This is a genomic window from Eudoraea chungangensis (genome assembly GCF_029360665.1).
Taxonomy (GTDB): domain Bacteria; phylum Bacteroidota; class Bacteroidia; order Flavobacteriales; family Flavobacteriaceae; genus Eudoraea; species Eudoraea chungangensis.
In genome coordinates this window covers 1-115,343 of record NZ_JARDUB010000002.1, presented here as the reverse complement: position 1 = coordinate 115,343, position 115,343 = coordinate 1, and the positions used below count along the sequence as shown (strand labels likewise).

The window sequence follows — 115,343 nt, the reverse complement described above, 5'->3', positions numbered from 1 at the left end:
CTCTAACAGCATCTCTTGGCAGATTAGTAGTCAAAAAGAACCCGGAAAGACACCACTTTTTGATTATATTATGTTTAACCTAAATGTAAATGATCAACAGCATCCCAAATCTATGGCTCCTAGATTAATTGAAGGTGTATTTTACACTAATCTGTAGCCTGTTAGCGTACCCCCTAGAACCATCAAAATCTTCCCTAAAACCCCTTAGATATTCCATTCCTACAAATGCATTATCGATAAAATGCCAAATGAGGTTCGCCGCGACATAGCCAGTCGCGTGCGGACTTCCTTCTGGCTGTCCTAGGGTATTATCGATGTCCCCGTAATTATACACAAGGAGGCTAGTCCATTTCTTAGACCAATAATGCTCATAAGAAAAAAAGATGCCAAATTCTGTCAACGCGTCTATAGTTCCATCTTCATTCAAGGCTGTAGAGCCACCTCCCCTGTATCTGCCAATACCAGGTCCGTATACGCCCTGAAACCCCAATCTGTCTTCTCCTAGGATTCGTATTATTCCTGATAGATTCAAACCGTATAATGAAGTGTTTACATCGCCCCCTTCCTCATATCTGTATTGCATTAGGGCGTAATATGTGGATAGTTGAAGGTGGCCCCAGTCTCTGTTATGCCTGTATCTGACGGTAATATCAGGAATGGGTGAAAAAAAAGCACCATCCTGTTCGGGTTGTTGCCCAATCTTACTAGGTTTTTCAATGGAAAAAGCAATATAAGAAGAACCAAGAGCGTGTTTATATCGAATTAGAGGTTGTCGAATAAAGACGTAGGCCGCAGGTTTTTCAAAATCAAGTGTAGCAGGTATAATGTCCTCATCCATAAAATTAGACCACCACTGACCTGCCCGCCACTTGTCCGCTATGTCAACGAAAGCATGACGTAAACGAAACGCTCCATTGGTGCCAAAAAAGTCTCCTTCTATGTACAAACGTATATCCCCAATGCCAGTTCCCCGAATCGCATCAAGATGGAGCCTTGTTTCTTTGGCGTTCAGATTTGCCGATGACCCGGTTGATCCGTCCGTAGGAATCGTTGCCGTATTGAAGAAGTCAGGCGAACCAATGGGATTAAAGTCTTGAATATAGTCCAATTTCACATAGCCTCCTAAATTTAAACGGGTATCTAGTTTAGGTAACTGCCACCAACCTGGAGGCAGTTCATCTTTGTCTTTGGAGTCTTGCGACCATAGATTCTCACTGCCACCAATAAATGCGACAATAATGAATAGTATTAGGAATCTTGTAGTTAACCAGAAATGTGATATTCGAACAATCATAATATAGATTTTTTAGTATTAAGGAAAACATTCCCATTTTTTATGAACCATCGCTTTGCATTTAGATCTAAAAGTCTTAAAAGATTAGTTTTCAATAAGTTTTCTTTCATTAAGAGTACATCTTCCCCTATTTATTTAATTTATATCTGAAGTTGTCTTTTTGAACATAATTCAAAAACTTGGCATCCTGCATGCTTTTGGGAGATTCATAACAAGACCATATATTTCAATGGGGTCTTAATGTTGGACACCTAAATAAGCTTAAACCGGGTAAATGAATACGAAAGAGTGGCATTTGACTTAATTTATAATTAAAAATATAGTCTTGAAAATTAAATTAAAAGACTCATAAAATCAGAAGTAGAACCTACCTCTTAAGCCAAATACTGCTATAAAACTGTTATCTGGATTAAAGGCTGGATTTCCCAAAAATTGAATGTTTGGGGTTATCTCTGAATGATGTGTTAATTTGAATTTATAAAAAACCTCCCCGGTAAATTGTGGATCTAAATCGATCCCAAAAGTGCTTTCATTTGGTTTATTGTAATTGAGTCCAATGCCGACTGTATTCGGACCTGCAATATTAAAGGCTATTCCCGTACTGATGGAGTACTCGTAAAAGGCGAGGCCATCTTTGGCCCAGCCAAATCGTAAAAAGGGTAGATACTGATATTGCGCTCCCAGTGCCCAACTTGCAGATCCAATGATTCCCCAACCTGAGGGCGTATTGGCTTCTCTCCTTGCATCCACCTGCCAAAACGTTAAGTGTATGTTTCTTAGAAAGAGCATTTCAACCCCAGGGGAATATCCCAACTCAAACGTTTTTACTGTCTCAAAATCAGTAAAGAAGGTGTCGAAACCTTTCCAAAACTGGGTCGCGTCTCCGTTAGCGTCTACTAAACTGCCAACTGCATACAAATTATCCGTCAACCAACCACTTACCATGAACCCCATCGAACCATCCGGGTAAGCCCCTCCTAGGGCTCCTGAACCTGTGGCAAAAACAATATTATTAAAACTCTGCCATGGACTAGCAACTGCATATACATCTGTCCAGTCCGTAATATCTACAAATCCTCCATATGCGACTATTTTGCTCTTCCCAAATTCCTGACGCCAGTATAAATTGGTGGCCCTCCATCCCTGATTGTTATAGACAGATTGCAATAGCCCAGCGTACCCAATATCTACCGGACCATACTCCCTAAGAGCATTTTCGGTATACCTATGCCTGTTTTCTACCTTAAATATGATACCACCTTCTTTATCACTTCCATGATTAATAAGGTTCCATTTACCATAAATTCTGAATACTCCACTAGCGCCAATATTGTTTCCTATAGCATCTGTCGCAGCCATTATTTGGGAATTGTAATCTCCACTAATTTTAAATCCAGTCTTATCGTAAAATCGTTCTTTGGCATTGTCTAGGCTATCTAGAATGTACCACGCTCTTAATCCCTGACTCTCTTCATCATTGTCTAACTGATTCATTACAGATCCTGGACCCGAAATGTCTCTGTTTATGGCAGGGTCCTGCTGAGCAGAAAGCGGGAATGATCCGAGAATGATTAATAAAACAACTAGGTATGTACTCTTTTTCATCTTATTTATTATTTAAAATGTTGTAACATTCATTACCAGGGTAAATTAATAATTGGTATAATTGATAATCTAATTTGCTGTTGAGGTCCAAAGTTTTGGGGAGAGGCAATGTAGTACCAATATTGTAAGTTTAGTTTTATGGGTAACTTACCAAAATTGGTGACTTTAGTAATACCTGTTCCAATTGGAAATGAGAACTTATTTCCGTCCGTTCCTTCGTGATTATACGCCCATGTTGGGGTACCTTGTATTTGCCATCCCTTCTTCAAGTTAACCGTGTAAAAATATTGACCTGCAGTAACACTTGCTTTTTCTCTTCCGGCTGTGGTCGTCCAAAAACTATCAGATAATATCGTAAAGCTCTCTGGGTCCGGATCCTTACTATTCAGACTCCAGGCGTGATTTACCATAAGTCCTACAAACCCCCATGATGTTGCCTTTCCAATTACAATTTCTGGTCCCAATGTGGTGAAGTTGGAACGCAACTCTTCATTACCTGCCGTTGGAAATCCAGCAAAAACACCAACAAGCGTCATCCATTTAGACGGCCATGTTTTTCCAACAGCCACATCTACACTTATATTCCCAAAACTAGTCTTGTTTTCAAAACCATTAGTTCCTAATACTGGTTGATTTAAGTATACCGGGATCAGAGGACGAACAAAAAGATTTACCCCTTCAGATAAAGGAACAGGAAGACTCGGCTGGAAGCCGTAAACTAATCCATTTTGTCCTGCATCCGACACATTTCCGTCATATCGAACATAGTCAAAATTATTAAACAATTGCCCTCTTGTTGCATTAGGATTTGCCAATTCTTTAGCAAGATTTGATGCATTGTATTCTTGCTCTGATTGTGAAAAAGATGGAAGGATACCTATATATAATATTGACATGGGCACTAATAAAATATTTCCTGTGTTCATGTGATAGTCTCGTTTCAATTAATTGAAAAATTTCAATACTTCAGACAAGTTCGGACTCTATTCCAATGTCCTAATCAAAATATTCAGGTTGTGTATCCGGGTGTGGAAGGCATCCATCTCCTTTCACTTCAACTGGGGCATAAAACTTTGACTTCCATTTTTCAGGGTCAAGAGGTTCCAGTTTTGATTGCATTTGAGTGAAGCGTATAGGTTGTCCGGCAAATACTTTTAATACTTCCGAATTCTTTACTGTAATTACTCCGTTTACCAATACATAGGGAATTCCGGTAGTAACAACATTACCCTTTTGGTAGGTAGAGTTATCACTCACATTATTTGGGTCAATAATTACAATATCAGCAACCATGCCTTCCTGCATACGTCCTCTTTTTTGCATAGATTCCAGTCCCATATCGCCAAGGTGCTTAGCAGAATTGTAACTAAGCTGTGCCAAGGTGTGCATGAGAGGAATACCGTGCTCACGACCTAGCCTTAAACTAATTCCTCTGGCACCAGGTGTTCTGGGATGCATGTTTCCAACTTCATCATAGGGGGTATCCCAATCAGGATCTGCCTCTTCAGGAAATAAAGCATCATTTGCCATGGTAATATGCTTAAGTTTCAACCATTTTGGAATCTCTTCTTTAGGCATTTTATATAAAATCACTTCATGTGTTGGATCTCTGGCAAGCAAAGCATCTCTTTCAGACCGAGTCAAAAACTTTCCCGTAACCGGATCAACCATAGTTTCCTCATACGTATGGCCTAATTGATCTACCCATATTTCAGGTTTTAGAAAGACAGCATTTATGTTAGTTTGTCCTGCGGCATAAGGATATATTTCGCCCCAAGCATTAATTCCTCTTTCTTGCAGTCCTACAATTAGCTCTTCTACAATATCCCAACCGTTATTATTAAAGTGGCAAATTAAAACCGGCGCACCCAAAGCCGCAGCATTGGCCAACAATTCTTGTGCGCTATTTGCTTCTTGGTCATAGGTACCTGGCGTCATCCGGACATGCGCGCCAAACTGTCGCCCATATTTCCCACCTAACTTTTGTAACTCAAAAACCTCACGTGTAGAGGCCCCACCTCGCATATAACCTAATGTGCTACTAATTCCAATTGCCCCATCTTGGAGGCCTTGATCTATAACTTTTAATATTTGATTCCCTTCATGAAGATTAGGGTGATGGTCCGACCACTTTGTATACTGAGGGGCTCTCCCAAAATGTGCTACCGGAGCATCAAAGGTTGTTTCTACTTCGTCAAGCACTAATGAACGTGCTCCTTCATGACTCGATGCTGTACCAAAGTTTACCTGACACTTTCCTTCCCTCTCCTTATACCACTCTGCCACTCGAGTTCCTACTGTCCCATATTCAAGATCAAAAGAAGAAGTCACACCATCCCTCAGCATCATTTTATACCCCATGGTACGCGTCCAGTGGTTATGCGTTTCAATAAAACCTGCAGTCACCACATGACCAGTTGCATCAATTGTTTCCTTGCCAGAGATTTTCTCTTCAGTTATTAATGCAATATGACCATCAAGAACCCCAACATTTATCATCGCATCAAATCCAGTTTCTGGATCCATGACCCGTCCGTTAAGTATTACAAGATCAAATTCAGTATCAATTGGTATTTTGATCTTTTTCGAGGCGTTAGTAGAACCTGAACATCCCGTAAAGAGACTAATGCATAAAAAATATATTATTATTCTATGATTCATCACTATATGAATTATTTGCACTTTAGAGTTTATTCTTGTAAACTTTACCATCCTTCATGATGAGAACTAGGTTTTTTTCAGGCTCGGCTAAAAGCGTAATATCTTCTAAGGGATTCCCTTCTACTATTAATAAATCAGCATAAGCTCCTTCTTTTATTACACCAATAGATCCTTCCTGATAAGGGTGTCTTTTGCCACTTCGCTCAAAAAGCTCGGCATTATTAGAGGTGGCTTGTTTGAGGATTTCATACCCTGAAAAATATTCTGATCTGGCAATAAACTCTTGACTTTGCATACGTTGGAGTTCTAGTGAACCAAGAGCGTCTGTACCCCAAGACATCTTTACGCCTGCTTTTTTCGCAGCCTTATAACCCGCTTGAGCACCCGCTTGAGCGATTAGATATTTATTAGCGGATTCTCCTTGCATACCTGCTTGCTCTGGTGTTAAGCTAAATGCTAAAAACTGGGTTGAAAAGAATACGTCGTTATCTTTCATCATTTGAAAGGTTTCGTCACTAGCAAATAAGCCATGTTCAATTGATTCAAAACCTGCCTTTATCGCATTTTGAATGCCTTCATTTGAATAGGCATGAATTGTAGCATATGTTCCCCATTTTGCTGTTTCTTCTGCTATGACTTTAAGTTCTTCAAAGGTATACTCCGTGACATCTAGAGGATCGTGAGCCCCTGTAATACTACCACTGCCAAAAGCTTTAATTTGGCTTACCCCTCCTCTTAATATATCTCTGGTGGCTTTTCTAACTTCAGCCTCACCATCCGCAATTATGGTCCATCCTCGGAGGTATGCTTTATCAATTTGTCCTGTAAAGTGAGGGGATAAATACCAAAGTTTCGGGTCGTAGTCGCCATGGCCAGATGTTTGGGATACAAATGCCCCTGATGGTAAAATTCTCGGCCCGGGTGTTAATCCCTTATCAATAACCTTTTTTAAACCAATAGATGGCCCCCCAACGTCTCTAACGGTGGTAAACCCCCGCATTAGCATTTCTCTAGCATTCACTGAGGCCATTGCCCCTACATAACCTTCTGGTGCTCCATACACTAAAAATTCAATATTGTCATTCCACATGATGTGTGTGTGACAGTCTGTTAGACCAGGAATGAGAATTTTTCCATTGCCATCTATTTCTGTTACATTTTTTCCAGCCTTAGCATTTGGAGAAATCGTTTTTATAAGGTTGTCTTCAATTAGTAGGTTTGTTGATGAGGACAACTCGTTGTTTACACCGTCAAATATTCTAACATTCTTAATTAATACTTGGTCTTGCGCTAGTAAATAAAAAGGCGCCAAAAGTATTACTAAGCAAATTCTTAATATGGACGTCTTTATTCTAATTCTTTTTCCTTTCATAATTTTGTTTTTTGGATTAATGTCTATGCTTGTTTTTAGGATTAATGTTTATGGCTTTCAGGCTCAAGTTGTATATCATGAATAGAGATGGTTGGAATGCCATGTTGCCTTTGCCATTTTTCCTGACTTAATTCTTCATGTTTACTTTCTGAAGTAACTGGATAACGAATAGGTTGACCGGCCCAAACTTTTTTGAATTCAGAGTTTTCAACAACCAACTTACCACCAACAATAACATAAGGTATCCCGGTGGATGGCATCCCTTGCTCACCCGATTTGTAAGTTGCGTTATCTGTTACTGTTTCTGGATTGAAGATTGTGATATCGGCGACCATTCCTTCTTGAAGCCTTCCTCTTTTTTGCATGGCCTCTAAACCTGCATCTCCCAAATGTTTAGCTGGCCAATAGGCCATCTGTGCGATACTAAACATTAGTGGTACACCTTGCTCTCTTCCAAGCTTCAATACCTTAGCACGCGTACCTGCCGTTCTAGGATGGCCTTGATAATCTGTATAAGGAAGATCCCATGAATCAACCCCTTTACCTGAATAAATGGCATCAGAAGCGACTGTCATATGAGGCATTAACAACCAATTGGGTAACCATTCCTTCCGACTTGGATTAAAAACAACGACAAGCCTGCTAGGATCTTCTTTGGTTGTTTTGACATACTCGTCCTCAGTTAAGAATTTATCTGCTATCGGATCATACATGGTTTCTTCATATTTAGCACCAAAAACCCCTTTATACATTTCTGGTTTAAAAAAACTAGATGATATGGATGTCGAGGCAGCATCATATGGATAATACTCTGACCACACATTAAAACCTTGAGCTCGTGCGTTTTGCAATTTGTCTTCATTCTCCTTCCATCCAAAATCATTATTATGTAATAACAGCAACGGAGCATCTAATGCCAGTGCATTGGCCAAAATTTCGTCTGTTCCTAATGAAGATTGAGGATTAACTGGGTTCCCATGAAATCGAACATGAGCGGTAGATACACGACCATATTTACCAGCAAGTTCTTGCATTTTGTACATCTCCAAAGTACTAACGCCTTTAACCATATACCCTATGGTGGAGGAGAAAGAAAGTGCACCCTGCTTAAAGCCCATATCTGCCAATTGCAATAGTCTATTTAAATGTTCTATATCGCTCTGTGTATCTTGCCAACCACAAGTCCCATCTGCACAAGCATCAGCTCTTAATTTCCCGAGTAAAACAGGGGCATCGGCCCATTCCGGAAGTTTGGTTTCTGGATCATGTACTTGTATTCTTATGCCTTCATGGCTCACACCAGTACCATAATTTAAGGGCCACGCATTTTCTTTTGCCTGATACCATTCCTCTACGAAAATGGAGCCAATTTCGAGGTCCATCCCTGTCGTCACTCCATCCCTTGCAGCCATCTTTACAGACAAGCCGTCCAGGGCATGAAAATGGGTATCGATAAAACCTGGAGCGACTACATGCCCTGTAGCATCAATTGTATTTTTACCCGAAATTGTGTTTTCTGTAATAGTGATAATATTACCGTCCTTTACGCCAACATTTAGTTTGGCATCCAACATGGACTCAGGGTCCATGACTCTGCCATTAAGAATGACAAGATCATAATCCTGAGAAAAACTAAATTGACCTAAAAGTATAGTTAGAATAGCAAGTGCTTTCAACGTTTTGTGAATTGTGTGCATTTGTGATTATTAGAATAATTAAACATTTTATTAAGGTAGCGATTAACAGTATTTTTTTTTAAATATCACAGTGAATAAAAAGTCAATAAAAAGTCAATTTTCTAAAATAAGAGTGGCCTCAGATAGAATACTACCAGATGTAGATTATTCGCCATAAGTGGCCTTCGCTTAAATGATGGTTATAATTTTTCAAGTCTAGCCTAGTCTAGGAGATTCTCAACCAATGGGCAGGGTCATTTTTTTACAGGATTTTTGGCTTTGTTTTGTTAATGTGCAGCAGAAAGAAGCGATGAAAGAATTCATGCTTTTTTGGGTAAACTAGAACTTTCATTAATCATTAGAGAATCTAAGGATATTCAAAGAATAATTTTAATTAGACAAAAACTAATAACCCTAAAAAATAAAAGGGTATAAGGGACAATAATTTAATCTATGACCTTCCTTAGGTGTTAATAAGTTTAGAGTTATTTATAGACACACAATAAAGGCTTAAGTTAAGGGAGCTAAAATTACAGAAGGGAATTTTTGAATACAGCGAGCGCCTCTTTTCTATTTTTTACTCTTAGTTTTTTGTAAAGACCATAAATATAGGTCTTAATCGTACCATAAGACAAATTAAGCCTATCTGCAATCTCTTTATTCATCAGACCTAATTCAATCAGCTGTAGTATCTCAATTTCTCTTGCATTTAAATAAGCCCTTAGGGACTTTTGATCTTCTAAATCGGCTTTAACCTGAATCAAGTTAACTATCTTTTTAATGTAGGGTTGGAATGGCCTATTTCTCAGTAATTCATTAAGCAAGGAATACAAATAAGCGCCATAACTTAAATATTCTTGAATTATCTGGTTTTTTTCAGTATCCAACAATAACTGATCTAATAGTTTAAGTGCTGCCGATTCTTTATTTAATTCATCATAACAAATTATTTTACAAATTCTTAATCTTGTATAGAAAAGGTAATTCTTATAGTAGGGAAGTTCACTTTCATAATAATTAATTAACCTCAATGCTTCTTGAAAATAGCCCTTAGATATGTTCGCTTTTATTTCGATAATCTCAGGAAAGAATAAGTAAATTGTAGGTGTAATTATATTGTAATCCAGATCAATAGTACGAGTTTCAGCTTGTTTTTTCACCATGAATCCTATTTCTAAATCCATAAGTAATTTGTAATTATTGTAGAATGGATTTGAATATCTGTCAATATATAATTTCAACTCTTTAATTTGGTTATTTAAAAGTTCTCTATTTACTGATTTTGCTTCCAAGCAAAGTACTTTTACCCAATAACTATGGATGATCCAGAGTGGTCTAGCATCAAATTCCTGATTAAGATTTTTATTAATATATATAAGTGATTCTTCAATTTTATTCTGAAGATATAGGATTTTGGCTACAAAATAATTTGCCATTACATAAATAACATGATGCTTCTCTGACAAAGCGATTGCTGTGATAGTTTTTGAAAGTAGAAGGGCTTTGTTAAAATCACCCAATATCAGATAGTTTGATACAAGAATAATATTCTTGTTCATTCTGTCAATTCTATTCTCGCTCGGTAAACTATGCAATTCTAGTAGATGTACCTGCGTTTCTTCCCTAGAAGATAAATAGTTATGGCTCATCAAATAGTAGACTAAACCAAAGCCCGAAAACCAGCTGCTTTCCGATGAAACCAATTTCATTCCTTTTTCCGAATATGATAAAGAAGATCGAAAATCTTTTAAGTAGAATAGCCCCATGGACTTTAACACCCAATAGTATCCCCAGAGCTCATTATCTAATGGAATATCTCTAAGCAGAATTTCGGCCATGTCAAGTTCATTCAAGATAGAAGAACCATCATTAAACAAATCATGTAAAACAGCACGGATATATATAAGTTCAAGATGATTGATATGTAAGGATTCTGGAATTAAAAACATCCAATACTTCAAGACATTCAGTTGATGAGAGTTTAACATTTCAATCCAATGCCTTTTAACAATATCAACTGACTTGGAATGATGGTCATATGTACTTAAAATTAAAAGCGCATCTTCTATTAGACTTTTTTCTTCGAAAAAATCGGCTATTTCGTTTACAACTTTATCCCTTATTCCTTGAGAATATTGTTGTTTAACAATGATTAAAAATTGTTCCTGAATATAATGATGAAGTCTAAACCATTCACCTTTATTATCTAATGGAATTATATAAGAAATTGATTCTACTAAAACATCAAAATACTCAGTGATTTCTTCATCTGTAATAGTACTGTCCAAGGTTTGTACAACCCTTCCATAGAGTTCCTTATTAAATTTATGCGCAAAACAAAGAATTCTTAGGTCTTCTTTTAACCTGCTGGAACCCAATTCCCAATCTTGACTAATCAAAGTATCAAAAGCCTTTTTTCGTATGTCTATTCCTGACAAGGAGGCATGACTCAATTCGGCAGAAGAAAGTATATAGTTAATCAATAGAATCCAACCTTCGGATTTAACGTTCAACTCATGGATAATGGCAGAAGCCCTATTTTTAATTTCTTTTTTCGAAATAAATGCTTCAGTCTCTTCAAGGTTAAACTTCAGTTCCTCGGAGCCAATAATGTGAATCTTATTGTAATTTACTAGACTTGAGTAATCCAAATCATTATTCTCTCGTGAGATAAAAACTAAGCTTTTAGTGATTTGTCTGCTAAAAATTAAGGAAATTGACAATAAGAACTCTTTTACGAATTTATTTGAAATCCGATGTAAATCGTCAAACACTAAAACTATTGACTCTTTAACAGCATAAAAGACATTTTCAAAAAGCGTAACAAGAAACTCGAATTTAGGAAAGTCTAAATTTTTTGAAATTGAAATAAATGTGTTTCCTTGTTTATATCCTAAATCTAAAAGACAGCACCCTAAATCATAGAATATGTTCTCCAAATTATTATGACTTTCTTCTAAAGAAATCCAACAGCACTTGCGACTTGTTAATTGAACCCATTGACTTACAAGTTCCGTTTTTCCATAACCAGCAGAAGCCACCACCAAATATATTGGATAGGAATTATCGACGAAATCAACATTGAGGCGATTTCGATAAACAGAAGACTTACTAACTGGCGGTCTGTATAATCTCGAATTCAATTACTTTTATTTACCGTTTAAAAAGAGAACGACCTTAACAACCATTCAGTTAGAATGAAATCTTTATTAACGTTCTATCTTCTTCAACTAAAGAAGTGAAGGAGATAGTAAGATTAACCTAGATATTAATCTGATATTCCATTTTTACTCGTATACTACTTCTAGTATTTAGTGTATTTACAATTCAGTCGTATTATTTACAATTTACTAAAATTAGGACCTCACTGCATGAAAAATATATAAGTATTTTTAATCAAATAGATTAAAAAATTTAATGAAGCATAGATTAGAAATTTTCTTTTTCCCTTAGTTGACTGTAAATATACTCCACTTTGGTTTTAATTCGAAACTACCAAAAAAAATATCTTTAAATGATCGTCGATATCTCTTAAAATGGTATATGCCAAAGTCATTAACTACATTTAGATCTAGTATAAAATATAATTAAGGTATTTATTAGGTCTGTTGCTAGCTTTATTCGCAGTATGCGGTGAAATATCGTGTAGTCGAATTTAATTCAAGGAGAATACCTTGGCGATTGGGAAGGATCTAGTGCGTATTTCAAAGCAGATGATGGGGCCATTATTGGCACATAAGATTTAGTGCCAAAAGAGTTCCGGATTCGAATTAAATAATGAATTATTAGGCAGATATTGGATTTATAGATGCCAGCTTGGACAATTTTCAAATTTTACTCCTCGCGAAGGCAATGGCATATACTCTTTGTGGGGAAGTTTAATGGATGAGAACAGACCTTATAACTCGCTATATCCATGGCCTGCTATCTTTCCCGCAGTCTTTCCAAAAGTCGAAGACAAAAATTTTGCAGAGAACACTATTGACCCTAAGGATTGGACGGAAGTTTATATTAAGGTGAATGGCCCGGATATTCAAATTAAGCCAAATGGGGTTAACACAGCTAAATACACTGAGAAGTTAGAGACCCCTTCCAAAGCTTGTATTTGACTTCAAACACACGCCGACGAAGCTTTTGAAGTTATTTATAAAAACAGTGTTATAAGGTAACTCTAATTCAAATCATATTTTGCTACCCCATTTTATGCTTTCTTCAAGAGCTTCTTAAAAGCATCTATCCCTAATTCTCTAGTGTAAAAAAATAATACACAGTTTTAAACTTACTCCCGTCCTCTCCTTCTTAACCTTTACTTCCATTTCCCCTACCTCCATAGCTTCCATCAGCGTAGTACCAGGTTGTTGAATAAATATTATCTGAAAATTGAACGATTGAATAAGCAGAATTATCATAGGTGAAAGTAAACGTACCATCTTCATTTAAGGATACAGAGACAAGCTCTCGTGTGTTCTCAAAAAATTCGGAATACGAAGATCCAGATGCTAATGTTCCATCCGAGGCAATAACAAAAGTGTTCGTTCCACTGTCGGTATCTCCTACTAAGTTTAGACTTTCTTCCCCTGTCCAACTGCCACTCCATGTTCCTGCAAACGGTACCAGAGCATCTTTAGTAAGTTCAGCATTACTTTTTGCTACAACTTCCTCAATATTTTCAGAATCATCACTTGAGCAAGAATACGATAAACAGCTGCATACGATTAATAGAAAGATTAGTTTTCTCATGATTAATGGATTTTAGATTTCTAATGAAAGCAAAATGCAATAATTATCAGATGAACACTAAACACCCTGGTTGTAAATAGTTGTAATTTTTTTTTATTAGATGTAAATTATGTTGCATTTTTTACTCTATACTACAGATATACAACATCTTATAAATATTTAGAAAATAAGATTTGGTGGTGAAAAGACCAAGGATTTAATGTAAGTAGAAAGCAATTTGAAGTTCAACCAAATTCCATTATTCCAAATTTCACAGATATCATAAGAAGAATTAAATACATTGAATTTGCTACTTAGGCTGTCCATTTTCAATTAGCCTTTTTTTCTTCTTCAACAAATATTCTTTTTCCTGCTTATTGTTTACCGTTTCCAGAGCATTATCCAACGCAACAATAGCCCGACCATTTTGACGGGTTCGACAGAAATAATCGGCTAGTGCGGCGTGGTACAAATATGCCCTTTGTTCAAAATTATTTGGGGAGATCTGATCTAAATAATCTTTGGCCTTGCTAAAATTCTTTTGCTGTATGCATACTACCGCCATAGTAAGAATATGGGTTGCCATGGGCTGTATGGTATACAAGCTCTGGTAATAAGATAGAATCTTATCCCAGTTGGTGTCTTCAAAACGCTGAGCTCGAAGGTGTTCCGAGGCAATAGCTGCCTCGAAGTGATAGCATGAAAGCTCTGATTTTTCTACGGCTTTGAACATCATCATATTTCCCAATTCAATCAAGGGCAAATGCCATTTAGTACGGTCCTGGTGCTCTAAATCCAACAATTCGTTGTTCGCACTAGTTTTTGTAGCTAATCTGGCAGAATGAAAACACATTAAGGCATAAAGAGCATAGCTCGCAGATGTTCTGGTTAAATGGTTTTTTAATAGTAGTTGGCATAGACGCATGGCCTCCCCGCATAAGTCTTTACGTATTAGTTCTTCCTTTTTATTCGAATGGAAACCTTCGTTAAAAATAAGATAAAGCACCTCCATAACACTTTCCAATCTATTTGGCAATTCGGCCCCAACCGGGATATTAAACTGCAATTTTGAGTCTTTTATAACTCTTCGTGCTCTGGCCAGTCGTTTCTTAACCGTATCTTCTTTGGTAAGCAAAGCAGAGGATATTTCCTTGGTGCTAAAACCTGAAACAGTTTTTAGAGCAAAAGAAATACGGTCCGAAGGATTTAGTTTAGGATGACAGGCTGTAAAAATCATTCGAAGTTGTGCATCTTCAATTTCCGCATCTAAGAAAAACTCATTGATAGCTATTAAATCTGTACCTTTTTGAATTGAGGGCAGATTCTTTTTTTCAGTTTTTAGTTTCCGAAAAATATCAATGACCCTATTTTTAGCCGCTTTGGTTAGCCAGGCTTCTGGATTTTCTGGTTGCTGCCTTCTCCATGTAATACTGGCTTTAATAAAGGTGTCCTGTACGGCATCTTCAATAATATCCAGATGGTTAAGTCCAAATACTCGTACAAGAACAGAAACCATCTTCCCGCTGTGATGTCTAAAAAGATGGTCTATGTTCTTTGTCTCCATTAGCGATCGAAAACCATTATTTCCCTAATCTCAACCGTTCCGCCTAAATCATAATCCGGAAAGTCTTGTGCTATTTCCTGAACGGCATCAAAGTCTTTTGCCATAACATTGTAATAACCGCCAACAATTTCCTTAATTTCTGCCGAAGTTAGATCGCTTACGGTCCTATTTTCTCCTACTATTCTTCGAACTTCAGGGGTTAAAGCATTCCCGCCACGTAGGATACCGGCTTGTTCCATTTTGTTTCCCCATGCAAACCATTTACCCATTCTGCTCTGTAATTCCTCTGGTGAAAGTCCAAGAGCCGCATAGTCTGCTCCAATAAAAATCATCATAAATTCTTTCATAATTATACTATTTTGTTTGTTTATACTTTTAAGACGTATACCTGACTAAAAAAAGGACAAATTTTCAATTTTTATTTTCTCTATCTTTTAGTAAAGTCAAATAGACGCATCCAAGAACGCATTAACAATGGCATTAAACCCTCGAATTTAAAATGAAAATTCGCTATAATAAGATTCAAGATTTCAAGATAGACTTTTTCATTTAATCTGAGAACAGTAAATTTTCAACTTAACTGAACCATAGAATACCGTTAGAATGATTAAATTTAGTCAGGCTAATATTGGTAGGCGAACTATATAAATATTGAAATGGCAACTAATCATGAAAAATAAAAAATCATTCCTTTTTTTAGCAGTTTTAATGATTGCAACATTGGCTTTTTCACAACATAAAAAACATCAAACGAAAAAGGCCGGCGCAAATACTGCCAATGAATTTATGCATCAATCCTCCACAGAGGATTTAATTAAACGATTTGAATCAGCAGAAAGGGATGCCTACCAAAAACCAGAGGTAGTATTGCAATATTTAGGTGACTTAAACAATAAAAAGATTATGGATATTGGGGCAGGTTCTGGTTATTTTTCTGTAAAACTTGCCGAGAAAGGAGCCAAAGTAATCGCTGCCGATGTAAGTGACGAATTTCAATCGGCCCTTAAGGAGCGAATTGAAAAAAACAAACTTAAAAATATTGAGATTCGAAAAATTCCTTTTGACAGCCCTGGACTATCCGATCAGGAAGTAGACATGGTACTGATAGTAAATACCTATCATCATATAGAAGATAGAAGTGCCTATTTTATAAAAGTCAAAAATGGGATTAAGGAAACGGGCGAATTGGTGGTCATCGATTTTTTTAAATCCAGCCTTCCTGTAGGGCCGCCAACTGACCATAAAATATCTATTGATGTAGTTATAGCAGAATTAAAAGAAGCGGGTTATACCAGTTTTGAACTTACAGTTGATCTGCTTCCTTACCAATATATTATTAAGGCTAAATAAATCCATCTTGGACTTACGAGAAATAGTATCATCCCTTGTTAGCAGGGCATTGGCGTATTATTTGCAAGGAAAGAGTTAGACCATATATCCTTAAAAATCTAGAAGCAGGATTGGAGGTTTTTACATATACAAGGCTATACTTTTAAGATTCTACAAATTCATTCAAAAAGTTTGGGAATACAGTAGTACATATTTGTTTATACTCGGGAATAATTAATGTACCTTAATCCTGAAAAAATGAAATGCCTATTTCATGATTATTTCAATTTTTAAAAAACCAACCCAAATGAACCAAAAAATAAACCAACTTGGCCCTGTATCAGGCGCTGAAAGAATTAAGTCTCTTGATGTCTTAAGAGGTGTTGCCCTTCTTGGCATCTTATTAATGAATATAACCGGATTCGGTCTGGTACTTTGGGCTTATGTAGACCCAACCGTCCAGGGCGGTTCAGAAGGATATAATCTCTATGTCTGGATCATGAATAATATGTTTTTTGAAGGCACTATGAGAGCTATGTTTTCAATGCTTTTTGGGGTAGGAATGGTCCTAATGACCTCAAGAATGATTAAAAAAGGTGGCGGGCTTGAGGTTGCAGATATTTATTATCGACGCACTATCTGGCTACTAATTTTTGGAATAATTCACGGGTATTTAATCTTGTGGGTTGGAGATATTTTATTTGCTTATGGACTTTACGGGCTATTTTTATTTCCCTTCCGAGACACTTCTCCTAAGAAATTAATACTTGCTGCAGCAGTCCTTACACTCTTTGGGATGGCTTTGGGGGTCTATGAATATTCCAAGAATATGAAGTACCTAGAGCAATATGAGCTAGCTAAGACTTATTCAGATGAAACAACAATTCCCGAAGATATTAAAAAAGGTAGCACGGCCTGGGAAGCCTTGGTGTCTGAATACAAAACACCTCCTGAGGAAGTGAAGGAAAATACCGAAAGTATGCATAAAGGCTACTTCGATGTTGTTCTATTTCTTGCACCAGTAAACAGGTTCTTGCAAAGTGAATATAACTACGATCATAATCCCTGGGACATATTGGCCATGATGCTATTGGGAATAGCCTTGTATAAACTTAGGGTTATTACTGCCGAATTGAGTTACAAATCCTACCTCAAAATGATTCTTATTGGATATGGAATAGGGCTCTCTGTTAATTATTATGAAACTATGACTGTATTAAATAGTAATTTTTCATTAGAGGCCTTTCAGAAAGCTGAACTTACTTATGCCATAGGACGTATTGCAGTTTCCTTTGGCCATATTGGCCTAGTCATGATATTTTGCAAACTCAATATTATTTCTGTGTTAAAGAATTCTTTGGCCGCAGTAGGGCGTATGGCGCTAACCAATTATATAATGCATTCGGTTATTTGTGCCATAATTTTTACTGGGATTGGCTTTTCAATGTTTGGAAAACTACAGCGATACGAATTGTATTATGTTGTTATTTCAATTTGGATCTTCCAATTAATAATTAGTCCTATTTGGCTTAAGTACTACAGATTTGGACCATTAGAATGGTTATGGCGGACACTAACTTACAAGCAGGTGCAACCTTTTAAAAGGAAAATATCAAAATAACCTTAGTTTCAATATTGCTAATTACGGGTTACTTTGGAGAAGCCGTATACACTTCAGGCTCAGGACCAGTACTATGGGGACTTGTTTCAGGAATTGCCTATTTCTACATAGTATACGAGATTTGGTTTGGTACCGCAAAAAAACTTGCCATCAAGGCTGGTGGATCGGTACTGCAAGCACACAAAATGTTATGCTGGTTTGTATTAGTAGGATGGGCTATCTATCCTATTGGATATATGGACGGAACTACCGGATGGTATGACGGTATTTTTGAAGGACTCAATATGGATGTAATCTATAATATCGGTGACGCCATAAACAAAATTGGTTTTGGACTTGTAGTATATGCCGCGGCTGTAGCTTCGCGAAAAAAAGTCGAAGCCTAATTAACAAATAACCCGGGTCCTGACTCTAAGTTAGGACCTTTTCTACCTCCTGCTATTAAGTTTTAATCTCTTAATTCTGCCTTAATCCGCCTCCCGTTCATTTCTGCAATGTTAAGAATAGAAATACCTTCAGGGCATTCTACTTCACATGCACCCGTAAAAGTACAGCTGCCAAACCCTTCTTTATCCATCTGAAAAGTCATTTCTTTTACTCTTCTATGTTGTTCTGCTTTTCCTTGTGGCAGGTTATTTAGGTGGTTAATCTTGGCCGAGGTAAACAAGGCCGCCGAGGCATTCTTACATGTGGCAACACATGCCCCGCATCCAATACACGCCGCAGCATCCATGGCCCTGTCTGCCAACTCTTTGGGGATTGGGATAGCGTTGGCCTCGGGTGCCGTTCCGGTTTTGGAACTTATGTAAGCGCCGTTTTCAATGATCCGGTCCAGGGCAGACCTATCTACCATAAGGTCTTTAATGACAGGAAAAGACGTTGCCCTCCATGGTTCTACAATAATAGTGTCTCCATCCTTAAAACTCCGCATATGTAATTGACAGGTAGTAATATTATTATGAGGTCCATGGGCACGGCCATTAATAAAAACCCCACACTGACCGCATATGCCTTCTCGGCAATCATATTCAAAGGCAATTACCTTCTCCCCCTTGAGGACTAATAACTCATTAAGATGATCTAGGGCTTCCAAAAAAGACATGTCTTCCGTGAGACCATCTACTTCATAATCATGTAACTTCCCTTTTTCCGAGTACCCCTCTTGTCTCCAGATTTTAAACAATACTTTCATATGCACTTACTTATAGCTTCTTACCGATGGTTTAACAAATTCAAATTCTAGTTTCTCTTTGTGTAGTCTAAAATTTCCTTTTTCAAATTCCCAAGCAGACACAAAGGAATAATCTTCATCCATTCTTAATGCCTCTCCGTCTTCTGTTTGAAACTCCTCTCTAAAATGTGCTCCACAAGATTCCTTTCTTTCTAAGGCATCTGTGCACATTAAAAGACCTAGTTCTATAAAATCTGCCAGCCTTAAAGCCTTTTCTAATTCTGGATTTAATTCATCGGCAGACCCAGTAATTTTTACATCTTCCCAAAAACCTTCACGGATTTGTTTTATTTCTTTAATGGCTTCTTCCAAACCTTTTTTACTTCTGCTCATCGCACAATTGTTCCACATTACCTTTCCTAACTCTCTGTGAAAATGATCAACTGTTTTTGTGCCTCTGATTGCCATGATTTTTTGTATTTGCTGCCTTATTTCCTTTTCAGCTTCCTCAAACTTTGGATGTGAAATATCTGGATGGTTTTCCTTTATTTCCTTAGCTAAATAGTTATTAATAGTATTTGGTAAAATGAAATACCCATCCACACTAGCCTGCAATAAAGAATTTGCTCCCAAGCGATTTGCTCCATGATCCGAAAAATTACATTCTCCAATGGCATATAAACCGGGTATCGTGGTCATTAATTCGTAGTCTACCCATAAACCTCCCATGGAAAAATGGGCCGCAGGAGAAATTTGCATGGGCTCTAGATAAGCATCAATTCCGGTAATCTTTTTGTACATTTTAAACAAATTCCCATAACGATCTTTTATAGTTTCTAATCCAAACTTTTCTATGGCATGTTTAAAGTCTAGATAGACGGCATTTTTTAACCTACCTACACCAAAACCAGCATCAATACGCTCTTTTGCCGCTCTAGATGCGATATCTCTGGGTGCGAGATTTCCAAAACTTGGGTATCTTCTTTCCAAGTAATAATCGCGTTCTTGTTCAGGTATATCGTTTGCCTTTCGATCTTCGTTTGTCGTTTTTGGAACCCAAATACGGCCGTCATTTCTCAAAGACTCCGACATTAAAGTAAGCTTGGACTGGGCCTCGCTAGTCTGAGGCAGGGCCGTTGGATGGATTTGCGTAAAACTGGGTGCTCCGAAAAATGCACCTCTCTTATGTGCTTTCCAGATAGCACTGCCATTACATCCTATAGCCAGAGTTGATAGTCTAAATACCCTAGAATATCCGCCCGTAGCCAAAACAACAGCATCCGCGGCAAATTTTTTAAGCTCCCCACTAACCAAATCCCGAACTATAATGCCTTTTGCCTTTCCATCAATTACCACTAAATCTAGCATCTCTGTTCGGGGATGCATTGTAACTTTTTTGGCCTTTACCATCTTATACAGCTGAGAGTAGGCAGCAAGTAATAATTGCTGCCCGGTTTGCCCTCTTGCATAAAAAGTTCGCTGTACCTGTACTCCTCCAAAACTTCTATTAACTAAAGTGCCTCCATATTCTCTGGCAAAAGGAACCCCTTGTTGTACATAATGATCAATAAGCGGAGCTGAAAGTTCTGCCAATCTATAGGTATTGGCCTCTCTAGATCTAAAGTCTCCCCCTTTTAGGGTGTCATAGAACATTCTGTATACACTGTCCCCGTCATGTTGGTAATTTTTAGCAGCATTTATCCCTCCCTGAGCTGCTACCGAATGAGCTCTTCGCGCAGAATCCTGGTAGCAAAAACAATCTATGTCATATCCCAATTCGGCCAAGGTTGAAGCGGCCCCTGCACCAGCTAAACCAGATCCAACTACAATTACCTTTAGCTTTTTCTTGTTTGCAGGATTGATAAGTTGCGATTTAAGCTGGTAATTTTGCCACTTTTGTTCTAGCGGTCCTGTGGGAATTTTGGCATTTAGATTCATTTAATTCTATCTTTAGAAAAGTGGAAAATGAAAGTCGCACTTTAAATAATAAATAGGCTTAGAAATAAGATTCCTATGGCCTCTATTTATATCCTAACAATCATACCTACAATTTAAAGAAAATAGTAAGGAATACTCGTAAGTAATTTTAAAAAGATTATTTTGAGAAGTATTCTTTATGCTAGTATAAGGCTTTTTTGAAATTTCCTAGATGTGTTGAGAGCTTTTCCCAATATTTAGTCTGAATAAAAGAATCTTTAAACAAATAACCCCCCATTCCATAGGCCATTGCACCAGCATTTTTGAATGCTTGTATATTCTCTAAGGTAACGCCGCCTGTTGGCATTAATTCTAGCTGTTCTAGCGGTGCCATTACATCGCTTATATATGAAGGTCCTAGAGCTCTGGCCGGAAATACCTTAACCATTCTGGCTCCGGCTTCCCAACAACTATAAATTTCCGAAGGGGTGTATGCCCCGGGAAATATCGGAGTATTTATCGAATTACAGTATTCAATAAGCGAGATATCTGTAATTGGACTAACAATAAACTGTGCTCCAGCCTTCACCACCTCTTCTACCTGCTTTTTAGTTAAAACCGTCCCTGCACCAATATTTAACTGACCCCCATAGAGTTTATAAAGCTCTGAAATTATAGCGGTCGCATTCGGGGTATTCATAGTAATTTCAATATTGGTAAAACCTTCTTGCTGGTACACCTTTACTATCTGCAGAACTTCTTTAAGACTATAACCTCTTAAAATTCCAATAACCGGCACTTGGATAAATAATGCTTCAGAAAATTTAATCATTTCTTTACTTTTAGTTTATTCATTAGAAAAAGTTGTCCTCTGGGCACCGCCTTACGCATGTCTTGATCATCGATTCTTATAAGTTCGAAATCTGGTTTCAGGATTTCCAATGCCCGTGCATACAAGGAGCTGAAAACTCCACTGCCCGCGAGAACAATAGGGCCTTTATATCCCATTACTGCCTTTAATTCAGCACCAATTACCAGACCGTTTAAATACGACTCATTTGCTATTTTATCTACATTGTGAAGTATCTGATTGGCTCTTACTTTAAAGAGACTTCCCAAAAGATTTTGTTCTGACCCCTCTCTTATTCCGTCAACATATGCTTTGTCTTGTAAACTAAACTCCCGGTCATTTGACAGAGAATTTTTTAGAATACTCTTTTCTTTAAGCAATCCAAAGATTTCACCCGTCATAAAGGTATTAAATGATAGCACTTCTTCCTTGTCTATAAAAAGATGTTTGGAATGCGTTCCTGGCAAAATGCAGAGGTATTTTTTTATCGATAAAGAATCATTTAATCCCAAAATTTGAATCTCCTCCCCTCTAATAATGTCATGATTGCTTTTTATCCCTCCAAAGACATACAAATCATTACGGTATGCATTAGTTTTTTTTAAGTATTTCACATTTAATTTGGGTATGTTTAAATTAAATGGAAGCGAGGTATAAGGTACTTCAATCAAACCTAAGGAAGAGGATGCCATACCCGAAAGAACCACATCCAAATTTGCCAGAGTGGCTTTCCAGTTTTTTGAAATATCTTCCAATTTTTCCTGTAAGAAAAATCTAAAAAATTCTACTTTTTCTAAAGTCGGATTTCCTTGCCAAGTGCTATTTACTTTTGCAATTCCGTCGGAATCTGCATACTCTTCCAGTATTGCTCCCGATTCCCTTACCACCAAATAAAGCCGAAAATTGGATGTTCCCCAATCGCAACAGATTATTTGTTCAGATACATTCATAATTTAGGGGATTGTAAGGAAATACCGTTATTAATTATTGTCTGGCCACAAGATAAATAAATTACTTGGTTCCCTTTTTCTAACTTTAATCGTAAAAAGAATTTGCAAATAAAAAGTGATTATAAATGCATTAATTTCAATTTGGAAATAGCTTACCTTGTATCAATATGAAAAAAATTCACCACTCAACACTTGACATAAACACGGGTTTACCACCAGGGACCATTTCCTACGTTGGCAATAAGTCTAAAAAAGGTCTTTTTATTGATGTCTTTGACTATAACAAGCTACAATTTGAAGAAAAACGCCTTAAAAACCTAGAAGAGGTTTTTTCGTATGAGAACAAGGAAACAGTTACTTGGATAAATATTAATGGACTAAATCATACCAAAGAAATTGGCCGGTTAGGTAAAGATTTTTTGATTCATCCATTAGTCCTAGAGGATATTGCAAACACCAAACAAAGACCTAAGCTAGAAGAGCACTCGGACTATCTATTTATAGTGGTTAAAATGCTCTATTTTAACAAAGATCAAGAACTAAGGTTTGAAACGGTAAGTTTTGTTCAAGGGAAAAACTATGTGCTTAGTTTTCAAGAAGCTGATGGGGATGTTTTTGACGAATTAAGAGAACGCTTGAGAAATAGCAAGGGGAAAGTACGCTCTATGGGAGCAGATTACTTGCTCTATACACTAATAGATGCTATTGTAGACAATTACTTTAGTTTAATGGAAGTAATGGGAGATAAAATAGAGGCCCTAGAGGAAAACCTATTTAGTCCACATACAAATAAGGATCTCGTACAGGAAATACATGCCTTAAAGCGAGAAATATTAAGAATTCGAAGAGCAGTCTATCCTTTAAGAGAAGTAGTCAATCAAATGAATAAAGTAGATCAAACCCTATTATCCGATAGTACTGTGTTATATATACGAGATTTACACGACCATATAATTCAGGTTTCCGAAAGCATTGATTTACAAAGAGAGCTTATTTGGAGTCTGATGGATATGCATATGACAACCTTAAGCAATCGAATGAATGAAGTAATGAAAGTACTAACTATTATTGCTACCATATTCATCCCCTTGAGTTTTATTGCTGGAGTCTATGGCATGAATTTCGATTATATGCCTGAACTTCATAATCCATATGGCTATTTCATTCTCTGGGGTGTAATGGTATTGGTGTTTTTTGGTATGGCCTATTATTTTAAAAGAAAGAGATGGTTCTAGCTAATTTAATAGTGGCCAATCTAGTGTGTCAAAGCTACCTCTACTAAGGCTTCGCTATTTCTAAACCCTAGAATATTCTTTTAAAAATATGGTGTTGGCGTTATATAATACTTTTTATTAATTTTATAAAATGTTAGCCTTTAACGCAATAAGTCAATATTCTTAATACTTTTTCGTTAAATAATTAAACATATTATTAATTCTACTATAAATACTTTAGAAAAATGTATTTCTGAACTCTTTATAGTTCAATAAATAAACCAACAAGACTATTGAATAAGCCATCTTTACATCTTTACTCTCTGCCTTGTTTGTATCCTATCTCACTTACAGTACATTTTTCAAAATTTGTGTTTAATACCTCGTACTTAAATCAGTACAGGTCTAAAACTAAATTTCGGATATGATTTTTAACGGTAATTCTATAGACAGCGCATCGGATATCTTAGATTCTCACTTTGTCATAGTCGGCGCGGGAACTCTTGGACTGTATATGGCTTCAAGACTGAGAAAGAAATATCCAAAGAAGTCGATTTTGGTGATCGAAGCGGGAGGCAAGTATCCAATGGCAGATGGAAATGAAGAAACTTCAAAAAGTATAGGAAAGGATCATCAAGGCACAATAAACAGCCGGTATTCTGGTATCGGAGGTACAAGCGTTGCTTGGTATGGTGCTTTAGTTGAATTTGATGAGGTTGATTTTAAAAGGCCAGGACAGAATTGGCCCATATCCTATCAGGAAGTCAGAAAATACTATGCAGACGTGTATGCGGCTTTAGGAATAAATCAAATTCCATCCAAAGAATACTACAACCGCATATTTAGAACATCGTTAAACGGGGAACACAAGCTAGAAAGCACCTATATTCATACATTAAAGCACAAAAGTCAAAATTTCTCACGTCTATTCAAAAAAGAAATTGAAAGTGATAATGTAAATATTATTACAAACACCACTGCCTTTGAAATGCGTTTTAAGGACGACTGTGCAGAAGAATTACGCTGTATCTCAACTAATGGTGTAGAGTTTAGTGTAAAAGGAGAAAAATTTATTTTTGCTTCGGGAACTATAGGTATTAATCAATTCTTTCTTTCTACAAAGTTAAATACCCAAGTCCCATGGAGTTCTAATCCAAATATTGGGCAATATTTCCAAGACCATTTAAAAGGGGAGGTTGGAAAACTAAAAATTCGGAACGATAAAAAGTTCAAAAAGCTTTTCGAAGAAAGAATAATTAAAGGCACCAGGGTGCAGCAACGTTTTATTTTTAATGATAAACACCGCTCGAAACTTCAAAATGGAGCCGTTGCCTTCTTTATTTATTACTCTAAGCAAGAGGAAGTAGTGAATGAAATTAGGAGCTTTATTAGAGATTTTGGCATAAGAAATACAGTAAATGATCTAGTTACTTTTATAAAAAACATAAACAAGATAAAAGGATACCTATTTAGTTTATCTACAAAGTATTTTCTTCAGAATAGGGTTCATCGATTAGCAGATGAAGGCACATATGTTATTGTTCAGACAGAACAAATTCCAATTGTAGAGTCGTACATCACCATTTCAAAAAAAGAAAAACTGCCCAACGGACTTTATAAAGTTCATATTCACTGGGATTGGAATGGGGAAGAAATGCGGGCAGTACACGATATGACGATGGAACTGAACGACTACTTAAAAGAATTAGAAGTGGCGGAAATAGAAATTCCTAAAGATATTCATCCTTCAAACAGTACCTTTTTAAATACATTTAGAGACACAAGCCATCAATGTGGCGGCATGCGCATGTCTAAAAGTAAGGAAGACGGGGTAGTTGATGAATATTGTAAAGTATGGGGTACATCCAATGTATGGATTGCTGGTTCTGCGGTATTTCCTACTTCAAGTCATGCCAATACCACCTTGAGTGCTCTGGCCTTAACGGAAAGAATTGTGGATAAATCCCTGTAAGCAAAAAAATATCCTCTCAATATCCGGGCTGCAAATCTAATACAGTGGTATCGATAGTATTCTTTTTCGATTTTTTCTTCTTATCCCTTTTTACGTAAAATTTTCCTTCTTTCTTCGAAAACAATTCAATACTAACTCCCACTACTACACCTCCAAGAACAGTAGCACCTACATCTCCATTATCCCATTCTCCTCCATTCCCTTTGTCTATTGCTTCCTTAGCAAGACCGGCTAGTAAACTTCCTGCTACGGAACCAGTAACCGTCCAGAATCTATTCCTTTTGGTTATTTTGGAGGCAATTAGGGCACCTGCCCCACCGGCAAAAGCACCAGCTGCAAAATGAAGAGCCTTGTCTTCTTCTATTTGTGAGTAGCCTTTGGAAGACCAAAGAAAAATCCCAATAATCATTAAGATTATCATTTTTTGCATCTTTAAAAATAAGCATAATCTGAGTTAAAAAGATCGATAAATAGATGAGTTACCTTAATTCAAGGTTAGAAAGCATACTGTTATCAAAATTAACTTAATAACATCTCTGTTTAGCTTATAACTTTTTCCTACTTTTATTCGTCTTAATTAATCCAAGAATATGAATAGATTATCTTATGTTTTATTAGTCCTTATCGGCATGCAAATTATCAGTTGCAAGCAATCCAGAAAAGCGGAAGAAAATATTCCAGCTATACAGCAGCAGGTTTATGAAAATGAAATATTATCCAGTGATTTCTCCAAAATTGTTGGGAAAGATAGTATTCAACTCTATACAATAATAAATAAAAATGGCATAAAGGCAGACTTTACTAATTACGGACAGCGTCTTATTGCCTTGCATGTGCCAGACAAGAATGGTAAATTGGAAGATGTAGTTTTAGGACTTCCAACTCTTGATGATTATATGAATGGGCCTAAAAATAATTTTGGCGCCGTTATCGGGCGCTATGGAAATAGAATAGCTAAGGGAAAGTTTAGCATAGAAGGCAAAGATTATCAATTAGCGATCAACAATGGCGAAAATCATTTACATGGCGGTTTAATTGGTTTTGAAAGTGTTATTTGGAAAGGAGAAATGCTGGCTTCCAATAGCGTTAAATTCCAAAGAATTTCCGCACATATGGAAGAAGGCTATCCGGGTAACCTAGACGTAACTGTTACGTATACCTTAACCGATTCCAATGAATTGAAAATTGTTTATGAGGCCAATACAGACCAAACTACTGTTGTAAACTTAACCAATCACTCCTACTTTAATTTAAAAGGAGAAGGCAAGGGTGATGTTAACGATCATGTTATGTTTATTAATGCAGCATATTATACACCGGTCGACGCCGGTCTAATTCCTATTGGCACTTTGGAAAGTGTTGATGGAACACCTTTGGATTTTCAGGAGCCAAAAGTGCTAAAAGAAGGTTTAGACAGCCAACATGAACAAATTATTCTTGGGGGTGGTTATGACCATAATTTTGTACTAAATAAGACACCGACAAATAAAGAAGGACTTGTTTTAGCAGCAAGAGTAGAGGAAGTACAATCTGGAAGAATTATGGAAGTGTATACCTCCAAACCAGGGATGCAATTATATGGAGGAAATTTTTTAAATGGTAGTAGCTCAGGAAAAAATGGGGAACCTCATGAAAAAAATGGTGCTTTTTGCCTGGAAACCCAATACTTTCCAGACTCACCCAATCAACCAGAATTCCCATCAACCCTACTACAACCGGGAGAAACTTATAAATCAACTACGGTATATAAGTTTGATGTTTCAGAATAAGTAATAAAAGAAAGCAAAAGAGAGGTTTTATAAATCCATTAATCCGAAAAAATTAATTATGACATTCGAATGGAAAGGGGTTATGCCAGCGCTAACCACCAAATTTACGGACAAAGACACTTTAGATCTTGACATGTTCAAGATAAATTTAAATGCCCAAATCAAGGCCGGCGTTACCGGCGTGGTACTTGGCGGAACACTGGGAGAAGCAAGTACCCTAAGCGACGATGAAAAGAAAATCCTGGTACAGACCGCAGTGGAATATGTACAAGGAAAAGTTCCCGTAATAATAAATATCGCCGAACAATCAACTAAAGGGGCAGTTAAAGCTGTAGAACATGCGGCTAATAACGGAGCTAGTGGCTTAATGGTGTTGCCTCCCATGCGATATAAGGCGGATTCTTTTGAAACGGTGACCTATCTAAAGACCATCGCCCAAAATACAGATTTGCCTATTATGATTTACAACAACCCAATTGATTATGGCATTGAAGTAACTTTGGATATGTTTCAGGATTTATTGTCCTGTAACAACATTCAAGCCGTTAAAGAATCGACAAGGGATATCTCAAATATTACAAGATTAAGGAATGCTTTTGGCTCGAGGTTAAAGGTTTTAACTGGGGTAGACACTCTAGGAATGGAAAGTATTTTAATGGGGGCCGATGGATGGGTAGCAGGATTGGTTTGTGCCTTTCCTGAAGAAACCGTCGCAATATACAATCTAATACAGGCAGGGGAGATTAGTAAGGCACTTGCTGTTTACCGCTGGTTCTTACCCCTACTAGAACTTGATATTAGCCCTCAACTAGTCCAAAATATTAAGTTAGCTGAAGTAGCAACAGGTATTGGAACGGAAAAAGTAAGAGCTCCAAGATTACCATTACGTGGAGTTGAGCGTGAAAGGGTTCTTGAAATAATTAACAATGGATTGGAAAACAGACCTGATGTCTCCAAGTATATTTTAAACCTTGAAACATCGCACAGAACTGCCTAAAAACACAAATATGATTACAGGACAAAACTATTTGGGGAACAAAAGATCTTCTAAAGGCGAAAAGACATACAAAACTTTTAACCCAAGATTGGGTATTACTAATGAATGGACCTTTTATGAGGCAACTCAGGAAGAATTGGAGGAGGCAGCCAGGCTCGCTCAAAATGCCTTTATCAGTTACCGAAATATCTCCCCGGCAAGACGTGCTGGATTCTTAAGAGTTATTGCAGATGAAATAGAGGCATTAGGAAATACATTAATTGAAACCTATTCAAAGGAAACTGCACTACCGGAAGGAAGAGCCAAAGGAGAAAGAGGAAGAACCGTTGGTCAGTTAAGATCTTTTGCCAATGCATTGGAAGATGGTTCTTGGGTAGAGGCTAGTATAGATACGGCAATCCCTGATCGTTCTCCGATCCCAAAACCAGACCTGAGAAAAATGCTTATTCCAATAGGGCCAGTAGCCGTTTTTGGATCCAGTAATTTTCCTCTTGCCTATTCAACAGCCGGCGGGGATACTGCTAGTGCTTTGGCAGCAGGGTGCCCAGTAATTGTTAAAAGTCACCCTATGCACGCTGCGACAGGTGAATTAGTTGCTTCTGCTATCATAAGTGCGGCAAAGAAAACAGATATGCCAAATGGTGTTTTTTCTAACTTAAATAGTAGTGGCATTGAAGTGGGACAAGCTCTGGTAAAACATCCAGGAATAACAGCAGTTGGTTTTACCGGAAGCATAAAAGGAGGTACAGCCCTATATAAATTAGCCAATGAGAGGGCGGAGCCAATTCCTGTATTTGCGGAAATGGGTAGTGTAAATCCTGTCCTTATTTTTCCTTCCGCATTATCAGAAAATGGTGCATATTGGGCTAATCAATACGCGTCATCAATTATGCTTGGAGCGGGTCAGTTCTGTACAAATCCCGGTTTAATTTTTGGCGTAAAAGGGAAAAGTTTGGATAATTTTAAAACAACTCTTGGTAAAGACATAGCTGCATTAGATCCAAGTTGCATGCTGCATCCTACAATTTATGACAACTATGAAAAAGGAAAAAAAGAGGCTGTTGCACAGGAGGGGATAACACAGCTTAATTCCCCTAGTTCAGAAAATCCATCCTATTTTGCCCAGCAATTGGTTTTAAGTGTGAGTGGAAAAGATTTTTCTCAAAACCCTAAGCTCCATCAGGAAGTATTTGGTCCGTTTTCTATTGTTGTAGAATGTGAAAGTCCGGAGGAAATACAGGATATTATCAAGGAGCTGGAAGGACAATTAACCGGCACCGTTCTGGGAGACAGCAATGAATTAAAGACTTATTCCGAGGTAATAGATGCTATGGCACAAAGAGTTGGTAGAATAATATACAATGGTGTTCCAACTGGGGTTGAGGTATGCCCTTCTATGGTACATGGAGGGCCTTTCCCAGCTTCTAGTGATAGCAGGTTTACAGCGGTTGGAACAAACGCCATAAAAAGATGGGTACGGCCATTTTCATATCAAAACTGGCCAAATGAACAATTACCTGATGCTTTAAAAAATGAGAACCCACTTAATATTCTAAGATTTGTAAACGGTTCCTATACTGATTCCAAGATTTAGTCTTTTTCTATGACAAAAACAACTTTCAGCTGTATAGACGCTCATACCTGTGGAAATCCCGTGCGACTAATTACAAAAGGGTTTCCAGAGCTGAAAGGGAAAAATATGAGTGAAAAAAGACAGCATTTTATACGGGAATTTGATTGGATTAGAAAAGGTCTAATGTTCGAACCCCGTGGTCACGACATGATGAGTGGTGGTTTTTTCCTTGAACCATCAGATCCTTCTAATGATTTGGGTCTTTTATTTATGGAAACCAGTGGATGTTTGCCCATGTGTGGACATGGAACCATTGGGGCCATCACTATTGGTTTGGAAGAAGGGCTCATTAAACCGAAAACCCCCGGGAAAATAAAACTTGAAACACCCGCAGGTTTAATTCATGTTTCCTATTGTCTAAAAAATGGGAAAGTTATCTGGGTTAAGTTTAATAATATAAAGTCTTTTTTGGCCAAGAGAGACTTAAAAATTAATAGCGATGTTTTAGGGGAACTCGTTTTCGATGTCGCTTACGGTGGAAATTTTTATGCTATCATTGATGTTCAAGATAATTTTGAAGGATTAGAATTCTTTTCGGCCAGCGAGTTAATTACAATGAGTTATCAACTAAGAAAAGAGATAAACAAAAGATATCCAGAAGAATTTATTCATCCAGAAAATAGCACTATAAATGGCGTATCTCATATTCTATGGACAGGGAAAACAATAAGTGATAAGTCTACTGCCCGAAACGCAGTTTTTTACGGTGACAAAGCCATAGATAGATCGCCCTGCGGCACCGGTACTTCTGCTAGGATGGCTCAATGGCATTCCAAGGGCTTATTACACCTTAAAGAGGAGTTTATTCACGAGAGTTTTATAGGTTCTACTTTTGTTGGAAAAATAGAAGCAATATCTAGTGTAAATGGTATTCCTGCTATTATTCCCAGTATACAGGGGTGGGCACGAATTTACGGATATAATACCATAACAATTGACCAGGAGGATCCTTTTGCTCTTGGTTTTCAAGTAATTTAAACAATGGGAAAAGAAGTAGTAATTATAGGAGGTGGAATTGTAGGCTTAAGTTCTGCTTATTATTTACACAAATCTGGACACCAGGTTACCGTTATTGATAAGGCAGATATACGCTCCGGTGCTTCCTTTGTCAATGCGGGATATATTACCCCTAGCCATATCATTCCGCTAGCCTCGCCCGGGATGATCGCCAAAGGATTGAAATGGATGTTTAATTCTTCTAGTCCTTTTTATATGAAACCCCGGTGGGATACAGATTTTTTTAAGTGGTCGTGGAATTTTCATAAGTCATCCACGCATAAAAAAGTGAACCTGGCGATTCCTGTGATTAAAGACATAAACATTCTTAGCAAAACCCTGTATGAAGAGCTGAGAACCTCAGAAGATTTGGGAAGCTTTCAGTTAGCAAAAAAAGGTCTTCTAATGCTCTATAAAACAGATAAGGCCGGAGAAAAAGAAATGGAAGTAGCAGACAAGGCGAAATTTCTGGGCTTAGAAGTGAATTCTTTGAATTACAAAGACCTCAAAGAATTAGAGCCTGATGTTGAAATTGATGCCAAAGGTGCCATTCACTATGTTTGTGATGCACACACCACTCCCACAGAAATAATGCCCAAACTATTAGATTACCTAAAAAGTGTAGGAGTGAAAATAATGACCAATCAGGAAGTCATTAAAATAAAAAGATCGAATCACCGAATTGTATCGGTTAGCACAAAAAGCAACACCTATGAGGCCGATGAAGTTGTGATGGCAGCAGGATCATGGAGCGGTAATCTAGCTAAGCTTTTAGACATCCCTATTTCTCTACAAGCAGGAAAAGGTTATGCCATCAATGTTGCCAAACCCACAGGGATTAGACTGCCGGCGGTATTAATGGAAGCCAAAGCCGCGGTTACACCAATGAAAGAGTATACGCGTTTTGCAGGTACCATGGAATTCTCAGGAATCAACAACATTATTAGAAAAGAAAGGGTGGCAGCAATAGGACGAGCCGCAAGAGACTATTATCCGGAAATAAGAATAGATTCTCATGATCTAAGTAATGCCAAAAGTGGACTAAGACCAGTTTCACCGGACGGGCTACCCTACATTGGAAGAACAAAAAAATATGACAATTTTACCTTTGCTACCGGACACGCCATGATGGGCTGGAGCTTAGGTCCTGCTACGGGAAAATTAGTCTCGGAAATCTTGAACAAAGAAAACCTTTCCATGGATATTGCTCCATTTAGCCCCGATAGACGCTTTTAAGTGGTATAGAAAATCTCCTTTATAGTTTTGCCACCCATTTACTATGGCAATCTTTTTTGTACATTAATACAGTAAAAAAATAATCCATGGGTAAATCAAAGCAGAATAGAAGAGAGTTTGTTAAAAAAAGTAGTCTTGGATTTTTAGGCATCTCCGTTCTACCTTCCCTTCATACAAAGTTTAGAGCGAGTGATCGTATTAGAATTGCTCACATAGGTGTTGGAGGCATGGGAAACAACCACATGAAATGGTTCTCTGAAATACCAGAAGTTGAAATTGTTGCTCTGTGCGATGTAGACCAGAATCACTTACAAAAAAGCCTTAAAACATTGAAGAGTTTGCCAAATGATCATAATGCAGGTGGCTATGAAGACTTTAGAAGGATTATTGAAAGAAAGGATGTTGACGCCATTAGTTGTGCCACCCCAGATCATTGGCATGCCCAGATAGCTGCACTTGCCTTTGAAGCTGGCAAGGATGTTTATGGCGAAAAACCTTTGTCCTATGATTTAAGAGAAGGGCAAATGATGCTGGCCGCACAACAAAAGAATAAACGTGTCTTTCAATTAGGAACGCAAATCCATGCAACTGATAACTATCATAGAGTTGTAGAGCTCATAAAGGCTGGAACTATAGGTAAGGTACATACTGTTAGACTTTGGAAAACGGGTGATACCCCTTTAATAAAAGACACAAAAGTAAAGAGAGTTCCCAAGTCTCTTAATTGGGATATGTGGTTAGGACCAGCGCCATTGGTAGATTATATCCCCGCTAAATGCCATTTTACGTATCGCTATTTTATGGACTATTCTGGCGGAATATTTGCAGATTTCTGGTGCCATATTGCCGATGTGGTTTACTGGGCATTAGAGCCCAAAGGACTTAAGAAAATAAAGGCAAAAGGTGAAGTCGCAGATGGTATTGCAAATACTCCCAAGTGGATTGATGTTGACTATGAATTTGAAGATCTGAAAATACTATGGACATCAAAACCTCCGGATGTTCCTGGGGCTTCAGAGAGAGCAATAGGTGCATATTTTGTAGGTGAGAAAGGGACATTAATATGCGACTACAATACAAGGGAAATTACGATTGATGGTGAAAAGCTAAAAGACATAGACTCTGTTGTACAGACAATACCAAGGTCTCCTGGGCATCAGCAAAATTTTATCGATGCTGTTAAATCTAGAGAGCAACCTGAATCTAATTTAGAATATGCCAGGAATATGACATTGCCTATGCATCTTGGTCTAATTTCGTGGCGATTAAAAAGGGAACTAAGTTGGGATAGTCAGAAAGAGGAGTTTGTTAATGACGAAGAAGCGAACAAACTACTGTTTAGAACACCTAGAAATAAATGGAATTTGAATAATTTTTAAGATTAATATATGTCTCCTAATAACATTTCGCATTTTCAGTATCTTCTTTACGGATTACTTTTTATACTTCTAATTGGCTGTAATACCCAGAAAGAACCATTGGTTCTCCACCCACTATTCCAGGATCATATGGTTCTTCAACAACACGCAAAGGTTACCGTATGGGGAACGGCTTCACCCAATAAAACTGTTGAAATTGCAGCAGACTGGATTGGACAGCAGAAAACGGAGGCAGACGCCCTTGGAAATTGGTCTCTTGTGATAGAAACTCCCAAAGCGGGTGGACCCTATACCTTTTCTATCTCTTCTGAAAACGAAGAGATAAAAATTAGAGATGTCTTAATTGGAGAAGTATGGCTTGCATCGGGGCAGTCCAATATGGAAATGCCTCTAACAGGATGGCCTCCAAATGATACAATCCTAAATTCCACAAATGAAATTAATGCTGCTACTAATCCCAATATTCGGATGTTTACCGTCCAAAGGAATCTCTCTCTTAAAGAGTTAAAAAATGTAAAAGGTGAGTGGTTAGTTAGCAGTGCAGAAACAGCGGGAAGTTTTAGCGCTACCGCGTATTATTTTGCTCAAAGATTAGAAAATAAATTAAATATACCTATTGGTATTATACATACTAGTTGGGGTGGCACGCCTGCTGAAGCCTGGACTAGCAATACTTCTATACAAGGCTTGGGTGACTTCGATGAGTTAGTTGCCTCTCTTTCCAATCCAAATATGGAGAAAATAAAAAATGAATGGTATTCCAGATGGCAGAGCATTGAAATTCCTGAAAAAGAAACCGACTGGTTGGAATTAAATCTTAAGGATTCGGAGCTTGCTCAGAAAGATTATGTCGACAATGCATGGGAAGACATTGAGTTGCCCGGAACCCTAGACCAAAGAGAAGAGTGGCGAATGGATGGCATTATCTGGATACGTAAATCATTTATGCTCAGGGAAGATCCTAAAGAAGACTTTAGTCTTTCTTTGGGTGCGGTAGACGATATGGACTTTACCTTTATTAATGGCAAACAAATTGGTTTTACTGTAGGACCAGGAAAACATACTCTAAAAAGAACGTATACGGTACCTAAGACTCTTCTTAAAAAAGGTGTAAATACTATCGCCATAAGAGTTGTAGATACAGGTGGTGGTGGTGGTATAAATGGCCCTATTACCCTATCTACCTCAGAGGACTATTTAGATTTAGATGGTTTGTGGAAATTGTTGCCCACTGCGGAAATCCACGATGCCAAGTTTTACCTATACGATATAAAAGAGGCAACCAATTTAAAAAGACCAACTATTGTAAATATTAATTCTCACTCACCAAGCGTATTGTTTAATGCTATGATTGCTCCATTGATTCCTTATGCCATTAAAGGCGCCATTTGGTACCAGGGGGAATCTAATGTCGGCAGGGCAGAACAGTACGAGCGCCTATTTCCAGCAATGATCAGGGATTGGCGTAATAGATGGCAGGCCAACTTTCCATTTTATTTCGTTCAAATAGCCCCATTTAATTATGGAAATAACTTATCTGCCGCCCTTAGAGATGCACAAAGAAAAACACTGAGTCTTGAAAATACCGGGATGGCAGTGACGCTAGATATCGGAAACCCAGCAAATATTCATCCGGCAAATAAAATAGATGTTGGCAAGAGGCTGGGGGGAATGGCCCTAAAGAATGAATATAATATAGAACTAGTCGCCTCTGGCCCTCTATACAAAAGCCATACAGCCAAAGGAAATAAATTATTGGTGTCCTTTACCGAGGTGGGTAGTGGACTTAAATTGATAGAGACTCCTGTTACGGGATTTGAAATAGCAGGAGAAGATAAAGTTTTTAAAGAAGCTAGGGCGGTTATAATAAAAGAAAAAATAGAACTTTTGTCTCCAGAGGTGAGGCGTCCCAAATATGTGAGGTATGCTTGGAAAGATACCTGTGCGGCCAGCTTGTTTAATCAGGAAGGTTTGCCTGCTTCCTCCTTTTGTTCTCCCTTAGATTAAATGTAAAACCCTTATTCCCTTTTATGAATTAAAAATAATGCGGCAGAAAGAATTAGTACTACCGTGGGAAGAAGTAATACTTTCCAAGAATCTATAGGATGTTTTACTAAATGTGTTACACTAAACATTACTAAGGCAAATAATATAGTTCTCCACAAAAGGATTTTAAGCTCTGAAAGTGATGAAATATTCAGCCAATTAGGAAGATTATGGCCGTCGTATTTATCAAAGATAAATATCCTTGCTACACCAATACCGAAAATCATAAATACCAAAGATAGCATAAAGGCGTCTAGGGCTTCCAGCATATACAAACCGGGATAAGATTCTTCAAGATCAACAAATTCTACCTTAATAAATCGCTTATAAGACTCAATACTTAGGGCTACACCGGTTATTAGGAAAAAAATAGAATTAACTAAGGTGACTATAACTGCTATAAGATATATATATCTAAAAGGGGTTACTTTATGTATCATTTTGATATGTTTTTTTAAAAATACACAATTATTTTCTTGGGCTTAGAGGAAGAGCATTGGTATTTTCAGAGTTGACAGTTAATCTTTTATTGGCAGTCTTAATTTCGGCATAACGTGGATCCTGAATTAGGTCTTGTTTTTCCATTTTTATGGTTTCTATACTTAAAAACCCAAACTCACTTACCACACGCCCATAAAATCGATAAATGCCCCTCCCTCTGAAAAAATATTTTGCGGCTACAGGCGGAAACAAAACCGTATCAAAAACCTCTCCGTTTTGGTCTACACAAGTGGCAAAATGCATTCTCTTATTATTATGTGTATGTGTGTTCTTAACAGTAACCAGATAGCCGTAAATATCTATATTCCTATGAAGAAAACGCTCTAAATCCTTTTGCCCATGGTTGTTCTTAGGTGCTTCTTGTAGAAGAGCAAAAGGGCTGCACAAACAAAACCCTAAGAGCTCTATTTGGGTAAAAGCCATCTCTAAGTCTGTAGTGTGCAAACTAGGTATTTTAAACTTTTGTAGCATTGGTGGAAATAACTTAGGATGCTCTAAAAGAGTTCCTTTAGACAGAAATAAATGAGCCTCCCATAACAATTTGTGTTTATTAATTTTTGTAAACCGGAACGCATTTATTCTTATTAGAATACTTAGTTGTTCAATAGAAATGGTAACTCTATCCAAAAAATCTTCTAATGAAATGTATTTTCCATGTAGCCGCCTTTCCTTGAGAATTCTATCCACTACTCTAGCCTCTAAATCCCTCAAATACATATAGCCTAAATAAACCCTCTTTCCATAAATACAGTTTAGGGCGAAACTCTTATTAATACAGGGAGCGTGTATTGTAGCTCCCATCATTCTGGCCTCGTGTATATAAAATTCAGGACGATAAAATCCACCCCCATTATTTAGGACAGCCACCAAATATTCTAACGGATAATACGCTTTTAAAAATAAGGTTTGGTAACTTTCTACTGCATAAGAGGCAGAATGTCCTTTTGCAAAAGCATAGCCCGCAAAACTGGCAACCTGATGCCATATTTCTGATATTAATTTTTCATCATAGCCTTTATTACGACAGTTATCAATAAACTTCTCTTGTATCTTCTGAAACTCTTGTCTGGATCGAAATTTTCCACTCATCCCTCTGCGTAAAACATCCGCCTCCCCAAGACTTAATCCGGCAAAATAGTGTGCTACTTTAATGACATCCTCCTGGTATACCATAATTCCATAAGTATCTGGCATTATCTCAAGCATTACAGGGTGTCCCTTTTTCTGTGCTCTTTCTTGATCTCTATGCCGAAGGATATATTCTCGCATCATTCCGCTTTTAGCTACTCCCGGTCGGATAATAGAGCTGGCCGCAACTAGTCCCAAATAATTATCTACTTCGAGCTTTTTAAGCAACATTCGCATTGCGGGAGATTCCACATAGAAACAACCCATGCATTGCGCCGTCTTTATCAAATAGTTTACCTGAGAATCTTCTTTAAACTTCTGAATGTTATGAATATCGATTTTTGCATATTCAGAAGGTCTGTTAACTGCTATTACTTCTAAAGCCTCTTTAATTTTCGCAAGGCCTCGTTGTCCAAGAATATCAAACTTATACAAGCCCACATCTTCAGCAATAACCATATCAAACATAACTGTTGGGAACCCTTTAGGAGGAAGATGGGTAGCCGAAAAATAGGAAATGGGTTTCTGACTAATAAGAATTCCCCCTGCATGTATACTCAAATAATTCGGAAAGCCTTTTATTAATTTGCCATATTTTAAAACTAATAAAGAAACCTCATCTAGCTCAGAGGGGACATACTGTCCGGTAGATAACAAATCAATTTCCGCTTTGGGTAGACCAAAAACTTTTCCTAACTCTCTGATTACACCTCTTTCTTTAAAAGTAACATAGGTGCCTAAAAGTGAAACATAGGGGAATCGTTCAAAAATGTATTGGGTAATTTCCTCCCTATCCCGCCACGAAAAATCAATGTCAAAATCGGGGGGATTGGTTCTGTAAAGGTTTATAAAACGCTCAAAATACAGATCTAATTCAATGGGATCTACATCGGTAATCCGTAGTAAGTAAGCAACAATACTATTTGCGCCACTTCCTCTCCCCACATAATAGAATCCCTTCTCGCGGGCTTTACAAACAATGTCCCAGTTGATCAAAAAATAAGATACAAACTCTTTTTCTTTAATGAGACCCAACTCCTTGTCTAAACGCTCTATTATAGCATTATCTACTACGGGATATCGGTAAGAAAGCCCCTCTCTACACAATTCCTCTAGGAGCTCCTCATCTTCCTGTTTTGACTTCAAATAGGTCTGTAAGTTTTGTGGCTTTCTTTGCTTAGAAAAATCGAATTGTATAGCACATCGATTTAATAGCCTTTCGGTATTTTCCAGAATAAAAGAATACTCATTAAATATTATTGCCAAATTCTGAATAGGAAACATTTTATCTCCCTCCTCTGCCTGTTCTTCCTCCGGAAGCTTACTTAATAATACATTATTATCGATAGCGCGTAAAAGACGATGCGCGTTATAGTCTCTTTTATTTCTAAAAGTAACGGCTTGCAAAACAACCAATTTATCTCTTTTTTCTACCAATCTAGAGAAAGGAAGTTTCCTTAAATCTTTTATAGAAATTCCTATAAATTCATGGGTGTCAAAATGACTCTGATCGTTTAAAAGTACCTTCTCAAAAGGATATACTACATAGGCATTCTTGAATTTAGGTGCTATGGCCGGAAATTCTTTTTTTTCATGTAAATAGGTCGACAAAAACTGATTTAGCTCTTGATATCCTTCATTATTCTTTGAGATGCCAACAAAACAAGGTTCTACCCCATTTCTAAAATCAATTCCAAGAATAGGTTTTATTTGATATTCCGGAGCCTTTCTAACAAAATTCAAAGCCGCAGAGGTATTATTAATATCTGTTAAGGCTAATTTGGTAACACAATTCTGTTGCGCCAATTCCAATAATTCTATTTCAGAAAAAGTACCGTAACGCAAGCTATAATAAGTATGACAATTGAGGTACATTTATAAAATTGGTTCTTTAGTATATTGTTCTCTATTTAGGTTGTTTTTTCTTAAAAACGCCTAAGAAAAATGATGTAAACTATTCATTGTTTTCTATGCGCTAACAGAGGCGGCGGCAAGCCAATAAAAGGATTGTGCATCCTTCCTATGGTTTTAGCTCCCATGCCTGAAGCTCTAAGTACACTTTTATCGCCAAAACGCTCTCGAATACTATCCATAGCTCCGTAAAGACTTAAAACTTCTGCAGTATCCTCAAAAAGATTTATCTGGTAATTTCCTGACACCAAATGACTAAAACGAACTCCTACCAAACGTACTAACAAGCGTCTGTTATACAGTAATTTAAATAAATCCAAAATTTTTGGGATAAGAATATGGTCTGCACTTGTATAAGGAATACGAACTTGTTTGGAATAGGTATTAAAATCCGAATACCTTATTTTAACCGTAATACAGGCTGTTAGTTTTTCCCCTCTTCTAAGCTGGTATGCAAGGTTCTCCGTCATGGCTATAAGGACCCCTCTTAATTTTGTTACATCTATAGTGTCTCGGTCAAAAGTCCTTTCCGTAGAAATAGACTTCCGTTCACAAAATGGAATAACAGGACTACTATCTACTCCGTTAGCCCGTTTCCAAATTACTGTACCATTAACTCCTAAAACACGACGCATTAGATCTACAGGCATTTCTTGTACCGTTTTTACTTTTCGCAAGCCTAGGTTTCTAAGGGTTTGATAGGTCTTATCCCCTACCATAGGAATCTTCTTGATAGAAAGAGGTGCTAAAAAAGGTTTTTCATAACCAGAATCTACCTTGAGTTGATTATTCGGTTTTGCTTCATTAGTAGCCACCTTAGACACTACTTTATTTACTGATAATCCAAAAGAGATTGGGAGGCCAGTCTCTTTAATAATCTTCTTTCGCAATTCAGATGCAAAGTGGTAACAACCAAAAAAGCGATCCATCCCTGAAAGATCTGCATAGAATTCATCTATACTCGATTTTTCAAATAGAGGCACCTCTTCTTTGATAATATCTGTAACAATGTCTGAATGCTTGCTATAACTCGCCGAATTTCCACGTATAATAACAGCCTCCGGACACAGTTGCCTCGCCATTTTCATAGGCATTCCTGAGTGTACTCCAAAGCCCCTAGTTTCATAACTACAGGCAGCAACCACACCCCTGTCGCTTGTTCCTCCTACCAATAAAGGCTTATTGCGCAATTCAGAATTAATAAGTCGCTCTACCGACACAAAAAAAGTGTCTAAATCCAAATGAAGAATGGTTTTTTCCATAACTATTAAAAAGGATAGCTAAATTATGGATTATTTCCATTTTTATGGATTATTTCCTTGTTAAATTTTAATTTATATGCTTTATGTCCTGGTATTTAAATACATCTACATAAAGAAAAACCCCCTTCTAATGAGAAGAGGGTTTATATATGTTCAGTAAACAACCCTATTCTAATGGGTCATTATAAACTTTTTCAAAATTATTGTGCTCCGGCTGTGGTCATAATCATAAAAATCATAACGGAAATAAAAAGACATCCAGCAGCCACAAAAAAGTCAATAAAACTAAATCCTTTATGTCTTTGCGCCATCGTGTAAGTGTTTTTTATATGATTTAATCAAAAGCAAATCCTGTAGAAACCCTAAAAATAAAAGCATAAAGCACTACCATAAACATTATAAAACTAAACCAAGCAAATGCTTTGAAATAGCGTTCAATTATAAAGTTTCCTAAATTTCTAAAACCTTCTAAATAAATTTCTTTAATAAGTAAAACTGTTTTCATATCCCAAATTTTATCAATTGTTATCTGGCACTAAATTCTATTATTTCTGGAAAGGGTATAGGATTTCTGGATAAAGAACGAATTAAGTTGACCAACGGCACTTCTAAAGTATTTTAACGAAATATTTTACAGATTATAGAATAAGGATTGTTTTGGGAAGTCCGATAAAACACCATGCTAATCGACAAACTACAACCTTCGTATTAAATTTTACAAATACTGCACTATCGCATTTAAAAATCAAAAAACACCCCTAGAAATGTAATCTACCATAGAATAAACCCTTAGTTCATTTTTGAAAGATATCTTTGGAAAAAAATTCTTTTTTAGGACTAAAAAAGAAAGCCTGGAATAAATTCCAGGCTTTAAAAAATGTACCTCGGGTGGGAATCGAACCCACACGTCCGAAGACACTGGATTTTGAATCCAGCGCGTCTACCAGTTCCGCCACCGAGGCAAACGGATTGCAAAGCTAAAAAATAATTTTATTTCGGAACTAAAATATCCCACAATTATAGTTTTGCAACCCAAATAAATTTATAAATTTGCACCTCCTTAAGAATCAGGGGTTTTAACAAACTATAAAACTAAAACTTATTATGCCTTATCAGGTTCCAGAACCAAAAATATTCGCCTGTACCCAAAGTATGGAATTGGGTCAGAAAATTGCCAAGGCATATGGAGCAGATTTAGGCAACGTTTTATTTTCGCATTTCAGTGACGGAGAGTTTCAACCATCTTTTGAAGAGTCTATTAGAGGAACTCGAATTTTCATTATTGGCTCTACGAATCCCAGTTCGGAAAATTTAATGGAAATGCTGCTGATGTTAGATGCTGCCAAAAGAGCGTCTGCAAGACATATTACCGCAGTAATTCCATACTATGGCTGGGCAAGACAAGATAGAAAAGACAAGCCTAGAGTACCTATTGCCGCTAAACTGATAGCTAAAATGTTGGAAACAGCAGGGGCAACAAGGATTATTACCATGGATTTACATGCCGATCAAATCCAAGGCTTTTTTGAAAAACCCGTAGACCATCTATTTGCTTCTACCCTTTTCCTTCCCTATTTAAGGGATTTAAATTTAGATAACCTTACGATTGCTTCTCCGGATATGGGTGGCTCTAAACGGGCATATGCCTATTCTAGAAACTTAGCTAGTGATGTGGTTATTTGTTATAAACAGCGCGCAAAAGCTAATATTATTTCGCATATGGAACTCATAGGTGACGTAACCGATAAGAATGTGGTGCTAGTAGATGACATGGTAGATACGGCTGGCACACTAACGAGAGCTGCGGATTTAATGATGGAAAGAGGAGCAAAAAGTGTTAGAGCCATTTGTACACATGGTTTACTATCGGGAGATGCTTATGAAAAAATAGAAAATTCGAAGCTTTTAGAACTTATTGTCACTGACTCCATTCCTATTAAGAAAGTGAGTGATAAAGTAAAAGTTATAAGTTGTGCAGAATTATTTGCCGATGTTATGCATAGAGTACATCATAATACTTCCATAGCATCAAAATTTTTAATGTAACTATTAATTCAATATAATAACTAATGAAGTCAATTACAATTAAAGGATCAGAAAGAGAAAGCGTAGGCAAAAAAGCAACAAAAGCCTTACGTAATGCTGGAAAGGTTCCTTGCGTAGTATACGGAGGGGAGAAACCATTACACTTTTCAGCGGATGAATTAGCATTCAAAAATTTAGTGTATACTCCAAACGCACACACGGTTGTGGTTGAATTGGAAGATAAGAAAAAAGTTCGTGCGATAATGCAGGACATTCAGTTTCATCCTGTAACTGACAAAATTCAGCATATCGATTTTTATCAGCTATTTGATGACAAAGAAGTTACCTTAAATATTCCGGTAAGATTGGAAGGAAATTCTCCAGGAGTTAGAAATGGTGGCCGCTTGTTGTTTAGAAATCGTAAGTTAACAATTAAGGCTCTGCCAGATAACTTGCCTGATTTCTTTAAAGTAGACATCTCTAAATTGAAGATTGGAGATAATATTCTTGTAGAATCTTTGGAGAGTGATGAATTTAGTATTCTTCAACCTTCAACAACTGTTGTTGTACAGGTTAAAACAGCGCGTGCAGCCGTAGTGGTGGATGACGAAGATGAAGAAGGAGAAGAAGTGGAAGGTGAAGTAACAGCAGCCGAGGGTGCTGAAGAAACTACTGAAGCAGCAGAATAAATCATTCTATAACAATTTGAAGGCATCCTTTTTCCTGTTTTTAAGGAATAAGGATGCTTTTGTATTTTTGTCCAAAAGCCAAAAGGAAAATGATTAAAATGCTAAGCTCGTTTTTTAAAAGCAAGCATTCGGCAAAAAACGAGATTGATCAGATGAAAAAATACCTTATCGTTGGATTAGGAAATATTGGAGATGAATATGCAGAAACAAGGCATAACGTCGGATTTAAAGCCTTGGATACCCTTTCACAAAAACAAAACTTCAGTTTCGAAATTAAAAAATTAGGGAGTTTAGGGAATTTTAATATTAAAGGAAGAAAGATCATCTGTTTAAAACCTGCTACTTACATGAATTTAAGTGGTAAAGCCCTGAAATATTGGATGGGTAAAGAAAATATTCCCCTAGAAAATGTTTTGGTCATTACCGATGATATTAACTTACCCTTTGGCACTATAAGAATAAAAGGCAAAGGAAGCGATGGAGGACACAACGGATTAAAAAATATACAGGAATCCTTAAATACTTCTCAATATCATCGCCTGAGGGTTGGAGTAGGCTCTGCTTTTGGCAAAGGAAAACAAGTAGACTATGTTCTTGGCAGTTGGAACGAGGAAGAATTAAAAATTTTGCCCGAGCGACTAGAGAAAATAGCAGAATCTGTTCTGTCGTTTGCTCTTGCAGGTCCAAAAGAGACCATGAATAAATTCAACAATACGTAAAACTTTGTTCTTGACAACTTTTGGACTATAATACCTTAAAAGAGTAAATATTAGAGCTAGATACATTCCCTTCCGCATCCTTTGTTACTACTCTCCAATAATAAATTGCATCGGCATCTACTGGTAAGTTAAATTTATTTACCGAAGCATTGGTAGTAGTGATTAACACTTCTGCATTAATCTTATCGGCATAAACTTCATACTCTTGAATATCATCATCCACATCGAGTCCTTGCCACTCCAACAATATGTTATTATTAGGATCACGAAAAACAGTTGCCCCAGATTTTGGCAGTACTATCTGAGTTGGAAATGGAGGATGTGTAATCTGAGACCCTGCATTGTAAAAAACCCATTCCGCACTTGGAGTAGTCTGGGTTACTTCATCATTACTGCTTGTAACCATCCAATTATAGGGAGCTCCTTTATCTAAAACAACCGCAGCAGAGAGTTCTGTAGTGGTCACTTTCTGTGTACTGTTGGTATTTATATTAGTAACACTTAATTCATAGGATGTAGTACTACTGGCACTTTGCCACTGAAAGGTTACTCTGCTATTTGCTGGGGTTAGACTTTCCCCCGTTGTACAAATTGAGTTTTGTTCCGGAAAAACAAGGGCGGTAACACCCGGAGGGCTGGGAGGATCGGACTTTGAGCAAGACAACGCTATAAAACCAATACAGAGGAATCTAAGTAATCTCATCGCTTAATTATTTTAAATGTCTTTTGACCAAATGCCCCTTGTATCTCTAGAAGGTATACTCCTTTTGACAAACCAGATACATCCATCTCTAAACTATCTCCGTTAACATTTCTTGTGTCCTCCATTACTAATCTGCCTTCCATAGAGAAGAGTCTAGTTGCAACAGTGTCTATTGGCGCACCCAAGAAGATTGTAAATACATCGCGAACCGGATTAGGAAATATAAATGGTTCATCAGCGACAAACACAGTTTCCGCATACACCCCCTGGCAAGCTAAACCGGTACTTACCTTAAAACTGTTTATTCCAGGTTTTAAGCTGAGCACAAGTTCAGATTCTACGACCTGCTGTAGCACTCCGTTTAATTCTACAATATAAAGTTCTGCACCTTGCATAGAAAGTGTTGCTTCAAGGCTGGCCACTGAGATTAAAGAATTTACTTGTAGTGGTTGTGGCTCTGAAATAACAATTTCCAAGCATAATTCCTCATAGTCAATAATTCCATCAGACCCATTGATGCAAAAATTATATACTCCTGCTGAAAGGTTTTCCAATATGTAGGTATCTACAAAACTATCTTCAATAGACACCCCATTTCCTGTTACAGTAACCGAATAATTAATTGCGTCTTTAGCATCAATTTCTATACGTCCATCATTGTTATTGATGCATGTTTCACTTTCTACCACAACGGAAAAGTTATCTGTCATAAAACGATATACAGGACAACCATTTGTATCTACTTCTAAACCCAAAGGCGTTCCCAGGCACAAATCATCTCCATCATCAAAGACTCCATCCTGGTCTTCGTCAGGACGCACTGCTCCCTCCACGCAAATATCGAGGGTAAATGCATTAATACTACCTCCATCGGCCGGAGCTGTATCTTCCACTGTAAGTATCCATTCTCCAAATGCAGATTCTCCATTAAAAGAAGCCAAAGACCCTAAAGGTCTTATCACATCTTTTATAGCTATGTCCCCAGTGGTATCACAACTAAAAGCCTCACCATCATCATCAAAAATAGCATCTATATTTTGAAGATTTCCGCAAGAATTAGAAGTAAGCGTAACTGAAGTACCCGAAGGAGATGTTAGGGTAATAATAAGATCGGCAAGAAAGGTATGTTCTATATCTAAAACTACATCAATGTCAGAAACAGGAAGATCATTAAAAAAAGAAACCTTAGAAGTTACTGTTGGGGTACCTATGGCACTTATCTCTATAGGCACATCTATGGCACTAACAGAATCACAACTTATGGTTATTGTCGTAAACTGAAAAGGCTGGCCAAAATTCCCTTCCCCACAATTATTCTTTGGTTTTACTCTCCAATAATAGACCGTCTGCTGTTGCAGGTTTTGAGCAGTGTAGGTATTGAACAAAATATCCGACGCACTATCTACAATATTCGAAAAAGACAAGTCTTCAGCAATTTCAATATCATAGGCGATAACATTAGGGCTTACCTCCCAGCTCAATTCTGCCTGTGGACTTATCTCTCTGGCATTATTTGCAGGTGCCGTTAGAAAGACATCTTCACTAAGGACATCTTGAATGGTAAGGTTAACACTTACCTCTTTAAAAGTGCTTAAGGAAGTGGCCCTTATTCTAATGGGATAAACTCCTGGAGTTACTAAAGCTGTATTACTAAATTGAAGGTTTACAGGCGTAGCAGTATCTGTAGCTGTTAAGGGATTAAAAATAGCATCCAGTCCTACAGGTAGATCTAATGCTTCAAAAGTAACTTCTTCACTAAAACCATTATAAGTCTCATAAACAAAGGAAACGTCTAAAGTATTACTTGAGCATACCACATATTCCAAAGAGGGAAAATTCAAAACAATATCCGCAGGGCTAATTTGAAAATCTGCCTTATTCACACTAAAAAATACATTATTTGAAGCCTTTACCATGATTCTAGCAGCAGAACTGATATTACCGGGAATAATAACATCCTGTTCTCCATCATTTGGAGTATTTACCTCAAGTTCAAAAGGATAAGTAAGACCCCCGTCGATAGATAATAAAATATCAACCATTTGTGCACTGATTGGAGCCACATTGGTACTTGCAACATCCCAATTTATTGTCTGTACAGAACCTGCTGTATATATTTGTGGTTCTTCCTGAGAAAGGACTTCAAAAGGACCAGAATCATTTATCACATTTAGTCTCAAAAGCGCAGAAGTAACCTGTCCTCCGCCCATGGCATTATCCCTAACAGTTAACGCAAAGTTCATTTCCCGTTCTACATTGGAAACTGTTTCCCATGCCGAATTAACCGTTGGATTTCGCTGTGTTAGATTTCCCTGAAGAATTTCAGTCATGGCAGGAAAATACCTTCTCGAATCTAAACTCGGTCTCTGCGATCTAAAATTTGCACCACTGGGACTTTGCGGACCAAAATTATCCGCTGTAACTACGCCATCGTCAATTTGTTCCCAGGTATAGGTTAGTATATCAAGAGGATCTATATCGGTTGCCTCTGCATTTAAAACAAATGCAGTCCCTTTTGGAATAACATAATCTGCTAAGGGTTGAATTTCAGGTGGATTGTTCGTAAGGGGCACAAAAGTTCCACAGCTTGTGTTTTTTAAATATTCACTAATCTGGAAAATACTGTAATAATGAAAGTAACCGTCTCCATTATCTTGTACATTATTTCCCGGAACGATTCCTGCATATCCCATAATGGTAGTTCCGCTGGCAGGTTCGGCCTGTACAGACGTACCTTCAGATTCAAATGACCAGGTATGATTAGCTCCAAATTGATGTCCTAATTCATGAGCAACATAATCCAAATCAAAGACCTCTCCTTCTGGCACTAAAGCTTGAGAATAAGCACTTCCTTTTTGATTATCCCGGCAAACCGATCCAATAAAACCTGCATTCCCACTATCTACGTCCTGGTGGAATAGGTGCCCAACATCATAATTTGCTTCCCCAATGACACTAGTCAAAGTACTTTGTATTTGAGCATTTAAATTTCCATTATATGGATCCGTCACAGGATTTGTATAAATGACGTCCTCTGTATTTGCGATTAATTCTAATTGCACCCCTAAATCGATTTCAAACAATTCATTCACTCTTGTTAAAGTAGCATTAATTGCTCCCAAAGCATCTTCTACAGTTCCCCCATGATATTGGGTATATTCTCCAGAAGCCGAAACAGCAATTCTATAGATACGCAGTGTTTGATCATTCACAAGCCTGAAGGTCTTGGAAGCTGCTTCCTTGTCCAAAACATCTTTAGTAAAACAACTAAACGCTTTGCTCACTTCTTCCCCAATACCTGCACTAAAAACGCGGTAAAGTCCATCACCAGTTCTCTGTTTTTCAATTAAGGTGCTAATGCTATTACCGTTACCATGTCGCATTATGGCCTGAAATCCTTTAGGAGAAATGCTAAAACGTATCCTCTCCATTCTATCATTTATTCGATACCCGGAAAATGATTTGATTCTTGGGTACTTTTTTGATAATTCTGCAGAAAATATTGGTCTTTCTGTAATCTGATATGCTGCTAACTCCCCATTTAGCGTAGGAAAATATAATATTAGCTGTTTTTTCCCTTCCTTATTAAAATCTATCAACTCTTTAAACAAAGAATTTTCGTTTAAGGAATAGGTGAGTGTTTTATGAGAAGAATCAGAAGAATGCGAGATTCTGGTATTACCGCTCTGTATCGCCGCTCTTTTCCAATGATCTGCCTGAGCAAACCCGGAAAAGGAGAAAAATAATATGGTAATTGATAAAACAAGATGTAATTTTGTTTTCATCAAGGGCTTTTTGAATTTTTAAAAGTAAGTCTTTTTATTATTTTATCTAAGTGATTACAGTCCAAAGCATTTCCAATTACGATAAAAAGCAAGCAACGGCAATAACCATAGGTACTTTTGATGGAGTACATATAGGCCATCGCAAAATATTAGAACGTCTCATAAATGATGCCAAAAAATCAGGTTTAAGGTCTCTTGTGCTTACTTTTTTTCCTCACCCTAGAATGGTTTTACAAAAAGATACCGATTTAAAGCTTTTAAATACGGTGGATGAAAAAGCGAAAATACTAGAACAAATTGGTTTAGACCATCTAATTATTCATCCATTTACAAAAGATTTTTCGCGACTTACAGCAACCGAGTTCGTAAGAGATCTATTGGTAAACGAATTAAAAGCAAAAAAAATCATTATTGGCTACGACCATAGGTTTGGCAGAAATAGAAATGCAAATATTACAGATCTAATGGCTTTTGGAAATACCTTGGGTTTCGAAGTTGATGAAATTGAAGCACAGGAAATTGATGATGTTTCTGTTAGTTCTACTAAAATTAGAAATGCTTTAGTAGAAGGAAATATAAAAACTGCTAACGAATATCTGGGTTATAACTACATGCTAACCGGATTGGTTAAGAAGGGCAAAGGTCTTGGCAGACAATTGTCTTTTCCGACAGCCAATATTGCAATTGCAGAAACCTATAAGCTTATTCCCAAAAATGGCGTCTATTTTATTAAAAGCACCATAAATGGTTCTAACGTCTATGGAATGATGAATATTGGTTTTAACCCCACCGTAGACGGTACCACAAAAAACATCGAAGTACACTATTTTGATTTTGAGGATGATCTATACGAACAAAATATTCAGGTTGAATTAATGGAACGAATAAGAGATGAACACAAATTTAATTCTCTTGAGGCCTTAAAAGAACAGCTTCATAAAGATAAAGCAACTTCTCTATCCCTAATATCCAAATAAATGCTAAACAGGCTATTCTTTACCAAAATAGACAATAGTCCTTTACTTATTTTTCGTGTTTTTTTTGGTATCCTGGTAAGTTGTGAGGGTTTTGGTGCCATTCTTACCGGATGGGTAAGAAGAACCTTTATAGAACCTCAATTTACCTTTTCATTTATAGGTTTTGAATGGTTACAGCCCCTTCCTGGAAATGGTATGTATATATACTTTATTTTGATGGGAGTATTTGGGATTTTTATCGCCTTAGGCCTAAAATATAGGCTTAGTATAATATCCTTCACCCTGCTCTGGACTGGAGTTTATCTAATGCAAAAAACCTCTTACAACAATCACTACTATCTCTTAATGCTAATTTCTATAATAATGTGCTTCTTACCAGCAAACAAGGCCATTTCCCTGGATGCTAAAAGACAGCCGGAAATTACACAAAATAGTATGTACGCCTATGTGAAGTGGGTAATAGTCTTTCAGTTATTTATTGTTTATACCTATGCGGCCCTTGCTAAACTTTATGCAGGCTGGCTTAATTACAGTTTTATAGAAGTATTATTTAAAACTAAAGAGCACTATTGGTTAATTGGAGATCTCCTCCAACAACATTGGTTACATGTATTTATTTCCTTTATGGGAATATTGTTTGACCTGCTTGTAATACCAGCCTTACTCTGGAAACCAACTAGGAATATAGCTTTTGGATGCGGGATATTCTTTCATTTGTTTAATTCTATGGTATTTCAAATAGGGATTTTTCCCTATCTGGCCTTGGCATTTATCGTTTTCTTCTATGAACCAGAAACCATAAGAAAAATCTTTTTTAAAAATAAACCCAAATATGATGTCCATGATTTTAAAATTCCATCCTATCAAAATGTCTTCTATCTATTTTTTGTAATCTATTTTCTTATTCAGATTGTTCTTCCCATAAGACATCATTTTATTCATGACGATGTGTTGTGGACGGAAGAAGGACATCGATTAAGCTGGCGCATGATGTTGCGAACCAGATCTGGCAGAGTTCATTTTAAGGTAGTGAATAAAGAGAGTGGCGCTATCACAAAAATAAATTTGAATGATTATCTCTCACCCAAACAAAAATACCGGATAGCCGCTTATCCAGATTTTATCTGGCAATTTGCACAAAGACTTAAACAAACTTACAAGGACCAGGGTATAGCGGTAGAGGTATACGCCAATTCTAGAATAAAGATTAACGGCTCTAAATTCTATACATTAATTGATCCGGAAGTAGATTTGGCACAGGAGCCATGGAATCATTTTAGACATCACGAATGGATTTTACCTTCTCCAAAAGAACTGTCTGAAAAATCTAAGGAAACACTTTCCAATTAACTAATTATGCTTTTTTTTCTAAAGAAAACCAGACCTCAACTTTAATCCTTAAGTAATTGACTAAATTTGCGGTTAAATTCTAAATGTCATGTTGCAAATACTTGCGATAAGAAACAACAAAGAGGCAATTGCCAACGCCCTTAAAAAACGTAACATTGATCCTTCTGGACTTTTGGAAAATGTCCTTGAGCTAGATGAAAGAAGACGTGCCTTACAGACAGAACTGGATAATTACCTTGCCGAAAGTAATGTTCTTTCCAAACAAATAGGTTCTTTGTTTAAATCAGGAAAACCAGAAGAAGCGAATGCCTTAAAGGCCAAAACCGGAGAACTGAAAGAAGCATCTAAACAACTTGGACAAGATTTACAAGAAACAACTGTAAAGATGCAGCAGGCTCTTTATCAAATTCCTAACGTTCCACATAATAGTGTTCCATTTGGAAAAGGTGAAGAGGATAATGAACAGGTTTTTAAGGAAGGAGATATTCCTAAATTGGGAGAAAAAGCCCAACCACATTGGGAATTAGCACATAAATATGACCTAATCGATTTTGAACTTGGCGTTAAGATTTCAGGAGCAGGATTCCCTGTCTACAAAGGAAAAGGCGCAAAACTTCAAAGAGCATTAATTGCGTATTTTCTAGATAAAAATACAGAAGCTGGTTACTCAGAAATACAAGTGCCTCTTTTGGTAAACGAAGCCTCGGGATATGGCACTGGACAATTACCGGATAAAGAGGGGCAAATGTACCATGTAACTAACGATGATTTGTATCTGATTCCGACGGCGGAAGTTCCAATTACAAATATTTTTAGAGACACTATAGTAAAAAACAAAGCCCTTCCACTCTCCTATACTGGTTATACCCCATGCTTTAGAAGAGAAGCAGGTAGTTATGGTGCACATGTGCGGGGTTTAAATAGACTACACCAGTTCGACAAGGTTGAAATAGTCCGGGTAGAGCATCCTGATCATTCCTACACAGCCCTCGATAAGATGGTAGAACACGTCAAAGGCCTGGTACGAGAGCTAGAATTACCCTTTCGTATTCTGCGTCTCTGTGGTGCAGATCTGGGATTTACAGCAGCATTAACCTATGATTTTGAAATTTTTTCGGCGGCCCAGAATAGATGGCTTGAGATTAGTTCAATTTCCAATTTTGAAACCTATCAGGCAAATCGCCTAAAACTTAGATTTCGAGATGAAAATAATAAATCGGTATTTGCTCATACTTTAAATGGAAGCGCTTTGGCACTTCCAAGAGTAATGGCAGGAATTTTAGAAAATAACCAAACTGCAGAAGGCATTAAAATCCCTAAAGTACTGGTTCCCTATACGGGTTTTGAATATATTAACTAGTCAAGACTTGTTCAATTAGACCATAAAATGCTCAACTTAATAGAAAATTTCTGGGCTTATTAGGCTCTAGGACGATATTATACTTTCTTTGACAGTCTTTTTGGGTAGGCTTCTTTAAATTTGATAAATTTTCTATATGAAATTAGGCTTTTTCAGCATCCTTTTATTCTTCTTTATTACTTGCTGGGGGCAAGAAGATTTTCTTGCAAAGCAATATTTTAATGATGGAGATTTTGAAAAAGCAGTTGTCTTCTATAAAAGTCTCACAGACAAAAACCCCAGAAGATCTGATTATGCTGAGGGACTAGTTGCCTGCTACCAACAACTAGAGAAATACAAAGAGGCCGAGGAGTTTTTATTAAAACGGCTTCATCAGGGAAGTCCCTACCCAACTGTCTTTATAGAATTAGGATATAATTATCAACTTCAAAAAGAAAACGAAAAAGCAAGCCAATATTACGAAAAGGCATTATCGAGAATAGAAGAAAACCCCAATTATGGTTATGGCATTGGCTTTAAGTTTCAACGCCTCATTCTTCTGGATTATGCCTTAAGAGCCTATGAAAGGGCCATGGAATTAAATCCCAAATTAGATTATAACTTCCAAATGGCAAGAATTTATGGCGAACAAGGTAATGTAGAAAAAATGTATGAGTCTTACCTCGAACTTATAAAAAAAGGGAAGGCGTCTCAAACTAATGTTTTAAGAAATCTAGACAATTTTATTAGCGAAGACCCTAATGACCCAAACAATATAAGTTTAAAGCGCACATTACTACTAAAAGCCCAAAACAATCCTGATATTTTATGGAATGAAGTATTGAGTTGGCTTTTTGTAAAACAGAAACAGTATTTAAGTGCTTTTAATCAGGAAAAAGCAATTTACAAACGTTCCGAAGGTAGATCTCTAAACAGAATTTCGGGCCTCGGAGACATGGCGTTTGATAATGATGCCCTGGAAGACGCTGCAATAATTTACACTTATATCGATAAAAATTCTGCAGATCCTGTAGCAAAATTAAATGCAAATCTTAGCCTGATAGACATAGAGCTTCTTGATGAAACCTCTAGAAATCTAGACAAGATAAATAAAGAGTTTGAACTGCTTATTGAAGAATATGGGTATGAAAATCAGACTTTACAATTACAAATAGCATATGCCAATTTCTTAACTTTTAAGAGAAACGAAGCAGAAAAAGCAATCGAAATATTAAAACAATGCCTTTCCCTTCCTCTTGACAGATTTAGCGTCGCCTATGTAAAATTAGCTTTGGGTGATATTCTGGTATTCAACCAACGATTTAACGAAGCTTTAATCTATTTCTCACAAATACAAAGGAGTCTTAAAAATGATATACTTGGGCAAAATGCGAGATTTAAAGTAGCTCAAACGAGCTTTTACAAAGGTGATTTTGAATGGGCTTTAACACAACTTAAAGTCCTTAGAAGTTCTACATCACAACTCATAGCAAATGATGCCATGCAACTCAGTCTGCTTATATCAGACAACTCCCTAGAAGATTCCACACAAACTGCCTTAAAAAAATATGCAAAGGCAGATTTACTGGCTTATCAGCAAAATACAAAAGAGGCTATAGAAGTGTTAAACGATATTCTGGAAAATCATAAAGGTGAAAAAATTGAAGATGAGGCCCTAATGAAACAGGGAGAATTATTTGAAGGTATTAAAGATTATACTGCGGCAGAAATGAACTATTTAAAAGTAGTTACCTTTTACGAAAATGACATTTTAGCAGACGATGCCCATTTTGCTCTAGCCGAACTATACCGAACGGTATTAAATCAACCTAATAAGGCCAAAGAGCATTATGAAAAGATTATCTATAATTTTCAGGATAGTTATTATTTCCCAGAAGCAAGAAAAAAATTCAGGATTTTAAGAGGCGATATTCTTAACTAATATCGAATACATTCTAATTAAGTAAACTATGCTGATTTATAACGTTACTATTAACATTGAAAATGATATCCATGACAAATGGATAAAGTGGATGAACCAGGTACATATTCCAGAAGTATTATCTACTGGTAAATTTTTGGAAGCAAAAATGGCTAAGGTTCTGGTTGAGGAAGAGATGGGCGGAACTACTTATTCGGTTCAATTCTTGGCTAAGGACAAAGTAAGTCTAGAAAAGTATTATCGCGAAGATGCAGTCATATTGCGCAAAAAGACTGCTACCCTATTTGGTAATAGTTTGGTTTCCTTTAGAACAGAGTTAGAAATTATTAGTGAACATAAAAGACAACCTATTAAGGCCACTGAATTTCTGTTTAGCTATGGTTCCTTGCAGGATACTTCTATTCATTATGCCTTACTCGGACGAAGTATAGAAGGAGAAGCTGACGCTCTGAAGGGTTATGTCATAGCCCAGGAAAAAATTGCTGGAGAATTTGTAGTTGCAGAACCTTCAATAGATCCAGAAGACAAAATTGAAGGGCAACTTTATGTGTTGTCACATATAGATATAGCCAAAATCGATTCTTATGAAGGTCCTGCCTATAAAAGGACAAAACTCCTGCTGGATTCAGGTAAAAATGCCTGGACATATGTACGAAATGTAGAAGATAAGGATGGCGAATAGAAAGAAAAAAAAGTCTTGGCATAAGAATAAAAGTTTTGACCAAAAAGATCCTGTCAAAGCCAAAAAACATCTAGGCCAACATTTTTTAAAAAGTGAAGAGGTCGCTGAAAAGATTGCCCATACCCTTGGTTTTCAAAATTATGCAAATGTACTGGAAATAGGACCCGGCACAGGAGTACTTACAAAGTACCTATTAGCCCAGCCCATAAGGCTAAAAGTCTTGGAACTAGACAGAGAATCTATTGAATATCTCAAAAAGGATTTTGCCATAGACAACCTCCAATACCAATTAAATCTTAGTAATTTTGAAATACTTGAAGGAGATTTCTTAAAATATAATCTGGATACTCTTTTTAATGGAAATCCCTTCGCAATAACCGGTAATTTTCCTTACAATATTTCTACTCAGATTGTCTTTAAAACTTTGGAACTAAAGGAAAGAATACCAGAATTCACCGGGATGTTCCAAAAAGAAGTTGCACAAAGAATATGTGCCAAAGAAGGTAACAAAACCTATGGAATACTCTCTGTTTTAGTACAGGCTTTTTATCATACGGAATTACTATTTATCGTAGGTCCGGAAGTGTTTTCTCCGCCACCTAAGGTAGAATCGGCAGTAATAAGACTAAAAAGAAAAGAAGATTTTACCTTAGGCTGTAGTGAAAAACTACTTTATAGAGTAGTTAAAACCTCATTTAACCAAAGGCGAAAAACATTGCGAAATAGCTTAAAAGTATTTATGCTTTCTGATAATCTAAAAGAAGATACTATCTTTGATCGGCGACCTGAAGAATTGACTGTAAACCAATTTGTAGAGTTGACAAATAAGATAGCAAATGACTCCATTTAAACTTACCGACGAGTTTATAGCAGAAATTGAACTGCTAATGGATTCTAATAAAGACTCCGAGCTTAAGTCTTTATTGGAAGAACTGCATCATGCGGATATTGCTGAAATAATCAATGAGTTCAAAGAAGAAAAAGGCACCTATCTAATAAAGTTATTAGATAGTGAAAAAACATCCGATGTTCTCATAGAATTGGATGAAGATATTCGGGAAGCCATACTCAATAATTTATCTTCCAAAGAGATTGCAGAAGAACTGGAAGAACTGGATACAGATGATGCTGCAGACATAGTTGCGGAACTGCCCAAAGAGATTGTTGAAGAAGTAATTTCTGAAATTGAGGATAGAGAACACGCAAAAGATATTGTTGACCTTCTTAGGTATGATGAAAATTCTGCAGGAGGCCTTATGGCTAAAGAGTTGGTAAAAGTAAATGAAAATTGGAATGTTCTTACCTGCGTTAAGGAAATGCGGGCACAGGCAGAAAATGTAACCAGGGTGCATTCTATATATGTAGTTGATGATGATGAAATGCTCATTGGAAGACTTTCCCTTAAAGATTTACTTACCACTTCTACTAAAGCACCCATAAAGGATGTTTATATCCCGAAAGTGGACAGGGTTAACATCAATGAAAAACCAGAGGAAGTTGCTAAAATTATGTCTAAATACGATTTAGAGGCCATCCCGGTAGTAGATGAAATTGGCCGACTTGTTGGTAGAATTACCATCGACGACATCGTTGATGTTATAAAAGAGGAAGCAGAAAAAGATTACCAATTAGCCGCAGGTATTTCACAGGATGTAGAGGCAGACGACAGTATTTGGGAACTTACCCAGGCTAGATTGCCCTGGTTATTTCTTGGTTTGTTAGGAGGGATTGGTGCAGCGGCCATTATGGGTGGTTTTGAAGAACTTATAAGTGAACATGCCATCTTATTCTTTTTTACGCCACTCATTGCGGCTATGGCTGGGAACGTAGGTGTTCAATCTAGTGCAATAATTGTCCAAGGTTTGGCTAATGATGACTTAAAGGGAAGTATTAGCAACAGACTTATCAAAGAAATGCTTTTAGCCACTTTAAATGGGCTAATCCTGGCCATTGTTTTATTATTCTTTACATGGATATGGCAGGGTAACTTGCCAACTGCTCTGGCTATCTCCATATCTTTGGTTGCTGTTATAATTGTTGCTGGTATAATAGGCACATTTATACCACTCTTTTTAAATCAAAGAGGTATTGATCCGGCTTTGGCAACTGGACCCTTTATAACCACAAGTAATGATATTTTTGGGATACTAATCTACTTTTGGATCGCTAGGATTGTTTTAGGAATTTGAGTTGGGCAGAAGGCCTATTCCCCTAGTTTTATTACATTTAAGAAATAGATTTATTTTCATGGAATTAAAAGTCGGCTTGGTGCAGGAAAGCCCTGTATTTTTCAATAAAAAAGCTAGTCTTAAGAAAGTTGAAGACCTAGTTAAAAAACATAGTAAAGAGGGCTGTGACCTATTGGTTTTTCCCGAATCTTTTATACCCGGTTATCCAAGAGGCTTAACATTTGGTACTACTATCGGTAGTAGAACGGAAGAGGGTAGAAAACTATTTTCAGAATACTATAAAAACAGTATTGACATTGAAGGTGAAGAAGTAGGATATGTAGAGAAGCTAGCATCAAAATACAACACCTATATAGTTCTGGGAGTAACAGAGAAAAATAAGGTGAGTGGGAGCCTATATTGTTCTATGCTCTACTTCTCCCCTAAAAGAGGGCTTTTAGGGAGTCATAAAAAGATAAAACCAACAGGGGCCGAACGCGTAATTTGGGCGGAGGCAGATGGAACTTCCCTGAATACGTTCCAAACAGAGATAGGCAAACTTGGAGGCCTCATTTGTTGGGAAAATTATATGCCGCTTGCTAGAATGTCTATGTATTCAAGGGGAGTTGAAATTTATATTGCGCCAACTGCGGATGCCAGAGAGGAATGGACTTCCAGTATGCAGCACATTGCACTAGAAGGCAGGTGTTTTGTTTTAGCCTGCAACATGTTTTTTGCTAAATCCATGTACCCGCACAATTACAGAAAATTATTAAAAAATGAACCAGAAGTAGTCTGTAGAGGAGGTAGTTTAATTGTCTCCCCACAAGGTAAAATAATGGCCGGGCCTTTATACGATAAAACTGGAGTTGTTACTGCAACGATAAATCTTGATGAGATTCAAAGAAATAAATTAGACTTTGATGTAATTGGGCACTATGCTCGAAATGATATTTTTGAGTTTAATGCAAATGGACAAAGAGAGACTATAATAGAATAGTTAGAATCTCTTTCTCTATTGATATAGTTACAACTAACCATTAAATAAAATCACTACGAAGAAACAGATAAATATTTCTCACAATAAAACTAAATTAAAGTTCCCATGAAAATACTGCATCTGGATATAAATCATCCTTTACTTATACAAGAATTTGAAAAACTGGGTTTTGAAAATATTGAAAACTACCATGCTTCAAAAAGCGAGATTGAAAAAGAAATACACCAATATGACGGGCTAATAATTCGAAGTAGATTTTCCTTAGACAGAGCATTTCTTGAAAAAGCTGGAAGGTTAAAATTTATTGGACGATTAGGAGCAGGATTGGAAAACATAGACATAGACTTTGCACGGAAAAGAGGCATTTACTTAGCGGCAGCACCAGAAGGCAATAGAAATGCAGTTGGGGAACATACTCTAGGTTTATTACTGTCACTATTTAATAAGATTGTAAAGGCCGACAGGGAAATAAGGAGCGGTCAATGGGATAGAGAAGGAAATCGAGGGATAGAATTGGACGGCAAAACAGTTGGAATAATTGGCTATGGGAATACAGGGAAGGCATTTGCAAAAAAGTTAAAAGGATTTGAAGTTGAAGTAATATGCTATGATATAATAGGGGGTGTTGGCGATAAGAATGCCAGACAAGTCGGAATATTAGAGCTACAGCAAAAATCAGATATTATTAGTCTTCATGTACCTCAAACAGAAGAAACAAAAGGGATGGTAAACGAATTATTTATAGGCGGTTTTCATAAACCCATATGGATTTTGAATACTGCAAGGGGAAAGTGTATAAATACTAACGACTTGGTAGTAGCGCTTAAATCTGGGCAAGTTTTAGGTGCCGGATTAGATGTTTTGGAATTTGAAAAGTCTTCATTCGAAAATATGTTTGACGATGAGCAATTACCCGAGGCCTTCGATTTCTTACTGGGTTCAGAAAATGTTGTATTAACACCCCATGTAGGCGGTTGGACTATAGAGAGTAAAGAAAAATTGGCTCGAACAATTACGGACAAAATAAAAGAGTATTTTAAACTAGAATAATTGATAATTAACACCATATGAAATCCGAAGCAAACTCAGTAGAACAATACTTAAAAGAGCTCCCTAAAGATCGATTAGCTCCGATGGCAAGACTTAGAGAAAGTATTTTAGAAAATCTACCGCCGGGATTTGAAGAAACCATGAATTATGGTATGATTGGTTATGTTGTACCACATAGGATCTATCCTGAAGGTTATCATTGCAATCCAAAATTACCATTACCATTTATAAATATAGCCTCTCAAAAGAATTATATTGCCCTCTATCATATGGGACTATATTCTGATCCAGTTCTAATGAAGTGGTGGAGAGATAATTATTCCAAAGAAACTTTAGGCAAACTAGATATGGGCAAGAGTTGTGTTCGTTTTAAAAACACCTCCCAAATCCCATTTTCACTAATTGGTGAATTATGTTCCAAAATTACTGTAAAACAGTGGATAGAGGAATATGAGAGTAGTCGAAAAAACTAATAATACTTCCTTGGCATCTAAGTTCTTAAAAGCATTGAAATATGCATTTCTTTGATAATGAATTAATTATTACATTTAAGGAAGTAATCAATAAATCACACAACTATGGCAGAAGACACCAATAATTCAGAAGATAAAGCCGAAGACAAATTTGATAAGGCCAAAAAGAAAGCTAAGGAATTTAAAGAGGAGGCAAAAGAATCCGCAAAAGAATTTAAAGAAGAAACCAAGGAAGCAGCAGAGAATTTTGCTGAAGGGGCGAAAAAATCCGCAAATGAATTTACGGAAGGTGCTAAAGAAGCCTTTGGAAGCTCAGCGGACAACAAAAAAATTCTTGCTGGTATTCTAGCTATTATTTTAGGTTCCCTAGGAGTACATAAGTTTATTCTGGGATACCAAAAAGAAGGTTTTATTTTACTTGGAGTTACTGTTGTGGGAATTGTATTAAGTTGCCTTGGAATAGGCTTGTTCATGGTTTGGATTGCCCAACTCATTGGATTGATTGAAGGAATAATTTACCTGACCAAGAGCGACGAAGATTTCTATAACACCTATCAAGTAGGAAAGAAACCCTGGTTCTAAAACCAGAAAAAACCGATCTTTTTTAAGGGTTGGTTTTTTTTATTAAATTTATTATCGTAATATTGCAATATAACAATACATAATGGGTCTAACTAAGTCACATATTTTCACCGAAGATCAGAATACTCTGGCAGATATTTTCAGAACACTTGCACATCCAGGAAGGATTGCGATTTTGCAACATATAAGTAAACAACAAGGATGTATTTGCAATGATATAGTAGAAGAAATTGGGTTGGCCCAGCCCACCATTTCCCAACACTTAAAAGAACTAAAACATATGGGATTAATAGAAGGGGAAATTAGTGGTAAAAAAGTATGTTATTGTATTAACACTGCCCGTTGGACAGAAATACAGGCATTAATAAATAATTTTTTATTAAGAACTGAATCGAATTGTTGTTAAATCTAGTCTTATGAAAACAAAAGAATTTTTAGAAATTTTAGAAAATAATCCTTCGTTGGAGCTCGTATTCGAATACCAGCCCAATGCCTTGGTTGGAGCAAATTACCATATAACTGAAGTAAAAAATATTACCGTAGAATCTGTAGATTGCGGTGGAAGGCAGGATTCATGGCATGAGACAATTGTACAATTATGGGAAAGTCCTTCTGAAAAAGAAAAAACTATTTATATGACTTCTTATAAGGCCTTACAAATCCTAAATCGAGTTCATGGTCTTAGGCCAATGAATTTAGAATCGGAAATTAAATTTGAATATGGGAATTCTGAATTCCATACATCTGTACTACATGCCTATGAATTTAGGGTAAATCAAGGCAAATTATATGTTTCCTTGAGCTTAGAAGAAACCCATTGTAAGGCTAATGACATTTGCGGCGTACCGCAAGAGGTTATGCTAGAAGAAGTCTCGGACTGTACTCCAGGAAGTGGATGCTGCTAATAGAACTACATTGAATTCAGACCTAATGAGCAATATCCTTATAATTCCAATGAAAAAGAAACATTGGGGTGCTGTTCAGAATATATATGAGGAAGGTATTAGAACAGGAACAGCAACATTCGAGATAGAAGCACCTGATTATGAATTATGGAACCAGAACCACTTAAAACATTGCAGGCTTTTGATTGAAAAAGACAACATTGTCTTAGGGTGGGCCGCTCTATCTGCAGTATCCGGTAGGTGCGTATACGGGGGGGTTGCTGAAGTAAGTATCTATATGTCGCAGAAAAGTCGGAGACAAGGCTTGGGGCAAGTTTTAATGAAAGCACTAATAGCTTGTAGTGAAAAAAATGGTTTTTGGACGCTTCAATCGGGTATTTTCCCCTCTAATGAAGCAAGTATTAAGCTACATGAGCGTATGGGTTTTAGGCATGTGGGCACTAGAGAAAAAATTGCTCAGCTTCATGGGGTATGGTACAACAATCTTATATATGAAAGAAGAAGTAAAAAAGTAGGACAGTAATATTCCCCGGGAAAAATATTCTGATTTTATCTTCAGGTAATTCTTGTTGAATTAAAATGCCACATGGTTACCCTGATAAATTGATAGTCGATCAGGCACAGCTTTACAAGGCTGAAAAAGAAACCCATTTTCTTAACCCAAGAGTCGTGCCGATTATGGAGAATTTATTCAAAAATAAAGTATCTAGTTATTTTCCATATGCTTTCTTTCTAATTCTGCCTGAAATTCTTCCATCACCGGTTTAACTGTGCTCTCTGGTAAATCTGAGATTTTTATATACATTAGGCCATCGACGGCATTATTAAAAAGAGGATCCACGTTAAATGCCACAACCTTTGCATTCTGTTTGATATACTTTTTAATTAAAACTGGGAGGCGCAAAGTGCCCGGTTCAACTTCGTCAATTAATCTGTCGAATTTATTTAAATCGGCCGCAGTCTCGTCAAAAATAAATTCTTTATCAGCATCATTTAGTTTCACCTTAAATGCCTTTTTGGGCCTTATATATTGGGCCACATAGGGATCCCAATAATTCGACTTCATAAACTCGATCATTAGAGATTTTGAGAAATTGGAGAACTGATTACTTATACTTACCCCGCCTATGAGATACTTATGTTCTGGATACCGCAGAGTGGTATGTACTATTCCTTTCCAAAGTAAAAATAATGGCATAGGTTTCTGCTGGTACTCTTTTACAATGTATGCCCTACCCATTTCTATAGACTGACTCATCATATTGTAAAGTTCAGGTTCTACCCCAAAAAGGTCTTGCAGGTAAAATCCATCGATCCCGTACTTCTTATATATTTCTGACCCCATACCCATTCTGTAGGCCCCAACAATTGTTTTTTCCAAACTATCCCATAAAAAAAGGTGGTGATAATAACTATCAAACTTATCCAGGTCAATAGACTTATTTGTTCCCTCTCCAATGGCTCTAAAAGTAACTTCACGTTGCCTGCCAATTTCCTTTAAAATAAATGGCATATCCTTCTCCTTCGCCAGAAAGACCTCATAATTTTTACTCTGAAGTAAACGACAGTTTTTTTCTCTTAATTTCTCTATCTCTCCCTCTATTACTTCTGTGCGCATAGCAGAGGCGATTTTCCTTTGAGGTTTTGGAATTTTCAAAGTTGTTGGTAAGGTATCTATAAGGCGCTCTTTTTCATATGCATTGGAGAGAATATAGGTCTTCTTCCTAAGCAAATCTGCATAATCTTCCAAAGATTGCTGCTCATTCTGGCTTTCCACAGAAATCGGTTGCCCTATACGAACCTTTATTGCTCTATTGTGCTGCGTAGTTAATTCAGATGGCAACTTGGCTGTCCTGAAAATATCATTAACTCTGGAGAGATAATAAAAGAGTTTGCTGTTTTTTGCGTGAAAATAAATTGGAACAACTGGCACTTTTGCCTTTCTGATTAGCTTTAAAGCACTTTCTTCCCATGGCTTATCAACTATTAACTTTCCATCTTTATAGGTGGAGACCTCACCAGCAGGAAATATACCCAAAGGATGACCATCTCTTAGATGCCCTAAAGCATTTTTAAACCCCGCAACACTGCTCTTAACCTCTTTGTGATTCTCAAAGGGGTTAACTGGCATGATATAAGGGGCCAAGGGCTCTACTCTTTGTAATAAAAAGTTCGCAATAATTTTAAAATCCGCTCTATGAGAAAGCATTAATTTTAAAAGCAAAACACCATCAATTCCTCCTAGTGGATGATTACTTATTGTAATAAAAGGGCCTTCTTTTGGGAGACGCTTAAAATCATCTTCAGGGATTTCAAAATCAATTTCGTAATGTGCTAGAATAGCTTCTAAAAATTCTGGGGCTTCTAATTCCTTATGCTTTTTATAAAATTTATTAATCCCAGATAACTTGGTTAGTCTCACCAACATCCAGCCCATAAAGGTGCCAAAAACACCATAAGAATCCAGATTAACCGCTTTAGCTACCTCTTTTACCGTCACTAATCCCATACGATAACTTTAATAAGTAAAGATAGGAAAATGTAAATGAGGGTTAGAAATTTTAAATGAAAAATGAGCCTAAGTACTATTCTTTTACCACAAATTGAATAGTTTCAATTCCTCTTTGCTCTAGCAATATTTGTTTTTCACTTTTTAAAGTCTCAATAGATTTATCATCAAAATGTCTTATAGTATATAAGGCTACATGTTCCTGACAAACCACTTTGAACTTACCAGACAACTTTTTCTTTAAATCCTCAAGTCTATTAAACTTATTATCTATGCAAACCGAAAAACTTATGGCGGAATTCTGTATTAAGTCAACCTTCATTTGGTTATCGTGTAATAGCTTAAATAAACCACTAATACTATCTTCAACAATGAAGGAAAAATCCAAAGAAGATAGTTTCATTAATACCTGATTCTTCTTAACTATAAAACAAGGGATCTTCGGTTCAATTCCTATACCTTTTCCAACCGTAGTTCCTTTGTTTTTAGGGTGAAGAAATGACTTTACTTGCAGGGGTATTTCCTTGCGCTGCAATGGTTGAAGAGTCTTAGGGTGAATTACCGAAGCACCATAAAATGCAAGTTCTATGGCTTCTCTATAGGATATATTATTTAATAATGCAGTCTCTTTAAAATATCTTGGATCCGCATTTAGTACGCCTGGCACATCTTTCCAAATAGTAACTGAATTAGCCTTTAAACAGTACGCAACAATGGCTGCCGTATAATCGGAACCCTCACGTCCTAAGGTCGTTGTAAAGTTATTTGCATCGCTTCCTAAAAAGCCCTGTGTAATATAAAGTTTATTAGGCTCCACGGCTCCTTTTATCAGCAACTCTGTTCTAGTCCAATTTACTGTGCCGTCTCTATAATTATCATCTGTTTTTATAAGTTCTCTTATGTCTAACCAATGATTTTCTATACCAACTTCCTTTAAGTAGGCACTTACAATAGTGGTAGATAATAATTCGCCATAGCCAACTACTTGATCATAAACAAAACTGTAATTGGGGGATTTGTTCCAAGTCAAAAATCCTTTGACTTCTTCGAAAAGGAGACGTACTCTGTAGAAAACATGATGATTTGGATTGGGAAACAATTCCTGCAGTATTGCCTCATGATAGTTTTCAACTTCCGATAAGTGATCGGACAAAACAGTTTTATCAGTAAAATAGGCCTTTACCACCTCTTCCATGGCATTAGTCATTTTTCCCATTGCGGACACTACCAAAAAAGTGTTTTCGTGCCCCGTTTCGTTTAACACGTTTACAACATTTTTTACACCCTGTGCATCCTTTACAGAGGCTCCTCCAAACTTAAATACTCTCATTATTTTCTAAAAATTCTTTTATTCCCGATTCGTTAAGTTGTACTACATCCCAATCCCGTAATACCTTGGCTCCCTTTTTCTCGTAAAAAGCAATTGCAGGAGCGTTCCAATCCAATACTTCCCAAGAAATTCTTTTAACCTTCAGTGCGGCACCATACTCCACCACAGCGGTAAGCAAGGCAGAACCAATACCCAATCCTCTGAACCTCTCAGATACAATAAGGTCTTCTAAATGAAGTACCTGCCCTTTCCAAGTAGAATATCTTGGGTATACAATGGCCGTACCAGCTATTGCCTCGTCAACCTCAGCTACAAAACAATGGTAAAGTGCAGATGAGCCAAACCCATCTTCCAAAAGATCATTAATCGTTACCTCCACAGCATCATCCTCTTTTTCAAAACTCGCCAACTCCTTAATTAAAGATAGTACGTCGGCCATATCCTTTGGCTCAGCTTTCCTTACTATTAAACCCATATTGTTATATTTAAAACACAAAGTTATAATATTTAAGTCGAGTGTAAAATTATTCCCTCTCATGTATCACAAAATAACCGATATTTGTATCTAAATAAAACAGAACACGTCCATGCATAAAAAGAACAAGACTCTTGGAGAATTTATTATAGAAAATCAAGATTCTTTTCAATACTCTTCCGGGGAATTATCTAAACTTATAAATGCGATAAGACTTGCCTGTAAAGTGGTAAATCATGAGGTGAACAAGGCAGGCCTAGTAGATATTCTAGGAGCCGCTGGTGACACGAACATACAAGGAGAAAGTCAGCAAAAATTGGATGTATTAGCCAACGAAAAGTTTATTCAGACCTTAAAAAACAGAGAAATTGTATGCGGTATAGCATCCGAAGAAGAAGATGATTTTATTAGCATTAATAGCAATGACGAAAAACATCAAAATAAGTATGTGGTTTTGATAGACCCTTTAGATGGTTCTTCAAATATCGACGTAAATGTATCGGTTGGAACTATATTTTCCATTTACCGAAGAGTAACTCCTGTTGGCACTCCTGTTACCTTGGATGATTTTCTTCAACCTGGTCGCGAACAAGTGGCCGCAGGCTATATTGTTTATGGCACCAGTACCATGCTGGTTTACACTACAGGATATGGGGTTAATGGGTTTACCTTGAATCCGGCAATTGGCACGTTTTATCTTTCTCATCCTGATATGGAGTTTCCCGAATCAGGAACTATTTACTCGGTAAATGAAGGAAATTATATTCATTTTCCTCAGGGAGTGAAAGACTATATTAAATACTGTCAGCAAGAAGAAGGTGACAGACCTTATACCTCAAGATATATAGGCTCACTTGTTTCGGATTTTCACCGAAATATGATTAAAGGTGGAATCTATCTATACCCCAAAAGCAGTATGGCTTCGAATGGAAAATTAAGACTGCTTTACGAGTGTAATCCTATGGCTTTTATTGCAGAGCAGGCTAACGGAAAAGCCAGCAATGGCTATGGCAGAATTCTTGATATAGAACCTACCCAACTACACCAAAGAGTCCCTTTTTTCTGCGGTAGTAAAAAAATGGTTGAAAAAGCTGAGGAATTTATGAAGGCAAGCAATTCCTAAAACCGCACAGGAATTAGTGATTTTCGGAATTGAGCAAATGCAGATAGTCCTTAAAATTGATTTTTCCGCTAAAAATAGCAACCGATTTTTCCAATATTTTATTACTCTTTTCAGACGGAAAGCCTAAACCAATAGCATATTTTTTTATGAGTACCATTTCTTTATCCTCGATACTATTATCGGCATAAATGATTCGAAACAAATCATAAAGTCTTTCATAGCGCTCCTTTTCACTATTGTAGGGGTGAATTGGGTACTTATTAGACTTTTTCATTACTTCTTTGTACTCTTCAGATGTAATTCCCAATTTATTAGCAAAACTATCCAGCAAAAGCTTTTCATGGGCATTTACTTCTCCATCCACAGCAGCCAAAGAAGCAAGAGTTGCAAAATGGGCTAGGTTACGTCTTTGTTCACTATGAGTATACAGATCAATTATAGGCATATAGTATGTTTGTTTAAAAGAACAAAGATACTTTTTTTAGCAGTGTTTTTTTTAATAATGCATTAAAAATATCGACCATTCACACTTACTAAAATCCTACTAAAGTTAATTGAATCGAAGTTTAATATTTCGTAATTTTCAGTCTTTCCAGAGAAACACGGACTAAAAAGTATTTTATTTTTCAGCTATAAAAATTCTCAGAAGAAGAAATTAATCGCACATCTAAAAAAAAGCGAATGTTGCAGCGAGAATTGCTAGAAATAGCCGAAGACTGGTTTAAAACGCAGGATTGGAAACCCCACAGTTTTCAGAGAAAAACTTGGCTAGCTTATCTAGAGAATAAAAACGGCCTGCTAAATGCACCAACAGGCAGTGGAAAAACCTATGCCTTGTGGTTTCCAATAGTGCTTGAAATCCTCAAGGAAAAACAAAAGATCACTTCAAAAAACAACAAGGGGCTTAAGGCAATTTGGATTACACCTCTCAGAGCTTTATCCAAAGAAATAAAACAATCCGCAGAAAGGATTGTCCAGGACTTGAATCTATCGCTGACAATTGGTATTCGTACGGGAGACACTTCCTCTAAAGAAAGGGCGCAGCAAAAAAAACATATGCCCAATCTTCTTATTACCACCCCCGAAAGCATGCACTTGCTCCTCGCCACTAAAAATTATCAGAGCATTTTTAAAAACTGTAATGCCATTGTAGTTGATGAATGGCACGAACTATTGGGCACAAAAAGGGGAGTGCAAACAGAACTTGCCCTCTCCAGGCTAAAGAGTATTTCATCAAAATTGAAAATATGGGGTATTTCTGCAACCATCGGAAATCTTGAACAAGCAAGAGAAGTTTTACTGGGCCCACAGACTGAGGCCTATCATAATTCCATTTTGATAAAAGCAAATCTTAAAAAAAAAAATTACGGTTAAAAGTATTCTCCCTGAAAAGATGGACACCTTCCCCTGGCGAGGTCATTTGGGACTTCAACTTCTAGAAGAAATAGTACCCATTATTAACAATAGCAAAACTACACTTCTCTTTACAAATACTAGAAGTCAATGTGAAATTTGGTTCCAAAAAATACTAGAAAAACATCCAGAATATGCCGGAGAAATTGCTATGCATCATGGGAGTATTAATAAGGAAACAAGGCAATGGGTAGAAGAAGCAATAAGAAATGAGAGCCTTAAGGCTGTGGTCTGTACATCAAGCCTAGATTTAGGGGTAGATTTTGCTCCGGTAGAAACTGTTATCCAAATAGGTGGTCCTAAGGGAGTAGCCAGGTTTTTACAAAGAGCCGGAAGAAGTGGGCATCAGCCAGGGAAAGAAAGTGTTATTTATTTCCTTCCTACACATGCCATTGAACTTGTTGAAGCTTCCGCTTTGAAAAATGCGGCTAAAACTAAGGCAGTTGAGGACCGTGTCCCCTATTTAAACAGCTACGATGTTTTAATTCAATACCTCATAAGTCTGGCGATTTCTGATGGTTTTATACCGGAACAAATATTTTCTGAAATTAGACACACTTTTTGTTATCAAGCCATGCCCCAGGAACACTGGCAATGGATTTTAAATTTTATCGTAATGGGAAGTCAAAGCCTTCAAGCTTATGATGAGTACAAGAAAGTTGAAGTGGATGCAAATGGCAAATATCAAATTTTTAATAGGGGTATTGCCATGAGACACAGGTTTCAAATTGGCACTATAGTTGGCGATGCGAATATTATCGTACGATATCAAAAAGGCGGATACATTGGAAGTATTGAAGAGTATTTTATTTCTAAACTAAAACCAGGTGATGTTTTTACATTCGCAGGAAGAAATTTAGAGTTTATAAGAGTTAAGGAAATGCAGGCACATGTACGAAACTCTTCAAAACGTACCTCAAAAGTTCCTAGTTGGATGGGCGGAAGACTTAGCTTTTCTGCTCAAATGTCAGAACTCTTAAGAGATGAATTGTATTCTGCCTCAGAGAGTGAGGCAAATCAATCTCGTGAAATAAAGGCTTTAGAACCTATTTTTTTAAGGCAATCTAAGGAAAGCATTGTTCCTAAACCTGATGAATTTTTAATCGAAACTTTTGAAACTTCAGATGGTTTTCACCATGTTTTTTATCCTTTCGAAGGTCGATTTGTTCATGAGGCCATGGGAAGTCTATTGGGTTACAGAATAAGTCTGTTAATACCAATTACTTTTTCTTTGGCATTTAATGATTACGGGTTTGAATTACTGTCCGACAAGGAAATTAATATAGACGAAGTCCTAGACAATAATCTCTTTTCTACAGAATATTTGTTTGATGACCTCAACAGCAGTCTCAATTCTACCGAGATGGCAAGACGTAAATTTCGTGATATTGCGGTTATAAGTGGTTTAGTTTTTACAGGCTATCCTGATAAAGGAATAAAGATTAAACACTTACAAAGTAGTTCTCAATTACTGTTTAATGTATTTCGGGATTATGAGTCCGACAACTTACTCTACCTACAGGCATTTAGGGAAACCTTCGAACATCAATTAGAAGAAGGTCGACTCAGAATTGCCCTTGAAAGAATAGCCTCCCAAAAAGTAATCTGGAAAAAATGCCTTACCCCTACTCCTTTTTCTTTCCCCTTAATTACCGATCGTCTTAGGGAAAAACTTTCAAGTGAAAAATTAAAGGACAGAATAAAAAAGATGATTACTTTGATGAAAAAATAATCCTGGGACATAGCCAAGAAGAACAACGTCTTCTATGTCATTAACTATATTTACGATCATGATCCACAACTTGATTATTGAAAACGATAGTTTTATTCTGCATCCAACTGGGGCCGTATTCTGGGAAAAGGAATCGAAATTATTGATTAGCGATATACATTTAGGAAAAGTAAGTCATTTCCGAAAGTTTGGAATGGCCATACCTCGCAAGGTTATCTATAAAAATTTTAAGCTCCTACGAGATACGCTTGATTATTTCAAACCAAAGCAAGTGATTTTTTTAGGAGACCTTTTTCATAGTTCCTTAAATCTGGAATGGGCCTTGTTTGAAGGCTTCGTAAATGAATCGGGAACAAGTTTTGTTTTGGTCATGGGAAATCACGATATTATTTCAAGAGATAAATACCAAAAAATAGGGGTTCAAATTTTTGATAAACTAATTTTTGATAAATTTCTATTCACTCATTATCCTCAGGAAGAGGATAACTACTTTAATTTTGCCGGGCATATACATCCTGCTATAAGACTTAAAGGAAAGGGAAAGCAAAGCCTTAAGCTGCCCTGCTTTTTTAAGAAAAAAAACCAAATGATACTGCCTGCTTTTGGAGAATTTACAGGTTCCCATGTTTTAAAAAAAACCTCCAAAGTAGATCTTTATGCCATTGCAGATGAAATGGTAATAAAAATATAGAACATTCTTTGGACTGGCTCCTGACCGGAATTATATTTGCACAAAAGTTTTCGGATTGACTAAATCCATTTTACTTCAAAAATTTGTTCAGTCTCCTAAAATTGGGAAACTGAGAGATTTTATTCTCCAAAATGAAGAATCTCTCTCCCTGAAGGGACTCGTAGGTTCTTCACTTTCTTATGTAGTGGCCTCAACATTTACTAAAGTAGATTGTCCATTCGTATTAGTCCTAAACGACAAAGAGGAGGCCGCATACATTCTCAATGACCTGGAACAAATTCTTGGCACGGATAATACGCTTTTCTATCCCGGAAGTTATAGGAGGCCTTATCAAATCGAAGAAACAGATAATGCCAACGTTCTATTACGGGCCGAAGTACTTAATCGGATTAATTCCCGAAAAAAACCAGCGATTATAGTTACCTATCCCGATGCCCTATTTGAAAAAGTAGTAACACGCAAAGAACTCACTAAGAACACCCTAAAAATAAAAAAAGGGGAAACCCTTTCATTAGACTTCTTAAATGAGGTGCTTTTTGAATACCGTTTTAAAAGGGTAGATTTTGTTACGGAACCAGGTGAGTTTTCAGTACGCGGAGGTATTTTGGATGTGTTTTCATTTTCACATGACGAGCCGTATAGAATTGAATTCTTTGGAGATGAAGTAGACAGCATTCGGACCTTTGATGTAGAAACGCAATTATCTATTAAAACCACTACGCAAATCACACTCATCCCTAATGTAGAACTTAAATATAGCCTTTCAAGCAGAGAAAATTTCTTAAACTACATTTCAACCAAATCAACTGTTTTTATTAAAAATGAAGAGTTTTTACTAAAGCGGATAGACAATTTATTTGAAAAGGCTAAGGAAGCTTTTGTAGACCTACAATCAGAAATTAAAGTAGCTTCTCCTGAAGAACTATTTATATCCTCGAAAGAACTGCTTCTAGAATTACAAAATCACAAACGTATTTATATTAATACACTGCCTAAAGAAAGTACTCCCTTAGTAGAATTCTTTACCATTCCACAGCCTTCTTTCAACAAAAAGTTCGACCTACTCATAACCGATCTTGAGAAAAATCATCAAAAAGGATATGACAATATAATTTTTTGCGCCACTAAAGAACAGGCTAAACGGTTTCATGATATTTTCTTGGAAGTTGAGCAAGCGGTTCACTACAAAACCGAAGTGCTTCCATTACATCAAGGTTTTATTGATCAGGACCTAAAGATTGTCTGCTATACAGATCATCAAATTTTTGAACGTTACCACAAGTTCCACCTAAAAACGGGCTACAATAAAAAACAAGCCATTACCCTAAAAGATTTAACTAAACTAGAAATAGGAGACTATGTTACTCATATTGATCATGGTATAGGGAAATTTGGCGGCCTTCAGAAAATAGAAGTGGAGGGAAAAAAACAAGAAGCCATAAAACTAGTTTATGGGGAACGCGACATATTATATGTGAGTATACATTCGCTTCATAAAATCTCTAAGTACAATGGTAAAGATGGCGTAGCACCAAAAATATATAAACTGGGATCTGCTGCGTGGAAAAAACTAAAACAAAAGACAAAGTCGAAAGTTAAAAAGATAGCTTTCGATTTAATAAAGCTATACGCAAAAAGAAGACTGGAAAAAGGGTTTCAATATGAAAAGGATAGCTATTTACAATTAGAATTAGAAGCCTCTTTTATTTATGAAGACACTCCCGACCAAAGCACGGCCACTTTGGACGTTAAAAAAGATATGGAAAGCGAAAGACCTATGGACAGACTCATATGTGGGGATGTTGGCTTTGGAAAAACTGAGATCGCTATCAGAGCAGCTTTTAAAGCCGTTGATAATGGCAAACAGGTGGCAGTATTAGTGCCCACTACCATCTTAGCTTTTCAGCATTTCAGAACCTTTTCCAAGCGTTTAGAAGAAATGCCCGTTCGAGTAGACTATATTAATAGGTTTAGAACTGCCAAAGACAAAAAGCTTATTGCAGAAGACCTGGAAAAAGGTAAAATAGATATTATAATAGGCACACATCAATTGGCTAATAAACACATAAAGTTTAAAGATTTAGGACTTTTGATAGTAGATGAAGAACAGAAATTTGGTGTTTCTGTAAAAGATAAACTTAAGTCAATACAAGAAAATGTAGATGTATTAACCCTTACAGCAACTCCTATTCCCAGAACGTTGCAATTTAGTCTAATGGCCGCTCGGGACTTATCTGTAATTAACACTGCCCCACCCAACAGATATCCCATAGAAAGTCAGGTTATTCGATTTAGTGAGGAAATAATTAGGGACGCAGTTTCCTATGAAATTCAAAGAGGTGGGCAGGTCTTTTTTATTCATAATCGAATTGAAAATATAAAAGAGGTTGCCGGGATGATTCAACGACTTAATCCCGATGCTAAGGTAGGCATAGGACATGGGCAAATGGAAGGGAAGAAACTAGAGGCTTTAATGTTGTCTTTTATGAATGGTGAGTTCGATGTACTGGTCTCTACAACCATTGTGGAAAGCGGTTTAGATGTGCCAAATGCCAATACCATTTTTATAAATAACGCCAACAACTTTGGGCTAAGCGATCTTCATCAAATGCGAGGTAGAGTTGGTCGAAGCAATAAAAAAGCCTTTTGCTATTTCGTTACTCCTCCATATGAGGCTATGACTCCTGATGCTAGAAAAAGAATTCAGGCCCTGGAGCAATTTACGGCTTTAGGCAGCGGTTTTAACATCGCTATGAAAGATTTAGAAATTAGAGGTGCCGGAGATCTTTTAGGAGGAGAGCAAAGTGGTTTTATCAATGAAATTGGTTTTGAAACCTACCAAAAAATACTCTCCGAAGCCATTGATGAGTTAAAAGAAAACGAGTTTAAAGAACTGTATGAAGAGTCTAAGGATAAAGCAAAAGAATTTGTAAAAGATGTACAAATTGATACTGATTTTGCATTACTCTTTCCAGATGACTATATTAATAGCATCTCGGAACGTTTGCTTCTATACACACACTTAAATTCGTTAAAAAAGGAACAAGACCTTATAGAATTTGAAAAACAACTTGTTGACAGATTTGGTCCTCTTCCTATTGAAGCTACGGACCTACTAGATTCGATACGAATTAAATGGTTGGCCAAAAGCCTAGGATTGGAAAAAGTGGTTCTTAAAAAAGGTAAAATAATTGGCTATTTTATTGCTGATCAGGATTCACCATTTTACCAGAGTAAGACATTCAATGCGGTACTGAGACATGTACAAGAAAATCCGTCTAATAGCAGACTTAAAGAGAAACAGACCCGAAATGGTTTAAGACTTCTTTTAGTTATGGAGAATAGTTCAAGTATTCAAAATGCCTTAGAAAAATTTAGCCCTTTCTCCGATTTAATGGAAAATTCTAGTTCTATTGGTGCTTCTACTAACTAGTCAATACTTACCTCCCTTTCTTGAACTGCATAAAATTTAAAGGCAAATATTCATTATCTTTAACTAGAACAACATTGGTATAATGAAAAAAAATAACAATTCTTCCCGTAGATCTTTTCTTAAAAAAGGGGCCATGGCCTCTTCCATATTTATAGTCCCAAGACATGTCCTTGGTGGCATTGGTTACACTGCTCCCAGTGATCGACTAAATTTAGCCGCTATTGGAGCTGGGGGTAAAGGGAAAAGTGATATTCTCAATGCTTCAGTGGGGGGTAGAGAAAGAGTAGTTGCCTTATGTGATGTTGATTTTTCTGGAACGGCCAAAGCCTCTATAGAAAACTTCCCTAAAGCAAAATTGTATGAGGATTACAGAAAAATGCTCGACAAGGAAAAGGACATAGATGCTGTAACAATTTCTACCCCAGATCATGTTCATGGACCAGCTGCTGCCTATGCTATGAATAAAGGAATACATGTCTATGTACAAAAGCCACTTACGCATAATATAAAGGAAGCTCGTATGCTCACTGAACTGGCCAGAGAGAAGAAAATAGTAAGTCAGATGGGGAATCAGGGAGGCTCAAATCCTCTTTTAGATATGGTGCAGAAGTGGGTAGATTCTGAAGTTTTAGGAGCAATTTCGAAGGTAGAGGTTTGGACCAATAGACCCGTTTGGCCTCAGGGATATGCCATGCCACAGCCTGATGCCAGTTTAAAACCCAAAGACTTTAATTGGGACCTCTGGTTAGGTCCGGCAGAATTTAAACCCTTTACACCAAATTTACATCCGTTTAATTGGCGAGGCTGGTGGGATTATGGTACAGGAGCTCTTGGAGACGTCGGTTGTCATCTAATAGATATTCCCTTTCGAACCCTTGGGCTAAAATACCCTACGGACGCAGAATGCAGTGTAGGTACTATTTTTAGTCAAATGTGGACTGCGGATTATCATCCGGAGGGCTGTCCTGCTTCCTCTTTTATAACCCTTAACTTTAATCAAACAGATAAAAGCAAGTCTCCGATTCAAATGACTTGGAGTGATGGGGGGATTAGACCCTCACATCCCAAAATTATTCCTGCAGACAGTGATATTGGCGGGCCTGGAAGTAATAATGGAGTACTAATTATAGGGGAAAACGGGATAATATCTACCAATATTAATGATAGTTCTCCATTAACTCCTAAACTCTATCTTAATGATGGTAGTACGGAGTTTGGTCCGGAAATAGAAGAAAACGAAGAACCAGAATACGGTCATCAAAGAAAATGGGTCGATGCTTGTAAGGCCGGATTTAATAGTCCGGAACATCAAGCGCTCACCTCTTCCTTTGATTATGCAGGCCCAATGACCGAAACCGTTTTAATGGGAAATCTTGCTATTAGGAGTTATATGTTAAGAAGAGAGAATGAAGAAGAAAAGATGGAATTTTTCGCCCGAAAGAAACTCTTATGGGATGGAGAAAACATGAAAATAACCAATTTAGAAGAGGCTAACCAATTTGTAACAAGAACCTATAGAAAGGGTTGGGAAATGTAAGTATTACACCCAAACCTTTGAACAGTCATTAAGATTCTCTTACAAAGACTTTAAGTCTTTAATTGTTTTAAAGGCAATATCAACCTGATCTTCATTGACCAAAATTGTAAACTCATTGGTGGTGGATATTACTTCGTATAAGACAATTCCCTCCCAAGCCAACCTTTGGAATATAAAATAATAAATGCCAGGAACGGAAACATTTTCGGCAGGCAGTTTTACTGTTATGGAGGAAAGGTTTTCGGCTTTTTGCGTGCACCTTTCCCCTTTAAAAAGCTTCTCGATGGTTAGATCCAAGCTGTTGCTCACTACAATATTCAATTCGTTAACTCCTCTGGAGGAGGTATAAAAAACATCCTTATTTTTATTTACCTCGTTTAGGAGTTCGGTTTGATTTTCTAAAATACTATCCGAAACTAAGAAGGTAAAATCCGTTAATGAAGACCGTACCGTTATTTCCCCAATATTTTTGAGAACTTTTACTATACGGTGGGTTGCTCTAAACTCTAAATCGTCAGATAATCGCTTTAATGCCATTACTATAGCTCCATTGCGAATATCCTTTCCCAATTCTCCTTCAATTTCTGGCTTAATAATTCTAGAAAGTGAGGTGAGATTAATAATTCCTTGTGCCAAAGCACTTTGCAAAAAGGGTTTCTTTTTAATATAATCCTCAACCACAGAAGAAATTGTCTTCATCCTTTTAATTTTAAATATTCATCAAATATAACATATTGTTACAAATAACACAAATATTTAGAAATAATAGAATGCGTCTTTAATATGTTCCATTTTATACGTCGTTTGGGTCTTTTCTATAGTGATGATATCAAAGCGTACTTCTACTTCTAAGTGTTTTAATACTATATAATTATCTGTAGCCATAACAAGTAGTGCGATTTTCTTTTTAGAAACTGTTTCTGCAATTGGCTTTAAATGTCCAGAGCTCCTAGCCTTAACCTCTACTACTACAAGTAAATCGTCCTTCCTAGCAAGGATATCAATTTCTGCCTTTAAATACCTATAATTTCTCTCCAGAATCTCATAGTCGAGCGATTGAAGGAAATCTACGGCCAAATCCTCGCCTAGGCTGCCAAAATGATTATGACGTGCCATAATTTAACAGGTTTCTTAAAAAAAGTAGCATTTGGTCGAAAATATGGGTGTTTCAACCGATAAATAAAACTTTAGATTGTACTTTTCGTGCAGAATATCGAAAATACCTTAAATGCAATAATATAGACTGAGTTTAAGCGTTAAGAATTTGCCCCTAAACACATGAACGTTCTTAAAGCCTAAAAAACTATGGAATACTTCGTTAATTGTAATACCTCTACATTAGCGCCATATACAACACCCTTAGATAAACAAAGGGCGGCGCACTTGTACAGAAGACTGGGCTTCAGTGCCTCAGTACAAACTATTGATCAGGCTGTAGGGCAGAACGCTCCCACACTGATTTCCAGCTTAATAAATGAAGCTATTAACATGCCTCCTACTCCTGCGCCGGCTTGGGCCGATTGGAATAATAGTAATTATCCTGCAGATGATGACTTGGCCAGACAGGTCCGAAGGACACAAAGTGAAGAGTGGCGAATAAGCTATACGGATGATCTTCTAAACAATAATCTTAGGGAGCGCCTTAGTTTCTTCTGGAGTAACCATTTTGTTACCGAATTAGACGTTTATGATTGTAATTCATTTCTCTACTATTACACTAACTGTTTACAGAGAAATGCCATTGGTAATTTTAAAACTTTTGTCAGTGAGATAGGTCTAACTAGTGCCATGCTTTACTATCTTGACGGGGTTTATAACAATGGTAATAATCCAAACGAAAACTATGCCAGAGAGTTATACGAACTATTTACTTTAGGGGAGGGCAATGGTTATACCGAAGAAGACATTATTGAAACAGCAAAAGCCTTAACAGGATATGTTGAAAGAGGTGAAATTGGTTGTGAGGCGGTAACCTTTAATCCTGAACGATTCGATGCTGGTCCAAAAACAATTTTAGGGCAAACAGGAAACTGGGGATATAATGATGTAATTGACATTCTTTTCCAAGAGAGGCCTACCCAAATAGCAACCTTTATTTGCAGAAAACTTTATGAGTTTTTTGTTCATCCAGATTCTAAAGACGACGCTGGTAATGCAGAAACCATAATTACTGGTATGGCTAATACCTTTATAGGCAGTAATTTTGAAATAGCCCCTGTACTAGAACAATTGTTTTCTAGCCAACACTTTTTCGATGATGAAGCTATTGGCGTAATTATAAAAAGCCCCTTTGATATTTACCTTAATTTACTAAACGAAACTGGTTTTGCCTATGATAATGGAACCTTACTTAATGTAGTAGATACAAGCAGACTACTGGGTCAGGAATTATTTGATCCCTTTGATGTTGCCGGATGGCAAAGAGACCGACAATGGATAAACACCAATTTTATGATTGGTAGATGGCTTTCTTCCGAAGTGTTTTTTGAGATGTTTTATCAAAATAATCCACAACAATTCAGAACCCTGGCCATGGACGCCGTTGGTGCGGCAGACAGTAATACCAGTAATCCGGAAACCGTTGTAAGCGCAATTGTGGATAAGATTACCCCCAAAGGACTACTTACCCCTCAAGACTTTGAAAATGCAATGTCTGTTTTTAAGATTGAAGATGTGCCGGAAAATTATTACGGTGCCGACTATGTCGCTGGAGGCCTTGGTCTTTGGATGCTCTCGGTAAGTCCCGAAGTACCATCACAAGTCTTCCTTCTTCTTATGCATCTTTCTAGACAACCAGAGTTTCAACTTAAATAAATCCTACTACTATGTGCAATAATCATATCCCATTAAATATAAATAAAAATGAAGGGCACGACCAGGAACACAAATACTGGAGTCGAAGATCCTTTCTACAAGCTTTAGGCATCGCCGGGTCAGGTTCCATGATGCTTGGCAGTAATATGCTAAGTGCATCGGCCCCATCCCCTTTGACCGCGGCGATTGCTAATGCTCCAACAGATGGTATTCTTATTTTGATTCGCCTTTCTGGTGGGAATGACGGACTTAGCACCGTTATCCCTATAGAACAATACGATACCTACGCCAATGCCAGACCAAATATTTATATTCCGGAGAGTAAAATTTTAAAACTCACCGATGAGTTTGGAATACCTACCTATATGAATTCCTTAGAATCTATGTGGGGAAATGGTCAATTTAAGGCTGTACATGGTGTTGGTTACGAGAATCAAAGTCTGTCGCACTTTACCGGATCAGACATCTATGCGAATACAGATCTGACTACAACTGGTTTTGATGGCCTGAATACGGGATGGATGGGTCGCCATTTCGAGAATATTTATCCTGATTATTTAGTGAACCCTCCAGCAGCTCCGGCGGCTATTCAAATTGGAAACTTTGGAAGTTTAGTTTTTCAAGGAGAAGAAACAAATTACGCCTTTGTAACTTCGAATATCAACCAATTGGAAGAAATTGCGGAATCTGGAGTACAATACAGTCTAGACGACAGTCTTTTTAATGACTGTATGTATGGAGATCAATTGAAGTTTTTAAGAGGAGTTGCGAATACTACATATGAGTATTCTGGTTTAATTCATGAAGCCTATGAACGAGGGCAGAATCAAGTAGAATATCAAGACAACGGTTTCGCCAGACAGCTGGCACTTCTTGCCCGGCTTATTAAAGGTAATTTGGGAACCAAAGTATATATGATCTCTATGGGTGGTTTTGACACACATGGTAATCAGCCTTTGGCGCACGAAAGGTTAATGTCTAATCTTTCTATCGCTATCAATAATTTTTATGAAGACGTAGCTTTTACACAACAGGATGATAAAGTGTTGAGTATGACATTTTCTGAATTCGGGAGACGAATATTTGAAAATGGGTCTAACGGAACGGATCATGGTAAAGCTGCTCCCACTCTTTTCTTTGGTTCCGGATTAGAAGGAAGTGCTTTTGTAGGTGAACATCCATCATTGGAAAATCCAAATGGACGAGGAAATTTGGAATATACCACGGATTTTAGAGACCTTTACGCCACAGTACTGGCCGAATGGCTCTGTGTACCAATTCCTTTAGTGGAGCAACACCTACTGGGACACCCCTACACTCCCATTAATTTAGGATTTAATTGTAGTGGGGTTGAATTTCCCGATGTTGCCTACAGTGATGAACCCCCTACATTGCCGACTATGCCAGATGATGATCTCGTTGCTGAAGATCCAACACAGGAACTTCTAGATGCCATAGTTCACAGACCATTTTATCCTACTGGAAGTACCCCTCATATCTATCTTGAAATGCCCTTTACGGCTCATGTAGATATCCAACTATACAATATACTTGGACAAAATGTTGGTACTGTCTATAACGAAATAATGGGCGAAGGTTCTGCTGAAATCAATATCAGAGAAAGAATGCCCAATCATTTATCTACAGGAAAGTATATATACCGAATCCTGGTTTCAGATAAAAAAATGTCTAAATCCATATTGGTTACATAAACAAACCCCTACTTTGCATAAGACGCCTCCTAATAATTGTGTGCCCCAATTTAAGCACAATGTTGGAGGTTTTCTTTTTCATAGCTGGTACGTACTTTACATTAAATAATAGTTATTTTTGTGTCTTAATCGAATCTAATGCCCAAGACACAAACCAAGCCAGCTCGATATACTATTACTGCGGCCCTGCCTTATACAAATGGTCCAATACATATTGGGCATCTTGCAGGGGTCTACATCCCAGCAGACATCTACACCAGATATTTAAGGCTTACCGGAAATAAAGTGCTTTTTGTTTGCGGTAGCGATGAGCACGGCGTTGCCATTCCGATGAAGGCAAAAAAAGAAGGTGTCAGCCCAAAAGAAATTATAGATAAATATCATGCCATTATAAAAGAGTCTTTCGAGAATTTCGGTGTGAGTTTTGATAATTATTCGAGAACCTCCGCCCCTATACACCATGAAACGGCCTCCGACTTCTTTATAAAGCTATACGAGCAAGGAGATTTTCTTGAGGAAACCACAGCCCAATTATTTGATAGTGAAGCAAAACAGTTTTTAGCGGATAGGTTTGTAATTGGCACCTGTCCTAATTGTGGAAACGAAGAAGCCTATGGAGATCAATGCGAAAATTGTGGGTCTTCTTTAAATGCCACAGATCTTATTAATCCTAAATCTGCAATTAGTGGAGCCGTTCCTATACTAAAGGAAACAAAACACTGGTTTTTACCTTTAGACAGATACGAAAATTTCTTAGAAGATTGGATCCTTAAGGAACATAAGGAAGATTGGAAACCTAATGTTTATGGGCAATGCAAGTCATGGATAGATACTGGTCTAAAACCTAGAGCGGTTACCAGAGATTTAGACTGGGGTATCCCAGTTCCCGTTAAGGGAGGGGAAGGAAAAGTTCTATACGTTTGGTTTGATGCACCAATTGGCTATATATCTTCTTCAAAAGAATGGGCCAAAAGAACTGGAAATGATTGGGAGGTATATTGGAAAAACAAAGACACCAAACTTGTACATTTCATTGGTAAGGACAACATTGTTTTTCACTGTATTGTTTTTCCGAGTATGCTCAAAGCCCATAAAGACTTTATTCTACCCGAAAATGTCCCGGCAAACGAATTTTTAAACTTAGAGGGACACAAGCTTTCTACTTCTAAAAATTGGGCTGTTTGGCTGCATGAATACCTAGTAGACTTCCCAAATATGCAGGATGTATTGAGGTATACCTTAACGGCAAATGCTCCCGAAACAAAAGATAATGATTTTACCTGGAAAGACTTTCAGGCAAGAAACAATAACGAATTAGTAGCGATTTTTGGTAACTTCATAAACAGAGTAGTAGTTCTTACTAACAAATATTTTGATGGCAAGGTCCCTAGTCCCGGGAATTTTACAAGTGAAGACTTAGAGGTTTTGGAAAGCCTTCGAACATTTCCTAAAATACTGGAAAACTCCTTGGAGCGCTATCGCTTTAGAGAAGCCAGTCAGGAACTGATGAATTTAGCCAGACTAGGCAATAAATATCTCGCAGAAGAAGAACCATGGAAGAAAATAAAAGTAGATAAAGAACGTGTACAAACTATAATGTTTGTTGCCTTACAACTGGCTTCTGCTTTGGCTGTTTTATCGGAACCTTTACTCCCTTTTAGCTCCGCTAAACTAAAGCAGATATTGGATCTTGGAGAAAATACCTCCCTACCCGATTCTCCTAAAATAAGTTCAAATTGGCAATCTATTGAACAAGGAGAATTACTTCTTAAACCGTCCTATAGCATAGGAAAAGGAGAATTGCTTTTTAGAAAAATAGAGGATTCTGAAATAGATAAACAAATTGCAAAACTCGAAGCGACCAAAAAAGCTAATGAAATAAATACCAAGGAAATTATGCCCCAAAAAGAAACTATACAATTCGAAGACTTTACGCAGATAGATATGCGAGTAGGAACTATCCTAGAAGCTGAAAAAATGCCAAAAACCAAAAAATTAATGGTTCTTAAAGTTGATACTGGAATTGATATACGAACCATTGTATCCGGTATTGCGGAAAGCTTTGAAGCAAAGGATCTACTGGGAAAAAAGGTTACTGTTTTAGTAAATCTGGCGCCCAGAAAATTGAGAGGTGTGGAAAGCGAAGGGATGATCCTAATGACTGAAAACACTGATGGCAATCTGGTTTTTATAAATCCGGAGACTGAAGGAGTTGAAAATGGTGAAACTATTAATTAATAGGTGCTTAAAATAGCATACCATCCAATATACAAGCTTCCTTTACCCGAGGGTCATAGATTTCCTATGTTAAAATATGACCTCTTACCGAAACAACTTCTCTTTGAAGGCACTTGTAGTCAAGAGAACTTTTTTGAACCTTTACTGCCAAATAAAAACCTAGTCCTTAAGGTACATTCCAAGGAATATTTTAATAATCTCATTGAACTGCATTTAACTAAAAAGGAGGTTAGAAAAATTGGATTCCCTTTAGATCACCTCCTTGTAGAAAGGGAACAAATTATTGCCGATGGCACGATTAAAGCCTGTGATTACGCCTTAGAGTACGGCATTGCTATGAATATTGCCGGGGGTACACATCATGCCTATTCAAACAGAGGAGAAGCTTTCTGCTTACTCAATGATCAGGCTATAGCTGCTCGTTATCTGCAGAACGAGAAGAAAGCAAAAAAAATACTTATCATAGACTTAGATGTTCATCAGGGAAATGGCACTGCCGAAATTTTCCAAAATGATTCTTCCGTATATACTTTTTCAATGCATGGCGCTAATAATTACCCTTTTAAAAAAGAGGTTTCAGACTTGGACATTGCACTAGAGAAGGGCACCTCAGATAAGGAATATTTAGACATTCTTGCCAAAGTACTACCCAATTTAATTAACAGCATAAAACCAGATTTTATTTTCTACTTATGCGGTGTAGATATTCTTAGTACAGATAAATTAGGCACATTGGCCGTGAGCCATGAAGGATGCAAAAAAAGAGATGAAATAGTTATCTCTACATGTGCCAAACACGGAATTCCGATACAATGTAGCATGGGAGGTGGTTACTCCCCCAGGATAAAAGATATCATTAATGCCCATGCCAACACCTTCCGGATAGCGCAGGAAGTGTTTTTTTAAATAAGCAATCGATAAGAAAGAGTTTTCCCATAACTACAGTTTTTGTATCTTCAAAAACGAATAATTTAGTATAAATGCGATATCTTTCAAAACAAAAAACGAAACTGTTTTTCTTCGGCTTTCCTCTATTAATGCTCGCTCTACTCTATTGGAATTGCTCTGAAAAAAAGAAAAAAGCCAGTAATTCAGAAGCCAAGGCCATTAAAACAGAAAAAATAAAAGTTGTATTCGATACCGATGCAAATAACGAACTAGACGACCAGCATGCATTGGCCTATTTATTATTAAATGGTAATACTTTTGATGTAGACGCCATAACCGTAAACGCCACCTATAATGGAGGAGATATTCAAGGCCATTATGACGAAGCTCTGAGGGTTCTTCAGCTATGTAACCTAGAAAACAAGATTCCCCTTTTAAAAGGTGCCAACGGAAGCTTTGATAGTATTTCTAAACCCTGGAATCCTGATGCCTATGATGGAAGTGAAGCGGTAGAATATTTAATCGAACAGACAAAAAAAGATTCTTTGGTTATTATTGCAGTTGGAAAACTAACCAATATAGCTCTTGCGCTAAAAAAAGATCCTTCTTTTGCTCTAAGAACCAAAATTGTATGGCTGGGCTCTAATTACCCCGAACCAGGTGAATACAATCAGGACAACGATACTATTGCAATGAATTATGTCCTTAATTCAGATATTCCCTTCGAAATGGTCACCGTACGATATGGAAAACCCTCAGGCACTGATGCCGTTAAAGTAACAAAGGAAGAAATTAACCATAAAATGCCCAGTTTAGGACCCAAGGCAAACAAGAAAGTTATCGGAAGACACGGGGGAGAATTTGAAAATTTTGGTGATTATTCTATAAGTCTTTTCGATTATATCGACTATCATGGAGACCCCCCTTCCAGAGCCTTATTTGATATGGTTGCGGTGGCAATATTAAAAAATGCATCCTGGGGTGAAAGAAAATCCATTCCGGCACCGATTTTAATTGACAATAATTGGAGAGATAGACCATCTAATACAAGAAAAATAACAGTCTGGGAAAGTTTCAACAAAAAAGAACTGCTTAAAGATTTTTATAATACACTTCAAAACCCCGTCCCAGTTGCTAATTGATTTTAAATATGAGTAAGATAATTGTAGTTGGGAGTTCCAATACAGATATGGTGGTTAAAACACCCCGTTTCCCACAACCTGGAGAAACAATTTTAGGGGGTGATTTTTTTATGTTTCCCGGTGGCAAAGGGGCTAACCAAGCTGTTGCGGCCTCACGTTTAAAAGGAAATGTCGACTTTGTTTGTTGTGTTGGAGACGATATTTTTGGAAAAAAAGCATTGGAGGGCTATCAGAAGGAAGGCCTGGATATAAGTGGAGCAAAACGCCTAAGCGGAGAAGCAACCGGTGTTGCTCTTATTACCGTTAACGGACAAGGAGAAAATGAAATAGTGGTTGCATCAGGGGCCAATTTAAAACTCTCTGTTGCGCAGCTGAAAGAGCATCTAAAATCTATTGAGCAAAAATCAATATTCCTCACCCAACTGGAAACCCCTCTGGAGGTAGTGGAATATTTAGTATCCTACTGTGGAGAGAACCAGCAAAAATTAGTAATTAATCCTGCTCCTGCCCAAGAACTCTCGCCAAAAATTTTCAATGGCCTATTCTTAATCACGCCAAATGAGACGGAAACCAAAATCCTAACAGGTATTGAAGTTACGGACGAAGAATCAGCGATAAGGGCTGGTAAAGTCTTTTTTGAAAAAGGAGTTGAAAATGTAATAATTACTATGGGGAAAAAGGGTGCTTTTTTTATGAATAAAGAAGAGCATTTTTTAACTCCCGGTATAGAAGTAAAGGCCGCAGATACAACAGCAGCTGGGGATGTTTTTAATGGAGCCCTCGTGGTATGCCTCTCTCAGGGTAAAAATTGGCCGGACAGTATCGCTTTTGCAAATAAGGCTGCTGCATTATCGGTAACTAAAATGGGAGCACAAGATTCGGCCCCTTATCTTAACGAAATTTCTTAATTGATACCTTATGTTTATAATTGATTCTTACTTTATTGCCGTAATTTTCTGTGTCATAACCATGATTACCTGGGGTTCTTGGGCAAATACACAAAAACTAACCGACAACAACTGGCGCTTTGAACTTTTTTATTGGGATTATGTTATAGGCATCGTCCTATTCGCTCTTTTCTTGGCTTTTACAGCAGGTAGTTTAGGTACCGACGGAAGGCCTTTTTTAGAAGATTTGGGACAGGCCAATACCGCAAACATTGGTTCTGCCTTATTGGGGGGTGTATTGTTTAATCTGGCTAATATTTTACTAGTTGCAGCTATTACTATCGCAGGGATGTCTGTTGCCTTCCCCGTTGGTATTGGTTTGGCGCTGGTAATAGGGGTAATAGTAAACTATTTAGATATTCCAGTAGGGAATGCCAGCATGTTGTTTATTGGTGTGGCACTAATTGTGGTCGCCATGTTACTGAATGCTACTGCGTACAGTAAATTATCGGCAAGTCAGAATAAAGTCCCCTCTAAAGGCCTAATTCTGGCCGTGGTGGCCGGTATTTTAATGGGATTCTTCTACAAGTATGTAGCTAATTCAATGTTCTCAGATTTCACAAAACCTATTGATGGCAAACTGAGTCCTTATACGGCAGTTGTGGTTTTTGCTTTTGGGATTTTACTTAGCAATTTTATTTTCAATACCATTTTAATGAAAAAACCTTTTGAAGGAGAAGCCGTTAAATTTCAGTCCTATTTTAAAGGTTCCAGCAAGAATCATTTAATGGGAATTATTGGTGGAGCAGTCTGGTGTGTTGGAATGTCTTTTAGCATTTTGGCATCAGATAAAGCTGGCCCGGCCATTTCATATGGCTTAGGTCAAGGTGCCACGGTAGTGGCTGCCTTATGGGGTATTTTTGTTTGGAAAGAGTTTAAGGGAGCCCCGAAAGAAGTACCAAAACTTTTGAATATTATGCTTCTGATATATATTGTTGGACTAGCTCTTATTGTCTTGGCAAGATAAATTTTATTAAGGAGCACTTATATAATTCAGCCATCCGAAGCTTTTAATTTCCCGGAATTCGTAACTTTGATAAAAAATAAGTCATGCTAACGAAAAACTTAGAAAAAGCGCTAAATAAACAAATACAAATCGAAGCAGAATCCTCTCAGGTCTATCTATCCATGGCCTCTTGGGCCGAGGTTAAGGGTCTAGAGGGAATTTCTCTCTTTATGTATAAACATTCCGATGAAGAAAGAATGCATATGCTTAAGTTGATTAAATATGTGAATGAAAGAGGAGGACAGGCCCAGATTTCTGCTTTACAAGCACCCAGTTCGGATTTTAAGTCTTTTCAGCAGATGTTCCAAGATTTATATGAACACGAAATCTTCGTTTCTAAGAGTATCAATGACTTAGTTCATGTCGCCTTAGAGGAGAGAGACTATGCTACCCATAACTTTCTTCAGTGGTATGTTGCAGAACAAATCGAAGAGGAGGCATTAGCTAGAACAATATTAGACAAGATTAATTTAATTGGAAACGACAAGGGTGGACTATACCTTTTTGACAGAGATGTTCAACAAATTACAGTAGAGAGTGCCGCCGCCAATAGTGCTGATTAATTATTTCTAAACCCCGGGTTACTTTAGAATCTAAAACCTTATTGCCCTACTTCCCCAACAGAAGTATTTCATTGCATTTTACTTCAGTTATATACCTTTTTTTCCCTTCTTTGCTTTCAAAAGATCTATGTATAAGTTTCCCGTCTAAGGCAATTTCTTTCCCTTTAACCAAATAATTTTCTGCAATCTCTGCAGTTTTTCCCCAAGCAACTATCTGATGCCATTGGGTTTCCGTTACTTTATCTCCTTCAGAATTTCTATAATTCTCATTGGTAGCTACAGAAAACTTTGCAAGCTTCCCCCCATTGTCTAGATTTACTATCTCAGGATCTTGGCCTAAATGACCAATTAGCTGTACTTTGTTTCTTAAGGTGTTCATAATATTGTATTTAAATGTTTAGAGTTGTTATCGGTAGAATCCGATAATGCAAACCTAATCTCCTAAACTGCAAATAAATAGATATCAAATAATGGAAGTCCAAAAAATGCTCCCAAAGCTTAGGGCTCCACTTTGCCTTTTCTAAATGCAATTATTATTATATTCGTTTGCGACATCAACAACGTACCAATGAAAAAAAAACTTGCTCTCCTTACCTTATGCTTTTGTTTTGTCCAGAATATAAGCTTAAGTCAGTCTTCAGATTCAGTGATAAATGGAATACTGGACGAAGCAATGGAAAAATCCGAACTCGAAGATTTAGCACATGAATTATTAGATGTAATTGGCCCCAGATTGGTAGGAACACCTCAAATGGAAAACGCGCACAAATGGGCCATTAACACCTTCAAGAGTTGGGATATTTCTGCAAAAAATGAGCAGTGGGGTACTTGGCGGGGCTGGGAAAGAGGCATCTGTCATATAGATCTAATAGAACCTCGGGTTGTTTCTTTAAAAGGCACCCAATTGGCGTGGAGTCCTAGTACTTCAGAAAAAGGAATTGAGGCCACTGCAGTTATTCTCCCTTTTTTAAAAGATTCTATGGCCTTTGCGCAATGGCTACCTTCGGTAAAAAACAAATTCGTTTTGGTTTCAAAAAAAGAATTAACCGGGAGACCTGATTATAACTGGGAGGAATTCGCCACGGACGAATCCTTTGACCAAATGAAAAAAGAAAGAAAAAAACAGGCTCAAAATTGGTCGAGCCTACTTAGAAATACCGGATATAACGCCAGTAGTATTAACCTGGCCTTACAAAACGCAGGTGCTGCAGGGATAATTCAATCTCGATGGTCCAAGGGGTTTGGTGCAAACAAAATTTTTAGTGCCAATACCACCCTCATCCCTATTATTGATCTTTCTTTGGAAGACTATGGCATGGTCTATAGGATTGCCGAAAATGGCGGAAGTCCTAAATTAAAAATAACTGCTATCTCGAAGGAATTAGGAAGAGTCCCAACTTTTAATACCATAGCCAGTATTCCAGGAAAAGAGCTTCCAAATGAGTACGTAGTACTGTCTGCCCATTTTGATTCATGGGATGGTGGTACCGGCGCCACAGACAATGGAACGGGCACCATTACGATGATGGAAGCGGCAAGAATTTTAAAAAAGGTTTACCCTAATCCCAAACGAACCATAATTATTGGCCTATGGGGTAGCGAAGAACAGGGATTAAATGGTTCTAGAGCCTTTGTTGAAGATAACCCAGCAATAGTTGACGGTATTCAGGCAGTTTTTAATCAGGATAACGGCACAGGTAGAGTGGTTAAAATATCCGGGCAGGGTTTTCTAAATTCTTATGATTACCTCAGCAGGTGGTTGTATGCCGTTCCCGACAAAATAACGGAGGAGATAAAAACTACCTATCCTGGATCTCCAGGAAGAGGAGGATCGGATTATGCCTCATTCGTTGCTAAAGGAGTACCGGCTTTTTCACTTAGCTCTCTTAGTTGGAGCTACGGAAGTTATACTTGGCATACAAACTTAGATACTTATGATAAGATTGTCTTTGATGAAATTAAAAACAATGTTATTCTCACAGCTATTTTGGCATATATGGCTAGTGAAGATCCTGAAAAAACTTCGAGAGTAAAAGCAAAGCTTTCAGTTAATCCCAGGACAGGTAAACCTAGAATATGGCCAAACTCTAAGTCCCCGGAAAGAGAGGGAGGAAAAACGACTAATTAATATACTTTTACAACCTAAGCAGAAACTAAAATGAGAGTCAATTTCTTTATTAGCCTATCCCTGAGTGCAACTTTAATACTAGTTAGCGCATGTAAATTCGAAACTTCCGTGCTTCCGGAAGTACCTCCCTATAGCCAAGGGATGTCACAGCCCCGACTAGATAAAATAGATAGTATGCTTAGTCAAACTATTGAAGACGAGCATTTGCCGGGTATTGTTGCTCTAATTGCCCGCAACGGTAAAATTGTCTTTCACAAGGCCTATGGCCAGGCTAATGCAGATTCTTCTAAATTAATGCAAAAGAACAGTATTTTTAGAATTGCCTCCCAAACCAAAGCCATTACTACCACAGCCCTTATGTTGTTATGGGAAGAAGGTAAGTTTAAACTAGACGACCCAATTCACAAATACATACCAGAATTTAAAGGCGCAACGATACTGGATACCTTCAATGACGAAGATTCTACCTATACATCCATCCCGAGTCCAAAAGAAATTACCATCAGACATTTACTCACACACTCTTCTGGTATAGGCTATGGTGTTATCGATAGGGACCTACGTTTTAAAAAAATGTATCAAAAAGCAGGGGTGACAGATTTGTTTACGACTAAAAATATCACAATTGAAGAAAGCGTAAAAAAACTGGCCAAACTACCTTTACACCAGGCCCCTGGGGAAGTGTTTTATTACAGTGAAGGTTTAGATGTTTTGGGGTATCTTATAGAAGTCTTGTCGGAAATGCCTTTGGACAAATTTTTTAAAGAGCGTGTATTTGATCCTTTAGAAATGGAAGACACCTTTTTCTATCTTCCGCCAACAAAGGAAGATCGGCTTGTAGAAGTACTTCACAAGGTAGATGATACCTGGGAAAAATATCCTGTTACGTTTTATGACCAGGATTATCCCATTTCCGGGGCTAGAAAGTTCTTTTCTGGAGGTGCCGGATTGTCTAGCACAGCCTTAGACTATGCTAAATTTTTGCAAATGTATTTAAATGACGGCATCCTCAATGGGAAAAGAATCTTGAGCAGAACCACTATTAAAACCATATTGGCCAATCAAATGGAAATGTGGAAACAAGGTGGCCCAAAACATTATAGTCTGGGGTTTAGTATAATCAATCAGAAAGGAGAAGATGAAGGTGGACAAGGAAGTTTAGGAACCTTTGAATGGGGCGGGTATTTTAATACACAATATTTTGCTGATCCGGAAGAAAAAGTAATTGGAATAATTATGAAGCAGACACAAGGGAAGGTTGAGGACGATTCGGCATGGAGATTTAGACAAATGTTATTTAGTGCAATAATTGATTAATACGTAATCCTAATGAAAATTATCAAATTAATACTGGCTTGTATATTATTATGCCAAACTACTACCTTCTCCCAAAAGAGAAAAGCTAAAAACTCTACCCCTCCGCAACAATTACAAGATACCAGCTTTCACAACTTTCAATGGAGAAATATAGGGCCTTTTAGAGGTGGAAGGAGCGTAGCATCTGCCGGAGTCGTGGATGCTCCAATGACATACTATATGGGAACCACAGGAGGTGGAATTTGGAAGACTGTGGATGACGGCATTAATTGGAAAAATGTGTCGGACGGATTTTTTAAAACAGGCACCGTTGGAGCCATCGGTGTCTCTGAAAGCAATCCCAATATTGTAGTTGTAGGAATGGGAGAACATGCCGCTAGAGGTGTTATGACTTCGATGGGAGATGGTGTATATAAATCTACCGATGCTGGTAAAACCTGGAAACATATTGGTCTGGATAAAACTCGGCATATTTCTGATGTAATAATACACCCAAACAATCCAGACCTAATATACATTGCAGCCCAGGGAGCCCAATATGGTGCAACTAAGGAACGTGGAATATACAGGTCTACAGACGGTGGTGCAAATTGGGAAAATGTCTTATTTATAAATAATACAACAGGGGCATCATCCCTATCATTAGACATGAACAATCCCCTAATCCTCTATGCTGCCATGTGGGATCACAAAAGATACCCCTGGAATATGGAGTCTGGTGGAAAAGGCTCGGGTTTATATAAATCCACTGACGGTGGAAGCAATTGGACTAAAATGGAAAAAGGCCTTCCTGAAGAGTTTGGTAAGGCAGGCGTATCCGTTTCCAGAGCAAATTCGGAGAGAGTTTTTGCAGTCATAGAAGCAGAAGACACTAAGGGAGGGGTTTATAGGTCTGATAATGCTGGAGAAACTTGGGTGCAAATTAATAAGGATAGAATAAATATCGCCCGCTCCTGGTATTATATGGAAATCTTTGCAGATCCTCAAAATGAAAATATAGTCTATGTACTAAACGCCCCTGTAACCAAGTCAATAGACGGAGGTAAGACGTTTAAGGCCCTGCCAACTCCACATGGGGACAATCACGACTTATGGATTAATCCCAAGGACAATCAAAAAATGATTAACTCGAATGATGGTGGAGCAAACATCTCTAATAACGGAGGAATTAGTTGGAGTAGTCAACAAAATCAGCCCACTTCTCAATTCTATCGTGTTATTACCGATAATTTGGTTCCCTATCATGTATATGGCGGACAGCAAGATAATTCGGCAATTGGTATTGCGAGCAGAACCAACGATGCGGGTATAGACTGGAAAGACTGGTATTCGGTGGCAGGTTGTGAAAGTGCTTATTTGGCATTTGATCCTGATAATCCCGAGATTATTTATGGAGGATGCTATCAGGGTATAATTGAAAAATGGTCGCGGAATTCTGCTGAGGGTAAAAGCATTAAAGAATATCCAGAAATTGCACTGGGGAATGCACCAAAAGACTTCAAATACAGGTATAATTGGAATGCACCTATAATAAGTTCCCCTCACGATAGAAACACTATTTACCATGCTGGAAATGTAGTTTTTAAAACTACAGATGGGGGAATAAATTGGACTGCCATTAGTCCAGACTTAACACGTAATGATAAAAGCAAACAAGGCCCTGGAGGGGGTCCTTATACGAATGAAGCTGCAGGGGGAGAAAATTACAATACCATCATGTATTTGGTAGAATCTCCACATGAAAAAGGAGTGTTATACGCAGGCAGTGATGATGGCCTAGTACATATCACAAAAGATGGAGGACTAGAATGGACTAACATTACACCACCTGAAATAAAAGAAGGTATTATTAACAGTATTGAAATTTCCCCTCATGATCCGGGCACCGCTTATATCACTTTAATGCGTTATAAGTTCCAAGACCTTAAACCTTATGTTTTTAAAACCAGTGATTATGGACAAAGCTGGACAAAAATAGTGGATGGTATTACGGATGAGCATACTTTTGTTAGAGTGGTGAGGGAAGATCCCATCAAAAAAGGTCTATTATATGCAGGTACAGAAACAGGCTTGTATTTATCTGTTAACGACGGAGGAATGTGGCAACCATTTCAATTAAATCTGCCAGTAGTCCCAATAAATGACATGGTGATTCAGGCAAATGATTTGGTTGTAGCAACCGCAGGTAGGTCATTTTGGATTTTGGATAATCTCGCACCGATCCAAAATAGCACCTCTTCACAAAACACCTTTATGCTTGTTAAACCTTCAGACAGCTACCTATTATTCGGAAGCAGTTCAGATAAACCAGTTCCTGGACTAGGTGAGAATCCCAAACAGGGCGTTCAGATAGATTATTTTCTTACATCCGACTCGGATAGCCTGGACTTAGAACTTCAAATCCTTAAAAATGGGAAACTAATACGTAGCATCACAAACAAAAAAGACCCTGAATTTAAATCATGGCCTGGCGGTCCTAAAAAACCCTCTATATTATCCTCCAAAATGGGTTACAACCGTTTTGTCTGGGACTTTAGAAAAAATAGCCTTCCAGCAGTGGACAAGGTTTTTGTATATGGAGATTATTCCGGTTCCAGGGTGGGACCAGGTACTTATACCGTTAAGATGATTTTGGACAGAGACGAGCAAGAAAAACAACTAACTATCTTGGCCAACCCAAAAGTACAAGCTTCACAACAAGACTACGATAATCAACAAGCCTTCTTAGAGACTATTGAATCTACTATAGCTTCTATTCATGAATCTGTTGCTCAAATGCGATCAGCTAAGACACAACTAGAATCTTATAAGGCCTTGTTGAAGAATAAAGAAAATACAGAATCTTTAATTCAAAAAGGAGACTCATTAATTACCCGTATTAATAGATGGGAGGAGAAATTAATCCAGCCAAAACAGAAGACTTTTCAGGATGTTATTAATTACAATAACCAACTTAATGCGGAACTCATGCATCTGAAAGGTTTTGTAGATTCTTCAGACCCTGTAGTTACTTCTGGTGCAAAAGAAAGAATGGATATACTATTGTCGCAATGGAAAGAATTTGAAAACAAAAAACTTCAGCTCATTAGCCGAGACATGAAAGAATACGAATCTCTCTATCGCAGCCTAGAAATTCCTGTAATAATAATGGAGCATAACTAAGGGATAGAACAGTATAGGAAGTTTTATTTCCAGTTTTGACCACTAAGTTTCAAGGCCGCAATGACTATGTCTTTTCGGCTTATTTGGCCAACTACAAGACCGTCTTTCATAACTGGTAATCTTCTTCTATTATGACGATCAAAAATACCGGCAGCATCGAAAATACTCATGTCGTGAGGAATAGTTTCTACCTTTTTGGTCATGAATCGTTCCACACTTTTATCCAGAATCGGCTGATTAAAATACCTGCTTTCTGATATTTGTTTCATGCAATCTGCCTCGGAAATAATTCCAACCAAAAATCCATTATCATCCATCACAGGACCACCAGAAATATGATGTTTAGCGAAGAGTTCCATTACTTCTAAGATAGACTGGTCTTCTCTGAAAGTCACCAGTTTTCTACTCATATAATCTTCTACCAGAATTGGAGCATCATAATCTTTTTTAGATACTTCTTTTGCCCTACGTCCCATAAAACTCTTGATTCCCATAATTCAATTATTAACAAAGGTTACTTTTAAATATACATAAATATTAAGTACTTTTTAAAAATACTCGGTAAAATCACTTAAACTATCAGTTTTTTATACTTTTAAGTTTTAATTCGTGAATATGAAAAAGTACCCTTCCATTATTTCCTTTCTTCTGATTCTGTTGGCCATTATCATAAGTTTTGAAGAAAGTATGCCTAGTTATGAGCCTGATATAAATGCCTCAGAAACAGAGTTTTCTGCAGAAAGAGCCTTTAAACATGTAGTTGAAATTTCAAAAGAACCACATGGGATTGGCTTTCCAGGTCACGAAAAAGTAACGAATTATCTCGTTGCAGAATTAAAAAAACTGGAGCTCGAAACAGATATTCAGTTCGATTACAATGTTGGTGATGAAGGTAACCTTAGTAAGCCGAAAAATATAATTTCACGTATAAAAGGTGTCAATAGTAATGGTAAGGCTTTATTACTGTTGTCGCATTACGATAGTAGTCCCCATTCTTCATACGGTGCAAGTGATGCTGGAAGTGGAGTTGCCACAATTTTAGAAGGACTAAGAGCTTTTTTTTCGAAAGGGATTAAACCTAAAAATGATATTATAGTTCTATTCACCGATGGGGAAGAACTAGGATTAAATGGTGCCGAATTATTTGTAAATCATCATCCTTGGGCAAATGATATTGGACTTGTTCTAAATTTTGAAGCACGAGGAAGTGGAGGACCATCCATTATGTTAATGGAAACAAATCGCGCCAACGGCACTTTAATTAAGGAGTTTAAAAAAGCTGATCCAGATTTTCCTGTTGCCAATTCCCTTGCCTATAGCGTATATAAAATTCTTCCTAATGATATGGACACTACGGTGTTTAGAGAAGATATGGATATTGAAGCTTTTAATTTTGCGTTTATAGATGATCATTACGACTATCATACCGCACAAGACAACGCCCTGCGTTTAAATAAAAATACTTTGGCGCATCAGGGAAGTTATTTAATGCCCTTGTTGTCCTATTTTAGTCAATCTGATTTATCAAACCTCAAGAGTTTAGAGGACTACATCTATTTTAATTTGCCTTATTACAAGTTGGTAATCTATCCTTTTGACTGGATTTGGCCTTTATTTTTTATTAGTTTAACTGCCTTTCTTATTTGTGTCTTTCTAGGGTTTAGACGAAAAGAACTAAAAATAAAAGAAATCCTTTTAGGATTCATTCCGCCAATACTAGTAGTAGGAATAAATGGGTTTATTGGCTTTTATAGCTGGCGTATACTAAAATGGCTTTATCCCCAATACGAAGACATCCTGCATGGCTTTACATACAACGGTCATACCTATATTCTTGCTTTTGTCTTATTATCCATAGCCGTTTGTTTTTGGATTTACAACAAGTTCAGGAAAATTACACGCCCCAACCTAATGGTAGCTCCAATAATCTTGTGGTTTATTATTAATGGGATGGTAGCACAATATTTGCCTGGTGCTAGTTATTTTATTATTCCCTTAATTGGATTCCTAGGTAGTTTTGTATTATGTCTGGATAAAAAGACTGTGAGCCCTTTGTTGTTGGTCTTTCTGGCCATCCCTGGGATTTGGATATATGCTCCTTTAATAGAACTCTTTCCAATAGGATTGGGGTTAAAGCTTCTTATAGCTGCTACACTGCTCACCTCCCTGAGCATGCTTTTACTGCTCCCAATCTTTTATGGCTTCAAGGCTAAAGGCAAAATTTCCTACTTTTTAGTTTTACTTAGTTTTGGTTTCTTTATTAGTGCTCATTTTACCGCCAACTTTAATGAAGATCGCAAAAGACCATCTAGCTTATTATATGTGGTAAATTTAAATCAGAACAAAGCAAATTGGACTACCTACGATAAAAACATGGGGCCTTGGGCTTCACAATTTTTTAGTGAAAATGGAGAATCCCCTACAGGAATATTAAGTAGTAGTATAATTAGTAGTAAATACAATTCGGGTTTCAATGTGGTAGCCCCGGCCGAATTAAAAGATATTCAGGCCCCACTAGTTACTGTTACAAAAGATACAACAATAGGACAAGAACGGGTATTGGAACTAAGCATTATACCTCAGAGAAATGTTAACCGATTAGATATTTTTACCAATAACGTACCAATAAGCAAAGGGACAGTAAATGGGGCCCAATTACCTGAATACTTTTTGTCAAAAAGAGAAGGTGGAAAGCTGCTTACCCATTTTATTAGAGATAATGACCAAACCGACCTAAGCTTATACCTGCCTTTAGATGTGCCTTTAGAATTAACTTTTATGGAAGCTTCGAATGATCTTCTTTACCACCCACTATTTTCGTTACCCCCACGACCAAAAGATGAAATGCCCATGCCCTTTGTTTTAAATGATGCCGTAGTTCTATTTAAAACCCTTCAATTATGAGTAAAACTATAGGCATTATAGGTTGCGGATGGTTAGGTTTACCATTGGCAAAGGTTCTAATAAAGGAGGGCTATAATGTTCACGGTAGTACTACTTCGAAATATAAATTGAATGAACTAAGTAAAGAAGGAATAAAGCCGTACCTCTTGGTTTTGCAGACCGAGAGTATAATTGGGGCTATGGACGAATTTATTGCCACAATAGATATTCTAATCCTTAATGTCCCTCCCAAGATGCGAGCGGAAAATGCCCCAAGTTTTTATAAAAGAATGCAACTACTGCAAGAAAAGATACCTCAAAAAAAACAATTACAAATTCTCTTTGTAAGCAGTATTTCTGTTTATGGAAATGTACAGGGTATAATTACGGAGGATACTGTTCCACAACCCATTTCAAGTTCTGGGATAGAATTACTTGCGTCTGAAAAGCTTTTCCAAAATAGGTTTGGAGATAAAATTAGTATTGTACGCTTTGGAGGACTAATTGGTGATAAAAGACATCCCGTAAAGCAACTTAGTGGAAGAACCGGATTAAAAAATGGGAACGATCCTGTTAACCTAATTCACCTTGACGATTGTATTAGGGTTATACAATATCTTCTGCAAAATAATATTTGGGGGCATATTATTAACGCTGTCTATCCAATACATCCTCCCAAAAATGAATACTATGATACACAGGCAAAAAAAAGAGGTCTTAGTCCTCCGATTTACGACGAAAACCAGGGGGATATAAATGGTAAAATAGTAATAAGTAAGTATTTTCCTATTAATAATGTTGTATTTAAGACAGATATAAACGAATAGTTCACCACACTTTTAATAACATTCACAACAAAAACCTGTTCAAATAGTTAATTTATACTCCTGATTTTCAGTCTTTTACATTCCTTTATTATCTTTGTTGTAACTATAAATTCCAAAAAGTTATGGAAAAAGCGAAATTAAGGGGGAGAATTTTGAAAGATTTGGAGAATCTTATCTCCCGAACATGTGCCAAAGGCAAAATGACGAAACGAGTTCAACAAATTCACTCGTCAATTATTAAAAATCATTATAACGCAACTGATGTTTATATTGATTACCACAGAAAGAGGGTAGTAATGGAAATACTGTTAGACGACAGTAATTACGATCCCAAGACTATTAATCTTTCCATGCCAACTTTTAACGCAAATTTTATATTCACAAGTTTATGTGATTTCCTAAAGAGTTGTATGGACGAAGATCATAAAAGTCTGGCCTACTATTCTGGCTTACTAAGTTCCTACAAGAGCGAAAGTACCCAGAGAGTATTTGCTTAAAGTTGACCCAACCAATTAATAATAAAAGGATGCCTCAGTAGCATCCTTTTTTATTCTGTATAACTCGATTCCGCCTAAGCCTATAGCTATCCCTTTTAGAGGGTTAATAATTCCACTCACCTGATATTTAAGAATTTCCTTTGGGCACTACCCAAAAAATGTAGTAATTTTGCCGCACAAAAATATAGATAGATGAAAAACTTAGTATTTGCTTTCCTCCTTTTTTTTGGTTTAGGAGTATCAGGACAAGACAATAAGGAATTGCAGGATCATTTTGAAGCCTACTACCAGCAAATGAGGACTCAGGGAGATATTAATGGTGTGATAAATGCCATGACTCATTTAAATATTTTAGCGCCTTCTGTGGAAAGAAGAGATACACTAGCCTATTTATATCTAAACAACAATCAACATTTACAAGCTCTAAATACTATAGGTTTTGAAACTAATCCTACAGATTCTGATATGGCTGTCCATATTAAGGCGGTATCCCTTAAATCTCTCAACCAGCCAAAAAGATCCTTAGAGCAATTTGAAATCCTGTTCAAAAGAAAACCCAGTGCTTATGTAGCCTATGAACTTGCTGATTTAAAAATTCAGACAGGAGATAATGTTGGTGCTAGCGTTAATATTGAGTATGGGATATTAAATGCAACAGATGAAATGAAACATGCTTTTTACGAAAGACAACAACCTTATGAAGTATCTTTAAAAGCGGCATTCTACCATTTAAAGGGACTGGTTCAGTACAATATGAACAAAGACGATATTGATGAGGCCATTGCTACAATTGATGAAGCATTAAAAATAGATCCCAGTTTTAATTTAGCCAGCTTAAGTAAGCAAGCCCTAGAAACACGTAAGAGCGAAGAAGAAGGCAACTAAGGTTTAGTTCACATATTTTCTGGCTTTATAAAAGAATCCCTCTTATTCTCTTAGTTCGTTAACTAGAGTATTCAGGTGTTTTTTGAACCATTTTATGCAGGAGGGTTAAGGACTTAAGAATATTTCCTTTGATTACTCTTTTACCGAATAGGCTCCAAAGCAGTTTTTTAAAATACGATTTAGATTCCCAATAAACTTCCACGGTAATACCAGATAAAGTTTCAGAAATAGGAGTAATAATAAAGAATTGATAAAGCCGATCTGCAATAGGAAGTTGTTTTGTCATTTCCCCATAAACTAAATTACCCTTCTCAGAATCTTTGGTGACAGCTACGAAGTTGAGATGTTTATTGTTAATTACACAAAGGTGCTCTGTTCCTAGGCGAGTAACTTCGTTTTTGTTAAACCTAAATTCGTCTACCCCTTCTACCCATTGATGTCTATAAGAATAATTAGTTATAAATTCTAATAAGTCTTCTGCCTTTACAGAAAACTCCTTGTAGTATTGGTAATCTGGCTTTCTATCAAAAACCACCTTATTCCCGGTCATGCTGTGGCTTAGGTTTAGCATGTTCCTATCAATCAGGGCGTAGATATAGTCTAAAGGCTTACTATCGTAATTATCTTGCCCAAGCTTAAACGAAAACAACCTGCTTTCATATGCAATTGGTAATCCAATAGCGGTTGCCAAATCTGCACTGATTAAAACATAATTATCGCTATCTACGGAATTTTTGAGAAGCCTATGTACCTCAATAACTTGTTTTCCAAATGGTTTACTACTTCCGCCAACTTCCAGAAACTGAATCTCACCACTATGAGCAATTATTTTGAGTTTTAGATCTGGTGCCGTTGCACAAGCATTACAGGGACAAATTCTATTTTTCTCTAGCAATTTCAGATGTGAATAGAAGGCGGTAAACATAGTCTCTATCTGCGCCAAAAGTCTTTCCTGGGATGGGATTTCTCCCTGTTTATAAAAGAACAGTGCATCCCCTTCTACCTCGGCCAATCGCAAATCCTCTGTATTTGCCTCTAAAAGCACTTCTAATAATTCTGCTATTACATGCTGACTATGTTCAATCTCTGTAGTTTGAACAAACTTGGTATATCCGGAAATGTCCGGAAGAAAGAGTAGTGAAGAAGGCATTTACTGAATAAGATTACTATTGGTTTATAGGTTTAGTCAAGGAAAAGAGAGAAACTTTCAAAATAGGATAAAAAGAGTTTTTGGAGGGCCTAGTCTATTGCTTCGTTTAGCTTTTCTAACATAACTCTAAATCCTATGGCTACCCCGTTTGTCCATCCAAAACCATCCTGTGTAGAATACTCTCCCCCACCAGAAAGTAATGAAATATCCTCTACATTGTATTTTTCCATCATTTTGCCAGTATTCTTATACACTCGCTCGTTAGAAGCCAACCACCTTTCCATTATGTCTTTTGCCTCTTCTTTATAGCCGTAATTAAGAAGACCATGAACAGTCATCCATTGCAAAGGTGCCCAGCCATTTGGAGCGTCCCATTGTTGTCCTGTATTTTTTAATGTAGTAAGTAATCCCCCATCTTTTAAAAAATCCTTCAGGAGCATCTCCTTAACTTTTTCCGCTTGTTCCGGACTTGCTATTTCAAAAAACATTGGAAAAGCAGCAGCAAGGGTATAATGCCTTGTTCTTTCTTTCTTTACAAAATTATAATCGAAGAAGAATCCCGAATTTTCATCCCAAAAGAGTTCTAACATTGCAGCTTTGCGAGAAGAGGCTAAGGAGCTAAACTTATTTGCATCTTCTTCTAATCCTTTTTGACGGTAGCCATCCGCTAGCTGGATTTCCATAAAATATAGAAGAGAGTTAAGGTCTATAGGCAAAATATCCGCCGTACTGGTAGATTCAAATTCTCCGCCCGCAGCATACCACCGGCTGCTGAAATCCCAACCTGAGGCCGCTCCAGATCTCAGATTTGTATAAAGTTTTTCTTTTGCGTCCCTTTCTTTTAGATCTCTTGCCAGATGAACGTCTTCTTTATAGCTCTCGGGTCTGGGCGTATTTCCACTATCCCAATAGCGATTAAGAAATACATTATCTTCTACTTTAACCACTCGATTATTTGAAGTATAAGCTGCTGAATTCTCTGCAGCCCCCCTCATCCAATAATTGTATTCCTTCTCAATCTGTGGTAAATAGTTTAAAAGTATGGTACTATCTTTTCTAGATAAGGCCTCTACCATTAAGGTGAAGAAAGGAGGTTGCGAACGAGTTAAATAATAATTTCTGGTGCCATTGGGTATAAACCCTAAGGTATCTATTAAATAGGCAAAATTATCCACCATATTTGTCGCTAGTAATTCTTGCCTATCTGCCAACAATCCCTCAATAGTAAAATAGCTGTCCCAATAGTATATTTCTTTAAATCTGCCGCCAGGAACTACATAGGATTTCGGTAGAGCCAGCCTTGAGGAATGTTCTAGTACAACATCTGGCCCCCTACTTAGCTTACTCCACATGCTACTTATATGCTCGTACATTGTTTTCGTAGTATCCGTGGAAAAATTTAAATAAGCGGTAGACTTATCGCTAAAATTATCCTCCACAAATTCCTTGAGGTTAAAACCATCTTTTTGATATTGCTCTTCATATGCTTTGTTTATTTCCGCGTATGAAGAATTTGGGACTAGGTCTACAAAGGTTTTTGAGTCCTCAAAAACAGCCTGAAGTTGAACGTCTTTAAATAACTGAGACTCATAATAATTAAAAGTCTCTGTTTTATTTTCCTCCCGACATCCTAAAATGACTAAAAAAAATACAATTAAAAAAGGGACGTTTTTAGAATACTTCATAGTAGATTTATTGAAAGACTAGTTTTGCTTTAGCTGAGAATTTCTTGGGGCTAATTTCGATATAAAAATACTATCTCTTACTTTTTTTGCTGCAGCTATAGAATTAACATCGTCGTTTGGTATGGTCAACGAGAGAACATAGTGTTTAATTCTCCACTTGCCGTTTTGCTTTGTGAGTACCCCGGAACCCCTACATAATTGCATCCTTGTTTTAAGTAATTCGTCGAACCAGGCAACATCACCTCCTTTATTTAGATAAATATTGCGTTCCACTGCAGTAAAACTCCAAGCCTTACCTTTGTCAAAATACGGTCGACTAAAATCCTTAAATGGTTTATTCTGCCAATTTTCGGAAGCATCCGTCCCAATAAAAACTCCATCATCCGCCAGTATTCCAAAGTATGCGTCAAAGTCTGCCTCTGCTGCTGCTTTATGCCATTGGTCAAGGGTAAAATCAATCTCGGTTTTCAAATCTTCTTGTGCCGTTACGGCAATGGTAAAAACTATAAGGCTGGCAAAAAAGTACTTAGTCATTTAGTATGTTTTTAGTGTCTATTTGGCTATTCATTAATACGTCGAACTGCCGTCTCATAATATTAAAAGCATCAATCATCTCAATGGTAGGTGGAATCGGATCTTTTCTATATTCTAAAGTTGCTTTAACTTTTAAAACAAAGGTCATAAAGACCTTTTGTCTGCTCTTAATCTGAGGCGTATTAAAAGGTTCTGGATACTTCCCCGAAGCCATCGCGTTTTGTTTTTCAACAGTATTCTCTATGAGCAGTATTAATTCTTCATTATTTTTAATCTGGTACAATGCTTCTATCGAAGATTCTAATTCTTTGTAATTAATCCATTTATCCACTATTTCCTGTGTTTCAAGATTTAATTCAAAAAGCCCAGGGAGCTCTGATACGTCAAATTCTACCTGTGTAATTACCTGTTTTTCATCCAGATTCTGCCGGTTTCTGCAAGAAGAAAAAACTAAGACAATAGTTATAAAAACTACGATTTTTCTCATAAGACGAATGTACAAATTTTAATAAAAGCTATCTTTAACCCACGCTTATAATTTACTCTTAACAAATGCAAAAATCTATCTTAATAATTGGAGCCTGCGGGCAAATTGGCACCGAATTGACCTTAAAGCTGCGCGAGCTCTATGGGGAAGAATGTGTAGTAGCTAGTGATATTAGGGAGGGGAGTGATAGTCTTATGCAATCAGGTCCATTTGAATTATTAGACGCCACTAATTACGAGGCTGTTGAAGATGTTATCTTATATCATGAAATCGAGGAAGTTTATTTAATGGCCGCAATGCTTAGTGCAACGGCCGAAAAATTTCCGGAGAGAGCTTGGAACCTTAATATGAATTCTCTATTTAATGTCTTAAACCTTGCCAAAGAAAATAAAATAAACAAAATATTCTGGCCTTCAAGCATAGCGGTATTTGGGCCAAATACCCCACGAGACATGACGCCTCAAAACAGTATTATGGAGCCTAGTACTGTCTATGGGATAAGTAAATTATCAGGGGAACGCTGGTGCGAATACTACCATAATAAATACAATGTAGATGTAAGAAGTCTTCGATATCCCGGCCTTATTAGTTGGAAAACACAACCCGGCGGAGGCACAACTGACTATGCCGTTGAAATTTATCACGATGCCTTGTCTAAGGGAAACTATCAATGCTTTTTAAAGGAAGATACAAAACTACCCATGATGTTTATGGACGACGCCATAAGGGCTGCAATTGAATTAATGGATTCCGATACAGGACAAATTAAAGTCCGATCGTCTTATAATTTAGGCGCCATGAGTTTCTCCCCTAAGGAAATTTCGGAAAGCATAAAACAGTGGCTTCCCGATTTTAGCATTACATACCAGCCAGATTTCAGGCAAAGTATAGCCGACACCTGGCCTAGTAGTATAGACGATTCAAAAGCGAAGGAAGACTGGAATTGGGCAGCTGAATTTGATTTGACCAAGACTACGGCTGAAATGATAAATCAATTATCGAAAAACTTTTAGTTCATTGCCATTTAGGAATGAGCTGTTTATAAAATATCATTATTTTTATTTCACTAAAACAAACGCGATGAAAAACCTTCTCATATTAACCCTCTTATTTGTATCCGCGGCAGCATTTGCGCAAATTCCGACGGGGGTGTATACCTCTGAAATTACTAAAGATAATACCGCCACTATACATGAAATAAAAGTAGATGATTCCTATATCGTTTACACCGTTTATATGACCAGCCCAGCAGATTTCAAATATACCTTGGGAGGCTATTATTCTTTAGAGAATGGTGTTATAAATATTTCCTTGGAATTTAATTCTAACTATGAAACCGACGGATTAAAAAAGATAGAATGGCCAATAGAAGTTTCTAATTCTAACCTAATTCTAAAACAAAAGAAACCTATGGTCTTTACCAAACTTCCAAAGGAGAGTCAGGCATTAGATGGCAAATGGCTCTTTGCGACCAGGGGGCCTGATGAAGGTCAGGAAAGACGAGGGGAAAAACAGGCTCGCAAGACCATGAAGTTTTTAGTAGACGGCCATTTTCAATGGATTGCATATCAAACCGAAACTTTTAAATTTTCAGGAACTGGCGGCGGAATTTTTTCTTCAAAAGACGGACATTATTTAGAAAATATTACCTTCTTTTCCAGAGACAATAATAGGGTCGGTGCCGCATTAGATTTCTCATATGAGGTAAAAGATTCGGATTGGCATCATAAAGGAAAAAATAGCAAAGGGGAACCTATGTACGAAATTTGGAGTCTTAGAGATTAATGCGTTTAAGGCACATTATTTATGTCCGACTTGCCTCCAGATTTATGTAAAAGTTTTACGCATTTAATTTCTATTCCCTTGTCTATCGGTTTAAGCATATCGTACATATTCAGTGCAACAACACTAGCCCCGTGCATAGCTTCTACCTCCACCCCAGTTTTATAGATTGTTTTTACGGTCACCAAAACCTTAATCTCGTTTCCCTCTATTTCATAGTCAACTCCAGTATATTCTATAGGTAATGGATGACAGTCTGGTAAGACTAAAGGGGTATTCTTTACTCCTAATAAACCCGCAGCCTTACTCATGGCAAAAACATCTCCTTTTGGTACAGAATTCGTTTTTATAGCCATTATGGTCTCCTCAGAACTCACCTCAACCAAAGCCTGGGCAATAGCGGTTCTTAAAGTGTTCTTTTTTGATGTAATGTCGACCATATTACTTATTCACTTTCCATTGATAACTGTCGCCTTCAAATAATTCTTTTCCAAAAACCGGCACTTCTTTTTTAATTTCTTCTACAAGATATTCAAGTGCATCAAATACTACCTTTCTATGGGCGGAAGAGACAAATACAAACAAGCATATTTCACCTGTCTTTACTACCCCAAGACTGTGATAGATATGCATGCAACTTAAATCGAACTTTTTAAATGTTGTTTCGCGGATCTCATGAAATTTAATATTTGCCATTTCTTCATAAGCAGTGTATTCTATTGCCCTGACTTCTTTTCCTTCGATTTTATCTGCCCGAACCTGACCCAAAAAGATATCATGAGCGCCAATCTGTGTTTTAACCTGATGCTTGGCAATAGAATTGGCAATAAATTCTGGAGAAATAGCACCTTCAAGGAATACGTTTTTTACCTTCTTCTTTTCCATAAAAATTTTGGCTTTTGTGCTAAGGTAATAAGAAAAATAATTCAGTTATAAGAAAAGTGACCTCACCAGGAATCGAACCTGGATCTAAAGTTTAGGAAACTTCTATTCTATCCGTTGAACTATGAGGCCGGCCTTCTTAGATAAAACGATTTATACAGAGAAAAAAATGATGTTTTTACTTTGTACAAAGCATTCATTTATAAAAGCAATAATACAAAAAACAGTGGCAGCACCCTGGTCTTCATCTAGTATTTTTACTACTAAAACTATAAACAAGTATTTCTTTGTCCCATTGGATTAGGAAATAAACTAGGTCATGTATTATCTTACTAAAGAAATCTATCCGCTAATCAACAGCAGGCAAAGAAGAACATACGAACTGAAATCATTTGATTATGTCTTATAAATCCTTTTTCTACTTATTTCTATTGGCTTTAATCTTTCCTTTCGACAGCTGCAAGAAGAAAGAAAAAAGCACATTACAGGAGAAACCAAATATTATTTTTTTGCTAACGGATGATCAACGTTGGGATGCTTTGGGGGTTATGGGGAATCCTATTTTAAAAACCCCTCATATTGATAAACTTGCCAAGGAGGGCATTCTATTTGACAATGCCTATGTTACCACTTCTATTTGCGCTGTTAGCAGAGCTAGCATGCTGTCTGGGCAATACCTTTCCAGACATGGGATAGACGATTTCAACACCTCATTCTCGCCGGATGCCCTAGCCGAGACCTACCCTATTGTAATGAAAAACAGTGGTTATAGAATAGGCTTTATTGGAAAATATGGGGTGGGAAGTTCAGATACCCATCCAAAAGATGCGTATGACTTCTGGGAATGCACCACCAAAACGCAGCCATTATATGAAAATTTAGATGAAGACGGCAACTATATACATTATACCGATGTAGTAGGTAATAGTATTAAATCATTTCTTAATACCTCAGATATCAGACCCTTTTGTTTGTCCGTAAGCTTTAAAGCTCCCCATGTGCAAGATGGAGATCCAAGACAATTTATTCCAAATCCGAGATATAACAATTATTATAAAGACATTGAGATTCCACAACCCAAAACAGCCGCTCCAAAATACTGGGAAAGTTTTCCTCCTTTTTTTCAAACGGAGGAAAACATAGCTCGCGAAAGATGGAAACTCCGTTTTAACTCTCCAGAAAAATATCAGGAGAGTGTTAGGAACTACTATAGACTACTCACCGGAGTGGACGATGTAGTTGGAGAATTGATTGCAGAATTAAAAGAGAAAAACCTAGACAAAAACACCATAATTATTTATATGGGGGATAACGGCATGTTTTTGGGAGAACATGGAATGGCCGGAAAATGGTATCCCTACGAAGAGTCGGTAAGAGTGCCTCTTCTAATTTTTGACCCTAGAACTTCTTCTAAAAAAATTAAGGGAAGAAAGACAGATATTGCCTTAAACATCGATATAGCACCTACCATTTTAGGTTTTGCCGGAATTAAACCCCTAAAAAAAATGCAGGGTATAGACCTTATTCAGCATGTTGCTAACGCCCGCACTACAAGGCAGGAATTCTTTTATGAACATAATTTTTTTGGGAGTCCCAAACTACCTAAGGTAGAAGGTGTCATTAATCCGGAGCTTAAATATATTTTATATACAGAACACGGTTATGAAGAATTGTTTGACCTCACCAAAGACCCTTATGAGGAAACGAATTTGGTCTCTCACCCAGCCTATAAAGAAGTGCTCCTAAAACAAAGACAGTTATACCTATCCTTAAAAAAAGATGCCAAATAAAAGTTTCCAGTATTTTAAAGGGCGAAAGAAATAACAAATAGTTTAAGCCGTATAATTAATTTTTATACCTTATTAACCCTAACCGTTAATGTCACTTAAAATGAACTCTTCTAATTATTATTCGCTTGTTTTACTTCTTTCTCTATGCTTGTCGGCCATTAGCTACGGTCAAAACAAGAATAAGGACGGCTGGGTTTCCCTGTTTAATGGAAAAGACCTCAGTGGTTGGGAAGTTGGCGAGAATGCCAGTTCATTTTCTGTGGAAAAAGGTAAAATTAAGGCAGCAGGTGACGTAGCTCATCTTTTTTATATGGGTGCTATAGCTAATCACAGCTTTAAAAATTTTGAGTTTAAGGCAAGTGTGATGACAATGCCTAATTCTAATTCTGGAATTTATTTCCATACAAAATATCAGGAAAGCGACTGGCCAATGCATGGTTATGAAGTGCAGGTAAACAATTCTCATACCGATTGGCGCCGCACTGGTAGTCTGTATGCCATAGCGGACGTAAAAGAGAATTATGCGGCTGACAACGAATGGTATACAGAATATATTAAAGTAGAGGGGAATAGGGTTATTGTGAAAATTAATGACATTGTAGTAGTTGACTATACCGAGCCTGAAAACCCTTTGCGCGATGAAGGTTCAAAGCATAGAATTTTAAGCAAAGGAACTTTTGCTCTACAAGGACATGATCCGGAAAGTGTGGTTTACTATAAGGACATTATGGTAAAACTTCTACCCGATTGAGCATGTATTGAATGAAATTCAATACTCTATAAAAATCCGATTCTAAGCACAAAAGATAAGTTCGTGTTTGAAAAGACTGACTGGCGTACCATTGAACCGCTGTCTATTTCGGAAGTTTATTAATTCTTATGCCAAGTAAATTGTACCCTAGTCTAAAAATGGCTTCTTTACGGAATCTTTAGAATAACTCTACTCAAGGACATTATAAACCTTAAGTGGCTTAGACTTATTCTTCATGGTAATACTACCTATACTTTCACACTTAAAGGCTTCCTTAACCTTTTCATAGCAGCTTTCGCAAATAATAATCTGGTTTTCTTTGGCGGCATCCTGTAATCTTGCAGCAGTATTTACATTATCACCTATTACAGTATAATCCAATCTTTTAAGTTTGGCTGAACCAATATTGCCGGATAACATTTCGCCGCTTTTGATTCCAATAGATACCTTTGGTTTAAAATTGTCCATCCCTTTTACTGCAGGGAATTTATTAACCTGATTACGGATCACAAGTGCAGCATCAATTGCCCGGTCTAGATGGTATTCTCCCTTAAAAACAGCCATTACAGCATCACCCATAAACTTGTCAATGATGCCATTATTATCCACAATTTCTTTGACCATTGCATCAAAATACGTGTTTAGCATATTTACAACAACATCGGGAGAAGTAGTTTCGCTTATTTTGGTAAACCCGCATACATCCACAAAGATTACCGTACCTTCAATATACTCATTAGCAGTGATTTTTGATTCATATTCCTGTCCCCCCATAAAATTAAGGACATTTTCATCCACATACATTCTTAAAATATTATTCTCCTTTATAGCCTGTATTGTGTCTTTAATTTGTTTCGCTTGTTTTATGGTTTTTTCCATGGTTATGGTTAAATCCTGAAAATTAATAGGCTTGGTAATAAAATCAAAAGCCCCTCTATTCATGGCCACCCGTATATTCTCCATATCACCATAGGCGGAAACAATAACGGCTTTTATAAGCGGACTGCTTTCGTGCAATTCGGAGAGCAGGGTTAAGCCGTCCATTTCAGGCATATTTATGTCACTGAGAACAATATCTATCCCAGGATTCTTTGCAATCTTCTCTAAAGCATCCCTGCCGTTAATGGCAAAGACAAACTCGTACTCTTTCTGACGAATTTGTTTTCTAAACTTTTGCTTAATGAGCACTTCTAAATCGGTCTCATCATCCACTACCATAATCTTTGCCATTATGCCATGTTTTTTAATTTTGTTTTTAATTCTTTAAAGTCTAATGGTTTAGTAAGAAAGTCATCTGCCCCAAGTTGTTTAGAGGTATTTCTGTTTTCTTCATCTCCATAAGCGGTTACCATCATAACCACTGGTGGTGGTGCAAAATAGTTTTCCTTTATCTCTTTTAATAACTCTAGTCCACTCATCCCCGGCATATTAATATCCGATAAAATCAATACTGCTTCCTGACTCATCTGACTCATCACTTCTAAAGCCTCTTCTCCGGAGAAGGCAAAAACAAAATTGAGTTCTCCCTTTCTAATTTCTTTTCTAAAGCGTTGCTCAAATAGAACTTTTACATCTTGTTCGTCGTCTACTACTAGTATTTTCATATAAAATCTCGGTTCTTTTATTTTTTTAAATAATATTTTTATCGTTTAAACACCTGGCAGCACAATCTTAAAGGTAGTACCTACTCCTTGTTTGGTATCTAACACTATGTGTCCGCCCTGAGCCTTTATTATATCATAACTTAGGGATAGTCCAAGGCCAGTTCCCTGTCCGGATGGTTTGGTAGTGAAAAATGGCTGAAAGATTTTATCCCTTACCTCATCAGGAATTCCACTGGCGTTATCCCTAATACTTACCTCCACTGTATCTCCTTGCCTTTTAGTAGTAACCCAAACCGTTGGCTTATAATTGCTCCCTTCGTTTTTCGTCTCTTTTAGCCTTCTTTCATCCACTGCGTGAAACGCATTGGTAATTAAATTTAAAATTACCCTTCCCACATCCTGGGGTACTATATTTATCTTTCCTATATCCTTATCAAAATCTGTCTCCATGGTGGCGTTAAAAGACTTGTCTTTTGCTCTTAGACCGTGATAAGCCAATCGCAAATATTCATCCGCAATAGCATTTATATTACTAGGTACTTTTTCGTTACTACTGCTTCTACTGTGTTGCAGCATTCCTTTAACAATAGCATCTGCCCTTCTGCCATGATGGTTTATTTTTTCCTGATTCGCCTTAATATCTTTGGAGAGCGCTTCCACCTCTTCATAGTCTTTGTTTTTCAACTCTTCCTGCATCTCCTCAATAAGCTCCGTATTTACTTCAGAAAAATTATTTACAAAGTTGAGTGGGTTTTGAATCTCATGAGCAATCCCTGCGGTAAGCTCCCCTAGCGAGGCCATTTTTTCGGACTGTATTAGTTGGGACTGGGTGGCCTTTAATTCTTCTATTTTATTTTTTAACTGGGCAGTTCTATGGGAAACCCTTTCTTCGAGAAGTCTATTTTCTTTTTTTAGCCAGTTAGAGCGATAACTTATAATAGACCATATAATCATTCCTCCAATAAGTGAAAATAAGAGATAAGCCCACCAGGTTCTCCACCATGGGGGTAAGATAGTAAAATCAAAAGAAGCAGGCTCGCTCCAAACATCATTAAAGCCTTTAGATGCCACCTTAAAGGAATATGTTCCGGGAGGCAGGTCCCTATAATTCTCGCTTACTGTTGCCTGTGAAACACGACTCCAATTCTTATCAATCCCCTCGAGGATATATCGGAAATAAACTTGGTCTGTATTCGCATAATTAGAAGTGTTGTAGGTAAAACTTAAATAGTTCTGCGTATGGGGCAGGGAAAGTTCAGAGGGAAGATTATAGGGGCCTTCAACTGCCTTCCATTCAATACCGTTATTTGAAAAATCAGCCTTGTCCTCTTTAATTGATTGCCCCAAAATAAACTCTGTGGAATTTTGCGACCAAATAGTGTCTAAAAGCATGCGTTTTGCTTTAATCCTTTCAGGGTTTCCGAACTGTTGTTTTTGATCCAGAATATTAACGCCATTAATAAAGGTAACCGAAGGAGTGGTGTCATGAACAATCTCATCCATTACGGTAAGCATTTCGCCTTGTACTCCAGCCCAAAATCTACCATTGCGATCGAAGGTAAAGCTGTTTTCTGAAAAATCTAATAAGCGTAGACCTTGTGCTCTTCCAATCGTTTTTGCCTGCCAAATTGTTTTTTGCTGATCGGCCAGTCTGACGGGAGATAAAATAGTTAATCCTCTGGACGTCCCAGTGTACACCTCCCCTTTATATACTTCAATGGCATAGACGTCATTGGCCGCAAGTCCCTCAGAAATTGTAAAGCTCGTAATTTCGTTGGTTTTGGTGTTGATCGCCTGAACTCCTAGGTCCGTGGCAATCCATATTGTATCTTCCCCATCTGAAGTTATGGAATATACCGTATTAGAAATTAAACCCCCTTCAGCTTTGAGAAAAACACGTTCGTTGGTTGTTGGGTTAATCTTTTGCAAACCAGAACCTATTCCCGCTACCCAGATATATCCTTCTTTATCTTGTATAATACGATTATTTTGAAAAATATTTTCGGCATTTGTGGGTAGGTGATAGCTATAAATTAAATTATCAGGAGCGACCCTTAGAAGTTCGCCCTCTTCACCACCAAGCCAAAACTCACCATTTGAACTTTCAACCATTCCTGAGATTATATTGGTTTCAAGGCCTTGTTGAGTTGTGAGATGCTCAATCGTTTCTTTCTCGGGATCAATGATACTAACTCCGCTTGAATTACCAATGGCCCAAATTCTTCCTTGTGAGTCTAGGTGTAGTCGGGCGTTCCTTTCACTTATAAGTCCATCTTTTTCTCCCAAATGTGTAATAGTCCTTTTATCAGGATCATATATATCAATTCCTTCATAGGTCCCAATCCATATTCTCCCTTTCAAGTCTTCCAGAGTACTCCAAACAGCATTGCTGCTCAATCCATCTTCTATGGTAAAATTGCCGGGTCGCGCGGTATTAGGATCAATATTAAAAAGACCCCCTTGCGGCATTCCAGCCCAAATTTGCCCTTGATTGTCTTCCACAATGTGTAACAAGGATCTAGAAGGTGCATTGGCAATATCATAACGTTGTATTTCCCCTTTAGATTCATCTATTTGAAACATTACCCCGTTCGTACTTCCAAACCAAAAAGTACCCTTAGAGTCCTGAAACACCTTAGAAACTGTTCGAATCCCTTTAAAAATATCTTCGGTCAAATAAGAGGTTAAGAAGGTCCGGTCTTCATTCAGAACTAGAGCACCATTATTCATGGCAATCCACAACCTTCCAAGATTATCCACCGAAAAACTGGAGGTAAATGCTCCCAATAAACCATTCTCTGTAGAATACTGCCAATTTTTACCTAAGTCAAGATCAATAATATTTACTCCCCCATCCGAAGAAAGCCATATACGGTTGTCCTTATCCCGAAAGGGGGTAATAACAAAAGAACCCAAAAGACCCTTGTTTTGCGTAAATTGATAAACGGACTTTTCTTCTAAATCAATAATATTATAACCAATATTGAGGTTAGACACCCAAAACTTACCATCGGCAGCCTCGGCAATACCATAGTTACCTCCCACGGGCAATACACTTGAGAGTTCAAAGAGTATTTTGGCCTCAAAATCAATTATGGTTACAGCTCCTCTGTTATCACCCACCCAAAATCTACCTTTGGAATCTTCAAATATTACGGTGCTAGACGTATTTTTAAAACCCTGTTCAAGGCCGTAAATTTCAAGATTACCCGAATCATATCTCATAATATGGCCGTCTACCCCTATCCATAACATACCATTTTTATCCTTAAAGATAGCTCGGGCCGTCCCGGGCAGACCAAAATCTATCGCCGATTTAACTCCTCTTGTAGTACCTTGCCGTTCTAAGAAATATCCAGCTTTCACAACTTCGGGCTCTCCTAAGGCCACCGTCCTTATATTTAAGCTTACCTTGGTTAAACTGTCATAACTAAATGGAAGAGAAGGTAAATTATCCAAGCTAAAGGGTTGCGGTTCCCTTTCCTTATTAAACGCTGTAGGAAATCCAAAATCGACCTCTTTGGAAGGTAGTCTATCCCAATAAAATTTTTTAGCCGGTATTGATTTTAATGAACTAGGCTCTTTAGTTTCCCAGATTATAGTGTCAGCTTGTGTAAATTCGAATTTCTTGGTCACCGGCTGTTTAAACTCTGTCTCATCAACAGGGAAGGGAGGTGCCTTTTTAGTATTGTTACAGGCTGTAATTAAAAAAAGGAATACAACTACAAAGGCATTAAATGGCTTAATCATGCTTGGTTTTTTCACAGTTGGTTAGTTGTTGGTAAGTTAATACAAAAATTGTTCTTATTTGTCCCTGTTTTTTAAGTTTTCAGCTGTGAATAATAATGTATAAAGTCCTGTAGTTTCGAAATACCATATATAGATTTAAGGAATGGTCTCAAAATGACGGCAGGAATATAAATAGATTCCTAAGACTTAGAATACCATCCTTAGCAATCCAGAAAGTAACAAGCTTATGAAAGCAAATAAGAGTATATAGCTTCATTTATCGCTGCAATAGGTTTATTATCCTATTATAAATCAGATTCTTACACCTCCAATTTAAGAAATGACTATACTGTAGGAAAAAAACGCATTACCCTATTAAAGAGGCATTTCACCGAACAATTGACTGATTTTCACAAGATATTGTTAAAATAGCCTAGTTTTTTGATAATAAGAAAGTTTAAACCAAATTAAAGAAAGTCTATTCGATTAAACCTTTACTCTTTTAGTTAGCATCTCTTTGTTGACCTTTTAAAACACTTCTTATTGTTATTAAATGAACCCTACTTCATTTTAAGAACAATTACCGAAATACTTTGCTCTGGTGTAGTTTCTAATTAAATTAACTATACTATGAATAACATTACACTGAATTACTTAAAGAAAACGATTATCTATGGCGTCGTATTCTTGGTTGCAATTTCCGCGGGAAATGCGCATTTTAATGATGTAGGCAATGATGAATTTGTTGGAGATGTGGAATTTAATTCATTTCTCATATCTGAATCTACCTTTAAACCCACTAATGCAATTACTAATTTGACAGTATCCATTAAGGATTTTTGTCACATACTCTGCTATGGGGGGAACAATGCACATGCCAGCGTAGAAGTAAGTGGGGGGACTTCACCTTATACCTATTTATGGAGCAATGGAGCAACCACCCCAAAGTTAACCCAATTGACCGCCGGAGTATACCAAGTAACGGTAACAGATGCTAATGGAAACACTGCTATTACAGAAGTCCATATTAAGGAACCTTCCAAACTAGAACATTCTATTACAAAGATTAATGATGTAAGTTTTAATGGTGGTTCAGATGGCTCAGCCAAGGTTAACGTTTCTGGTGGGACAGATCCGTATACTTATGAATGGGATAATGGAGAAACAACAGCTACAGCAAAGAATCTCAACGCCGGAAAACATTCGGTTATTATAACGGATAAAAATGGTTGTAGCTCAAAATGTGTTATACACATCAAAGAACCTGATCCGGAAGAATGTGAAAGCGCAGGAGACGATGGAGAGCTTACTATCTGCGTGGGAGATGAACAACCAAGCGAGCAAGAACTCTTTCAGGCCCTTACCAATGCCGATACCGGAGGAACATGGAGTGGCCCCGTAAACGGCGTATACACCTATACCATAGAAGCCTCAGGAAGTTGCCCAGAAGATAAAGCTACTGTTACTGTAAAAGAAGAAGACGCACCTAGTGCAGGAGACGACGGAGAGCTTACTATCTGCGTGGGAGATGAACAGCCAAGCGAGCAAGAACTCTTTCAGGCGCTTACCAATGCCGATGCCGGAGGAACATGGAGTGGCCCCGTAAACGGCGTATACACCTATACCATAGTAGCCTCAGGAAGTTGCCCAGAAGATAAAGCTACTGTTACTGTAAAAGAAGAAGACGCACCTAGTGCAGGAGACGACGGAGAGCTTACTATCTGCGTGGGAGATGAACAGCCAAGCGAGCAAGAACTCTTTCAGGCGCTTACCAATGCCGATGCCGGAGGAACATGGAGTGGCCCCGTAAACGGCGTATACACCTATACCATAGAAGCCTCAGGAAGTTGCCCAGAAGATAAAGCTACTGTTACTGTAAAAGAAGAAGACGCACCTAGTGCAGGAGACGACGGAGAGCTTACTATCTGCGTGGGAGACGAACAACCAAGCGAGCAAGAACTCTTTCAGGCGCTTACCAATGCCGATGCCGGAGGAACATGGAGTGGTCCCGTAAACGGCGTATACACCTATACCATAGTAGCCTCAGGAAGTTGCCCGGAAGATAAGGCTACTGTTACTGTAAAAGAAGAAGACGCACCTAGTGCAGGAGACGATGGAGAGCTTACTATTTGCATAGGAGACGAACAACCAAGCGAGCAAGAACTCTTTCAGGCGCTTACCAATGCCGATGCCGGAGGAACATGGAGTGGCCCCGTAAACGGCGTATACACCTATACCATAGAAGCCTCAGGAAGTTGCCCGGAAGATAAGGCTACTGTTACTGTAAAAGAAGAAGACGCACCTAGTGCAGGAGACGACGGAGATATTACTATTTGCATAGGAGATGAACAGCCAAGTGAACAAGAACTCTTTCAGGCCCTTACCAATGCCGATGCCGGAGGAACATGGAGTGGTCCCGTAAACGGCGTATACACCTATACCATAGAAGCCTCAGGAAGTTGCCCGGAAGATAAGGCTACTGTTACTGTAAAAGAAGAAGACGCACCTAGTGCAGGAGACGACGGAGATATTACT

90 protein-coding genes, 2 tRNA genes and 3 pseudogenes are annotated in these 115,343 nt (G+C 37.3%); 55 read left to right on the top strand and 40 right to left on the bottom strand.

The window, feature by feature from the left end; translation table 11 throughout:
• Positions 1 to 124 precede the first annotated feature (124 nt).
• The 7 genes from PXG98_RS05140 to PXG98_RS05110 form a co-directional block, all read right to left on the bottom strand.
• A complete protein-coding gene (locus PXG98_RS05140) occupies positions 125 to 1,294 on the bottom strand; it encodes a DcaP family trimeric outer membrane transporter (protein ID WP_276389350.1) in 1,170 nt (389 codons plus the stop codon).
• 354 nt (positions 1,295 to 1,648) lie between these two features.
• Positions 1,649 to 2,899, bottom strand: coding sequence for a carbohydrate porin (locus PXG98_RS05135; RefSeq protein ID WP_276389349.1), 1,251 nt, complete (start codon positions 2,897 to 2,899; stop codon positions 1,649 to 1,651).
• 32 nt (positions 2,900 to 2,931) lie between these two features.
• Positions 2,932 to 3,825: a hypothetical protein gene (locus PXG98_RS05130; RefSeq protein WP_276389348.1), complete on the bottom strand. Its 894-nt coding sequence runs from the start codon at positions 3,823 to 3,825 to the stop codon at positions 2,932 to 2,934.
• A gap of 70 nt (positions 3,826 to 3,895) precedes the next feature.
• A complete protein-coding gene (locus PXG98_RS05125; RefSeq protein WP_276389347.1) occupies positions 3,896 to 5,425 on the bottom strand; it encodes an amidohydrolase family protein in 1,530 nt (509 codons plus the stop codon).
• Between the two features lie 157 nt (positions 5,426 to 5,582).
• Positions 5,583 to 6,932: a metal-dependent hydrolase family protein gene (locus tag PXG98_RS05120; protein ID WP_276389346.1), complete on the bottom strand. Its 1,350-nt coding sequence runs from the start codon at positions 6,930 to 6,932 to the stop codon at positions 5,583 to 5,585.
• A 41-nt stretch (positions 6,933 to 6,973) separates the two neighbouring features.
• On the bottom strand, positions 6,974 to 8,629 hold the full coding sequence (locus PXG98_RS05115) for an amidohydrolase family protein (protein ID WP_276389344.1): 1,656 nt from the start codon (positions 8,627 to 8,629) through the stop codon (positions 6,974 to 6,976).
• 509 nt (positions 8,630 to 9,138) lie between these two features.
• Positions 9,139 to 11,751, bottom strand: coding sequence for a helix-turn-helix transcriptional regulator (locus PXG98_RS05110; RefSeq protein WP_276389343.1), 2,613 nt, complete (start codon positions 11,749 to 11,751; stop codon positions 9,139 to 9,141).
• 738 nt (positions 11,752 to 12,489) lie between these two features.
• On the opposite strand from PXG98_RS05110, the gene PXG98_RS05105 reads away from it, so the two are divergent.
• Positions 12,490 to 12,717 (top strand): hypothetical protein, encoded by a 228-nt coding sequence (locus tag PXG98_RS05105; RefSeq protein ID WP_276389342.1) that lies wholly within the window; start codon positions 12,490 to 12,492, stop codon positions 12,715 to 12,717.
• A gap of 190 nt (positions 12,718 to 12,907) precedes the next feature.
• Here PXG98_RS05105 and PXG98_RS05100 read toward each other — a convergent pair whose 3' ends face one another.
• The 3 genes from PXG98_RS05100 to PXG98_RS05090 form a co-directional block, all read right to left on the bottom strand.
• Positions 12,908 to 13,348 carry a hypothetical protein gene (locus tag PXG98_RS05100; protein ID WP_276389341.1) on the bottom strand — a complete coding sequence of 147 codons (441 nt, stop codon included), beginning with the start codon at positions 13,346 to 13,348 and terminating at the stop codon, positions 12,908 to 12,910.
• Between the two features lie 289 nt (positions 13,349 to 13,637).
• On the bottom strand, positions 13,638 to 14,891 hold the full coding sequence (locus PXG98_RS05095; protein ID WP_276389340.1) for an RNA polymerase sigma factor: 1,254 nt from the start codon (positions 14,889 to 14,891) through the stop codon (positions 13,638 to 13,640).
• Entirely contained in the window at positions 14,891 to 15,238 is a 348-nt protein-coding gene (locus tag PXG98_RS05090) for a YciI family protein (protein WP_276389339.1), read from the bottom strand. Before PXG98_RS05090 ends, PXG98_RS05095 begins: the two co-directional genes overlap by 1 nt.
• 322 nt (positions 15,239 to 15,560) lie before the next feature.
• Here PXG98_RS05090 and PXG98_RS05085 point away from each other — a divergent pair, with 322 nt between their 5' ends.
• The 3 genes and pseudogenes from PXG98_RS05085 to PXG98_RS05075 form a co-directional block, all read left to right on the top strand.
• Complete coding sequence (locus PXG98_RS05085; RefSeq protein ID WP_276389338.1) at positions 15,561 to 16,241, top strand: class I SAM-dependent methyltransferase; 681 nt, start codon at positions 15,561 to 15,563, stop codon at positions 16,239 to 16,241.
• 286 nt (positions 16,242 to 16,527) lie between these two features.
• Positions 16,528 to 17,841, top strand: coding sequence for a DUF418 domain-containing protein (locus tag PXG98_RS05080; protein WP_276389337.1), 1,314 nt, complete (start codon positions 16,528 to 16,530; stop codon positions 17,839 to 17,841).
• Between the two features lie 8 nt (positions 17,842 to 17,849).
• Positions 17,850 to 18,227, top strand: a pseudogene (locus PXG98_RS05075) (bacteriorhodopsin); the annotation flags it as partial.
• Positions 18,228 to 18,289: 62 nt separating this feature from the next.
• On the opposite strand, the gene PXG98_RS05070 reads toward PXG98_RS05075, so the two are convergent.
• The 4 genes from PXG98_RS05070 to PXG98_RS05055 all read right to left on the bottom strand — a co-directional run bounded on the left by PXG98_RS05070 (position 18,290) and on the right by PXG98_RS05055 (position 22,729).
• Positions 18,290 to 19,033, bottom strand: coding sequence for a succinate dehydrogenase/fumarate reductase iron-sulfur subunit (locus PXG98_RS05070; protein WP_276389336.1), 744 nt, complete (start codon positions 19,031 to 19,033; stop codon positions 18,290 to 18,292).
• Positions 19,034 to 19,039: 6 nt separating this feature from the next.
• Positions 19,040 to 20,950, bottom strand: a complete 1,911-nt coding sequence (locus PXG98_RS05065) for a fumarate reductase/succinate dehydrogenase flavoprotein subunit (protein ID WP_276389335.1) — start codon at positions 20,948 to 20,950, stop codon at positions 19,040 to 19,042.
• Between the two features lie 181 nt (positions 20,951 to 21,131).
• Positions 21,132 to 21,761, bottom strand: coding sequence for a bifunctional 4-hydroxy-2-oxoglutarate aldolase/2-dehydro-3-deoxy-phosphogluconate aldolase (locus PXG98_RS05060; RefSeq protein ID WP_276389334.1), 630 nt, complete (start codon positions 21,759 to 21,761; stop codon positions 21,132 to 21,134).
• A complete protein-coding gene (locus PXG98_RS05055; RefSeq protein ID WP_276389333.1) occupies positions 21,758 to 22,729 on the bottom strand; it encodes a 2-dehydro-3-deoxygalactonokinase in 972 nt (323 codons plus the stop codon). The genes PXG98_RS05060 and PXG98_RS05055 overlap by 4 nt, the downstream gene beginning before the upstream one ends.
• A gap of 167 nt (positions 22,730 to 22,896) precedes the next feature.
• On the opposite strand from PXG98_RS05055, the gene corA reads away from it, so the two are divergent.
• Together corA and PXG98_RS05045 are read left to right on the top strand one after the other, a co-directional pair.
• Entirely contained in the window at positions 22,897 to 23,964 is a 1,068-nt protein-coding gene (gene corA, locus PXG98_RS05050) for a magnesium/cobalt transporter CorA (protein WP_276389332.1), read from the top strand.
• Between the two features lie 403 nt (positions 23,965 to 24,367).
• Positions 24,368 to 25,915, top strand: a complete 1,548-nt coding sequence (locus tag PXG98_RS05045; protein ID WP_276389331.1) for a GMC family oxidoreductase — start codon at positions 24,368 to 24,370, stop codon at positions 25,913 to 25,915.
• Between the two features lie 16 nt (positions 25,916 to 25,931).
• On the opposite strand, the gene PXG98_RS05040 is transcribed toward PXG98_RS05045, so the two are convergent.
• Positions 25,932 to 26,336, bottom strand: coding sequence for a hypothetical protein (locus PXG98_RS05040; protein ID WP_276389330.1), 405 nt, complete (start codon positions 26,334 to 26,336; stop codon positions 25,932 to 25,934).
• Positions 26,337 to 26,505: 169 nt separating this feature from the next.
• Between PXG98_RS05040 and PXG98_RS05035 the strand changes: the two genes are divergently transcribed.
• From PXG98_RS05035 to PXG98_RS05005, 7 genes are all read left to right on the top strand, one after another.
• Positions 26,506 to 27,684 (top strand): aldose epimerase family protein, encoded by a 1,179-nt coding sequence (locus PXG98_RS05035; RefSeq protein WP_276389329.1) that lies wholly within the window; start codon positions 26,506 to 26,508, stop codon positions 27,682 to 27,684.
• Between the two features lie 58 nt (positions 27,685 to 27,742).
• Entirely contained in the window at positions 27,743 to 28,681 is a 939-nt protein-coding gene (locus tag PXG98_RS05030; RefSeq protein ID WP_276389328.1) for a dihydrodipicolinate synthase family protein, read from the top strand.
• Between the two features lie 10 nt (positions 28,682 to 28,691).
• Entirely contained in the window at positions 28,692 to 30,275 is a 1,584-nt protein-coding gene (locus PXG98_RS05025) for an aldehyde dehydrogenase (NADP(+)) (RefSeq protein ID WP_276389327.1), read from the top strand.
• 9 nt (positions 30,276 to 30,284) lie between these two features.
• Positions 30,285 to 31,292, top strand: coding sequence for a 4-hydroxyproline epimerase (locus tag PXG98_RS05020; protein ID WP_276389326.1), 1,008 nt, complete (start codon positions 30,285 to 30,287; stop codon positions 31,290 to 31,292).
• Between the two features lie 3 nt (positions 31,293 to 31,295).
• Positions 31,296 to 32,546: an NAD(P)/FAD-dependent oxidoreductase gene (locus tag PXG98_RS05015; protein WP_276389325.1), complete on the top strand. Its 1,251-nt coding sequence runs from the start codon at positions 31,296 to 31,298 to the stop codon at positions 32,544 to 32,546.
• Between the two features lie 86 nt (positions 32,547 to 32,632).
• Complete coding sequence (locus tag PXG98_RS05010) at positions 32,633 to 33,925, top strand: Gfo/Idh/MocA family protein (protein ID WP_276389324.1); 1,293 nt, start codon at positions 32,633 to 32,635, stop codon at positions 33,923 to 33,925.
• A gap of 9 nt (positions 33,926 to 33,934) precedes the next feature.
• Positions 33,935 to 35,932, top strand: a complete 1,998-nt coding sequence (locus PXG98_RS05005; RefSeq protein WP_276389323.1) for a sialate O-acetylesterase — start codon at positions 33,935 to 33,937, stop codon at positions 35,930 to 35,932.
• Between the two features lie 11 nt (positions 35,933 to 35,943).
• Here PXG98_RS05005 and PXG98_RS05000 read toward each other — a convergent pair whose 3' ends face one another.
• The 5 genes from PXG98_RS05000 to PXG98_RS04980 form a co-directional block, all read right to left on the bottom strand.
• On the bottom strand, positions 35,944 to 36,411 hold the full coding sequence (locus tag PXG98_RS05000; protein ID WP_276389322.1) for a YqhA family protein: 468 nt from the start codon (positions 36,409 to 36,411) through the stop codon (positions 35,944 to 35,946).
• A 28-nt stretch (positions 36,412 to 36,439) separates the two neighbouring features.
• Complete coding sequence (locus PXG98_RS04995) at positions 36,440 to 39,475, bottom strand: DNA polymerase III subunit alpha (RefSeq protein ID WP_276389321.1); 3,036 nt, start codon at positions 39,473 to 39,475, stop codon at positions 36,440 to 36,442.
• Between the two features lie 83 nt (positions 39,476 to 39,558).
• Positions 39,559 to 40,773 (bottom strand): DNA polymerase Y family protein, encoded by a 1,215-nt coding sequence (locus PXG98_RS04990; RefSeq protein ID WP_276389320.1) that lies wholly within the window; start codon positions 40,771 to 40,773, stop codon positions 39,559 to 39,561.
• Positions 40,774 to 41,107: 334 nt separating this feature from the next.
• Positions 41,108 to 41,278 (bottom strand): DUF6747 family protein, encoded by a 171-nt coding sequence (locus PXG98_RS04985; RefSeq protein WP_276389319.1) that lies wholly within the window; start codon positions 41,276 to 41,278, stop codon positions 41,108 to 41,110.
• Between the two features lie 375 nt (positions 41,279 to 41,653).
• A tRNA-Leu gene (locus tag PXG98_RS04980) sits at positions 41,654 to 41,735 on the bottom strand.
• Positions 41,736 to 41,877: 142 nt separating this feature from the next.
• Between PXG98_RS04980 and PXG98_RS04975 the strand changes: the two genes are divergently transcribed.
• The 3 genes from PXG98_RS04975 to pth all read left to right on the top strand — a co-directional run bounded on the left by PXG98_RS04975 (position 41,878) and on the right by pth (position 44,206).
• Positions 41,878 to 42,819, top strand: coding sequence for a ribose-phosphate pyrophosphokinase (locus tag PXG98_RS04975; protein WP_276389318.1), 942 nt, complete (start codon positions 41,878 to 41,880; stop codon positions 42,817 to 42,819).
• Between the two features lie 23 nt (positions 42,820 to 42,842).
• Entirely contained in the window at positions 42,843 to 43,487 is a 645-nt protein-coding gene (locus tag PXG98_RS04970; protein ID WP_276389317.1) for a 50S ribosomal protein L25/general stress protein Ctc, read from the top strand.
• A 152-nt stretch (positions 43,488 to 43,639) separates the two neighbouring features.
• Positions 43,640 to 44,206 carry an aminoacyl-tRNA hydrolase gene (gene pth / locus PXG98_RS04965; RefSeq protein ID WP_276389825.1) on the top strand — a complete coding sequence of 189 codons (567 nt, stop codon included), beginning with the start codon at positions 43,640 to 43,642 and terminating at the stop codon, positions 44,204 to 44,206.
• 25 nt (positions 44,207 to 44,231) lie between these two features.
• Here pth and PXG98_RS04960 read toward each other — a convergent pair whose 3' ends face one another.
• Both PXG98_RS04960 and PXG98_RS04955 read right to left on the bottom strand, forming a co-directional pair.
• Positions 44,232 to 44,909 (bottom strand): hypothetical protein, encoded by a 678-nt coding sequence (locus PXG98_RS04960; RefSeq protein ID WP_276389316.1) that lies wholly within the window; start codon positions 44,907 to 44,909, stop codon positions 44,232 to 44,234.
• The gene (locus PXG98_RS04955; protein WP_276389315.1) at positions 44,906 to 48,694 is read right to left on the bottom strand and encodes a zinc-dependent metalloprotease; all 3,789 of its coding nucleotides are present in this window, start codon (positions 48,692 to 48,694) and stop codon (positions 44,906 to 44,908) included. Before PXG98_RS04955 ends, PXG98_RS04960 begins: the two co-directional genes overlap by 4 nt.
• 50 nt (positions 48,695 to 48,744) lie before the next feature.
• Between PXG98_RS04955 and PXG98_RS04950 the strand changes: the two genes are divergently transcribed.
• The 14 genes from PXG98_RS04950 to PXG98_RS04880 all read left to right on the top strand — a co-directional run bounded on the left by PXG98_RS04950 (position 48,745) and on the right by PXG98_RS04880 (position 61,685).
• Positions 48,745 to 49,671, top strand: coding sequence for a bifunctional riboflavin kinase/FAD synthetase (locus PXG98_RS04950; protein ID WP_276389314.1), 927 nt, complete (start codon positions 48,745 to 48,747; stop codon positions 49,669 to 49,671).
• Positions 49,672 to 51,021 carry an HTTM domain-containing protein gene (locus tag PXG98_RS04945; RefSeq protein WP_276389313.1) on the top strand — a complete coding sequence of 450 codons (1,350 nt, stop codon included), beginning with the start codon at positions 49,672 to 49,674 and terminating at the stop codon, positions 51,019 to 51,021.
• A gap of 88 nt (positions 51,022 to 51,109) precedes the next feature.
• Positions 51,110 to 52,381 carry a serine--tRNA ligase gene (gene serS, locus PXG98_RS04940; protein WP_276389312.1) on the top strand — a complete coding sequence of 424 codons (1,272 nt, stop codon included), beginning with the start codon at positions 51,110 to 51,112 and terminating at the stop codon, positions 52,379 to 52,381.
• Positions 52,382 to 52,517: 136 nt separating this feature from the next.
• Entirely contained in the window at positions 52,518 to 54,302 is a 1,785-nt protein-coding gene (locus tag PXG98_RS04935) for a tetratricopeptide repeat protein (RefSeq protein ID WP_276389311.1), read from the top strand.
• A gap of 28 nt (positions 54,303 to 54,330) precedes the next feature.
• Entirely contained in the window at positions 54,331 to 54,984 is a 654-nt protein-coding gene (locus PXG98_RS16470) for a DUF4286 family protein (protein ID WP_338150223.1), read from the top strand.
• On the top strand, positions 54,974 to 55,834 hold the full coding sequence (rsmA, locus tag PXG98_RS04920; protein ID WP_276389310.1) for a 16S rRNA (adenine(1518)-N(6)/adenine(1519)-N(6))-dimethyltransferase RsmA: 861 nt from the start codon (positions 54,974 to 54,976) through the stop codon (positions 55,832 to 55,834). The genes PXG98_RS16470 and rsmA overlap by 11 nt, the downstream gene beginning before the upstream one ends.
• A complete protein-coding gene (gene mgtE, locus PXG98_RS04915; RefSeq protein WP_276389309.1) occupies positions 55,821 to 57,173 on the top strand; it encodes a magnesium transporter in 1,353 nt (450 codons plus the stop codon). Before rsmA ends, mgtE begins: the two co-directional genes overlap by 14 nt.
• A gap of 58 nt (positions 57,174 to 57,231) precedes the next feature.
• A complete protein-coding gene (locus tag PXG98_RS04910; RefSeq protein WP_276389308.1) occupies positions 57,232 to 58,152 on the top strand; it encodes a carbon-nitrogen hydrolase family protein in 921 nt (306 codons plus the stop codon).
• Positions 58,153 to 58,257: 105 nt separating this feature from the next.
• Positions 58,258 to 59,202, top strand: a complete 945-nt coding sequence (locus tag PXG98_RS04905; RefSeq protein WP_276389307.1) for a 2-hydroxyacid dehydrogenase — start codon at positions 58,258 to 58,260, stop codon at positions 59,200 to 59,202.
• A gap of 17 nt (positions 59,203 to 59,219) precedes the next feature.
• Complete coding sequence (locus tag PXG98_RS04900; protein ID WP_276389306.1) at positions 59,220 to 59,675, top strand: DUF1801 domain-containing protein; 456 nt, start codon at positions 59,220 to 59,222, stop codon at positions 59,673 to 59,675.
• 105 nt (positions 59,676 to 59,780) lie between these two features.
• Positions 59,781 to 60,257, top strand: coding sequence for a TM2 domain-containing protein (locus PXG98_RS04895; RefSeq protein WP_276389305.1), 477 nt, complete (start codon positions 59,781 to 59,783; stop codon positions 60,255 to 60,257).
• Positions 60,258 to 60,339: 82 nt separating this feature from the next.
• On the top strand, positions 60,340 to 60,663 hold the full coding sequence (locus tag PXG98_RS04890) for an ArsR/SmtB family transcription factor (RefSeq protein ID WP_276389304.1): 324 nt from the start codon (positions 60,340 to 60,342) through the stop codon (positions 60,661 to 60,663).
• A gap of 10 nt (positions 60,664 to 60,673) precedes the next feature.
• Positions 60,674 to 61,162, top strand: coding sequence for a DUF6428 family protein (locus PXG98_RS04885; RefSeq protein WP_276389303.1), 489 nt, complete (start codon positions 60,674 to 60,676; stop codon positions 61,160 to 61,162).
• 49 nt (positions 61,163 to 61,211) lie between these two features.
• On the top strand, positions 61,212 to 61,685 hold the full coding sequence (locus PXG98_RS04880) for a GNAT family N-acetyltransferase (RefSeq protein ID WP_276389302.1): 474 nt from the start codon (positions 61,212 to 61,214) through the stop codon (positions 61,683 to 61,685).
• Between the two features lie 183 nt (positions 61,686 to 61,868).
• Here PXG98_RS04880 and PXG98_RS04875 read toward each other — a convergent pair whose 3' ends face one another.
• The 3 genes from PXG98_RS04875 to PXG98_RS04865 all read right to left on the bottom strand — a co-directional run bounded on the left by PXG98_RS04875 (position 61,869) and on the right by PXG98_RS04865 (position 65,476).
• On the bottom strand, positions 61,869 to 63,671 hold the full coding sequence (locus tag PXG98_RS04875) for a lysophospholipid acyltransferase family protein (protein ID WP_276389301.1): 1,803 nt from the start codon (positions 63,669 to 63,671) through the stop codon (positions 61,869 to 61,871).
• 76 nt (positions 63,672 to 63,747) lie between these two features.
• Positions 63,748 to 65,001, bottom strand: coding sequence for an aspartate kinase (locus PXG98_RS04870; protein WP_276389300.1), 1,254 nt, complete (start codon positions 64,999 to 65,001; stop codon positions 63,748 to 63,750).
• Positions 64,988 to 65,476, bottom strand: coding sequence for a GNAT family N-acetyltransferase (locus PXG98_RS04865; protein WP_276389299.1), 489 nt, complete (start codon positions 65,474 to 65,476; stop codon positions 64,988 to 64,990). The genes PXG98_RS04870 and PXG98_RS04865 overlap by 14 nt, the downstream gene beginning before the upstream one ends.
• A 112-nt stretch (positions 65,477 to 65,588) precedes the next feature.
• Between PXG98_RS04865 and fbp the strand changes: the two genes are divergently transcribed.
• On the top strand, positions 65,589 to 66,599 hold the full coding sequence (gene fbp / locus PXG98_RS04860) for a class 1 fructose-bisphosphatase (RefSeq protein ID WP_276389298.1): 1,011 nt from the start codon (positions 65,589 to 65,591) through the stop codon (positions 66,597 to 66,599).
• 13 nt (positions 66,600 to 66,612) lie between these two features.
• Here fbp and PXG98_RS04855 read toward each other — a convergent pair whose 3' ends face one another.
• The gene (locus tag PXG98_RS04855; protein ID WP_276389297.1) at positions 66,613 to 67,044 is read right to left on the bottom strand and encodes a tellurite resistance TerB family protein; all 432 of its coding nucleotides are present in this window, start codon (positions 67,042 to 67,044) and stop codon (positions 66,613 to 66,615) included.
• 236 nt (positions 67,045 to 67,280) lie between these two features.
• Here PXG98_RS04855 and PXG98_RS04850 point away from each other — a divergent pair.
• The 4 genes and pseudogenes from PXG98_RS04850 (at position 67,281) to PXG98_RS04835 (ending at position 75,405) form a co-directional block, all read left to right on the top strand.
• Positions 67,281 to 69,744: pseudogene (locus tag PXG98_RS04850) on the top strand (ligase-associated DNA damage response DEXH box helicase).
• Between the two features lie 58 nt (positions 69,745 to 69,802).
• The gene (gene pdeM / locus PXG98_RS04845; protein WP_276389296.1) at positions 69,803 to 70,435 is read left to right on the top strand and encodes a ligase-associated DNA damage response endonuclease PdeM; all 633 of its coding nucleotides are present in this window, start codon (positions 69,803 to 69,805) and stop codon (positions 70,433 to 70,435) included.
• A gap of 55 nt (positions 70,436 to 70,490) precedes the next feature.
• Positions 70,491 to 73,868 carry a transcription-repair coupling factor gene (mfd, locus tag PXG98_RS04840; protein WP_276389295.1) on the top strand — a complete coding sequence of 1,126 codons (3,378 nt, stop codon included), beginning with the start codon at positions 70,491 to 70,493 and terminating at the stop codon, positions 73,866 to 73,868.
• A gap of 82 nt (positions 73,869 to 73,950) precedes the next feature.
• Positions 73,951 to 75,405 (top strand): Gfo/Idh/MocA family protein, encoded by a 1,455-nt coding sequence (locus tag PXG98_RS04835; RefSeq protein WP_276389294.1) that lies wholly within the window; start codon positions 73,951 to 73,953, stop codon positions 75,403 to 75,405.
• A gap of 39 nt (positions 75,406 to 75,444) precedes the next feature.
• On the opposite strand, the gene PXG98_RS04830 is transcribed toward PXG98_RS04835, so the two are convergent.
• Both PXG98_RS04830 and PXG98_RS04825 read right to left on the bottom strand, forming a co-directional pair.
• Positions 75,445 to 76,104 carry an aspartate kinase gene (locus tag PXG98_RS04830; protein ID WP_276389293.1) on the bottom strand — a complete coding sequence of 220 codons (660 nt, stop codon included), beginning with the start codon at positions 76,102 to 76,104 and terminating at the stop codon, positions 75,445 to 75,447.
• Positions 76,105 to 76,161: 57 nt separating this feature from the next.
• Positions 76,162 to 76,521: a YraN family protein gene (locus PXG98_RS04825; protein ID WP_276389291.1), complete on the bottom strand. Its 360-nt coding sequence runs from the start codon at positions 76,519 to 76,521 to the stop codon at positions 76,162 to 76,164.
• 189 nt (positions 76,522 to 76,710) lie between these two features.
• On the opposite strand from PXG98_RS04825, the gene PXG98_RS04820 reads away from it, so the two are divergent.
• From PXG98_RS04820 to PXG98_RS04785, 8 genes are all read left to right on the top strand, one after another.
• Positions 76,711 to 78,219, top strand: a complete 1,509-nt coding sequence (locus tag PXG98_RS04820) for a DUF1800 domain-containing protein (RefSeq protein ID WP_276389290.1) — start codon at positions 76,711 to 76,713, stop codon at positions 78,217 to 78,219.
• An 11-nt stretch (positions 78,220 to 78,230) separates the two neighbouring features.
• Positions 78,231 to 79,931 carry a DUF1501 domain-containing protein gene (locus PXG98_RS04815; protein ID WP_276389289.1) on the top strand — a complete coding sequence of 567 codons (1,701 nt, stop codon included), beginning with the start codon at positions 78,231 to 78,233 and terminating at the stop codon, positions 79,929 to 79,931.
• A 138-nt stretch (positions 79,932 to 80,069) separates the two neighbouring features.
• A complete protein-coding gene (gene metG, locus PXG98_RS04810; RefSeq protein WP_276389288.1) occupies positions 80,070 to 82,169 on the top strand; it encodes a methionine--tRNA ligase in 2,100 nt (699 codons plus the stop codon).
• A 3-nt stretch (positions 82,170 to 82,172) separates the two neighbouring features.
• Positions 82,173 to 83,075, top strand: a complete 903-nt coding sequence (locus tag PXG98_RS04805; protein ID WP_276389287.1) for a histone deacetylase family protein — start codon at positions 82,173 to 82,175, stop codon at positions 83,073 to 83,075.
• A gap of 74 nt (positions 83,076 to 83,149) precedes the next feature.
• Positions 83,150 to 84,199, top strand: a complete 1,050-nt coding sequence (locus PXG98_RS04800; protein WP_276389286.1) for a nucleoside hydrolase — start codon at positions 83,150 to 83,152, stop codon at positions 84,197 to 84,199.
• A gap of 8 nt (positions 84,200 to 84,207) precedes the next feature.
• On the top strand, positions 84,208 to 85,107 hold the full coding sequence (gene rbsK / locus PXG98_RS04795; protein ID WP_276389285.1) for a ribokinase: 900 nt from the start codon (positions 84,208 to 84,210) through the stop codon (positions 85,105 to 85,107).
• 10 nt (positions 85,108 to 85,117) lie between these two features.
• A complete protein-coding gene (locus PXG98_RS04790) occupies positions 85,118 to 86,113 on the top strand; it encodes a GRP family sugar transporter (RefSeq protein ID WP_276389284.1) in 996 nt (331 codons plus the stop codon).
• A gap of 83 nt (positions 86,114 to 86,196) precedes the next feature.
• A complete protein-coding gene (locus tag PXG98_RS04785) occupies positions 86,197 to 86,715 on the top strand; it encodes a ferritin (RefSeq protein WP_276389283.1) in 519 nt (172 codons plus the stop codon).
• A 46-nt stretch (positions 86,716 to 86,761) separates the two neighbouring features.
• On the opposite strand, the gene PXG98_RS04780 is transcribed toward PXG98_RS04785, so the two are convergent.
• Positions 86,762 to 87,094 carry a single-stranded DNA-binding protein gene (locus PXG98_RS04780; RefSeq protein ID WP_276389282.1) on the bottom strand — a complete coding sequence of 111 codons (333 nt, stop codon included), beginning with the start codon at positions 87,092 to 87,094 and terminating at the stop codon, positions 86,762 to 86,764.
• Between the two features lie 189 nt (positions 87,095 to 87,283).
• Here PXG98_RS04780 and PXG98_RS04775 point away from each other — a divergent pair, with 189 nt between their 5' ends.
• The 3 genes from PXG98_RS04775 to PXG98_RS04765 are packed head-to-tail and all read left to right on the top strand — an operon-like array spanning position 87,284 to position 93,322.
• Positions 87,284 to 88,843: a M20/M25/M40 family metallo-hydrolase gene (locus PXG98_RS04775; protein ID WP_276389281.1), complete on the top strand. Its 1,560-nt coding sequence runs from the start codon at positions 87,284 to 87,286 to the stop codon at positions 88,841 to 88,843.
• Positions 88,844 to 88,873: 30 nt separating this feature from the next.
• Complete coding sequence (locus PXG98_RS04770) at positions 88,874 to 90,160, top strand: serine hydrolase domain-containing protein (RefSeq protein WP_276389280.1); 1,287 nt, start codon at positions 88,874 to 88,876, stop codon at positions 90,158 to 90,160.
• Positions 90,161 to 90,172: 12 nt separating this feature from the next.
• Positions 90,173 to 93,322, top strand: coding sequence for a VPS10 domain-containing protein (locus tag PXG98_RS04765; protein ID WP_276389279.1), 3,150 nt, complete (start codon positions 90,173 to 90,175; stop codon positions 93,320 to 93,322).
• A 23-nt stretch (positions 93,323 to 93,345) separates the two neighbouring features.
• On the opposite strand, the gene PXG98_RS04760 is transcribed toward PXG98_RS04765, so the two are convergent.
• Positions 93,346 to 93,816: a CBS domain-containing protein gene (locus PXG98_RS04760; RefSeq protein WP_276389278.1), complete on the bottom strand. Its 471-nt coding sequence runs from the start codon at positions 93,814 to 93,816 to the stop codon at positions 93,346 to 93,348.
• Positions 93,817 to 93,937: 121 nt separating this feature from the next.
• Between PXG98_RS04760 and PXG98_RS04755 the strand changes: the two genes are divergently transcribed.
• The 4 genes from PXG98_RS04755 (at position 93,938) to PXG98_RS04740 (ending at position 98,414) form a co-directional block, all read left to right on the top strand.
• A complete protein-coding gene (locus PXG98_RS04755) occupies positions 93,938 to 96,226 on the top strand; it encodes a M20/M25/M40 family metallo-hydrolase (RefSeq protein WP_276389277.1) in 2,289 nt (762 codons plus the stop codon).
• Positions 96,223 to 97,032 (top strand): SDR family oxidoreductase, encoded by an 810-nt coding sequence (locus PXG98_RS04750; protein ID WP_276389276.1) that lies wholly within the window; start codon positions 96,223 to 96,225, stop codon positions 97,030 to 97,032. The genes PXG98_RS04755 and PXG98_RS04750 overlap by 4 nt, the downstream gene beginning before the upstream one ends.
• Positions 97,033 to 97,154: 122 nt before the next feature.
• Positions 97,155 to 97,529, top strand: a complete 375-nt coding sequence (locus tag PXG98_RS04745; RefSeq protein ID WP_276389275.1) for a hypothetical protein — start codon at positions 97,155 to 97,157, stop codon at positions 97,527 to 97,529.
• Between the two features lie 192 nt (positions 97,530 to 97,721).
• A complete protein-coding gene (locus tag PXG98_RS04740; RefSeq protein WP_276389274.1) occupies positions 97,722 to 98,414 on the top strand; it encodes a hypothetical protein in 693 nt (230 codons plus the stop codon).
• A 58-nt stretch (positions 98,415 to 98,472) separates the two neighbouring features.
• Here the strand turns inward: PXG98_RS04740 and PXG98_RS04735 are convergent, their stop codons facing one another.
• From PXG98_RS04735 to PXG98_RS04720, 4 genes are all read right to left on the bottom strand, one after another.
• Positions 98,473 to 99,564: a DUF2652 domain-containing protein gene (locus PXG98_RS04735; protein WP_276389273.1), complete on the bottom strand. Its 1,092-nt coding sequence runs from the start codon at positions 99,562 to 99,564 to the stop codon at positions 98,473 to 98,475.
• 89 nt (positions 99,565 to 99,653) lie between these two features.
• Entirely contained in the window at positions 99,654 to 101,249 is a 1,596-nt protein-coding gene (locus PXG98_RS04730; protein WP_276389272.1) for a trehalase family glycosidase, read from the bottom strand.
• 18 nt (positions 101,250 to 101,267) lie between these two features.
• Positions 101,268 to 101,783: a nuclear transport factor 2 family protein gene (locus PXG98_RS04725; protein WP_276389271.1), complete on the bottom strand. Its 516-nt coding sequence runs from the start codon at positions 101,781 to 101,783 to the stop codon at positions 101,268 to 101,270.
• The gene (locus PXG98_RS04720) at positions 101,776 to 102,270 is read right to left on the bottom strand and encodes a hypothetical protein (protein ID WP_276389270.1); all 495 of its coding nucleotides are present in this window, start codon (positions 102,268 to 102,270) and stop codon (positions 101,776 to 101,778) included. Before PXG98_RS04720 ends, PXG98_RS04725 begins: the two co-directional genes overlap by 8 nt.
• Before the next feature lie 65 nt (positions 102,271 to 102,335).
• On the opposite strand from PXG98_RS04720, the gene PXG98_RS04715 reads away from it, so the two are divergent.
• A complete protein-coding gene (locus PXG98_RS04715) occupies positions 102,336 to 103,283 on the top strand; it encodes an NAD-dependent epimerase/dehydratase family protein (protein ID WP_276389269.1) in 948 nt (315 codons plus the stop codon).
• A gap of 67 nt (positions 103,284 to 103,350) precedes the next feature.
• Entirely contained in the window at positions 103,351 to 104,055 is a 705-nt protein-coding gene (locus PXG98_RS04710; RefSeq protein WP_276389268.1) for a hypothetical protein, read from the top strand.
• A gap of 5 nt (positions 104,056 to 104,060) precedes the next feature.
• Here the strand turns inward: PXG98_RS04710 and moaC are convergent, their stop codons facing one another.
• The 3 genes from moaC to PXG98_RS04695 all read right to left on the bottom strand — a co-directional run bounded on the left by moaC (position 104,061) and on the right by PXG98_RS04695 (position 105,066).
• Positions 104,061 to 104,492 carry a cyclic pyranopterin monophosphate synthase MoaC gene (gene moaC, locus PXG98_RS04705; RefSeq protein WP_276389267.1) on the bottom strand — a complete coding sequence of 144 codons (432 nt, stop codon included), beginning with the start codon at positions 104,490 to 104,492 and terminating at the stop codon, positions 104,061 to 104,063.
• 1 nt (position 104,493) lies between these two features.
• The gene (locus tag PXG98_RS04700) at positions 104,494 to 104,937 is read right to left on the bottom strand and encodes a molybdenum cofactor biosynthesis protein MoaE (RefSeq protein ID WP_276389266.1); all 444 of its coding nucleotides are present in this window, start codon (positions 104,935 to 104,937) and stop codon (positions 104,494 to 104,496) included.
• A gap of 57 nt (positions 104,938 to 104,994) precedes the next feature.
• Positions 104,995 to 105,066 (bottom strand) — tRNA-Arg (locus tag PXG98_RS04695).
• 266 nt (positions 105,067 to 105,332) lie between these two features.
• Between PXG98_RS04695 and PXG98_RS04690 the strand changes: the two genes are divergently transcribed.
• Together PXG98_RS04690 and PXG98_RS04685 are read left to right on the top strand one after the other, a co-directional pair.
• The gene (locus tag PXG98_RS04690) at positions 105,333 to 106,724 is read left to right on the top strand and encodes a sulfatase family protein (protein WP_276389265.1); all 1,392 of its coding nucleotides are present in this window, start codon (positions 105,333 to 105,335) and stop codon (positions 106,722 to 106,724) included.
• A gap of 88 nt (positions 106,725 to 106,812) precedes the next feature.
• On the top strand, positions 106,813 to 107,475 hold the full coding sequence (locus PXG98_RS04685; protein ID WP_276389264.1) for a 3-keto-disaccharide hydrolase: 663 nt from the start codon (positions 106,813 to 106,815) through the stop codon (positions 107,473 to 107,475).
• Between the two features lie 189 nt (positions 107,476 to 107,664).
• Here the strand turns inward: PXG98_RS04685 and PXG98_RS04680 are convergent, their stop codons facing one another.
• Genes PXG98_RS04680 through PXG98_RS04670 form a run of 3 tightly spaced genes read right to left on the bottom strand, consistent with a single transcriptional unit; the run spans position 107,665 to position 112,829 of the window.
• On the bottom strand, positions 107,665 to 108,705 hold the full coding sequence (locus PXG98_RS04680; RefSeq protein ID WP_276389263.1) for a response regulator: 1,041 nt from the start codon (positions 108,703 to 108,705) through the stop codon (positions 107,665 to 107,667).
• Positions 108,705 to 109,079: a response regulator gene (locus tag PXG98_RS04675; protein ID WP_276389262.1), complete on the bottom strand. Its 375-nt coding sequence runs from the start codon at positions 109,077 to 109,079 to the stop codon at positions 108,705 to 108,707. Before PXG98_RS04675 ends, PXG98_RS04680 begins: the two co-directional genes overlap by 1 nt.
• Positions 109,080 to 109,124: 45 nt before the next feature.
• Complete coding sequence (locus PXG98_RS04670) at positions 109,125 to 112,829, bottom strand: ATP-binding protein (protein WP_276389261.1); 3,705 nt, start codon at positions 112,827 to 112,829, stop codon at positions 109,125 to 109,127.
• A 609-nt stretch (positions 112,830 to 113,438) separates the two neighbouring features.
• On the opposite strand from PXG98_RS04670, the pseudogene PXG98_RS04665 reads away from it, so the two are divergent.
• Positions 113,439 to 115,343, top strand: a pseudogene (locus PXG98_RS04665) (SprB repeat-containing protein); the annotation flags it as partial.

Excerpts from the sequence above, each read along its gene's own strand:
- PXG98_RS05140 (WP_276389350.1), bottom strand. The coding sequence starts at position 1,294 with ATGATTGTTCGAATATCACATTTCTGGTTAACTACAAGATTCCTAATA.
- PXG98_RS05135 (WP_276389349.1), bottom strand. The coding sequence starts at position 2,899 with ATGAAAAAGAGTACATACCTAGTTGTTTTATTAATCATTCTCGGATCA.
- PXG98_RS05130 (WP_276389348.1), bottom strand. The coding sequence starts at position 3,825 with ATGAACACAGGAAATATTTTATTAGTGCCCATGTCAATATTATATATA.
- PXG98_RS05125 (WP_276389347.1), bottom strand. The coding sequence starts at position 5,425 with ATGGATCCAGAAACTGGATTTGATGCGATGATAAATGTTGGGGTTCTT.
- PXG98_RS05120 (WP_276389346.1), bottom strand. The coding sequence starts at position 6,932 with ATGAAAGGAAAAAGAATTAGAATAAAGACGTCCATATTAAGAATTTGC.
- PXG98_RS05115 (WP_276389344.1), bottom strand. The coding sequence starts at position 8,629 with ATGCACACAATTCACAAAACGTTGAAAGCACTTGCTATTCTAACTATA.
- PXG98_RS05105 (WP_276389342.1), top strand. The coding sequence starts at position 12,490 with ATGGATGAGAACAGACCTTATAACTCGCTATATCCATGGCCTGCTATC.
- PXG98_RS05100 (WP_276389341.1), bottom strand. The coding sequence starts at position 13,348 with ATGAGAAAACTAATCTTTCTATTAATCGTATGCAGCTGTTTATCGTAT.
- PXG98_RS05095 (WP_276389340.1), bottom strand. The coding sequence starts at position 14,891 with ATGGAGACAAAGAACATAGACCATCTTTTTAGACATCACAGCGGGAAG.
- PXG98_RS05090 (WP_276389339.1), bottom strand. The coding sequence starts at position 15,238 with ATGAAAGAATTTATGATGATTTTTATTGGAGCAGACTATGCGGCTCTT.
- PXG98_RS05085 (WP_276389338.1), top strand. The coding sequence starts at position 15,561 with ATGAAAAATAAAAAATCATTCCTTTTTTTAGCAGTTTTAATGATTGCA.
- PXG98_RS05080 (WP_276389337.1), top strand. The coding sequence starts at position 16,528 with ATGAACCAAAAAATAAACCAACTTGGCCCTGTATCAGGCGCTGAAAGA.
- PXG98_RS05070 (WP_276389336.1), bottom strand. The coding sequence starts at position 19,033 with ATGAAAGTATTGTTTAAAATCTGGAGACAAGAGGGGTACTCGGAAAAA.
- PXG98_RS05065 (WP_276389335.1), bottom strand. The coding sequence starts at position 20,950 with ATGAATCTAAATGCCAAAATTCCCACAGGACCGCTAGAACAAAAGTGG.
- PXG98_RS05060 (WP_276389334.1), bottom strand. The coding sequence starts at position 21,761 with ATGATTAAATTTTCTGAAGCATTATTTATCCAAGTGCCGGTTATTGGA.
- PXG98_RS05055 (WP_276389333.1), bottom strand. The coding sequence starts at position 22,729 with ATGAATGTATCTGAACAAATAATCTGTTGCGATTGGGGAACATCCAAT.
- corA (WP_276389332.1), top strand. The coding sequence starts at position 22,897 with ATGAAAAAAATTCACCACTCAACACTTGACATAAACACGGGTTTACCA.
- PXG98_RS05045 (WP_276389331.1), top strand. The coding sequence starts at position 24,368 with ATGATTTTTAACGGTAATTCTATAGACAGCGCATCGGATATCTTAGAT.
- PXG98_RS05040 (WP_276389330.1), bottom strand. The coding sequence starts at position 26,336 with ATGATAATCTTAATGATTATTGGGATTTTTCTTTGGTCTTCCAAAGGC.
- PXG98_RS05035 (WP_276389329.1), top strand. The coding sequence starts at position 26,506 with ATGAATAGATTATCTTATGTTTTATTAGTCCTTATCGGCATGCAAATT.
- PXG98_RS05030 (WP_276389328.1), top strand. The coding sequence starts at position 27,743 with ATGACATTCGAATGGAAAGGGGTTATGCCAGCGCTAACCACCAAATTT.
- PXG98_RS05025 (WP_276389327.1), top strand. The coding sequence starts at position 28,692 with ATGATTACAGGACAAAACTATTTGGGGAACAAAAGATCTTCTAAAGGC.
- PXG98_RS05020 (WP_276389326.1), top strand. The coding sequence starts at position 30,285 with ATGACAAAAACAACTTTCAGCTGTATAGACGCTCATACCTGTGGAAAT.
- PXG98_RS05015 (WP_276389325.1), top strand. The coding sequence starts at position 31,296 with ATGGGAAAAGAAGTAGTAATTATAGGAGGTGGAATTGTAGGCTTAAGT.
- PXG98_RS05010 (WP_276389324.1), top strand. The coding sequence starts at position 32,633 with ATGGGTAAATCAAAGCAGAATAGAAGAGAGTTTGTTAAAAAAAGTAGT.
- PXG98_RS05005 (WP_276389323.1), top strand. The coding sequence starts at position 33,935 with ATGTCTCCTAATAACATTTCGCATTTTCAGTATCTTCTTTACGGATTA.
- PXG98_RS05000 (WP_276389322.1), bottom strand. The coding sequence starts at position 36,411 with ATGATACATAAAGTAACCCCTTTTAGATATATATATCTTATAGCAGTT.
- PXG98_RS04995 (WP_276389321.1), bottom strand. The coding sequence starts at position 39,475 with ATGTACCTCAATTGTCATACTTATTATAGCTTGCGTTACGGTACTTTT.
- PXG98_RS04990 (WP_276389320.1), bottom strand. The coding sequence starts at position 40,773 with ATGGAAAAAACCATTCTTCATTTGGATTTAGACACTTTTTTTGTGTCG.
- PXG98_RS04985 (WP_276389319.1), bottom strand. The coding sequence starts at position 41,278 with ATGAAAACAGTTTTACTTATTAAAGAAATTTATTTAGAAGGTTTTAGA.
- PXG98_RS04975 (WP_276389318.1), top strand. The coding sequence starts at position 41,878 with ATGCCTTATCAGGTTCCAGAACCAAAAATATTCGCCTGTACCCAAAGT.
- PXG98_RS04970 (WP_276389317.1), top strand. The coding sequence starts at position 42,843 with ATGAAGTCAATTACAATTAAAGGATCAGAAAGAGAAAGCGTAGGCAAA.
- pth (WP_276389825.1), top strand. The coding sequence starts at position 43,640 with ATGAAAAAATACCTTATCGTTGGATTAGGAAATATTGGAGATGAATAT.
- PXG98_RS04960 (WP_276389316.1), bottom strand. The coding sequence starts at position 44,909 with ATGAGATTACTTAGATTCCTCTGTATTGGTTTTATAGCGTTGTCTTGC.
- PXG98_RS04955 (WP_276389315.1), bottom strand. The coding sequence starts at position 48,694 with ATGAAAACAAAATTACATCTTGTTTTATCAATTACCATATTATTTTTC.
- PXG98_RS04945 (WP_276389313.1), top strand. The coding sequence starts at position 49,672 with ATGCTAAACAGGCTATTCTTTACCAAAATAGACAATAGTCCTTTACTT.
- serS (WP_276389312.1), top strand. The coding sequence starts at position 51,110 with ATGTTGCAAATACTTGCGATAAGAAACAACAAAGAGGCAATTGCCAAC.
- PXG98_RS04935 (WP_276389311.1), top strand. The coding sequence starts at position 52,518 with ATGAAATTAGGCTTTTTCAGCATCCTTTTATTCTTCTTTATTACTTGC.
- PXG98_RS16470 (WP_338150223.1), top strand. The coding sequence starts at position 54,331 with ATGCTGATTTATAACGTTACTATTAACATTGAAAATGATATCCATGAC.
- rsmA (WP_276389310.1), top strand. The coding sequence starts at position 54,974 with ATGGCGAATAGAAAGAAAAAAAAGTCTTGGCATAAGAATAAAAGTTTT.
- mgtE (WP_276389309.1), top strand. The coding sequence starts at position 55,821 with ATGACTCCATTTAAACTTACCGACGAGTTTATAGCAGAAATTGAACTG.
- PXG98_RS04910 (WP_276389308.1), top strand. The coding sequence starts at position 57,232 with ATGGAATTAAAAGTCGGCTTGGTGCAGGAAAGCCCTGTATTTTTCAAT.
- PXG98_RS04905 (WP_276389307.1), top strand. The coding sequence starts at position 58,258 with ATGAAAATACTGCATCTGGATATAAATCATCCTTTACTTATACAAGAA.
- PXG98_RS04900 (WP_276389306.1), top strand. The coding sequence starts at position 59,220 with ATGAAATCCGAAGCAAACTCAGTAGAACAATACTTAAAAGAGCTCCCT.
- PXG98_RS04895 (WP_276389305.1), top strand. The coding sequence starts at position 59,781 with ATGGCAGAAGACACCAATAATTCAGAAGATAAAGCCGAAGACAAATTT.
- PXG98_RS04890 (WP_276389304.1), top strand. The coding sequence starts at position 60,340 with ATGGGTCTAACTAAGTCACATATTTTCACCGAAGATCAGAATACTCTG.
- PXG98_RS04885 (WP_276389303.1), top strand. The coding sequence starts at position 60,674 with ATGAAAACAAAAGAATTTTTAGAAATTTTAGAAAATAATCCTTCGTTG.
- PXG98_RS04880 (WP_276389302.1), top strand. The coding sequence starts at position 61,212 with ATGAAAAAGAAACATTGGGGTGCTGTTCAGAATATATATGAGGAAGGT.
- PXG98_RS04875 (WP_276389301.1), bottom strand. The coding sequence starts at position 63,671 with ATGGGATTAGTGACGGTAAAAGAGGTAGCTAAAGCGGTTAATCTGGAT.
- PXG98_RS04870 (WP_276389300.1), bottom strand. The coding sequence starts at position 65,001 with ATGAGAGTATTTAAGTTTGGAGGAGCCTCTGTAAAGGATGCACAGGGT.
- PXG98_RS04865 (WP_276389299.1), bottom strand. The coding sequence starts at position 65,476 with ATGGGTTTAATAGTAAGGAAAGCTGAGCCAAAGGATATGGCCGACGTA.
- fbp (WP_276389298.1), top strand. The coding sequence starts at position 65,589 with ATGCATAAAAAGAACAAGACTCTTGGAGAATTTATTATAGAAAATCAA.
- PXG98_RS04855 (WP_276389297.1), bottom strand. The coding sequence starts at position 67,044 with ATGCCTATAATTGATCTGTATACTCATAGTGAACAAAGACGTAACCTA.
- pdeM (WP_276389296.1), top strand. The coding sequence starts at position 69,803 with ATGATCCACAACTTGATTATTGAAAACGATAGTTTTATTCTGCATCCA.
- PXG98_RS04835 (WP_276389294.1), top strand. The coding sequence starts at position 73,951 with ATGAAAAAAAATAACAATTCTTCCCGTAGATCTTTTCTTAAAAAAGGG.
- PXG98_RS04830 (WP_276389293.1), bottom strand. The coding sequence starts at position 76,104 with ATGAAGACAATTTCTTCTGTGGTTGAGGATTATATTAAAAAGAAACCC.
- PXG98_RS04825 (WP_276389291.1), bottom strand. The coding sequence starts at position 76,521 with ATGGCACGTCATAATCATTTTGGCAGCCTAGGCGAGGATTTGGCCGTA.
- PXG98_RS04820 (WP_276389290.1), top strand. The coding sequence starts at position 76,711 with ATGGAATACTTCGTTAATTGTAATACCTCTACATTAGCGCCATATACA.
- PXG98_RS04815 (WP_276389289.1), top strand. The coding sequence starts at position 78,231 with ATGTGCAATAATCATATCCCATTAAATATAAATAAAAATGAAGGGCAC.
- metG (WP_276389288.1), top strand. The coding sequence starts at position 80,070 with ATGCCCAAGACACAAACCAAGCCAGCTCGATATACTATTACTGCGGCC.
- PXG98_RS04800 (WP_276389286.1), top strand. The coding sequence starts at position 83,150 with ATGCGATATCTTTCAAAACAAAAAACGAAACTGTTTTTCTTCGGCTTT.
- rbsK (WP_276389285.1), top strand. The coding sequence starts at position 84,208 with ATGAGTAAGATAATTGTAGTTGGGAGTTCCAATACAGATATGGTGGTT.
- PXG98_RS04790 (WP_276389284.1), top strand. The coding sequence starts at position 85,118 with ATGTTTATAATTGATTCTTACTTTATTGCCGTAATTTTCTGTGTCATA.
- PXG98_RS04785 (WP_276389283.1), top strand. The coding sequence starts at position 86,197 with ATGCTAACGAAAAACTTAGAAAAAGCGCTAAATAAACAAATACAAATC.
- PXG98_RS04780 (WP_276389282.1), bottom strand. The coding sequence starts at position 87,094 with ATGAACACCTTAAGAAACAAAGTACAGCTAATTGGTCATTTAGGCCAA.
- PXG98_RS04775 (WP_276389281.1), top strand. The coding sequence starts at position 87,284 with ATGAAAAAAAAACTTGCTCTCCTTACCTTATGCTTTTGTTTTGTCCAG.
- PXG98_RS04770 (WP_276389280.1), top strand. The coding sequence starts at position 88,874 with ATGAGAGTCAATTTCTTTATTAGCCTATCCCTGAGTGCAACTTTAATA.
- PXG98_RS04765 (WP_276389279.1), top strand. The coding sequence starts at position 90,173 with ATGAAAATTATCAAATTAATACTGGCTTGTATATTATTATGCCAAACT.
- PXG98_RS04760 (WP_276389278.1), bottom strand. The coding sequence starts at position 93,816 with ATGGGAATCAAGAGTTTTATGGGACGTAGGGCAAAAGAAGTATCTAAA.
- PXG98_RS04755 (WP_276389277.1), top strand. The coding sequence starts at position 93,938 with ATGAAAAAGTACCCTTCCATTATTTCCTTTCTTCTGATTCTGTTGGCC.
- PXG98_RS04750 (WP_276389276.1), top strand. The coding sequence starts at position 96,223 with ATGAGTAAAACTATAGGCATTATAGGTTGCGGATGGTTAGGTTTACCA.
- PXG98_RS04745 (WP_276389275.1), top strand. The coding sequence starts at position 97,155 with ATGGAAAAAGCGAAATTAAGGGGGAGAATTTTGAAAGATTTGGAGAAT.
- PXG98_RS04740 (WP_276389274.1), top strand. The coding sequence starts at position 97,722 with ATGAAAAACTTAGTATTTGCTTTCCTCCTTTTTTTTGGTTTAGGAGTA.
- PXG98_RS04735 (WP_276389273.1), bottom strand. The coding sequence starts at position 99,564 with ATGCCTTCTTCACTACTCTTTCTTCCGGACATTTCCGGATATACCAAG.
- PXG98_RS04730 (WP_276389272.1), bottom strand. The coding sequence starts at position 101,249 with ATGAAGTATTCTAAAAACGTCCCTTTTTTAATTGTATTTTTTTTAGTC.
- PXG98_RS04725 (WP_276389271.1), bottom strand. The coding sequence starts at position 101,783 with ATGACTAAGTACTTTTTTGCCAGCCTTATAGTTTTTACCATTGCCGTA.
- PXG98_RS04720 (WP_276389270.1), bottom strand. The coding sequence starts at position 102,270 with ATGAGAAAAATCGTAGTTTTTATAACTATTGTCTTAGTTTTTTCTTCT.
- PXG98_RS04715 (WP_276389269.1), top strand. The coding sequence starts at position 102,336 with ATGCAAAAATCTATCTTAATAATTGGAGCCTGCGGGCAAATTGGCACC.
- PXG98_RS04710 (WP_276389268.1), top strand. The coding sequence starts at position 103,351 with ATGAAAAACCTTCTCATATTAACCCTCTTATTTGTATCCGCGGCAGCA.
- moaC (WP_276389267.1), bottom strand. The coding sequence starts at position 104,492 with ATGGTCGACATTACATCAAAAAAGAACACTTTAAGAACCGCTATTGCC.
- PXG98_RS04700 (WP_276389266.1), bottom strand. The coding sequence starts at position 104,937 with ATGGAAAAGAAGAAGGTAAAAAACGTATTCCTTGAAGGTGCTATTTCT.
- PXG98_RS04690 (WP_276389265.1), top strand. The coding sequence starts at position 105,333 with ATGTCTTATAAATCCTTTTTCTACTTATTTCTATTGGCTTTAATCTTT.
- PXG98_RS04685 (WP_276389264.1), top strand. The coding sequence starts at position 106,813 with ATGTCACTTAAAATGAACTCTTCTAATTATTATTCGCTTGTTTTACTT.
- PXG98_RS04680 (WP_276389263.1), bottom strand. The coding sequence starts at position 108,705 with ATGGCAAAGATTATGGTAGTGGATGATGAGACCGATTTAGAAGTGCTC.
- PXG98_RS04675 (WP_276389262.1), bottom strand. The coding sequence starts at position 109,079 with ATGAAAATACTAGTAGTAGACGACGAACAAGATGTAAAAGTTCTATTT.
- PXG98_RS04670 (WP_276389261.1), bottom strand. The coding sequence starts at position 112,829 with ATGATTAAGCCATTTAATGCCTTTGTAGTTGTATTCCTTTTTTTAATT.